The organism is Paraburkholderia sp. JPY465, from assembly GCF_050436725.1.
Classification (GTDB): domain Bacteria; phylum Pseudomonadota; class Gammaproteobacteria; order Burkholderiales; family Burkholderiaceae; genus Paraburkholderia; species Paraburkholderia youngii.
This window is the reverse complement of the sequence record NZ_JBNDMT010000003.1, coordinates 1499714-1615056: the sequence shown is the minus strand read 5'-3', so window position 1 is coordinate 1615056 and position 115343 is coordinate 1499714. Positions and strand designations below refer to the sequence as shown.

Here is a 115343-nt window from a genome sequence, read left to right as displayed (position 1 = left end):
GCTGGCGGCCCACACCACCTCGCCGAGCACGATATCGCCGAGGGTAAGCGGCGTATGCATGATCGCTTCCCACGTCCGCTGCACGTGCATGCGCGAAAAGCCCGAATACATCGACTCGAAGCTCGCTGACATCATCACGCTCGACGCCACCGTGCCCGCCGCGAGGAACGAGATATAAGACACGCCGTCGACGTGCCCGACCATCAGCCCGAGCCCCAAGCCGAGACCGAACAGATAGATCATCGGATCGGCGAGGTTGCCGAACATTGACGCGATCGCGAGCTTCTTCCACACCAGATAGTTGCGGCGCCACACCGCGATCCAGTTCGTGGCGTTGGCGGGGAAGGCGCCGAACGGCTCTTGTGCCGATGGCGTGGCGTCGTGGGTTTCGTAGGTGCGTGCGTCCATCAAGTGCCTCGCTGCGGGTTCAGTCCTGCATTTCGCGGCCGGTGAGCCGCAGAAACACATCTTCGAGATTCGCCGGCCGATGCAGATAGCGCAAATCCGCGCGCTGCTTCAGGCGCATATGCACGGGCTGTGCGTCGTTCACGTAACAGAACAGGGTCTCGCCGCTGATCTCGGTGCGCTCGGCGAGCGGTGCGAGTTCGTCGCGCAATGCAAACGGATCGGGACCGTAGATCTCGATCACGTCGCAGCCGATCTCCGACTCGATCAGCTCGCGCGGCGCGCCTTCGGCGATCTTGCGTCCTTCCTCGATCACGCACAGTCGATGACAAAGCCGTTCGGCTTCTTCCATGAAGTGCGTGGTCAGCAGGATGGTCTTGCCGCGCGCTAGCAGCGATCTCAATCGCTCCCAGATCAGATGGCGCGCTTGCGGGTCGAGACCGGTGGTCGGCTCGTCCATGATCAGCACGTCGGGATCGTTGATCAGCGCGCGTGCGAGCGTGAGGCGCCGCTTCATGCCCCCGGACAGCTCGCTCACGCGCGCGTCCGCCTTGTTCTCGAGGCGGGCGAATTCGAGCAGACCCGGCACCGCCGCGCGACACTGCGCGGCGCTCATCCCGAAATAGCGGCCGAACACGAGCAGATTTTCACGCACGGTGAAATCGGGATCGAGGTTGTCGAACTGCGGCACCACGCCCACGCGCGAGCGCGCGAGGCGCGCACGGCCCGGGATCGGTTCGCCGCACAGGCGGATCGCGCCGGCGTCGGGCGCCGCGATGCCGAGCAGCATGCGCAGCGTCGTGGTCTTGCCGGCGCCGTTGGGGCCGAGCAGCCCGAAGCATTCGCCGGTATTAACATGAAACGACAAGCCGTCGACGACCGTTTTTTCGCCGTAGCTTTTCCTGACCTGATGGAACTCGATGGGGGCGGCGGGCATGACTCGAGTGAGGCTCCGGGAACAAGACATAACGTACGCACAAGAACAAACAACATACCTGCGACGCACGCATTGCGCACAGGCCGCTTATTCTAGGGTATCGGCCACTGATGCGAGCGGGTGTCCGGGAACGCGTAATGCGTGGGATGCGATGCGTTCGCATACCAAGTTTTGCGGTGCCGCAAACGTGCGCGAACACTGCCTCAGCTGGCCCAACGCTTGTGCAGACGGCGTCAGCACGCACCGACTATGCACTTAGCGTTTTCCATCCCTTGCAAGCCGAATTGCGGCGCACCATGATTGATTCAGACCGCGCTTTCCGCGCGAATGGGAGAAGACAGATGGCGAGCTACCAGAAAATCCTGTTGTGCTACGACGGCTCGCGCGAAGGCCGCAAAGCCCTGCGTTGCGGCGCCGATCTGGCGTTGGACCTGAAGGCGGAAACGCATCTGCTGTCGGTCGTCGACATGCGTTCGAGCATCGCGCAAAGCGCGGGCTTATTGACCGATGTGGCCTGCGGAAGCTTCGAAAAAACGGCCCGCGAAATTCTGCAGGAGGGCGTGAACTGGCTGACCGAGCGAGGCGTGAACGCGCAGGGGCATTTCGCATTTGGTCATCCGATCGACGAGATCGCCAATCTTGCCAACGAGTTGCACGTTGACCTCGTGGTGGTGGGTCATCGCTGCCGGACCGGTTTGTCGCGGTGGTGGATGGGGGCGGGCAACACGCCGCTGCTCGACCGCGTGTCGTGCAGCATTCTGGTGGCGTGCTCTTCCGCGCAGGAGCAGCAGCAGGCGGCCGCGGCGTAATTCGAACAAACCTGACACGCGGCTGGCCGCAATGACCAGCCCGCGCATCCCTTCAGTTCACGGCTTGAACCTCACTCGTTCAGATTGATCGCCGCGAGCTTCCACGTGACCAGACCTTCGCGACGGAAGATGGCCGAATAGTTCGCGTTGCCTTCGCCGCGCCGGTACGTGACCACAAACTCGTTGAGACTCCGGTAGCCGGCCGTGCTTTGACGCCCGGGCGGCGGCGCGCTTGCCTGCGTGGGGGTGTCGCCCGCGGATGGTGCGGCCGGCGCTTCACCGCCCGCGGCTGGTGGGGCGGACGGTTGCTCGCCCGGTGTGCCGCGCGGCGGCATGCCGTTCAGCAGTGCCGCGACGCCGTCGGGTGTCGCATAGGCATCGACGAGCGGGCCGATCAGTGTCACGCCGATCACCGCGCCGATCGTGGCCATCTTGTTGCCGGCATCCGCTTCGAGCCGGCGCGTCAGCATCGCGCCCACCTGCTGCTTCAGGCTATCGCGTAGCGCGGGGAAGTCGACGTACTGATTGACGGTTTGCACGTCACGCGCGTCTGCCGCGCGTTTCAGATTGTTCACCGCGAGATACGGCGACGCGTAAATAAACCCCAGCGCGGCAATCACGATCACCACGATCAGCGTGATCAGCAGCGGCCGGGTGGCGCTGCCCTGTGCGTTTCGGAATGGTCATCGAATGGGACTCCACGTCAGTGATGATCTAACGTCGACCACGGCGAGGTCGAAACGATCCCATCCCACGCGAATCTCTGAACATCCGAAGTGCTTATTGCATGCGTGTTCAGAATTCGCTCAGGCTTCGAACACCGCGCCGTGCACGTTGGCTTCGTCGGCTATGCAACGATCGATCATACGGCATACGGCGTCGACCGTGCCGACCATGATCAGTCGCGACGGTCCATGATAGACCCGCACCGGTGCGCGGCGCGCGGGCTCCGCGATATTCAGCGCCGAATTCAGCGATACGCGCGCAAACGCCGGCAACGACGACGGCAGACCGCAAGCTTCGGCAGTCACGTCGAACAGCGACGGCGTGCGCGCCGCGGGCGCCTCGATCGGCGCGCAAGGCGTGAGCTTGCGCAGATGGCGCAGACGGCCGAACTGGCGAAAAGGCAGCAGACGGGCAAGGCGTTCCATGAGTCTCTCCAGACGATGCAGCTTAAATGCGCGGCGTAATGCGGGCGTTAATGCGGCTTGGGTCGGACAAACCGGCGCGAGCGTTCCGGCAACAGCGAAGGATCAGAACTCGCTGGGGCGAATCAGCCCGACCGCGATCCCTTCGAGCGCGAAATCCGCGCTGCCGGTTTCCACGAAGATGTTGTCGTAGTCGGGGTTTTCGGCGATCAGCTCGATGCCGTTCGGCCGGCGCTTCAGACGCTTGACCGTCACGTCGTCGCCAAGGCGCGCAATGATGATCTGGCCGTCTTTCGCTTCGCTGCGCTTTTGCACCGCGAGCAGGTCGCCGTCGAGAATGCCCGCGTCGCGCATCGACAGGCCGCGCACCTTCAGCAGGTAGTCGGGCTTGCTCGAGAACAGCGCCGGGTCGCACGCGTAGTGCTGCGAGATATGTTCCTGCGCGAGGATCGGGCTACCCGCCGCGACCCGGCCGATCAGCGGCAGTGACAACTGCATCAGGCCCGCATGTGGCAGCGTGAACTGGTGCGGCGCATCCTCCTGCCCGGACAGCAGGCGGATGCCGCGCGACGCGCCGGCCGCCAGTTCGATCACGCCCTTGCGCGCCAGCGCGCGCAGATGCTCTTCCGCGGAATTGGCCGAACTGAAACCGAGTTCGGCGGCAATTTCCGCGCGAGTGGGCGGAAAGCCGGTGCGTTCGATCGCGCGGCGGATCAGATCGAAAACCTGCTGCTGTCGTGCGGTGAGTTTTGTCATGGCCACTGTATGTATGAACAGGTGACTGTATTTTTATACAGTATTCGGCGCATTTCAAGCTTTACTTTAAGTTCGGCGCAAGGGGCGCGCTGGGGCGTCGTTTATCGGCGACATGGCGGCGTTTTCGGCGTCGGAACAGCCGGCGCGTCTGCCGTTACCACTTTTGGGCATTAAAAAATGAGGAAACATTATTTTTAATGATGAAAGCCCTTCGATAGACTGGCTTCCGGGTTGGCGCTCATGTGCACGTGACCGCGACGCAAAACGACACCAGACGCTTATCAGCGGACCATCACGCGGAGAAAAACTGAAATGAACCATCGGCATACGGGGCTTGCGGCTCGAACCAGAAAACTGATCACGGCGCTTGCCGTCGGCGCGGCGGGTACGCTCGGCATGTTGGGCGCAAGCGGTGTCGCGCACGCCGACACCACGCTGCTGAACGTGTCCTACGATCCGACCCGCGAGCTGTATCAGGACATCAATCAGGCATTCAGCAAGGAATGGAAGGCCAAGACCGGCGAAGCCGTCACCTTCAAGCAGTCGCACGGCGGCTCGGGCGCGCAGGCCCGCTCGGTGGTCGACGGTCTGCAGGCCGACGTCGTGACGCTTGCGCTCGCTTACGACATCGACGCGATCGCGAACAAGGGGCTCGTCGACAAGAACTGGCAGAAGCGTCTGCCGGACAACGCATCGCCGTACACGTCGACGATCGTGTTTCTGGTGCGCAAGGGCAACCCGAAGCACATCAAGGATTGGGACGATCTGGTGAAGCCGGGCGTGTCGATCGTGACGCCGAATCCGAAGACCTCGGGCGGCGCGCGCTGGAACTACCTGGCCGCTTGGGCGTACGCCGAGCATCAGCCGGGCGGCAACGCCCAGAAGGCCAAGGAGTTCGTCGGCAAGCTGTACAAGAACGCCGGCGTGCTCGATTCGGGCGCGCGCGGCGCGACCACCAGCTTCGTGCAGCGCGATATCGGCGACGTGCTGATCGCGTGGGAAAACGAGGCGTTCCTGTCGGTGAAGGAGTTCGGCCCGGACAAGTTCGAAATCGTGGTGCCGTCGGCGAGCATTCTGGCCGAGCCGCCGGTCGCGGTGGTCGACAAGGTCGTCGACAAACACGGCACGCGCAAGCTGGCGGACGCGTATCTGAACTTCCTGTATAGCGAGGAAGGCCAGGAGATCGCCGCACGCAATTTCTATCGTCCGCGATCGAACAAGGTGCCGGCCGATCTGACCGCGAAGTTTCCGAAGCTGAAGGTGTACACGATCGACGATTCGTTCGGCGGCTGGACCAACGCGCAAAAGACCCATTTCGCGGACGGCGGCGTGTTCGATTCGATTTATCAGCCGCAGTAACAACCACGGCCTGAAGCACAGGCACAGGCAAAAGAGCGCGCCCAGTGGGCGCGCTTTCGGCTAACCGGGGTCCGGTGGCCAGCAGGGCGGCAACACCGCAGTACGGCAACACAGCAAAACGAACAACCGCGAGCATCAACCATGAACGAGTATCCAGCATGACCACGTTGACTTTCCGCAAGCCGAGCGCATTGCCCGGCTTTGGCCTGACACTCGGCATCACGGTGGCTTATTTGAGCCTCGTGGTGCTGATTCCATTGGCGGCGACCTTTCTGAAAACCGCGACGCTCGACTGGGACCAGTTCGTGCGCGCGGTCACGTCGCCGCGCGTGCTCGCGTCGTATCGGCTGACGTTCTTCTCGGCGCTCGGCGGCGCGCTGATCAACGCGGTGTTCGGCTTTCTCGTCGCGTGGGTGCTGGTGCGCTATAGGTTTCCGTTCAAGCGCATCGTCGATGCGGTCGTCGATCTGCCGTTCGCTCTGCCCACCTCGGTCGCGGGCATTTCGCTCGCGGCCGTGTATGCGGGTAACGGCTGGATCGGCCAGTTCCTCGCGCCGCTCGGCATCAAGATCGCGTTCACGCCGGTCGGCGTGCTGGTCGCGCTGACGTTCATCGGCCTGCCGTTTGTCGTGCGCACGGTGCAGCCGGTGCTCGAGGAGTTCGAGCGCGAGCAGGAGGAGGCGGCCGCGTGCCTCGGCGCGTCGCGCTGGCTCACGTTTCGCCGCGTCGTGCTGCCGGCCGTGTTCCCGGCGCTGCTGACCGGCTTCGCGCTCGCCTTCGCGCGCGCGCTCGGCGAATACGGCTCGGTGATCTTCATCGCCGGTAATGTGCCGATGAAGTCGGAGATCACGTCGCTCCTGATCATCACGAAGCTCGAGCAATACGACTATGCGGGTGCGACGGCGCTCGCGGTCGTGATGCTGGTCGTGTCGTTTCTGATGCTGCTGCTGATCAACACGCTGCAGTGGTGGCTGCAGCGCCGCACGAGCCGCGGCAATGCGGGGCCCGCGCCAGCTGCCACGAGCGTCGCCGCAATCGGTGGAGGTGCGCAATGAGCCGCCGTCCGACCAACCCGGCAAGCGGTGCGCGCCGCCCCGATCCGGTCAGCGAACCGCCCGTTGTGCGCTGGCTGCTGATCGGCGTCGCACTGTTGTTTCTCGCGCTGTTCCTGGTCGTGCCGCTCGCCGCGGTGTTCTACCAGGCGCTGAACAAGGGGCTGCGTTTTTACTTCGAAGCGCTCGCCGACCCGGATGCGCTGTCGGCGATCAAGCTGACGCTGCTCACCGCGTCGATCGCGGTGCCGCTGAACCTCGTGTTCGGCCTCGCGGCGTCGTGGTGTATCGCGAAGTTCGAATTCCGCGGCAAGGCGCTGCTGACCACGCTGATCGACCTGCCGTTTTCGGTGTCGCCGGTGATCTCCGGTCTGATCTACGTGCTGATGTTCGGCGCGCAGGGCTGGTTCGGCCCGTGGCTCGCAGATCACAACGTGCAGATCATCTTCGCGGTGCCGGGCATCGTGCTCGCGACGATCTTCGTCACGTTCCCGTTCGTCGCGCGCGAGCTGATCCCGCTGATGCAGGCGCAGGGCAACGACGAGGAAGAGGCCGCGCACGTGCTCGGCGCATCGGGCTGGCAGACGTTCCGTCGTGTGACGCTGCCGAACGTGAAGTGGGGCCTGCTGTACGGCGTGATTCTGTGCAATGCGCGCGCGATGGGCGAGTTCGGCGCGGTGTCGGTGGTGTCCGGCCATATTCGCGGGCAGACCGACACGATGCCGCTGCACGTCGAAATCCTCTACAACGAGTACAACTTCTCGGCCGCGTTCGCCGTGGCCTCGCTGCTCGCGCTGCTGGCGCTGGTCACGCTGGGGCTCAAGCTGCTGGCCGAGCGTCATATGTCGGCGGAACTGTCGGCGGCGCGTGAGGTGCCCGCGTATGCGGGACCGGCGCCGGGCGGTGCATCACAGGCCAATAGCGCGCAGTCCGCTTCTCATTCGTTTTTCGTCGACGCCACGCCTGCGTCGCAGCGACATCCGCTCAAGCAAGGAGAGCTGTAAATGGGTATCACCGTTCGTAACCTGCAAAAGCGCTTCGGCGATTTCGTCGCGCTCGACAACGTGTCGCTCGACTTCCCGCCAGGCGAACTCGTCGCGCTGCTCGGGCCGTCGGGTTGCGGCAAGACGACCTTGCTGCGTGTGATCGCGGGCCTCGAATACGCGGACGGCGGCCAGGTCGAGCTGCAAGGCCAGGACGTCGCGGCGGTCGGCGCGCGCGAGCGTGAGGTCGGCTTCGTGTTTCAGCATTACGCGCTGTTCCGTCATATGACGGTGTTCGAGAACGTCGCGTTCGGCCTGCGCGTAAAGCCGCGCAAGGAACGTCCGTCGGAGAAGGTGATTCGCGAGAAGGTGCATGAACTGCTGAAGCTCGTGCAACTCGATTGGCTTGCGCAACGGTATCCGTCCGAGCTGTCCGGTGGTCAGCGGCAACGCATTGCGCTTGCGCGCGCGTTGGCCGTGGAGCCGAAGGTACTGCTGCTCGACGAGCCGTTCGGCGCGCTCGACGCGAAGGTGCGCAAGGAACTGCGCAGCTGGCTGCGCCGTTTGCATGACGATCTGCATATCTCGACGATCTTCGTCACGCACGATCAGGAAGAAGCGCTCGAAGTGGCCGATCGCATCGTCGTGCTCAATCGAGGGCATGTCGAGCAGGTGGGAAGCCCGCAGGACGTGTACGACCATCCGCAGACGCCGTTCGTCTATGAGTTTCTCGGCGCGGCAAACCGTCTGCACGGCAACGTCGATGCGCAAGGCTTCGTCGTCGATGGCGCCGCGCTGCCGGTCGCGATCACGGCGGGTTTCAGCGGTCCCGCGTTCGCCTATGTGCGGCCGCATGATCTGCAGCTGTATCCGCAGGCAGCCGGGCATCGAAACGGCATCGTCGTCGACGTGCGGCGCGTGGTGACGCTCGGCGGCTCGGTGCGCGTCGAACTCGCCGGTCGCGAGGGCAATCTGCTCGAAGCCGAACTCGATCGCGAAACGTGGCGTGATCTGCAACTCGCGGTCGGCGACGGTGTGACCGCAGTGCCGCGCGCGCTGCGGGTGTTTCCGGCGCAGTGAGACGGCAGCGCCGCCGTGCGGCGCACGAAGCAGGCGTGAAACGTATCGGCCGTACCGAGTGGTTCCCTTTGGCATTTGACAGCTCTAATAACTCAACTCTGGCAGAACCGGAGACACAACGATGAATTTCCAGCAATTGCGCTTCGTGCGCGAGGCCGTGCGGCAGAACATGAACCTGACGGAAGTGGCGAACGTGCTGTACACGTCGCAGTCGGGCGTGTCGAAACAGATCAAGGACCTCGAGGACGAGCTCGGCGTCGACATTTTCATTCGCCGCGGCAAGCGGCTCACGGGCCTCACTGAACCGGGCAAGGCCGTGCATCAGTTGATCGAGCGGATGCTGCTCGATGCGGAGAATCTGCGCCGCGTCGCGCGTCAGTACGCGGATCAGGACAGCGGCCATCTCGTCGTCGCGACCACCCACACGCAGGCGCGCTATGCGCTGCCGAAGGTGGTCCGGCAGTTCACGTCGGTGTTCCCGAAGGTGCATCTGGCGCTGCGCCAGGGCAGCCCGCAACAGATCGCGCAGATGATCATCAACGGCGAGGCCGATATCGGCATCTCGACCGAGGCGCTCGACCGCTTCCCCGACATCGTCACGTTCCCGTGCTATTCGTGGCATCACGTGGTGGTGGTGCCGAAGGATCATCCGCTGGTCGGCCGCGAAAACCTGACGCTCGACGAGATCGCCGAATTCCCGATCGTCACGTACGACCAGGACTTCACGGGCCGCTCGCATATCGACCAGGCGTTCGCGAAAGCAGGCGCGTTGCCCGACGTCGTGCTGACCGCGATCGACGCCGACGTGATCAAGACCTACGTCGAGCTCGGCATGGGCATTGGCGTGGTCGCGGCGATGGCCTACGATCCGAAGCGCGACACCGAACTCGTCGCGCTCGATACGCAGCATCTGTTCGAGGCGAGCACGACGCGCGTCGGTTTGCGCAAGGGCGCGTTCCTGCGCGCGTACGCGTATCGGCTGATCGAAATGTTCGCGCCGCAGCTGAGCGAGACCGATATCGCGGCGCAGTTGCGCGAGGCCGCTTAAGCCTCGCGATTTCACGCATGGCGGCGCGCGGCGCATCGCTTACAATCGCCGCCATGACTACCTCGACATCCTCTCTCCCGACTCCTCCGAGCACGCCGGGCTCCGCTTCCTTGTTGCCGCGCATCGCCGTGCTCGCGACCGGCGGCACGATCGCCGGCGCGGCACCGGATGCCGCCAACACGTCCGGCTATCAGGCGGGCGTCGTCGGCGTCGATCAGTTGCTCGCGGCGGTGCCGGCGCTGTCGACGGTCGCGCGCGTCGCGCCGGAGCAGATCGCCAGCGTCGATAGCAAGGACATGGCGCTGCCGCTGTGGACCACGCTCGCGCAACGTATCAACGCGCTGCTCGCGAGCGACGACGTCGACGGCGTGGTCGTCACGCACGGCACCGACACGCTCGAAGAAACCGCCTACCTGTTGCACCTGACCGTCAAGTCGGACAAGCCCGTCGTGCTGACCGCGGCGATGCGGCCGGCGTCGGCGCTATCGGCCGATGGTCCGTTGAATCTGCTGAACGCGGTGACAGTCGCGGCGCATGCGGCTTCGTGCGGGCAGGGCGTGCTGGTCGCGTTCAACAATCGCATCCATTGCGCGCGCGACGTCGTGAAGACGAGCACCTATGCGCTCGACGCATTCCAGTCGCCGGAAATCGGTGCGCTTGGCTGGGTGCAGGATGGGCGCGTCGAGTTTCAACGCAGTGTGGTGCGCGCGCATACGCTTGCGAGCGAGTTCGCGATCGATACGGCGTGGCCGCACGTAGAGATCGTCGCGAGCTATGCGGGCGTGTCGCGCATTGCCGTCGATGCGCTCATCGCCGCGGGCGTGCGCGGCCTCGTCATCGCGGGCACGGGCAATGGCTCGATCCATCAGGCGTTGCAGCAGGCGCTCGCCGACGCGGTGTCGCGCGGTATCGCGGTGGTGCGCTCGTCGCGTGTGGGCTCGGGACATGTGATGCGCAATGGCGCGGCAGCCGACGAAGCGCTCGGCTTCGTCAGCGCGGGTACGCTGAATCCGTACAAGGCGCGCGTGCTGTTGATGCTGGCGCTCGCAGCGGGCCATACGGCGCCGGCTGCGTTGCAAAAGGTGTTCGATACATACTGATTGACGAATCCGACAGCCGGACACCCGACGACGACGTCTGACCGACCAAGGCTTCCTCGGCGTCGCCGGGTGCCGCTGCGGACCCCACTTGCCGCTCTCAGCCCAGAGCGGCGCGATTTGCCCGTTTCGCTGCGCCTGCGGCCGAAGCCGCCGGGCGACGAACGGGCGCCCCACCTGTGCTCATCATCACCGCGCGGATGCCGAAGCGGCTATCAGCGCAATCAACGACGAGCTCAACCACACAGGGACCACGAAGGGAGACCTCAGGCCGCCTTCGCTTCCTTGCTATCCGGCGTTTGCGCGACCTCATGATTCGCCATGATTTCGAGCGCGCGCACCATCGCCGAGTGATCCCACGCCTTGCCGCCGTTTGCCGCGCACACGCTGAACAACTGCTGCGCGCTCGCGGTATGCGGCAGCGCGATGCCAAGCTTGCGCGCGCCATCGAGCGCGAGATTCAGGTCCTTCTGATGCAGCTCGATGCGAAAGCCCGGATTGAACGTGCGCTTTGTCATGCGCTCGCCATGCACTTCGAGAATTCGCGACGACGCGAAGCCGCCCATCAACGCGCGGCGCACGCGCTCCGGGTCGGCGCCCGAGCGCGACGCGAACAGCAGCGCTTCCGCGACCGCTTCGATGTTCAGCGCGACGATGATCTGGTTGGCGACCTTGCAGGTCTGACCCGCGCCGTTCTCGCCGATCAGCGAGATGTTCTTGCCCATCAGTTCGAACAGCGGCTTGGCTAAAGCAAAGGCTTTCTCGGGACCGCCGACCATGATCGTCAGCGTCGCGTCGCGCGCGCCAATTTCGCCGCCGGACACCGGCGCATCGAGATAGTCGACGCCGAGCGCGTTGATCTTCTTCGCGAACGCCTGGGTGTCGAGCGGCGAGATCGAGCTCATGTCGATCACGAGTTTGCCTTTGGTGAGGCCAGCGGCGACGCCGTCATCAGCGAACAACACGTTGGCGACGTCCGGTGTGTCCGGAACCATGATGATGACGATGTCGGCGGCCTGTGCGACGGCGGTCGAACTGGCGACCACACTCGCGCTTTTCGCGATGTCGTCCGGGACCGGATAGGCGCCGTTCACGAACAGCGTGTGACCGCCTTTGATGAGGTTGCGCGCCATGTGCGCGCCCATGATGCCGAGCCCGATGAAGCCGATCTTTGCCATGTGTGTGAATCTCCAGGGTTATAGGGGGCGTGCGTTGAGCCTGACGCGTCTCAAGCCGCCGCATGTGCCGCGCCGCGTGCCTGACCAGCGACGCTTTGCACCCAGCCGAGGCCGGCTTCGGTCGTCGTGCGCGGCTTGTATTCGCAACCGACGTAGCCGTCGTAGCCGAGCGAGTCGAGCAGCGCGAACAGATACGGATAGTTGATCTCGCCGGTGCCCGGTTCATGCCGTCCGGGGTTGTCCGCAAGCTGGATATGCGCGATCTGCGCGAGGTTCTTTTCGATCGTCGCCGCGAGTTCGCCTTCCATCCGTTGCATGTGATAGATGTCGTATTGCAGGAACAGATTGTCCGAGCCGACTTCGCGAATCACGTCGAGTCCGTCGCGCGAGCGGTTCAGCGCGAAGCCCGGAATGTCGTACGAGTTGCACGGCTCGACGAGCAGCCGGATGCCGGCCTTCTTCAACTCGCGCGCGGCAAAGCGCAGGTTCTCGACGATCGTCGCGCGGGTGGTGTCGGCAGACACGTTCACACCCGGAATGCCGACGAGGCAGTTCAGTTGCGGCACCTTCAACGCGCTTGCGTATTCGATCGCGCGGCCGACGCCTTCCTGGAACTCCGCGACCCGATCCGGCAGACACGCGAGGCCGCGTTCACCGGCTTCCCAGTTGCCCGCCGGCAGGTTGTGCAGCACCAGCTTCAGGCGGTTCTGCTGCAGACGTTCGCTCAATTCGGCGATCGAATACGGATACGGGAACAGGAATTCGACGGCATGGAAGCCGGCATTGGCTGCTGCCGCGAAACGGTCGAGGAACGGCACTTCGTTGAACAGCATCGTCAGGTTCGCTGCGAATTTCGGCATGGTGCTTTTGTCTCTCAGGTCGGTCAGGGAATGGCGCGCTGGGCATGATGAGGCGAGGGCGCGGAGCATGAGCTCGGCCCTCGCGCATCGTGCGCGCTGAATGCTGCGGGTACTGCGAACCCGCGACGCTCAGTCGAGCAGGCTGATCGCCGTCGGCGCGTCCTCGCGCTTCTCGGCGAGTTCCTCGAACTCGTTGATCGCGTCGATCTCGGTGCCCATCGAGATGTTGGTCACACGTTCGAGAATCACTTCGACGATCACCGGCACGTTGAACTCGGCGAGCATCGACTGCGCTTTTTGCAGCGCCGGCTTCAGCTCTTCGGGCTTGAACACGCGAATCGCCTTGCAACCGAGACCTTCGGCGACCGCGACGTGATCGACGCCATAGCCGTTGGTCTCCGGCGAGTTGATGTTCTCGAAGCCGAGCTGCACGCAGTAGTCCATTTCGAACGCGCGCTGCGCCTGGCGGATCAGCCCGAGGTACGAGTTGTTCACGACGACATGCACGTACGGCAGCTTGAATTGCGCGCCGGCCGCGAGCTCCTCGATCATGAACTGGAAGTCGTAGTCGCCCGACAACGCGACGATCGGCCGTTGCGGGTCGGCCGCGCGCACGCCGAGCGCCGCTGGAATCGTCCAGCCGAGCGGGCCGGCCTGGCCGCAGTTGATCCAGTTGCGCGCCTTGTACACGTGCAGGAATTGCGCGGCGGCGATCTGCGACAAGCCGATCGTGCTCACGTAGCAGGTGTCGCGGCCGAACACCTGGTTCATCTCTTCATACACGCGCTGCGGCTTCATCGGCACGTTGTCGAAGTGCGTCTTGCGCAGCATCGTGCGCTTGCGTTGCTGGCAATCGGCGACCCATGCGCTGCGATCCTTCAACTTGCCCGCGGCCTTCCATTCGCCGGCGACTTCGACGAACAGTTCGAGCGCGGCCTTCGCGTCCGACACGATGCCGAGATCCGGACCGAACACGCGGCCGATCTGCGTCGGTTCGATATCGACGTGCACGAACTTGCGGCCCTTCGTGTACACATCGACGCTGCCGGTGTGACGGTTGGCCCAGCGGTTGCCGATGCCGAGCACGAAGTCGGATGCGAGCATCGTCGCGTTGCCGTAGCGGTGCGAGGTCTGCAGACCGACCATGCCGGCCATCAGCGGATGGTCGTCGGGAATCGCGCCCCACGACATCAGTGTCGGGATCACCGGCACGCCGACCGTTTCGGCGAACTTCACGAGCAGGTTTTCGGCGACCGCGTTCAATACGCCGCCGCCCGAGACGATCAGCGGCTTGTCGGCATCGTTGAGCAGCGTGAGCGCCGCTTCGATCTGCTTGCGGGTTGCCTTCGGCTTGTAGACCGGCAGCGGTTCGTACGTGTCGATATCGAATTCGATTTCGGCCAGCTGCACGTCGATCGGCAAGTCGACCAGCACCGGACCCGGACGGCCCGAGCGCATCAGATGGAACGCCTGCTGGAACACGCGCGGCACCAGCGCCGGCTCGCGCACGGTCACGGCCCACTTGGTGACGGGCTTCGCGATCGCTTCGATATCGACGGCCTGGAAGTCTTCCTTGTACAAACGCGCGCGCGGCGCTTGACCCGTGATAGCCAGAATAGGGATCGAGTCAGCCTGGGCGGAGTACAAACCGGTGATCATGTCGGTACCGGCAGGGCCCGACGTGCCAATGCATACGCCGATGTTGCCCGGCTGCGCACGCGTATAGCCCTCGGCCATGTGCGATGCGCCCTCGACGTGACGCGCGAGCACGTGGCTGATGCCGCCGGCTTTGCGCATCGCCGAGTAGAACGGGTTGATCGCGGCGCCCGGCACGCCGAACGCGGTATCGATGCCTTCTTTTTCGAGCACCAGAACGGCGGCGTCGACGGCTCTCATCTTGGCCATGGATGTCTCCTCAATGTCGGTAATTACGTCGGTTGAGGGACACTGTAGGCCTGCGCCAAAGGTTTGATAAGATCAGTCCGGGTCGCTTATTCCGAAACAAAAAGTATGGAATGGCGTGGCGCCCGGCGCACGGCCGGCATCATCAGCCCGGCAAGAGACAGGTGGGAGACGAGCATGGACCGCTTCAAACAGATCGAAACCTTCGTGCGGGTTGCCGATGCGGGCAGTCTCGCGGCGGCGGCGCTGGAGGAGGGCGTTTCGCCGGTGATTCTCGGGCGGCGCATCGACGCGCTGGAGAAGCGCCTCGGCGTGAAGCTGATGTATCGCACGACGCGGCGGCTGGTGGTCAGCGAGGACGGCGCGGCCTTTCTCGAACGCTGCCGCGGGCTCCTCAGCGAGTGGGATCAGGCGGAAAACGAACTGAGCGCGGGGCGCCGCGCGGTGAATGGCCATCTGATCGTGTCGGCGCCGGCCGCGTTCGGCCGCAAGCACGTCGCGCCGCTCGCGCCCGCATTTCTGCGCGACAAGCCCGGGTTGCAGATGTCGTTCAATCTGACCGACCGGGTCGTCGATCTGGTGCGCGAGGGCTACGACCTGTCGATTCGCATCGGCGGCACGGTCGATCCGAACTTCGTCGCGGTGAAGCTCGCGTCGAACCGGCGCGTGGTGTGCGGTACGCCCGAGTATTTCCGCCTTCACGGCAAGCCGAGGACGCTCGAGGATCTGCCGGCCCACAACTGCCTCGCATTCAATCTGCAAGGCGGGCAGAACCGCGGCTGGTACTTCCGCCGCAACGGCAAGCTCGCGACGGTGCGGGTGGGCGGCTCGCTCGACTGCAACGATGGCGAACTGCTGCATCGCTGGGTTTCGGAAGGGCTCGGACTCGGCTGGCGCTCGACATGGGAAATCCAGCAGCAGCTCGCGCGCGGCGAGCTCGAAACCGTGCTCGACGAGTATGCGCTGCCCGATTACGACATCCTCGCGGTCTATCCGCAGCAGCGCTACGTGCCGGCGCGGGTGCGCTATTTCATCGACTATCTGAAAGACGTGTACGCCAGCGACGACTACTGGAACCGGCCGTCGTACTAGCGGGCGTATTGGTTGGCGAGAGAGTTGGCGAGAGGCGCGCGGGCGAGCCCGAACTTTTTGGGATTGCTGGCGGAACTCGGGAATAAACTGGGTCTATGGCCAGTTCTGCTGTGAAAGACAGCAACGACACCACGCGGGGCGCTCGACAGCAGCGACCCGCACGACGCAGCCGCCATGCCCTTGGAGGGACCCACGTGGTCCAGACCGACTCAGACGCCGCCCACGCGCGCGGCGAGCCAGATGCCGGCACCGGCGCCGACGCCGATGCCGACGCCGATGCAGCGAAAAGCCGCCGCTTCCAGCAGCTGGCGTTGCCGCATCTCGACGCCGCGTACAACCTTGCGCGCTGGCTGTGCGGCAATCCGAACGATGCCGAGGACGTCGTGCAGGAAGCGTTCATGCGCGCGTTCCGCTTCTTCGATACGTTTCGCGGCGACTCCGCGCGGCCGTGGCTGCTCGCGATCGTGCGCCGCACCTGGTACACGGAATGGCGGCGGCGCGCGCCGTCGCACGACATGCTCGAATTCGACGAAACGATGGACGACGCGACCCTCGACGGCTGGAGCGCAGGCGGTGACGATCCGCAGACGCTGCTGATCCGCGACGAGGATGTGCGACTGGTGCACGATGCGCTGGCGCTTTTGCCGGTCGAGTATCGTGAGGTGCTGATCTTGCGTGAGCTCGAAGAGATGGGATATCGGGAGATCGCGGTGGTGGCCGGCGTGCCGATCGGTACGGTGATGTCGCGGCTCGCGCGTGGGCGGCGCAAGCTGGCGGAGGTGTTGATGGCGCAGCAGCGAGGCGGAGGGGAGCCAGTCGGCAAGGCGCGTAAAGGCGGGCAGGGCAGCCGGCAGGAGGGGCCGCCGGATCGGGACGCGCAGTCCGGGCGACTCGCACGGTCTGCGGCCACCGCGGCCCCTGCACCTTGCGCCCAGCCGGCCAGAAGTTCAGGCGACGGTCGCCCGGGCTCGTCGGCGGGTATGCCCGCCACCGCAACAGTGACACAGCTCCGGGCGTTTGCCGACGGCCGGCCCCTCAACATTCCCGGCGCTGCCGCCGACCCCGCTCAGGAGACGCCGGATGGACTGTAACGAAGCTCGGCCGCTCCTCGATGCGAATGCCGATCACGAATTGCCGGCGCCCGATGCGCGCCGCGTCCAGCAGCATATCGAGAGCTGCGACGATTGCCGGCGCGCGAGCGACAACGTGCGTGCGTTGAGTGGCGCGCTGCGCGCGGCGCCGTATCATCGGGCGCCGCAGTCGTTGCGGGCGCGGATCGTGGCGGGTTTGCCCGGCGTCGTCGACGAAGGGGGCGTGGTTTTGGCCGCGACGGGTGCGCCTGACGATGTGCCGAAGCAGTCCGCCGCCGGGATGACGCAGCCGGCGACGCAGCAACCTCGGCGTCAGCGTCGCGCGGCGAGGTGGTCCGTGTGGCTCGACGGCTGGCTCGGGGGCTTCGGCGGCCCGCTCGGCGCGGGCGGGGCAAACCGCGCGGCCGCGCGCGGCGGTCTTGTGGCACTGGTGATCGCGTTGTGCGCAGCCGCCGCGGTCCTGACGCTGACACTGCACCGTCCGGCCGAATTCTCGCCGTTCACCGACGAACTCGTCGAAAGCCACGTGCGCGCGCAGGTCTCCGGCCGCGACATCGACGTGATTTCGACAGACCGTCACACGGTGAAGCCATGGTTCAACGGCCGACTCGACTATTCGCCGCCGGTCGAGGACCTCGCGGCGGCCGGCTTCGCGCTTCAGGGTGGCCGGCTCGACTACCTCGCGCATCAGCGGGTCGCGGTGCTCGTGTACCGCTACGGCAAGCACGTGATCGACGTGTACGTGTTTCCGCAGTCCACGGCGGGGGGCGCGGCGCCGGCGTCGCTTGGTCACGACGGCTATTCGATCGCACACTGGGACGCGGCGGGCATGACCTGGTGGGCGATCACGGACGCCGCGCCCGATGCGCTCACGGGCTTCGAAGCGGCGCTCAGAGCGCGGTTGCAGAGCGGCAGCCAACGCACGGAAGCGGGTTGAGCCGCTGCCGCGACCCGATTCCCCGGTTCTGTAACCCCTAAGCTCTTGAAAACACATTCGATTCCATGACCGAATCGGCGGAATGCCTTGCAACCCCTCACCATTCGGGTTACACTTTTGGGCTTCTCACTTGCCGCACCGGTTCCGACGCCCGGGCGGCTTCTATCCAAAAGTCAGCACAAGGAGTGTGTAATGCGTCATTACGAAATCGTCTTTATCGTGCATCCCGATCAAAGCGAGCAAGTGCCCGCCATGATCGAGCGTTACAAGAGCACGATCACGTCGCACGGTGGTCAGATTCACCGCGTCGAAGACTGGGGCCGTCGCCAACTGGCCTACATGATCGAGAAACTCGCGAAGGCTCACTACGTCTGCATGAACATCGAATGCGACCAGACCACGCTCGACGAGCTGGAACACGCGTTCAAGTTCAACGACGCCGTTCTGCGTCACCTGATCGTCAAGATGAAAAAGGCCGAAACCGGCCCGTCGCCGATGATGAAGGAAGTGCAGCGCGAAGAAGCCAAGAAGTCGGCAGCCGCTCAGCCGACCGAAGCGCAGGCTTAAGACACACTATTTAAGCTACCAGACACGCAGCGTCGCTCCGCTCACGTACACGAAGGCATCTCAAGTACATGAACCGGCTGCAACTTACGGCGAGCGTCGTCGAACGCGAAGCGGTGCGGTACACCCCCGCCGGCGTTCCGATTGCGAGCTGCACGTTGCACCACCGCACGGAAGTCGTCGAGGCGGGCATTGCCCGTCAGGTCGAACTAACCATGCAGGCGGTCGCCGCGGGCGAAGCGAGCGGTAAGCTCGAAAACTGTCAGATGGGCGTCGAAACGCTCTTCACAGGTTTTCTGGCTAAAAAGCACCGTAACGCGCGAACTCTGGTATTTCACATCACAGCATTGCAGGACATTGGAAAGGACTAATCATGCCCCGCCCGACTGGTAAGAAATTTGACAAGCGTCGTCAGCAACAGAACCCGCTCTTCAAGCGCAAGAAGTTCTGCCGTTTCACGGCCGCTGGCGTCGAGTACATCGACTACAAAGACATCGAAACGCTGAAGGACTTCATTGGCGAGAACGGCAAGATCACGCCGGCACGTCTCACGGGTACCAAGGCGCACTATCAACGCCAGCTGGACACGGCTATCAAGCGCGCGCGTTTCCTCGCGCTGATGCCGTACACCGACCAGCACAAGGCCTAACCCGACGACGCGATAAGGAGCATCCGAATGCAAATCATTCTTCTGGAAAAAGTCGTCAATCTGGGTAACCTGGGCGACATCGTGAAGGTCAAGGACGGTTACGCACGTAATTTCCTGATCCCGAACAAGCAAGCTCGCCGTGCAACGAAGGAAGCCCTGGCTGAATTCGAAGTGCGCCGCGCAGAACTCGAAAAGGTCGCCGCTGAAAAGCTGGCAGCCGCTCAGGCTCAAGGCGAAAAGCTGGCAGGCCAAACCGTTCAGATCAATCAAAAGGCTGGCGTCGACGGCCGTCTGTTCGGTTCGGTGACGAACGCCGACATCGCCGAAGCACTGGGCAAGCAAGGCTTCGCAGTTGAAAAGGCGCAAGTGCGTCTGCCGGAAGGCCCGCTGAAGATGGTTGGCGAGCACCCGGTTCAGGTTTCGCTGCACACCGACGTTCTCGTCGATGTGACGGTGGCTGTGATCGGCGAGCACGTCTAAGTCGAGCGCTGAGCATCACGCAGGATCAGCCAGCACTTCGCTGATGAAGGGCAGGGGCCGGGTAACCGGCCCCTGCTTTTTTTGTGCCCGACTATCGTCGTGTATCCCCCGAGTTGGCGTTTTTTCCGCTCGCAGCCGTCGTCGGATTGCCCGATAATTCCTCCCCATGAACGCACCGTCCAAAGATCCCCAACTCGAGTCGCTGAAAGTCCCCCCGCATTCGATCGAAGCCGAGCAATCGGTGCTGGGCGGCCTGCTGCTCGACAACGCGGCGTGGGACCGCATCGCGGACTTCCTCGCGCAGAGCGACTTCTACCGTTACGACCACCGCATCATCTTCGAGCACATCGGCAAGCTGATCGCGGCCACGCGTCCGGCCGACGTGGTCACCGTCTACGAAGCGCTCGGCACCTCGGGCAAGGCGGAAGAGGTCGGCGGCCTCGCTTACCTGAACGCGCTCGCGCAGAACACGCCGAGCGCCGCCAATATCCGCCGCTACGCGGAAATCGTGCGCGACCGCGCGGTGCTGCGCCGGCTCGTGTCGGTCGCCGATGAAATCTCCGCCGACGCGTTCAACCCGCAAGGCAAGGAAGTCCGGCAATTGCTGGACGAAGCGGAATCGAAGGTGTTCTCGATCGCCGAAGACGGCGCGCGCGGCACCCAGGGCTTCCTCGAGATCGGGCCGCTGCTGACCGAAGTGGTCGAACGGATCGACACGCTCTATCACACCGCCAATCCGAGCGACGTGACCGGTACGCCAACCGGCTTCGTCGATCTGGACCGCATGACCTCAGGCATGCACGGCGGCGAGTTGATCATCGTCGCGGGCCGTCCGTCGATGGGTAAGACGGCGTTTTCGATGAACATCGGCGAGTACGTCGCGGTCGAGTACGGACTGCCGGTCGCGGTGTTCTCGATGGAAATGCCGGGCACGCAGCTCACGATGCGTATGCTCGGCTCGGTCGGCAGGCTCGATCAGCATCGCATGCGTACCGGACGTCTGACCGACGAGGATTGGCCGAAGCTCACGCACGCGGTGCAGAAAATGAGCGAGGCGCAAATTTTCATCGACGAAACCGGCGGTCTGAACCCAATGGAACTGCGCTCGCGCGCGCGCCGGCTGTCGCGCCAGTGCGGCAAGCTCGGGCTGATCATCATCGACTATCTGCAGCTGATGAGCGGCTCGTCGGCGGGCGAAAACCGCGCGACCGAAATCTCGGAAATCTCGCGTTCGCTGAAGAGCCTCGCGAAGGAGCTCGACGTGCCGGTGATCGCATTGTCGCAGCTGAACCGCGGCCTCGAGCAGCGGCCAAACAAGCGGCCGATCATGTCGGACCTGCGCGAATCGGGCGCTATCGAACAGGACGCCGACGTGATCCTGTTCATCTACCGCGACGAAGTGTACAACCCGGACAGCCCCGACAAGGGCACGGCGGAGATCATCATCGGCAAGCAGCGGAATGGTCCGATCGGCCCCGTTCGGCTCACGTTCCATGGTCAATACACGAAGTTCGACAATTTTGCAGGTGCGCAGAACTTCTACGGCGGCGAGTGACGCGAAGCGCCGTGGGCTGTTGTAACGGCGCTGTTGCGAGTGCGGCAATGATGGCGGAACGGTACAATATGGCGGTTTTATGTCAGCCATTACGTGACCCATTTCCAGGATCCCAATGTTCGGTCGATTCATGCCCACCGAGGGCAAGTTCTTTGAAATCTTCAATTCGCACGCAACGTGCATCATCTCGGCGAGCCGCGAACTCGAGCTCCTGATCGACAATCTGCAGGACGCCGAAATCCACAAGCAAAACGTGCAAAAGGCCGAGAAAGCGGCCGACAAGCTCACGCACGAAGCCATCGACCTGCTGCACAAGACTTTCATCACGCCGCTCGACCGTGACGAGATCCACAAGCTGATCACGACGATGGACGACATCCTCGACCTGATGGAGGACGTCGCCACCGCGATCTCGCTGTACGACGTGCAAGCGGTCACGTCGGAGGCGAGCCAGCTCGCGCATATCTGCACGGCGACCTGCGAGCGCGTGCAGTTCGCGGTCAGCCTGCTGTCGGACATGAAGCAGGCGCGCCAGATCCTGAAGGCCTGCGAGGAAATCGACCGGCTCGAATCGGAAGCCGACCGCGTGCTGCGCGCGGCGATGTCGAAGCTGTTCCGCGAGGAAGACGACGTCAAGGTCCTGATCAAGCTGAAGGCGATCTACGAGCTGCTCGAAACGATCACGGACAAGTGTGAGGATGTGGCGAACATCATCGAAGGCATCGTGCTGGAAAACGCATAATGCAATCGATACAACTCGCTATCTGGGTCGTAACCGGCCTGGTTGCCATTGCGCTGGTGTTCGACTTCATGAACGGCTTTCACGACGCGGCGAATTCGATCGCCACGGTCGTATCGACCGGCGTGCTGAAGCCGCAGCAGGCGGTGGCGTTCGCGGCGGCGTTCAACGTCATCGCGTATTTCGTGTTTCACCTGAAGGTGGCCGCAACCGTCGGCAGGGGCACGATCGATCCGGACATCGTCGATCATTACGTGATCTTCGGCGCGCTGGTCGGCGCGATCGCGTGGAACGTGATTACCTGGGTCTACGGCATTCCGTCCAGCTCATCGCACGCGCTGATCGGCGGCCTCGTCGGCGCGGCGCTCGCCAAGTCGGGCTGGGGATCGCTGAACTGGGACGGCCTGATGAAGACCGTCGCGTTCATCTTCATTTCGCCGCTGCTCGGCTTCGTGCTCGGTTCGTTTTTCATGCTGCTGGTGTCGTGGCTGTACTTCCGCACGCCGCCGAGCAAGGTCGACAGGCGCTTCCGCCGCCTGCAACTGCTCTCCGCCGGCTTGTACAGCCTCGGTCATGGCGGCAACGACGCGCAGAAGACAATCGGCGTCATCTGGATGCTGCTGATCGCAACCGGGTTTGCGTCGATGAAGGCGGATGCGCCGCCGCTGTGGGTGATCGGCGGCTGCTATCTGTCGATGGGTCTCGGCACGCTGTTCGGCGGCTGGCGCATCGTCCGCACGATGGGACAGAAAATCACGAAGCTGAAGCCGGTCGGCGGCTTCTGTGCGGAGGCGGGCGGAGCGCTTACCCTGTTCACCGCGTCGGCGCTCGGCATTCCCGTCTCCACCACCCATACGATCACCGGCGCGATCGTCGGGGTCGGCGCGACGCAAAAGTTGAGCGCGGTGCGCTGGGGCGTGGCCGGTAACATCGTGTGGGCGTGGATTCTGACGATTCCGGCATCCGCGCTGCTGTCCGGCGGAGCCTGGTGGCTGGGCCACCACTTCCTGTAATCACCGTGCGATGCAGGCCTGCGCTGCTCGATCGGCCGACTCTGGCTGAACCGCACGCGCGGGCTTCGGCTTCATGCCGCCCGTTGCATCGCACCGGTTTCCCTGCATAGTTCGATTGAACGCGCGACTGCGCCGTCCTGAAGGCCGTCGCGTCGCTCTTTCCGTTCAGATCAGCGGTGCGTTTGCGCCGTCCATCGGGATGATCGCGCCCGTCACATAGCTTGCACGGCGACTCGCGAGGAACAGCGCCACGTCGGCGATTTCCTCCGGCTTTGCGTAGCGGCCGAGCGGCGTCCTGGCCTGGCCGCGCGCGAGCGCTTCGTCGTTGCCGATGCCTTGTTGCGCCGCCTCCAGCCGAACCGCTTCCTCGACGCGCTCGGTCAGCGTCGCACCCGGATTGATCGCGTTGATGCGGATGCCATAGCGCGCGTAGTAGTGCGCGAGGCCGACGGTCGCGAGCATCAGCGCCGCGTTGGCCGCGCCGCCTGCGATATGGATGTCGCTCGCGATCTTGCCGCCCATGCCGATGATATTGACGATCGTGCCCGGCTCGGCACCGCCGTTGGCCTTCGCGCGCTCGGCCATACGGCGCAGCACCTCCTGCTGCGGATAGATATACGGGAAATACTTCGCCTCCATCGTCGCCCGAAATGCGTCGGCATCGAGCGTCTCGGGGTCGTACCGGCGCGCGGCGCCGGCGCTATTGATCAGCACGTCGATCGGGCCTACCGCGGCGCTGACTTCCTCGACGATATCGGCGGCACTGTGCGGCTCGTGCAGGTCGGCACGCGTGCGATGCACGTGGAATCCTTCCTGTTTCAGCTGTTCGTAAGCGCGCGCGAGGTTGGCGGGGTCGCGCGACACGATCGCGACCTTCGCGCCTTCCTGTGCGAAGGCCCGCGCGCAGGCGAAACCGATGCCTTTGCTGCCGCCGGTGATGAGCACCACCTTATTTTTGAGCCCGAGTTCCATGGTCGTTACCCGCCGTCGAAAGAATATCGATGACGATAGCAGATCACGACGTCAGAAGTTGCCGTTCGCGAAACGGGCGATCGGGTCGTCACTGCTTTGCGTGGGGGCGGGCACGCCGTGGGAAACCGTCGACGCGCGCATCAGCTGCACGGCGCCAGCGCCGTCGGTCTGCTGTGCCTGGCGGGCCTGGCGTTCCGCGATGGATGCGGGCGGCGGCGGCTCGAATGCATCGGCGGCGGCGTCGATTGCGTCGGGTGCGGTTGGCGGGAGGACGCGGGCAGTCGTGGCTGGCTGGATCGGTTGAGCGGATGAAGGAGCGCCGCTTTCATACGTGCGTGTCTGAGCCACCGGGACCAGCGGCGGTGCCACCGCGCCCGCCGAGCGCGCCTGCAGTTGCGCGGCGCTGAGGCCCGACGGCGGCGGCTCGAATTGATCGGATTGCGCGACGGGCGTGCCGCTGCCTGCACCGGTCGGCGGGATCGTGCCGGCATAGGTCGACGCTGGTCGAACCGCCACCGTCGCCGCCGCGCCCGCGGCAGCGCGCTCCGTTTGCGGCGCGGCCGCCTGATAGCTCGGCGTATCGAACGGCGCGGGCGTCGCCGCCGGTCCCGCCATCCGGCGGATGCCGTCGAAACGCTTCGCCCAATAGGGATTGGTCAGATAGTCGAGCCGCACTGTGCCGCCGGTCGATGGCGCGTTGACGAAGCGCAGCTTGCCCACGTAGATGCCGACGTGCGAATGCGCGCGCCCGGTAGTATTGAAAAAGATCAGATCGCCGGGCGCGATTTCGTCCGGCTCGACGGATTCGCCGCGCCCGCTCATCTCTGCCGTCGTGCGCGGCAGGTTCACCGACGCCGCGCGCAGCACCACATAGCGCACCAGACCACTGCAGTCGAAGCCGCTGTCGGGCGTGTTGCCGCCCCAGCGGTAGGGCACGCCGACGAGGCTCATCGCCTGAATCGAGATTTCCTCCCGGCCGATGCTGTGATCGACGAAATGGGGGAAGCCGGGCGGCGGCTCGTGGTAGGCGCCGTTCGCGACGACGGTGCCGCCGGACCCGCGCGACGTCTTTTGCGGCGCGCCGGCGCAAGCGGCGAGCAGCAGGACGGGCAGTAGCGATAGGGCGAGTCGGCGCATGAAGACAGCACGGGCGGTAAGCGCCCATTTACTCACTGACGATGTCGGGATGGTAGCCGCCCAACAAGGCTGCCGCAAGAATTGTTGATAAATTACTTGAAGTTTGTGCGCTAAGTGTTGCCTGCGGAGAACGTCGGCGCAATAAAAAAGCCGCGTCCGGATCGAACCGGACGCGGCTTGCGATGAAAGCCGGAAAAAACTGCGAACGCCTAGAGAATCTCCGACGCGTAGTCAGCGAGGCGCGAGCGCTCGCCGCGCGCGAGCGTCACGTGTCCGCTGTGCGCCCAGCCCTTGAAGCGGTCGACCACATAGGTCAGGCCCGAACTGCCCTCGGTCAGGTAAGGCGTGTCGATCTGCGCGATGTTGCCGAGGCAGATGATCTTCGTGCCCGGACCCGCGCGCGTGACGAGCGTCTTCATCTGCTTCGGCGTCAGGTTCTGCGCCTCGTCGATGATCAGATACTTGTCGACGAACGTGCGGCCGCGCATGAAGTTCATGCTCTTGATCTTCAGGCGCGAGCGGATCAGCTCCTGGGTCGCGGCGCGGCCCCATTCGCCGGCGGCATCGTCGGTTTTCTGCAGCACTTCCAGGTTGTCGTCGAACGCACCCATCCACGGCTGCATCTTTTCCTCTTCGGTGCCCGGCAGGAAGCCGATGTCTTCGCCGACCGGCACGGTCGCGCGGGTCACGATGATCTCGTTGTAGCGCTTGTCGTCGAGCACCTGCGCGAGGCCCGCCGCGAGCGCGACCAGCGTCTTGCCGGTGCCGGCCTGGCCGAGCAGCGTGACGAAGTCGATTTCCGGATTCATCAGCAGGTTCAGCGCGAAGTTCTGCTCACGATTGCGCGCCGTGATTCCCCACACGTTGTTCTTGTGGTGGCCATAGTCACGCAGCGTTTGCAGCAGCGCGGTCTTGCCGTTCAGCTCGCGCACCAGTGCATGAAACGCGGGCTCGCCGTTCTGCGGCTCCAGATAAACGAACTCGTTGACCAGCATCGATGCGCACAGCGGACCCGTCACACGGTAGTACGTGGTGCCGGTTTTGGTGTCCTGCCAGCTTTCCATGCCCTTCGCGTGCCTGGTCCAGAAGTCTTGCGGCAGCGCGCGGATGCCCGTGTACAGCAGGTCGCTGTCCTCGAGCACCTGGTCGTTGAAGTAGTCTTCGGCGGGCAGGCCGAGCGCATGCGCCTTGATGCGCATGTTGATGTCTTTCGACACCAACACGACCTGGCGATCCGCGCGATCGCGCTGCAGCGCGCGCACGACGCCGAGGATCTGGTTGTCGGCCTTGCCTTCGGGCAGCCCTTCGACGGGCTCGATCGCGGTCAGCCGGGTCTGGAAGAACAGCCGTCCGGATGCCTCGCGGCTGCCCAGCCGCGCGAGCGAAATGCCGTCGGTGATGTCGCCCGCGTTTGCGACCAGCGCGTCGAGCGTGCGGCTCACCTGACGCGCGTTACGCGCGACTTCCGACATCCCCTTCTTGTGGTTGTCGAGCTCTTCCAACGTCATCATCGGCAGATAGACGTCGTGTTCCTCGAAGCGGAACAGGCAGCTCGGATCGTGCATCAGCACGTTGGTGTCGAGCACGAAAAGCTTCTGCACCTCGACTGGCGCGGCGCCGGTGCCGCGTTTCTTGCGCGTGGCGGCCGGGGTCGCCGCGGCGGGTGCGGCGGCTGTTTCGGCCGTGGGGTGCTTCGCGCGTGCCACGACCGGTTGAGCTTCGGCCGCGTCGGCGTCGAGCTGCGCATGCGCGGACGGAACCGGCTGCAACAGCGCGGCGGTCTGCCTGGTCTTGCGGCCGCGCGCCGGCGCGGGTTGCGCGGCGGGCGGCGATTCGACGGCGGGCACGGGCCACAACGTGGTGGCGGCGTTGGCGGCGTGCGCCATCGGGGTGGCAACATTGGCGCGGCCGTAATCGGCCGACTCTGCGGATTCCCCTTCACGCGCCTGTTTTTTCGCAGTGGAGCGCGCGGGCGTGACGGCTTTGGCCTTGTATTCGTCAGGCGACAAAAGATTGCCGAGCTTGCTGGGGGGAGTAGGCAAAGGCATGGTTTCCCTCGAAATGATCGGGTCACATATCGTGCGCCGCCCGTCGCATTCTGACGATGTCCTCATGGGACACCCAGTCTGCGCGAGGAGGCGCGCATTCGGTCTAGAGATGCCGGTTCGCCTGGTCTTCGATAGGCTCCTTGACGGAAGCGCGCGAACCAGTGAACGAGCGGCTGCGCGCAATTAAAAAAGCCGCCGCCCCGGCATTCGGGGCTAGCGGCTCGACGATGATGCTCGCATTGCGCCTCACGCTCCGAACGGCACCGGTGGATCCGGTCAAGCGGCCGTCAGAGCTGGCGCAGCGGAGAAAAATATGGGGTGGACAGGCACTCATTGCGGCCCAATATAACGCGCATCAAAGCGCTTGTACAGCCTCCAGAATTTCGTCGACGTGGCCCGGCACCTTGACGCCGCGCCACTCCTGGCGCAGCACGCCAGCGGCGTCGATGAGGAACGTGGAGCGCTCGATTCCCCGTACCTCTTTGCCATACATTTTCTTCATTTTGATGACGGAAAACAGCGCGCACAGCGTTTCTTCCGGATCGGAAATCAGCGGGAAGGGTAGTTCGAGCTTGGCCTTGAAGTTGTCATGCGAACGCAAGCTGTCGCGCGACACGCCGATCACTTCCGCGCCGGCCTTCTTGAACTTCGGATACAGATCGCGGAACTGCAGACCTTCGGTCGTGCAGCCCGGCGTGTTGTCCTTCGGATAGAAATACAGCACCACCTTCTTGCCCCGCAGCTTCGACAGCGTGATTTCGCCGCCCGTCGCGGCGGCGGTGAAGTCGGGGATGGGTTGGTCGACTGCGATGGACACGAGGTTCTCCGGTGGTTAGGGCCGGCGTCGCTAGGTGCCGCGGCGTCGGCCGGTCTGTCGTCGAGGTTGTTGTTGTTCGGGGATTCGGTCAGCGTGCGGCTTGCGGTTGCCTTGAGGTTGCCTTGCGGCTGCCAGATCGGCAGGCCACGCGGCGAACGGGCAGGCAGCAAGCGGCGTGCTTACCGACGACTTTCGCGCCGCGCCGCAGCCCTTCAGGGCTGGACGATCAGTTCGCCGGAGCGCCCCGGAATCTCGCCCCACGTAACAGGGTACGATGGCAGCGTGGCGCGGTCTAGCGTGGCGTAGTAATCGCCCATCGTGGCGAACGTGTGGCCCTGCGCGCGCCAGCCTTCGAGCAACTGTTCGAATACCGGCGCGAGCTTCTGTCCTTCGAGCTCCGCGTGCAGCGTGAACACCTGGTCGTGCGGATTTTTTTCGGTTTGTTTCAGCATCCACGCGGCGACGTTGTGCGTGTCGACACCATCGACACCGAGCACTTCGTCGAGCGTCGGCAGCGTGGTCGGCATCTGCACGTGCTTGAGCGTCCTGCCATCGACCACCGGCAGATACGGCGAGTGGCCGCGACCATCAGACGCGTAGTGCATGCCCCACGCGTCGATCTGCTCGAACGCGTGGCCGTTCATCTGCCAGCCCGCCGCACCGTGCGTGACAGGCGGCGCGCCGAATACCTCGATAAAGCGCGCGTGGCTCTGCTGCATCTGCGCGACGGTCCACGCGCGATCTTTGGCGCGCACGTTGTCCTGCCAGTAAACGTGGTCCCACGTATGGATGCCGCACTCGAAGCCGGCTTCGTGGATCGCGCGCATTTCGGCCGCGGCTTTCGCGCCGATGTCCGGACCGGGCAGCAGCACGCCGTACATCAGCTGTTTGACGCCGTAATGCTCGACCACCGACGTGCGCGACACCTTCTTCAGAAAACCCGGCCGCAGCACACGGCGCATCGCCCAACCAGTGTGGTCGGGTCCGAGGCTGAACAGGAAGGTGGCGCGCGCCTTGAAACGGTCGAAGATGCGCGCGAGATTCGGCACGCCTTCGCGGGTGCCGCGCAGCGTGTCGACGTCGATCTTCAGGACGATGCGAGCCAAGGACGCGCCCTTTTATTGCTGTTCGACGAGTGCGCGGGCGTCCGCGACATGGCCGCGATACGCTTCGAAAATCTTGCGCAGCGCTTCGTCGAAAGTCGACGTGGGTGCCCAGCCGAGTTCCTGCTTCGTGTTGTCGATCTTCGGCACGCGGTTCTGCACGTCCTGATAGCCGTTGCCGTAGTACGCGCCCGACGACGTTTCGACCAGTTGTACCTTCTTGGCCGAGTCCGCGTATTCGGGGAATTCGGCCGCGAGTGCCAGCATCTTGTGCGCGAGCTCGCGCACGGAGAAGTTGTTGGTCGGATTGCCGATGTTGTAGATCTTGCCGGTGGCGACGCCGTTCTTGTTCTCGATGATCTTCATCAGCGCGCTGATGCCGTCGTCGATATCCGTGAATGCGCGCTTTTGCGCACCGCCGTCGACGAGGCTGATGTTCTCGCCGCGCACGATGTGGCCGAGGAACTGCGTGACCACGCGCGAGCTACCTTCCTTCGGCGTGTAGATCGAGTCGAGGCCCGGGCCGATCCAGTTGAACGGACGGAACAGCGTGAAGTTCAGGCCTTCCATGCCGTAACCCCAGATCACGCGGTCCATCAGCTGCTTCGAGCACGCGTAGATCCAGCGCGGCTTGTTGATCGGGCCGTACGACAGCTGCGATTCTTCCGGATCGAACTGCTCGTCCGTGCACATGCCGTAGACCTCGGAGGTCGACGGAAACACGAGGTGCTTGCCGTACTTGACGGCCGAACGCACGATCGGCAGGTTCGCTTCGAAGTCGAGTTCGAACACGCGCAGCGGCTGCTTCACATAGGTTGCGGGCGTGGCGATCGCGACGAGCGGCAGGATCACATCGCACTTCTTGATGTGATATTCGACCCACTCCTTGTTGATCGTGATGTCGCCTTCGAAGAAGTGCATCCGCTCATGATTGAGGAGGTCGCCGAGACGTTCGGTCTGCATGTCCATCCCGAACACTTCCCAGTCGGTCGTTTCGAGAATGCGTTTGGACAGGTGATGGCCGATAAAGCCATTCACACCCAGAATCAGGACTTTTTTCATGAATGAGATTGGATGAGCTGGGCGAATTTCGCCGGACTGACGGCAGTCTCGCCGCCATCGTGCTGGTGCCGCAATTCGTGGATGTTGATCGCGCGGCCGTCGCCGCAAATTGCGAAAACGGCATTATCGCTTACGTGCAGGCCCGGGGGCAAATCCGAGCGGAGCGCGCCGGGGGCACGGCCAGACGCGCGCGTGCGACGATGAACCGATGGCCGTTCAGATCGGTGAAAGCGCCCGGATACGGCGGCGCGACCGCGCGGATCAGGTTGTAGACCTGCTGCGCGGACTGGCTCCAGTCGATGCGGCCGTCTTCCGGTTTGCGCCCGCCGTAGTAGCTGCCGTGTGCGAGATCGTTCGGCAGATGCGGCGCCTCGCCCGCGAGCAGCGCAGGCAACACCCGCCATAGCGTTTGCTCCGCCGCGACCGTGACCTTGTCGAAGACCTGCGCGGCGGTGTCGTCGGGCAGGATCGGCACCGGGGTTTGCGCAATGATCGCGCCGGCGTCGGGTTTCGCGGCCATTTCGTGCAGCGTCGCGCCGGTTTCGCTCTCGCCGTTGAGCACCGCCCAGTTGGTCGGCACGCGGCCGCGATACTTCGGCAGCAGCGAGCCGTGCATGTTGTAAGCGCCCCGTGCGGCGATCGCGAGCAGATCGAGCGGCAGCATGTGGCGGTAGTAGAACGAGAAGATGAAGTCCGGCCGCGCGGCGCTCACCGCGGCGCGCAGTTCCGGACTCTTCGGATCGGCCGGCGTGACGACGGCGATGCCGTGCTCGGCCGCGACCGATGCCACGCTGCCGAACCAGATGTTCTCGCTCGGGTTGTCTTCATGCGTGACGACGAGCGCGACGTCGACGCCGCGCGCGAGCAGCACCTGCAGGCAGCGCACGCCGACATTGTGATACGCGAATACGACGGCGCGCGGCTTCATGGCTGACGTCCCTGATCGGCGACCGGCACCGGCTGCACGCCTTGCGCGACGGTCTGGCGCGGCGCTTCGGCGACGGCGCCGCCGTCGCGTTCTTCGAGAATGGTCTGCACCAGATAACGCGGCCGCGCACGCACCTGCTGATAGATCCGGCCGATGTACTCACCGAGCAGGCCGAGCGCGAAGATGATCACGCCGAGCAGGAAGAAGGTGATAGCGAACAGCGTAAACACACCTTGCACTTCCGCGCCGATGATGAAGCGCCGAATCAGCAGCAGGACGAACAGCGCCGCGGAGCCTAGCGACAGGATCACGCCGATGAACGACAGCCATTGCAACGGCACCACCGAGAAACCGGTGACGAGGTCGAAATTCAGGCGGATCAGCGAGTACAGCGAGTACTTCGACTCACCGGCGAAGCGTTCTTCGTGCGCGACCTCGATTTCCACCGGATTCTGCGCGAACGTGTACGCGAGCGCGGGGATGAACGTGTTGATCTCGCCGCAGCGGTTGATCGTATCGATGATGTGACGGCTGTACGCGCGAAGCATGCAGCCCTGGTCGGTCATCTTGATGCGCGTGATGCGCTCGCGCAGATGATTCATCGCGCGCGACGCCTTGCGGCGCCACAGGCTGTCCTGGCGCTGCCGACGGATCGTGCCGACGTAGTCGAAGCCCTCGCGCATTTTCGCGACGAGCTTGCCGATTTCCTCGGGCGGATTCTGCAGGTCGGCGTCGAGCGTGATCACGATGTCACCCCGCGACTGCTCGAAGCCCGCGAGAATCGCCATGTGCTGGCCGTAGTTGCCGTTCAGCAGGATCACGCGCGTCGTGTCGGGCCGCGCGCGGAACTGCCCGGCAAGCAGCGCCGCGGATTTGTCGCGGCTGCCGTCGTTGATGAAGATCACTTCATAACCGGTGCCGAGCGCGTCGAGCGCCGGATAGAGGCGCGCGAACAGCGCGGCCAGTCCGGCTTCCTCGTTGTACACCGGAATGATGATCGACACTTCCGGTGCGACGGCGCGATGTTCCGAATAAGTCATGTCCGCTTACTTTCCGTAGTGTTCGCAAATTTCGTTGACCGCGCGGCACACGCGCTCGACGTCGCCTTCGTTCATCAGCGTGAAGAGCGGCAGCGTGACGGTGGTGGCGCCGAAGCGTTCGGCATGCGGGAACATGCCTTCCTTGAAGCCGCGCGCACGGTACAGGGAAAACAGGTGCAGCGCCGGGTAGTGCACGCCCGAGCCGATGCCGCGCTCCTTCAGCTCGCCCATGAAGCCGGCGCGGTCGATCGACAGCTTTTCGAGCGGCAGCGTGATCTGGAACATGTGCCAGTTGCTGTTTTCGAAGTCTGCGACGGGCAGGCCGACGCCGAGCTTCACGGCCGCGCCGCCTTCGAGCTGCGCGAAGTACGCGCGCGCGAGCTTCTTGCGCTGCGCGATGAAGCGCTCCAGATGCGGCAGCTGGCCGAGGCCGACGCGCGCGGCGACGTCGGTCAGGTTGTACTTGCCGCCGAGCACGTCGCAGTCCATGCCGTCGAAGCCGGTGCGCGTGATGCCCTGCAGCCGGTACTTCTGCGCGAGCACCGCTTCTTCCTCGTTGTTCAGCACGAGCGCGCCGCCTTCGACCGAGGTCAGGTTCTTGTTCGCGTGGAAGCTGAACGACACGATGTCGCCGAGCTTGCCGATGCGCTCGCCGCGCCAGGTCGAGCCGAATGCCTGCGCGGCGTCTTCGATCACGCGCAGCTTGTGCTCGCGGGCGATTGCATACAGACGGTCCATGTCGACCGGCAAGCCGGACAGGAACACCGGCAGCAGCGCCTTGGTGCGCGGCGTGATGGCTTTTTCGAGCAGATCGAGATCGACGTTGCGCGTGACCGGGTCGATGTCGGCGAACACCGGCGTCGCGCCGGTTTCGAGGATCACGTTGCAGGTCGACACCCAGGTGGCCGGCGTCGTGATGACTTCGTCGCCGGGACCGACGCCGGCGATGCGCAGGCCGATTTCGAGCGTCGCCGTGCCGGAATTGAACGTGCGCACCGGGCGGCCGCCGCAGAATTCGGACAGCGCGGCCTCGAACTTCTGGTTCTGCGGGCCGGTGGTGATCCAGCCGGAACGCAGCACGTCGGCGACGCCCTGGATCGTTTCCTCGTCGATCTCGGGTTTGACAAACGGCAAAAACGGGACTTGTGACTGGCTCATGAATGCATCGCTCGATTGAAAGGGGCGCGGCCCGACGGGCGCGAAGTAAACCACAAACTACGCGCAAACCCAAGGCCGCGGCGGAAAAAACGCAACCGTGCAGCTTACCGCGCCCTACCTTACGTCAGGCTTAGGCGGCTCGTGCGCCGCGCGGGTTCCTGCGCGAGGCGCGGCGCCTAGCTGCGCGCGAGCACGACCACGCCGACCAGAATGATGCCGATGCCGACCAGCTTCTGCACCGACATCACTTCGCCGAACAGGTACCACGCGGCGATCGCGTTGACGACGTAGCCAAGCGACAGCATCGGATAGGCGATCGACACGTCCACCCGCGAGAGCCCGATGATCCACACCGCCACGCTGATCACGTAGCAGGCGAGCCCGCCGATGATCGGCGGCTGGGTTGCCAGCTTGAAGCCGATGGGCAGGATGTTCGCACGGGTGAATTCGAAGTGTCCAACGGCATTCGTGCCGGCCTTGAGCAGCAGCTGCGCGCCGGCGTTCAGCGTGACGCCGGCGAGGATGCAGAAGAGGGAAATCGGGTTCATCGAACGGTCTGGTTCTCTATAGGGTTAGGGCTTTGCCGCGGGCGTGGAGGCGGGGGCAGCGGCGGCGGGAGTCCCGTCGGCGAGCGGCTTCATCACCACCACGCGACGCGAATCGCGCGCGATCACCTGCATCGGCACGCCTTGCTTGACGAGGCGCTCGTAGGTCGGCGGCGGGATCAGCGCGAGCGCGTAGCGATCGGCCTTCCAGCGCTCGATCCACTCGTCGATCGTCGGCACCCATTTTTGCGGCTCGACGGACACGCCGAAGGCGAGCTCGTCCGGGTGCGCGACCATGATCATCGTGTGGCCGATGTAGAACGGCAGCGTATGGTCGAGCACGCCGACCGAGTAGAACGGCGTGTCGGGCGGCAGCTGCGCGAGTTTTGCCTTGATCGCGGGCGCGAGCGGCGCGCCGGAGCTCAGGCGTCCGAACACGTCGTGGCCGGTGCCCGCGATCGTGGCGAGCAGCAGCCAGCCCGCGCCGAACGCGGCGAGGCTGCCGAGGCCGGCCCGTGCGTTGGCGCCTGCGCCATTCTCACCGCGACGGTTCAGCCACAACGCGACCAGCGTGAGCACGAAGGCCACGGCCAGCCCGGCGAGCACCCACACGCGGAACTCGGCGTACAGCGCGGCCGGATTGCGCTCAGAGCCGAGGCGCGACAGGAACAGCGCCGCAAACGCGGCGACTACGAAAAACAGCGCGTAGCCCGCCAGATGCCGGCGCTGCTGCTCGCGCGTGACGAGCGGCAGGTACATGCCGATCAGCATTGCGATCGGCGGCGCGATCGGCAGCGTGTAGGACAGCAGCTTCGAGTGCGACGCGCTGAAGAACAGGAAGATGAAGACGATCCACGTGAGCATCAGCGTGACCGGCGCGAAGCCGTTCGGCTGACGCGGCTGACGCCACGCATGGCGCACGCTTTGCACGGTTACCGACAGCCACGGCAGGAAGCCCACCAGCAGCACCGGCACGAAGTAGTAGAACGCGCCCGGGCGATTCTGCTCGGGCGTCAGATAGCGCTTGAACTGCTGGACGATGAAAAAGAAGTTCAGGAATTCAGGATTGCGCTGCTGCACGAGGACGAACCACGGCGTGACGATCGCGAAGAAGACGATCAGGCCGCTCACCAGGTGCAGTCGCTTCCACAGCGCCCAGTCGCGGGCAATCAGCGTGTAGAGCACCAGCACCGCGCCCGGCAGGATCAGCCCGACGAGACCCTTGGAGAGCACCGCCAGCGCCATCGACGCCCAGCACACCCACATCCAGCCGCGCACGCACGGGGGGCGCAGGTTCGGCCGCTGCGCGAGCAGCAGCGCGCAAAGCGTGAGCGTCATCCAGAACGACAGGCCCATGTCGAGCGTGTTGAAGTGGCCCATCAGGTTCCAGTACGGCGCGCAGGCGAGCACGAGCGCCGCGAACACGCCAGTCGCCGCGTTGAACACGCGCGCACCGGTGAAGCCGATCAGCAGCACGCCGGCGAAGCCCGTCAGCGCGGTATAGAGGCGCGCCTGCCATTCGCCGATGCCGAACCACGCGAACGTCAGCGCGTTCGCCCAGGTTTGCAGCGGCGGCTTCTCGAAGTACTTGTAGGCGTTGTAGCGCGGCGTGATCCAGTCGCCGGTCAGGAACATTTCGCGCGCCATTTCGGCGTAGCGGCCTTCGTCGCTCGGCAGCAGATGGCGCCAGCCGAGCGGCACGAACCAGATCACGGCGAGAACCAGCACCAGCAACAGGATGGCGGTGCGGTTGAGCGGTAGCCTCGACGGCGTATCGTTCATGAAATATCAACCCTTCTTGTTATCGACGACGCGCGCGCAGGCGCGGCGCGGGGGCCAGAACGGGGCCGGCCGGGCGCCGGCTCGCGCGGGATGCGCCGGCGCCGGGCCCGCTCAGGCTTCGATCAGCAACGCGGCCGCGACCTTGCGGCCCTCGGCCATCAGAATGTTGTAGGTGCGGCAGGCGGCCTTGAAGTCCATCGTTTCGACGCCGATGCGTTTCGCGGTGAGTGCGGCGGTCAGCCTCGGGTGCGGAAAGCGCAGCCGCTCGCCGCTGCCGAACACGACCACTTCGGGCGCGGCGTCGACCAGCATCGCGAAATGCTCGGCGCTCAGCTGCTCGAACGACGAGACGGGCCAGGGAATGACCGGCGCGTCCGGCAGCACGAGCAGACTGCCCGCGTGACGCACCAGATTGATTTCGACGTAGTCGGCGCCGTAGCCGGTAACGGTATTCAGCGCGCCGCTGGAATCCTGATGTAATTTCAAATTGGTTTTCCGAAGTCGTCGTGAGACGTCATGCGTATGGCCGGCCTGAATGCACGTCGCACAGGCCGCGCGGTTCGACGCGTGTGACACACGAGAAGGCCGAAAAGGCTTGCCGTTGCGGGTGGTGCATTGCGGAAGTCGGCCAAAATCCGCTAAATTATAACTTTTTGTGCGACGCGAGTCGCATCGACTGGACGGCGCAAGCCGTCCCATTGGTGGCACCTTGTGGCCACCCCTTGTGTAGCAAGCGAAACCGGGTGCTTGGCTGGCTTGGAATCGTAGCCTTAGACGCGTTGGAGTCTTCGGACTCTTGTGCGTAATTGCATTGACCTGATTACCGTCAGGTTCCGCCCAGTTAGCGGCTTCAACTCCGCTAACAAAGCGGATTGGAGTATGTGATTTCAGGGTGGGTCGAGCGCAAGCTCGGTTTGTCATTGTTCAACCGCACAGGGTAACCCCTGTGTGGTAGGGAACCTGCTGTGCGACCAGCAGTAGCCTAGGAGGACATGCGTCACTGGTAACGGTGGGGTGTGAAGCTTCTCTGACAATGTAGCCCCCGGTGGTTTCGGGCGGATGAATGCCGTGAGGTGGTCATCCGGAGACTCCTAGCAGCAATGGGGTCGAGGAGCTAGGCTGGCTGACAAGGTTAATGTAAGTGAACTGCTGATAAACCTCGTTAATAATGCAGTGCCAAAGCTGCTGACAGGCACTAACCAAAAGGTGAGCGGTCGGTCAATCCGCTAGAAGGTCGGATTGCGTCGTCGTTGGACCGTCGGGGAATAGGCAGAACCTAAATCAGTCGTGTGACATGCCGGGAACGCGGTAAGCCCGTATCGTTGCCAGCGCGGTTTGGCTGGCAGGTGGACCGCAAGGAACGCTGTTGACGGTGCGGGTATGGGAGGACGGAAAAAGCGAACGCCGGGCTGTAATCGTCCGGATAGGGGTTGAGACATTACCTCGCGCGAAAGCGGGCAGACTTCCGTCTGGTCTACCGTCGCAAGATGGCTGACAGACCTTGGTACTTTGGTAGACACGGGCGCTCGCGTCCGTGCGTAGTATGTGGATGACGTGTGGGCGCATGCGCCCATACCTGTTCAACTGTTGTTCCCCCAGCGGGTGTATCTACCCCGCTGGGGGAAGATGCGCCTTCTGCTGCGGGAATGATCAACCCAAGGTAGGAGAGCAGCATGAAAGTATCCGTCCGGAAGGATGGATCTGCGCTTTCCCACGCGCCTGACAACTGGTACGCCGTAGATTGGCGTCGAGTCGAACGGAACGTGAGAGGGATGCAGATTCGAATTGCGAAGGCGACGCGGGAAGGCGACTGGCGCAGGGTTAAAGCCCTGCAACGGATGTTGACCCGTACGTTGTCCGCAAAGCTGTATGCGGTACGACGTGTTACGCAGAACCAGGGTGCGCGAACGGCTGGAGTCGATCGTGAACTATGGGATTCGCCTGAGAGCCGATGGGAAGCCGTCGGCAGGTTGAAGCGGCGTGGATACAAGCCTCTGCCCCTACGGAGAGTCTTTATCCCCAAGGCCAATGGAAAGGAGCGCCCTCTGGGCATTCCGACCATGCGGGACAGGGCGATGCAAGCCCTGTATCTGCTGGCCCTGGAGCCGGTGTCGGAATCGACGAGCGACCCGAACTCGTATGGGTTCAGGCTCAATCGTTCGACGGCCGATGCCATGTCGCAGATATTCGTCGCCACGTCCCAGAAGGGCTCTGCCCAATGGGTGCTGGAGGCGGATATCAAAGGCTGCTTTGACTGGATTAACCACGACTGGCTGGTCGCCAATGTCCCAATGGACAAAGGCATTCTGCTGAAGTGGTTGAAGGCTGGCCTGATTTACAAGGGCCAGTTGCAGGCGACTGAGGCTGGTACGCCACAGGGGGGCATCATTTCCCCGACGCTGGCCAATGTGACGCTGAATGGGCTGGAACGTGAACTGGTTGCGCGCCTCGGTGCGAAATTCGGGATCGCGAAGGCCAAGAAGCTGAAAGTGAATGTGGTGCGATATGCGGATGACTTCGTCATCACTGGCGACTCGCGAGAGGTGCTGGCGACCGAAGTCAGACCTTGGGTGGAAGCATTCCTCGCAGTCCGGGGGCTGCAACTGTCGGAAGAGAAAACGCGGATCACCCACATTGACAAAGGTTTCGATTTCCTTGGGTGGAATTTCCGGAAGTATTCGGGGAAGCTGCTCATCAAGCCGAGCAAGAAAAACGTGCAAACGTTCTATCGCAAGGTGTCGGAAACGATCAGCGGCAACAAGGCGGTGAGGCAGGAGGATCTGATCCGATTGCTGAACCCGATGCTACGGGGTTGGGCGCAGTACCACAGCCCCGTCGTGGCCAAGCAGGCGTACAACCGCATGGAGTATCTGGTTTTCCGGAGACTCTGGTGGTGGTCGAAGAGGCGGCACCCGCAGAAGAACGCCAGATGGGTGGGACAGAAGTACTTCCACTCCGTTGGTGAACGACAGTGGGTCTTTGCCGCTCCCGTGGTTTGGAAAGACGGTAGCAAGGGACTGTTTGAGCTGTACCAGATCAACGGTACGGTTATCAAACGGCACAAGAAGGTGAAAGGGGACTACCATCCCTTTGATCCGACGTGGGAGCAGTATGGCGAGCAGTTGCGTCAGGAACGCATGTGGGAATCGGTGCGTTACCGGAAGCAATGGGCGACGCTCTATATGTCACAGAGCGGGTTATGTGCGCACTGTGGCTGTGCATTGACGGATGACACCGGCTGGCACGATCATCATCTGGAATATCGGATGCATGGCGGGTCGGACGCGTTGTCCAATCGTGTATTGCTTCACCCGCACTGCCACCAGCAGGTGCACGCTGGTAAACTTGTAGTAACGAAGCCGGCTCCGTCGTAGACGGGGCATTGTTTGTAGGCTCGAGCTGTATGCGGTGAAAGCCGCACGTACAGTTCCAAGGGGGCCCCTTTTCCGAGAGGAAAGGGGGCTACCCTACAGCCGCCTTGCGGCGCCCCTCGCTCAAGTGCCGCCACAAGCCGCGCTGGGCACATCGGCGTGGCCCACCGGCTACCTGTGCTGGCATCGCCCGCTTTCGCTGCGTTTTTTCCCCGCGCCGGAACCCGGAAAGCCGCGGCCGCTCGACAGTTCGACCCCATTTCGCAGTTGGCCGCCTTCGCTGGCGCCGCCGCGTCCGAATTCCCGTATCGGTGAATCCGAGCGGCCCGGCGCCGTCAGCCGGGCCCCGTTTGCCCAAGGTTTGCCCCCAGCCATCAACCAGGATGAAGTGCCCGCCGTGAAACCGATTCTCAAGTCCAATAAATTGTTGAATGTCTGCTACGACATTCGCGGGCCCGTCCTCGAACACGCGAAGCGGCTCGAAGAAGAGGGCCACCGCATCATCAAGCTGAACATCGGCAATCTGGCGCCGTTCGGATTCGAGGCACCCGATGAAATCATTCAGGACATGATCCTGAATCTGCCCAGCTCGTCGGGCTACTCCGATTCGAAGGGCGTGTTCGCCGCGCGCAAGGCGATCATGCACTACACGCAGCAAAAGGGCGTGCACGGCGTCGAGCTCGACGACATCTACATCGGCAACGGCGCGTCCGAGCTGATCGTGATGGCGCTGCAGGGCCTCGTCAACGACGGCGACGAAGTGCTGCTGCCCGCGCCCGACTACCCGCTGTGGACCGCCGGCGTGAGCCTCGCGGGCGGCACGCCGGTGCACTACATCTGCGACGAGTCGAATAGCTGGATGCCGGACCTCGACGACATCCGCGCGAAAATCACGCCGAACACGCGCGCGCTCGTCGTGATCAACCCGAACAACCCGACCGGCGCGCTGTATTCGGACGAACTGCTGCTCGGCCTGATCGAGATCGCGCGCCAGCACGGCCTCGTGATCTTCGCCGACGAGGTGTACGACAAGATCATCTACGACGGCAAGAAGCACACGTCGATGGCGTCGCTGTCCGAAGACGTGCTGACTGTCACGTTCAACAGCCTCTCGAAGAGCTACCGCTCGTGCGGCTACCGTGCCGGCTGGATGGCCATTTCGGGCCTGACCGGCGAGAACCGCCGGCTCGCGAAAGACTATCTGGAAGGCCTCGGCATCCTCGCGTCGATGCGGCTGTGTCCGAACGTGCCCGGCCAGTATGCGATCCAGACCGCGCTCGGCGGCTATCAGAGCATCAACGACCTGATCGTGCCGAGCGGGCGCCTGTACAAGCAGCGCGAACTCGCCTATGACATGCTGACCGCGATCCCCGGTGTAAGCTGCGTGAAACCGGAAGCGGCGCTGTACATGTTCCCGCGCCTCGACCCGAAGGTGTATCCGATCCAGAACGACCAGCAGTTCATCCTCGACCTGCTGCTCGAAGAGCGCGTGCTGCTCGTGCAGGGCACCGGCTTCAACTGGAAGACGCCGGATCACTTCCGCGTCGTGTTCCTGCCGAACGTCGACGACCTCGCGGATTCGATCAACCGGATTGCGCGCTTCCTCGATGGCTACCGCAAGCGTCACACAGCCTGAGCCGCCCTCGCGTACGATGTGGCGCGTGACGTGGCGCATCAGGCGCGCCGCTCGTGCCACCCTTGACACCCTTTTCAAACCTCTATTAGAAACACACGCTGCATGGAACCGATCAAAGTTGGACTGCTGGGCTTCGGCACGGTAGGCAGCGGCACCTTCACGGTACTGCGCCGCAATCAGGAAGAAATCAAACGTCGCGCGGGTCGCGGCATCGAGATTGCGCGCATCGCCGTGCGCAACCCGGCCAAGGCGACCGCGGCGCTCGGCGGCGAAGCCGGCAGCGTGGCGCTGACCGATGACTTCAACGCGGTCGTCGACGATCCGTCGATCGCGATCGTGGCGGAAATGATCGGCGGCACCGGCATTGCGCGCGACCTCGTACTGCGCGCGATCAACAACGGCAAGCACGTGGTCACCGCCAACAAGGCGCTGCTCGCCGTACATGGCACGGAGATCTTCCAGGCGGCGCGCGCGAACGGCGTGATGGTCGCGTTCGAAGCGGCGGTGGCGGGCGGCATTCCGATCATCAAGGCGTTGCGTGAAGGGCTGACGGCGAACCGTATCCAGTACATCGCCGGCATCATCAACGGTACGACGAACTACATCCTGTCGGAGATGCGCGACCGCGGGCTCGATTTCGCCACCGCGCTGAAGGCCGCACAGGAGCTCGGCTACGCGGAAGCGGACCCGACCTTCGACATCGAAGGCGTCGACGCCGCGCACAAGGCGACGATCATGAGCGCGATCGCGTTCGGCGTGCCGGTGCAGTTCGACCGCGCGTACGTCGAAGGCATCAGCAAGCTCGCCGCGATCGACATCAAATACGCCGAGGAACTCGGCTATCGCATCAAGCTGCTTGGCATCACGCGGCGCACCGATAAAGGCATCGAACTGCGCGTGCATCCCACGCTGATTCCGGAAAAGCGCCTGCTCGCGAATGTGGAAGGCGCGATGAACGCGGTCGTCGTGCACGGCGACGCGGTCGGCACGACGCTGTACTACGGCAAGGGCGCGGGCGCGGAGCCGACGGCTTCCGCGGTGGTCGCCGATCTGGTCGACGTGACTCGTCTGCACACGGCCGACCCTGAGCATCGCGTGCCGCATCTGGCGTTCCAGCCGGACAGCCTGTCGAACACGCCGATCCTGCCGATCGAAGAAGTCACGAGCGGCTACTACCTGCGCCTGCGCGTCGCCGACGTGACCGGCGTGCTCGCCGACATCACGCGCATTCTGGCGGACACCGGCATTTCGATCGACGCGCTGCTGCAAAAGGAATCGGAACTCGTCGACGCGAACGGCAAGGGCGAAACCGACATCCTGCTGATCACGCACGAGACGGTCGAAAAGCAGGTCAACGCCGCGATCAGGTCGATCGAAGGGCTCAAGACCGTCGTCTCGCAAGTCACGAAGCTGCGCATGGAAGCGCTGAACTAGGCCGAACTATGAACTACCTCTCCACGCGCGGCGCCGGAGCCGGCGAGCGCCATACCTTCTCCGACATCCTGCTCGGCGGTCTCGCGAAAGACGGCGGACTGTATCTGCCGGCCGAATATCCGCGCATCACCGCGGACGAACTCACGCGCTGGCGCACGCTGCCGTACGCGGATCTCGCGTTCGAAATCCTGTCGAAGTTCTGCGACGACATCCCCGCCGACGATCTGCGCGCGCTGACCCGCAAGACCTACACGGCCGCGACCTACTGCAACGTGCGCGACGACGAAAGCGCCGCGCAGATCACGCCGCTGAAGACGCTCGGCGTCGAAGACGGCGCGCCGCTGTCGCTGCTCGAACTGTCGAACGGGCCGACGCTCGCGTTCAAGGACATGGCGATGCAGCTGATCGGCAACCTGTTCGAGTACGCGCTCGCGAAGCACGGCGAAACGCTGAACATTCTCGGCGCGACCTCGGGCGATACCGGCAGCGCCGCTGAATACGCGATGCGCGGCAAGAAGGGCATCCGCGTGTTCATGCTGTCGCCGCACAAAAAGATGAGCGCGTTCCAGACCGCGCAGATGTACAGCCTGCAAGACCCGAACATCTTCAATCTCGCGGTGGAAGGCGTGTTCGACGACGCGCAGGACATCGTGAAGGCGGTGTCGAACGACCACGCGTTCAAGGCGAAGTACAAGATCGGCACGGTGAATTCGATCAACTGGGCGCGCGTCGTCGCGCAGGTCGTCTACTACTTCAAGGGCTACTTTGCCGCGACGAAGTCGAACGACGAGCGTGTGTCGTTCACGGTGCCGTCGGGCAACTTCGGTAACGTGTGCGCGGGTCATATCGCGCGCATGATGGGTCTGCCGATCGAGAAGCTCGTCGTCGCGACCAACGAGAACGACGTGCTCGACGAGTTCTTCCGCACCGGCATCTACCGGGTGCGCAAGGCAGCGGAGACGTATCACACGAGCAGCCCGAGCATGGACATCTCGAAGGCGTCGAACTTCGAGCGTTTCGTGTACGACCTGCTCGGCCGCGATCCGGCGCGCGTGCTGCAACTGTTCCGCGACGTCGAGGAGAAGGGCGGTTTCGACCTCGCGGCGAGCGGCGACTTCGCGCGCGTGAGGGAGTTCGGTTTCGTGTCCGGCAGCAGCAGCCACGACACCCGCGTCGAAACGATCCGCGACGTGTTCCAGCGCTACGACACGATGATCGACACGCACACGGCCGACGGCGTGAAGGTCGCGCGCGAGCATTTGCAACCGGGCATTCCGATGATCGTGCTCGAGACCGCGCAGCCGATCAAGTTCGGCGAGACGATCCGCGAAGCGCTGCTGCGCGAACCGGAGCGGCCGGCGGCGTTCTCGGGACTCGAAGCGCTGCCGCAGCGCTTCGAGGTCGTGCCCGCGGATGCGCAGAAGGTGAAGGACTTCATCGTCGCGAATACCGGCGCATAAGGGCGACCGGCGACGTCAAACGGGCCGCGCGGGCCGTTTTCGGCTCACGCGGCATCCCGCGGCCGTGTCGATTCGCGTTAATCGACTCCCACGCCCGCACTACGAAAAAACGCTGGCCGCACCCTCGGCGGCCACGCAGCGAAAATCACAAAAAGCTCTCCATGACGCCCGGCCGCCCAGGCTAACGGCATCGGCCGCTACAATGTTCTTTTAACCTGCGGCTTCGACACATCCCGATGTCCACACCCACGCCCCGCGCCCCGATGCTCGCCACTGCCGATGCGTTGGCCATCCTGCTCGACGCCGCCCGCGCGATCGACGGTATCGAAACGCTGCCGACGCTCGACGCGCTGAATCACGTGCTCGCCACCGACGTCACGTCGCCGCTCGACGTGCCGCCGATGCACACGAGCGCGATGGACGGCTACGCGGTTCGTATCGCCGATCTCGCGCACGGCAGCCGCCTGCCGGTCTCGCAACGGATTCCGGCCGGCCATGCACCGGCGCCGCTCGCGCCCAATAGCGCGGCACGCATCTTCACCGGTGCGACGGTGCCCGCTGGCGCGGACGCGGTCGTGATGCAGGAACAGACCGAGGCGGCCGGCGACGAAGTGACGATCGTGCATCGTCCGCAGGCGGGCGAGTGGATCACCGCGCAGGGCGCCGATATTCGCGCAGGCTCGGTGATCCTGCCGGCCGGCACGCGGCTCACGCCGCAGGCGTTGGGGCTTGCCGCGTCGGTCGGATGTGCGCGGCTCGAGGTGCGCCGGCGCGTGAAGGTCGCCGTGTTTTTCACCGGCGACGAACTGACGATGCCCGGCGAGCCGCTGAAGCCCGGCGCGATCTACAACTCGAATCGCTTTACGCTGCGTGGCCTGCTCGAGAAGCTCGGCTGCGACGTGACCGACTACGGCATCGTCGCCGATCAGCTCGACGCGACCCGCGCGACGCTGCGCGAGGCCGCTGAGGCGCACGATCTGATTCTCACCTGCGGCGGCGTGTCGGTCGGCGAGGAGGATCATGTGAAGCCGGCGGTAGAGGCCGAAGGGCGTCTGTCGATGTGGCAGATCGCCATGAAGCCGGGCAAGCCGCTCGCGTTCGGCGCGGTGCGCCGTGGCGCGGGGGGCACGGCGGAAACGTTTTTCATCGGCCTGCCCGGCAATCCGGTGTCGAGCTTCGTCACGTTCCTGCTGTTCGTGCGTCCGTTCGTTCTGCGGCTGGCCGGGGTGCAGACGGTCGCGCCGCGCGCGTTGTCGCTGCGCGCCGACTTCACGCAGGGCAAGGCCGATCGCCGCAACGAATTCCTGCGCGCGCGCGTCAACGCAGCGGGCGGGCTGGATCTGTTTGCCAATCAGAGCTCGGCCGTGTTGACGTCGACCGTGTGGGGCGACGGCCTGATCGACAATCCGCCGAACCACGCGATCAGCGCCGGCGAAACCGTGCGCTTCATTCCGTTTTCCGAACTGCTGAACTGAGGCCGGCTATCCGCGGCATGCACCGCATGCGCGGCACAAACCGGCGGTATCCCGATGAAGATTGAACTTCGATACTTTGCGAGCGTACGTGAAGCGCTCAATACCTCCGACGAAACCGTCGAGGTGCCCGACGGCATCGCGACCGTCGGCGACGTGCGCGCGTGGCTGCGCGTGCGTGGCGGCATCTGGGCCGAGACGCTCGCCGAAGGCCGCGCGCTGCGCATGGCCTGCAACCACGTGATGACCGACGCGAGCACGCGTATCACCGAGGGCTGCGAGGTCGCGTTCTTTCCGCCCGTCACCGGCGGCTGAGCCGGGCTCAAGCCCATCATCACGTCCACGCCAGCGTCACAAGCCTCAGGAGTCGTCCATGCCCGTTCGCGTCCAGACCGAAGACTTCGACCTCAGCGCCGAGGTGGCCGCGCTGCGCGCGCGCAATCCGAGGATCGGCGCGATCGCGTGCTTCGTCGGCACCGTGCGCGACCTGAACGAGGGCAGCGCGGTCGAGACGATGGAGCTCGAACACTATCCGGGCATGACGGAGAAGTCGCTCGAGGCTATCGTCGAGCGTGCGCGCGAACGCTGGCCGGGCATCGAGGTGCTGATCGTGCATCGTGTCGGCAAGCTTTATCCGCTCGATCAGATCGTGCTTGTTGCGACGACGGCCGCGCATCGCGGCGATGCGTTTGCGTCGTGCGAATTCGTGATGGACTATCTGAAGACCGAAGCGCCGTTCTGGAAGAAAGAGAAAACCGACGCGGGCGAGCGCTGGGTCGACGCGCGCGTGACCGACGATGCCGCGCTCGCGCGCTGGGGCGTCGAATCGGGGAACCAGACTGCGGAGTAGCCGAACCGCGGGCCGCGGCGCTGCGGTGGCGCACGCGGCGTGTCTGTGTCAGGCGCGTCGGCGCCGACCGACGTTCACTGATCCCTTGAGCGTCCGATGATCGGCACCGGAAACGGCTCCCCAGCCGGCCGCGACGGATGCTCGCCATCGTCGTCAGCATCGCGGGGCCGACGCTTCGGCGCCACCCGCTCGAGCAGCGCCTGCTGCTCCGCCGGAATCTTGTAATCCCAGCCGTAGCGGCTCAGCTGCAGACTCTGCGCAATCCGTAGTGCCGGCTCCATGAAACGGATCGCCGCGGCCGGTTGATAGCGCGATTCGACCGTATCCAGGAACAGATACAGCCAGCGGCTGAAGTGCTGCGGCTCGATGCCTTCGAGCGGCTGATGCACCTGCTGCACGTTGCCGCGATATTGCTTCGCACCCAGCACGAGGCTGTTCCAGAACGTGCACATCTTCGGCAGATGGTCGTCCCAGCGGCCCTCGAGCTTCGCGTCGAAAACCGGACCCAGCAGCGGATCGGCGCGCACCCGATCGTAAAAGCCGTAGACGAGCTCGCGGATATTGGCCTCGGTGGGTTCGGCCGCGCGCTCGACCGGTGGCGCGGCGGGGAAAGACGGATTCATGCGGATTCCAGAAAAATACGTTTGCCGGTGGCGGTTGACTGAACTTCGAACCCCCCGTTTTTCTAACAAACGGTTGATGCGGAAAAAGCTACTATTGCTATCCGATACAGTTTTGCAACGCGATTCGAGGAACGACGCCGCCAGCCAGTGATGTTAGGGCGCGGCGCAGGTTCACCGCAACCCTTGCGTCGACGCGGTTATCGGGCACGTTCAACGCACTTGCTCGCAGCTTTTCAAGCTATACCAGGACCTATGAGACTTACCGACTATACGGATTACGCGCTGCGCGTGCTGCTGTACCTCGCGGTGCGGGGCGACGGATTATCGACGATCCACGACATTTCGGAAGCTTACGGGATCTCGAAGAACCATCTGATGAAGGTCGTGCAGCAACTGGGCGAACTCGGCTGGGTCGAGACCGTGCGCGGCCGCAACGGCGGGTTGCGGCTCGCCGCACAGACGCTGTCGCTGACCGTCGGCGACGTGGTGCGGGTCACGGAAAGCGACTTCGCGCTGGTCGGCTGTCTGCCGGACCGGCAGGGCCAACAGCGGCCTTGCGTCATCACGACGCACTGCCGGCTGCGCGGCGCGTTGCAGGCGGCGAACCTCGCTTTTCTCGCCGAACTCGATCGCTTTACCATCGGCGAAGTCGCACAACCGAAAAGTCCGCTCGCGGCATTGCTCGGGTTGGGACCCAATATTCAGAGGGTGCCGCTGCCGATTCCGGTGGCATCGGATGGCACGCGTGGCGGCAGTTCGGCGACGTTGGGCCACAAGAGCTAGAACCTCGGGCCGGCTCCAGGGTGCGCAAACCCGTCCGGTCGCCCCCGGGGGAAGGATCGCGCCAGTTCTTGCGCTCAAATGTTAAATAGTTGCGACCGAGGCCAAAAAAGCGCTTGAAACCCTAATAAATCGCCTCATTTTGGTGGTAATCGAAATTGGAGGTCTCTTGATGAGAATCGACAAACTCACCACTAAATTCCAGGAAGCGCTCGCGGACGCCCAGAGTCTGGCGGTTGGCCACGACAATCAGTACATCGAACCCGTCCACGTGCTCGCGGCACTCGTCGCGCAGCAGGACGGCTCCGCCCGCTCGCTGCTATCGCGCGCCGGCGTGCATGTACAACCTCTACAGACCGCACTGAACGACGCGATCACGCGACTGCCCCAAGTGCACGGCACCGACGGCAACGTGCAGATCGGCCGTGAACTGACCGGTCTGTTGAATCAGGCCGACAAGGAAGCGCAGAAGCTCAACGACACGTTCATCGCGAGCGAAATGTTCCTGCTCGCGGTCGCCGACGATAAGGGCGACGTGGGCCGTCTCGCGCGCGAGCACGGCTTGTCGCGCAAGGCGCTCGAAACCGCGATCGCCGCGGTGCGCGGCGGCTCGCAGGTGCATAGCCAGGACGCCGAAAGCCAGCGCGAAGCGCTGAAGAAATACACGATCGACCTGACCGAGCGCGCCCGCGCCGGCAAGCTCGACCCGGTGATCGGCCGCGACGACGAAATCCGCCGTTCCATCCAGATCCTGCAACGCCGCACCAAGAACAACCCGGTGCTGATCGGCGAGCCGGGTGTGGGCAAGACCGCGATCGTCGAAGGGCTCGCGCAACGCATCGTCAATGGTGAAGTGCCGGAAACGCTGAAGAATAAGCGCGTGCTGTCGCTCGATATGGCCGCGCTGCTCGCGGGCGCCAAATATCGCGGCGAGTTCGAAGAGCGCCTGAAGGCCGTGCTCAACGACATCGCGAAGGACGAAGGGCAAACCATCGTCTTCATCGACGAGATTCATACGATGGTCGGCGCCGGCAAGGCCGAAGGCGCGATGGACGCGGGCAACATGCTGAAGCCGGCGCTCTCGCGCGGCGAGCTGCATTGCGTCGGCGCGACCACGCTCGACGAATACCGCAAGTACATCGAGAAGGATGCCGCGCTCGAGCGCCGCTTCCAGAAGGTGCTGGTGGACGAACCGTCGGTCGAGGCGACCATCGCGATCCTGCGCGGTCTGCAGGAGCGCTATGAGCTGCACCACGGCGTCGACATCACCGACCCGGCGATCGTCGCGGCGGCGGAGCTGTCGCATCGCTACATCACGGACCGCTTCCTGCCGGACAAGGCGATCGATCTGATCGACGAAGCCGCCTCGAAGATCAAGATGGAAATCGACTCAAAGCCGGAGGAGATGGACCGGCTCGACCGTCGTCTGATCCAGCTGAAGATCGAACGCGAAGCGGTGAAGAAGGAGAAGGACGAAGCGTCGCAGAAGCGTCTGCAGCTGATCGAAGAGGAGATTGAGCGCCTGAATCGCGAATATTCGGACCTCGAAGAAATCTGGACCGCCGAAAAAGCAGCGGTGCAGGGCAGCGCGCAGTTGAAGGAAGAGATCGAGAAGACACGCGCGGAAATCGTGCGTCTGCAGCGCGAGGGCAAGCTCGAGAAGGTCGCCGAACTGCAGTACGGCAAGCTGCCGGGGCTCGAAGCGCAGTTGAAGGAAGTCACGCGCGCCGAAGCCGAGGAGCAGAACAGTCCGAAGCGTCCGCGTCTGTTGCGCACGCAGGTCGGCGCGGAAGAGATCGCCGAAGTCGTGTCGCGGGCCACCGGTATTCCGGTGTCGCGCATGATGCAAGGCGAGCGCGAAAAGCTGCTGCAGATCGAGTCGAAGCTGCATGAGCGCGTGGTCGGCCAGGACGAGGCGATCAGCGCGGTTGCCGATGCGATCCGCCGCTCACGCGCGGGTCTGTCGGACCCGAACCGTCCGTACGGATCGTTCCTGTTCCTGGGGCCGACCGGCGTCGGCAAGACCGAGCTGTGCAAGGCGTTGGCGTCGTTCCTGTTCGACTCGGAAGAGCACCTGATCCGTATCGACATGAGCGAGTTCATGGAGAAGCACAGCGTCGCGCGACTGATCGGCGCGCCGCCGGGATACGTCGGCTACGAGGAGGGCGGTTATCTAACCGAGGCCGTGCGCCGCAAGCCGTATAGCGTGATCCTGCTCGACGAAATCGAGAAGGCCCATCCGGACGTGTTCAACGTGCTGCTGCAGGTGCTCGACGACGGCCGCATGACAGATGGCCAGGGCCGCACCGTCGACTTCAAGAACACGGTGATCGTGATGACCTCGAACCTCGGTTCGCAGGTGATCCAGGCGATGGTCGGCGAGTCGCAGGAAGCGATCAAGGACGCGGTGTGGGAAGAGGTGAAGCTGCACTTCCGGCCCGAGTTCCTGAACCGGATCGACGACGTCGTCGTGTTCCATGCGCTCGACCGCTCGAACATCCAGTCGATCGCGCGGATCCAGTTGCAGCGTCTGCACGAGCGGCTCGCGAAGCTCGACATGCAGCTGGTGGTATCGGACGCGGCGCTCGAGCACATCGGCAAGGTCGGCTACGACCCGCTGTTCGGTGCGCGGCCGCTGAAGCGCGCGATCCAGCAGGAGATCGAGAACCCGATCGCGAAGCTGATTCTGGCCGGCAAGTTCGGTCCGAAGGATGTGATTCCGGTCGAAGTGGACGACGGCCAGCTGCGGTTCGAACGCGTCGTGCACTGAGCGCGATGGCCTGATGACGTGACGGGGCGGCGGCGGTCGAGCCGTTCCCGCCAATGTTAAGAAACCGGCAACGAAGGCGACTTCGTTGCCGGTTTTCTTTTGCCCGCCGTTCTCAAACCGGGCGTCGACCCGGACCGGCAGCCTGAGCCGCCGTCAGCGCATCGCGCACAGCGTGTTCAAGCGTTGCCCTTGTTGCCGAGCAGCGCCGATAGGCCGCCGAGCGCGCCAAGCACCGTGGTCGCGTTCAGCTTGCCATCGGCCGGCACCTCGCCTTCCGGCGTCGCCGCGTTGACGACGTGCGGCAGGATCTGCGACAGCAGCCCCGTCACCTGATCCGGCTGCACGCCGGCCTTGGCGGCGAGGCCGCTGACGGCCTCGGAGCCGAGCACGTTATGCAGCGCGTCGGGCGCGATCGGCTGGTTTTCGCCGTTGCCGACCCACGACGACACGACGTCGCCGAGGCCCTTTTCCTGGAAGCGCTGGATCAGGCCGTTCAGGCCACCAGGCTGGTTATTGACGAATTCGAGCGCGGCTGCGATCAGCGCTTGCTGGCCGCCGCCTTCTGGCGATTTGCCAAGCAGGGAACCGATGGTGTCGAGTAGGCTCATGACGGTCTCTCTTGAATGCCGGCGCGTGCATGACGGCCGGGCGGGTGACGACGACGCGCGGTTGCGCGTCGCGGTGAAACGCAAGGGCGGCAGCCCGCCGGCCTCAAGCGCCGGACGCGGCCGCGGCGGATGCCGCGTTGCTCTTCTTCGTTTTCTTCTTCGAAGCCTTGGTGCCGGATGCTTCGGCCGGTGCGCTAGCTGCCGCGGCGGCCGGCGCCGCAGCAGTCGCCGCTTCTGATGCAGCGGCCTTCTTCTTCGATTTCGACGGCTTCGCGGCCGACGCGGGAGCGGCCGCGGCCGGCGCTGCTGTCGTGGCGGCGGGCGCGGCCCCGGTGGTTGCCGCGGGAGCCGCTGGCGTCGTTTTCGTGGTCGACCTGGTCGACGTCTTCGCGCCGGTCGGCGGCGCCGACGAGCCGTTGATCGTCAGTCCGGCCGCTTCGAGGTTCTCGACCGACTTCTGGCCGATGCCCTTCACGCGCGCGGCGAGATCGTCGGCGTTCTTGAACGGGCCGTTTTTGGCGCGTTCGTCGAGGATCGCTTTCGCATGCACGGGGCCGATGCCCTTGACCGATTCGAGCGCGGCCTGATCGGCGGTATTCACTTCCACTGCCGCGGCAAATCCGGCCGACAGCGACAAAGCCACAGCGACGCAAAGCATGAAAAGCTTCTTCAGCATGGCAAGCACTCCATTGAGGGCAAAAAGTTAGCCGGGAACGGTCGACCTATCCTGTCAGCGGGCGCTGCGTTTAAGCATAGGACAAATCGCGGGCCCGATTTGAGATAGCGGTCGATTTATACCGATCGATCGATGACAAGTAAATCCGGCCACACAATCTTTAAAACTTTTAGCGGCAGGTTATTTCCGATGATTTATCGGTCGGTACCGGTCGCGATAATGCGTTTGCGATAAAGAATCGGTAACGCTGACGGATCACACCGTCCGACGCTTGACTTGGAGTGCACTCGAAGTCCTAAGCTGAGTCCGTCATGTCGAAACACTCGACCGCGCTCACCATCGGTCAGGTTGCCGAAACGTGTTCGCGGCGCGGGAAGAAAGAGGAGGCCGCGGCCGCAGCGTGAGAGGGCCCGGCTGCGCGGGGAGGGGAAAAGGGGATGCGGAGCGGGTTTGTCTCACCCAGGATGGGACGCAACTAACCGTCCGATTGATTCCGTTCGGGGCCTTCTGAGACCCCATCGCCTCATACAGCCGAATCGACCCGCACTGCAGCGGTCTCGCGCAAATAGCGCTGGCTCACGATCCGCCAATACACCAGCAAGCCGACCCCGGCAATCGCGAGACTCGCGGTATTCGCGACCCAGAATCCGCGCGCGCCGGTCAGCCAGGGCGGTGTGAGGCCGGTCGTATCGAAGCCGAGCGCATAGCCGCCGCCGAGCCCCACACCCCACAGCGCGACCGCATAGATGACGGTCGGCACGACCGCGACCTTGTAGGCACGCAGCACGAACGCGGTCGTGATCTGCAAAGCATCGAACAGGTGGTAGCAGGCGACGATCAGCACCAGTGGCAACGCCTTCGCCGCGACCTGCGCGTTCGTCGTATAACCATCGACGATATACGGCCGCAGCACCAGCACGAGCGCGCCATAGCAGCACGCGATCGCAACCGCCATCGCGATGCCGTGACGCGACAGCGTGCGCGCCGCTTGCGGCCGATGCGCGCCTAGCGCCTGCGCGACCAGCGTCGACGACGCGATGCCGATCGACAGCGGCGTCATATAAAGCACCGCGCCGATATTGCCGGCGATCTGATGCCCGGCGAGCGTCGTCGTGCCGAAGCGCGCGATGAAGAGCGCCATGAACGTGTACGACGTGACCTCGATCAGATACGACAACCCCATCGGAATACCGAGCCGCAGTTGCGCGGCCTGGCGCTTCCAGACCGGCCAGCAGAACTGCGTGAAGATACCGAGCGCCTTGAAATCGTCGATGCGCGCGAGCAGCAGCATGCCGAGCGCCGCGAGCGCCCAATTGAGAAGCGTGCTCGCGAGCGCGCAGCCCGGACCGCCCAGCGCCGGCACGCCGAGGCCGCCGAAAATGAACCAGGTATTGAGCGGAATTTTCAGCAGCAGCGCGGCGATCTGCAGGAACATCACGAGCCGCGGTTTGCCGAGCGCATTGGCAACGGAACTGTAGACCCGGAACGCGAGGCCGGCGGGCAGCCCGAACGCGAGAATCCGCAGATACGCGAGCGTGCGCTCGTGCAGCGCGTCGGGCACGTGCGACAACGACAACAGCGGCCCGGGGAAGAACAGGATCAGAAAGCCGATCACCGTCAGCGCGGCGGCGAGCCACCATGACTGGCGCACCTCTTCGCCGATCTCGCCGTAGCGGCGCGCGCCGTACAGTTGCGCGGTAATCGGCTGCAGCGCGGTCAGGATGCCGGTCAGGCCGATATAGACCGAGACGTAGATCGACGAGCCGAGCCCGAGAGCGGCCAGATCGACGGCCGAATAGCGTCCGACCATCGCCGTGTCGATCACGCCGAACGCGATGATGGCCAGTTGGCCGATCAATACGGGCCACGCGAGCGCGGCGATTTTCCGTACGTCGGCGAACATGGTCAGTTGGGCTTCTTGTGCCAGTTGCGGTGCTTGCCGGGCGGCGGCTTCGGACGGTCGATGCGCACGTACAGGCGGAAGCGCTCGTCGCGGTCGGCCGCGCGGCGGCCTTCCCACACGAGCTTCCAGATGTAGTCGGGCAGCGCGCTGGGGTCGCCGTAGTCCTGCGAGTCCTGGCGCAGGATCACATCGCAGTCCTGGTCGAACGAGAAGTGCATGTCGCCGAAATACGCGAACGTCGCGATCTGCGCATTGCCGAGGCGCACCGGCGAGATGCAGGTGTAGTCATCGGGCAAGTGGTTGGCGATCTGCTGCGCGACGTCGCGATAGGTACGGCTGTAGTTGACCACCGGCAGCCATAGCGTCATCAGCAGCACCCACATCAGCGTCGTGCCGGCGCTCGACAGCACCACGCTACGCCACAACACCTTCGGATGACGCGCGAGGCGCCAGCGCACCAGCAGGAACCAGCAGACGGTTACCGCGATCGCGCAGATGAACGACAGAATCTTGAATTGCGGCACGAAGCCGGGCGCGAGCCGCGCGAGATTGCGCGCGAGCGGGTGCGGAAAACCGGTCAGACTCGCCGCATACACGGCCCACACGAAGCTGCCGAGGATCGTGAAGCTCAGCAGCGCGAACCAGTCGATCGCGTTGATCGCGCCGCGCTTGAGCGTCGGCAGCGCGAACGTGGCGAGCACCGCCAGCGGCGGCAGCAGCAGCATGTAGAGTCGATTCGATTGATGGCTTTGCAGCACCACGAGTACGAACAGCGGTCCGATCACCGACAGCGGAATCGCCACGTGCGGCGCGCGCCGCAGACCCTGCCAGCTGAACCACGACCACAGCGCGAGCGGCCAGGCGGGCCACGTGAAGAGCGGCAGGTTTTTCAGTGCATACGCGGCGACGGAGCCGGGTGGGCCCGCGAACGAGCTCAGGCTCACGTGCAGCCATTGGTTCAGGTACCAGACGGCGTCGTCGGGGAAAGCGGCAAGCGCGATGATCGGCCACGATACCGCGAGCACCAGCGCGACGGGTAGACCCGCGAGCAGCAGCGAGCGCGAACGCGTTTCGCGCACGATCAGCGTCATCGCGAGCGTGCCGAGCAGCAGCGCGCCGACCAGCACCGGGCTGCTCGCGAGTGTGACGAGGCCGATCGCGAGGCCCCAGATCAGCGCGCCCTGGATCGGCTTGTCGATCATGCGCACGAGGCCGTACACGAGCATCGCGATGCAGACGAACTGTACGAGCTGCGGCGTGGTTTCGTGGCCGCGCTCGGCGAGGCCGAAGCACGCGAGCAGGATCAGCAGTGCGCCATCGGCGAGCGTGCGGCCATAGTCGCGTGGTTCGGGCTCGCCGCCAAACGCGTATTTGAACGGCTGCACTTCGGCACGCCGGCCGAGCAGATACGCCGCGTACCAGACGAACGCACAGCCCGCGCAGAACAGCAGGCCCGTGAACACGCGCGACGCGTTGCTCGCGTCGACCCATGGCGCAAGGACCCGGATCGCGCTCGCGCCGAGCCAGTAGCCGAGCGGGCCGTCCTCGGTCAGATATTTGCCGACGAGATTCGGCAGGAGCCAGTCGTGCGCGCCGCCATTCGCCATCGTCCACATGACACCGAAGCCGGCCGCGTCCTCGTTCTTCCACGGATCGCGGCCGAACAGGCCGAACGAGGCGTAGACGATACAGATGGCCAGCAGCAGCCAGCGCGGCAACGCACTGGTCGCAGAGGCGGTGAGGCGGACGACAGGTCTCATGCGGTGTGTGGAGTCTGGATAAACGATGCGGCCGGAGCGACTTGGCAAGTCAGGGCGGGAGGGCCCGTTTCGAGCATCCGGCATTGTAGTCGTGCGGTGCGATGCACGTCACGGCCGGTAACGCCCGGCAACGTCGATGGACAACCTGTAACAGGTGTCGTGAAAGCGCGGTCTGCTGGTTCCGGGTTATGCCATCGCAGGTGTGCGACGCAGCGGCCGCCCGCGCGTGGGCGACAAAAAAGGGCAGCTCGCGCTGCCCTTTCTGTTTGCTCCGTTGCCGGCCGGAAGCCGGCACCGTTGCCGTATTACTTTGCTGCCTTGCCCGAAGCGCGGGAGCCGAACTTCTTGTTGAACTTCTCGACACGGCCGGCCGTGTCCATGATCTTTTGCTGGCCGGTGTAGAACGGGTGCGATTCCGACGACACTTCGATCTTCGCGAGCGGGTAGGTCTTGCCGTTGAATTCCGCGGTTTCGCGCGTTTGGATGGTCGAGCGCGTCACGAACTTGAAGTCGTTCGACATATCGATGAACAGGACTTCGCGGTAATCCGGGTGAATGCCTTCTTTCATGGTCTTTCCTTTAATCTGGCGGTAGCCAACCCGCGTGCAGCCTTAAATTAGACTGCCTTCAGGCGCGAGCCACTTGCCTACGGTCGAAAAACCGCGATTATGCCAGAAAATCAGTCCCTTGGCGATTTTTCTGCCACCAGATTCTATTGTGGCGCAAGCGGCGCCGGTTCGCAGCGTCTCAAACCGGCGTGAACGTCAATCCGACGCGCGCTGGGTCTTGCCGGTAGTAGCGCGCGAGCAGCCGGTAGAGTTCCGGATACTCCGCCTCGAACGCTTGCGGCTTCACGAACAACGCCTCGCTGCATACGGCGAAGAATTCCGACGGATGGTCCGCCGCATACGGATCGATCAGCGACTCGCGTTCGAAACGCGTCCAACGTCGCTCGGGCACAGCGTCGACTTTCGCGCAGAAATGATCGTATGCGTGGTCAAACACGTCGGCCCATGCCTGCGTATCGAGCGGCGCGTGCCAGCGGCGCATCAGCGGTGGGTGGCCATCCGCTTCGCCGTTCAACATGTCGATCTTGTGCGCGAACTCGTGGATCACGACGTTGTATGCGTCGCTGCCGTCGGTCATCTGCGCGTCTTCCCACGACAGCACCACCGGGCCGCCTTCCCACGCCTCGCCACTGGCGTCGTGTTCGATCTCGTGCACGACGCCGTCTTCGTCCTCGACGGTCTTGCGGATCACGAACTCGCCCGGATAGACGATTACGCCAACCCAGCCGCGATACAGATCGAGGCTGAGGTTCAGCACCGGCAGGCACGCCTGCGCGGCGATGGCGACCGTCATCGCGTCGGTCAGTTCGAGTTCGTGTGCGGTCGAGAATTCCTTCTGCGCGAGGAAGAGACTCGTCAGTTCGCGTAGCCGCGCGAGATCGGGGGCTTCCAGATGCGTGAGAAAGGGCAGACCAGCGAGTGTTGCCTGCCACAAGGAATCGTCGATCGCGTAATCGCGCAGCGCGCGCTCGCGACGCCGTGTGCCCAGCCAGTTCGTGAGTTTCGACAGCATGCTTGAGCCCACCTTCAGTCGATCTGTTTTTGCCACGCGGCGAACAGGCCGCCGCATATCGCGACGCCGATCAGGAAATCGAAGCCGTCGAGCGACGCGAGGAAATTGGCCTGCTGTGCGACCAACCGGCTGATCGACGCGATTCGCGAGCGTGTTCTGGTAGACCGGATTGTACGGATTCACGGACGCCGCGAGGCGACTTTGATGCAGCGCGAGCCGGTGCTGGTCGATGATGATCACCAAGGCAGTCGCGAAGGAGATGGTCAACTGCCGCACGATGTTCTTCAACCGGTAGCCGTGCATGGACTCTTCGATCGCGAAGATAGCTGGCGAAAAACGAGAACGTCGCGTTGTGCGAAATTGTCGAGACTGGTGACGCCGCATTGTCCAGGTGGGCGGGCGGCGAAAAAAAACCGCTCGCAATCTGCGAGCGGTTTTTCATGCGATGCAGTTGCCGGCGACTACGGCCAGCACGAACGTCGCGCGTTAGCTGCCGCCACCACGACGCATCATGTCGAAGAACTCGGAGTTGCTCTTCGTCTGGCGGATCTTGTCGAGCAGGAATTCCATCGACTCGACTTCGTCCATGTCGTGAATGAACTTGCGCAGCACCCAGATCTTTTGCAGCACTTCGGGCTTGATCAGCAACTCTTCGCGGCGCGTGCCCGACTTGTTCAGGTTGATCGACGGGTAGACGCGCTTCTCGGCGAGACGGCGCTCGAGGTGCACTTCCATGTTGCCGGTGCCCTTGAACTCTTCGTAGATCACGTCGTCCATGCGGCTGCCGGTTTCGATCAGCGCCGTGCCGATGATGGTCAGCGATCCGCCTTCCTCGATGTTGCGCGCCGCGCCGAAGAAGCGCTTCGGACGCTGCAGCGCGTTCGCGTCGACACCACCCGTGAGCACCTTGCCGGAGGCCGGCACCACCGTGTTGTATGCGCGCGCGAGACGTGTGATCGAGTCGAGCAGAATCACGACGTCGTTCTTCATTTCGACGAGGCGCTTGGCCTTCTCGATCACCATTTCGGCGACCTGCACGTGACGCGCAGCGGGTTCGTCGAACGTGGAGGCGATCACTTCGCCTGCCACCGAACGCTGCATTTCTGTCACTTCTTCCGGGCGCTCGTCGATCAGCAGCACGAACAGCACGACGTCGGGATGGTTCTGCTTGATTGCGTGCGCAATGTGCTGAAGCATCACGGTCTTGCCCGACTTCGGCGAGGCGACGAGCAGGCCGCGCTGACCCTTGCCGATCGGCGCGATCATGTCGATGATGCGGCCCGTGACATTCTCTTCGCCACGCATTTCACGTTCGAGCAGCAGCACCTTGTTCGGGTGCAGCGGCGTCAGGTTTTCGAACATGATCTTGTGCTTCGAGGCCTCCGGCGGCTGGCCGTTGACCTTGTCCACCTTCACCAGCGCGAAATAGCGCTCGCCGTCTTTCGGCGTGCGCACTTCGCCTTCGATCGTGTCGCCCGTATGCAGATTGAAGCGGCGGATTTGCGACGGGCTGATGTAGATATCATCCGTGCTGGCGAGGTAGGACGTTTCAGGCGAACGCAAGAAGCCGAAACCGTCCGGCAGCACTTCGAGGGTGCCGTCGCCGAAGATCGTGTCGCCCGCTTTGGCTCGTTTTTTTAGAATGGCGAACATCAATTCCTGCTTGCGCAGGCGGTTCGCGCTTTCGATCTCGAGGCCATTGGCCATCTCGATCAATTGGGACACGTGCAGAGTCTTAAGCTCGGATAAATGCATACGGAGAACCCGCAGGAGAAGGTGCGACGAAATGAAATCTGGGAGGAGGGTGAGCGGAACCGCTCAAAGACTTACACGTCTTTTCGACGTTTTGTGGATTCTAGCATAGCACACGCCAATTTCCGCCAGTGCGGCGGAGTGGCATCTTTGTCGTAAAGCGTGTTGCCGGCTGACAACACGCTCGACCGGCGGGCGCGGTGATATGCATCCACCGATGCGCCCGATTCCTGACGGCTCGCGGCGGGCGATGAACCCGCGAGCGCCGCGAGGTACTTCTGTATGTATTACAGGTTGCCGTCGAGGAACGCTGTGAGTTGCGACTTCGACAGAGCGCCGACCTTCTGAGCGGCGACGGCGCCATTCTTGAACAGGATCAGCGTGGGGATGCCGCGCACGCCGAACTTGACCGGCGTGGACTGATGCTCGTCGACATTGATCTTCGCGACTTGCAGGCGATCGGCGTAGTCCTTCGCGACTTCGTCGAGGATCGGCGCGATCATCTTGCAGGGACCGCACCATTCGGCCCAGAAATCGAGCAGCACGGGTTTATCGGATTTCACGACGTCCTGTTCGAACGATGCGTCGCTAATATGCTTAATTTGTTCGCTCATTTATGAATACCTCTGTCGGTTCGAGGCCCGCCTGAATTGCTCGCCACGATACGTCAAAAACCGGGAAAATTTCCGTTCGCTATGCCGCATCCGGAGACTTGCCGCGCATGGCTGTGAAAATCAGAAAAACCGTCTGAAAAAACGCCGGATTTTCACGGAATGCGCGGAAAGAGTCGCGTATGCGGGTCTTTCAACTGGCAGTGTAGCTTAATTCGCTATGCGTTGCCGATGGCGATAGTACTCATCAGGTCAGTGTGGCCAATAGGTCGCCGCCGCGGCGTCGGCCGGTGTCTGCGGCTCACGGATGCCGCGTTGCAATCTAAATGGTGGCGGGCCCGACGAACTCAAGTGCCTCGCGTGGCGGGCGGCGTCGCGGCGCTGCGAGCTCGTCGGGCGGCGCGCAGGACGCGGGTGTAAACAGTACGAAGCCGTTCGAGGCGGAGCGTCGTTCGCGTTTTGCGCGTATCAACAGTCGCACAATGCGCGCGGCAATGATAGAATCTTTCGTGACGGGCCTCCTCGCATGGAGGGATGGTCAACCTGGTCAGGTCGGGAACGAAGCAGCCACAGCCGTTTTCCACCAGTGCCGAGGGTCGGGCTCGTCACCTTCCGTTTGCTTTTTTCTCCACGGCCGTTTTCTCGGCTTCTCTGCAGTTTCCCCGCAGTCATTCTCAGCTTCCGTATTGATCGTTCGCCGTATTCGGATGGCGCATCGTCGTGGCCGTGTCGCGCGTTCGCGCGTCTTGCCGAATCGGTTTTGCGCGCCATTGTTACTGATACAATTTCCGCATGACCTATCAAGTTCTCGCACGCAAATGGCGGCCGAAGGATTTTGCTTCGCTCGTCGGACAGGAGCACGTGGTGCGCGCGCTCACCCATGCGCTCGACGGCGGCCGTCTGCACCATGCCTATTTGTTTACAGGTACGCGCGGCGTCGGCAAGACCACGCTGTCGCGTATCTTCGCGAAGGCACTCAATTGCGAGACCGGCGTGACGTCGACGCCGTGCGGCGTGTGCCGTGCGTGTCGCGAGATCGACGAAGGGCGCTTCGTCGATTACGTCGAGATGGACGCGGCGAGCAATCGCGGCGTCGATGAAATGGCCGCGCTGCTCGAGCGCGCGGTGTATGCGCCCGTCGATGCGCGCTTCAAGGTCTACATGATCGACGAAGTGCACATGCTGACGAACCACGCGTTCAACGCGATGCTGAAGACGCTCGAAGAGCCGCCGCCGCACGTCAAGTTCATCCTCGCGACCACCGACCCGCAGAAGATTCCGGTCACCGTGCTGTCGCGCTGTCTGCAGTTCAATCTGAAGCAGATGCCGGCCGGCCATATCGTGTCGCATCTCGAACGCATTCTCGGTGAAGAGAACGTGCCACACGAGGCGCAGGCGTTGCGGCTGCTCGCGCGCGCGGCCGACGGTTCGATGCGCGACGCGCTGTCGCTGACCGATCAGGCGATCGCCTATTCGGCGAACCAGGTCAGCGAAGACGCGGTGCGCGGCATGCTCGGCGCGCTCGACCAAAGCTATCTGATCCGTCTGCTCGACGCGCTCGCGCAAGGCGACGGCGCGGCAGTGCTCGCGGTCGCCGATGAAATGGCCTTGCGCAGCCTGTCGTTTTCGACGGCGCTGCAGGATCTGGCGAGCCTGCTGCATCGGATCGCGTGGGCGCAGTTCGCGCCTTCGTCGGTGCTCGACGAATGGCCGGAGGCGGCGGACTTGCGCCGCTTCGCCGACACATTGAGCGCCGAGCAGGTGCAACTGTTCTATCAGATCGCGACGATCGGCCGAAGCGAGCTGGGCCTCGCGCCCGACGAATACGCGGGCTTCACGATGACGCTGCTGCGTATGCTCGCGTTCGAACCGGCGCCGACGGGTGGCGGTGGCGGGGCGGCGGGAGCCGCTGGCACGCAGACCGGTGCGGCCGGCGCCGGTGCGAAGCGTTCTGGTGCACCGACGGTTGCCGCGCTGCGCGCGCTGTCGCCTTCGTCGGCGACGGCCATGGCAGCCGCTGCGCCGACTCGTGCAGTTCCGGTGGGCGTTGCCGGCGAGGAGCAGGACGATGCGATGAAATTGGCTGTGCCGGTTGCAAAGCCGATCGCTAAGCCCACGGCCGACACCGCGCAAGCTGAAGCAGCGCGCGTGACAGACGCACCGGCTATGCCCGCACGTCCGCTGGCACCGTGGGAAGATGCGCCCGCGAATGACGGTGCCGCGATCGCCAGTTCGACTGCGCCGGTCTCGAACGAATCTTCTGAAATTGCGCCTGGGTCCGAGCCGAGCGCGCTGACCCGCGCGGAAGAGACCGCGCCACCGGAACCGGAAGCGCGCCAGGAATTGACTGCCCCTGCTTCAACGGCGGCACCGGCGGCCTCGGCGGCCTCGGCCGAATCCGCGCCGCGTCGCGCGGGCGGCGCGAGCGCCGCGCTCGACGTGCTGCGCAACGCCGGCATGAAAGTATCGTCCGACCGCGGCCGCGCCAATACGCCCGCGGCCGCGAAGCCGGCCGCGCCGGTCGCCCCAAAACCCGCCGCGCCGCGCGTGGTCGTGCCGGTGCCGACGCCCGGTGCGCCCCGCCGCGCGTCGCAAGACAGCGCCGCTCAGGCTGCGCCCACTCGCGACGCCCGCAGCGACGCCAGCAACAACGCGCAACAGAACAGCCCGTCGAGTGCACCTTGGGACGACATGCCGCCCGACGACTATATGCCACTGTCGGCCGCAGACGACGCGTACTTCATTCCGCCAGACGACAACTTCGTGCCAGTGTTCGACCGCGGCCCCGACGACGTCCGCATGGACGGCCCGGCCGCGCAGGCCGCCGCACCGGCGCCGGTCGTCGATACGCGCCCGCTGCCGCCCGCCGTGCCGCTCGATCCGCTCGGTTTCACCGGCGACTGGCCCGCGCTCGCGGTCGATCTGCCGCTGAAGGGCATCTCGTATCAGCTTGCGTTCAACAGCGAACTGATGGCGCTCGAAGGCAATACGCTGAAGCTCAACGTGCCGGTGCCGCAATACGCGGAAACGTCGCAGGTCGCTAAACTGAAAGCAGCGCTCGTCGAGCGGCTCGGCCAGAACGTCGACGTGCAGGTCGAAGTCGGCCCGGCGCGCCGTACCGCTGCCGCGCACGACGCGAAGTTGCGCGCGCAGCGCCAGCAGGAGGCCGAGCGCGAAATCAGCGCCGATCCGTTTGTTCAGTCGCTGATTCGCGAGTTCGGCGCGAGCATCGTGCCGGGCTCGATCCGCCCGATTACCCCGGATGCCGCCCCGAACGGCGCGGCGCCGGCCCACTGATCCATCGTTCGCGGCGTCGTCGCAGAGCGGCGCCGGAATGCCAGATTTCACGCTATCTAGAAGGAGCACGTCCATGATGAAAGGCCAACTCGCCGGGCTGATGAAGCAAGCCCAGCAGATGCAGGAAAACATGAAGAAGATGCAGGAGCAACTCGCGCAGATCGAAGTCGAGGGGCAGTCGGGTGCCGGTCTCGTCAAGGTGACGATGACCTGCAAGAACGACGTGCGCCGCGTGTCGATCGACCCGAGCCTGCTCGCGGACGACAAGGACATGCTGGAAGATCTCGTCGCCGCCGCGTTCAACGACGCCGTACGCAAGGCCGAGGCGACCGCGCAGGAAAAGATGGGCGGCATGACCGCCGGCCTGCCGCTGCCGCCGGGCTTCAAGCTGCCGTTCTGAATCTGCTCTGATTGAGACCCGGCTGAGCGGTTGAGCGCCGCGGCGGTTCATTGCCGCGGTGCGAAAGCGCGCCCCGGTCCGACCACCACCTCGCTTCCCGATTCGCCCACCCGAGCACCATCCACGTCGACGCCGATCCGCATGAAACAACCTTCCGCCCTGTCGGCGCTCGTCGAAGCGCTGCGTGCGCTGCCCGGTGTCGGGCCGAAGTCCGCGCAACGCATGGCGTATCACCTGATGCAGCACGATCGCGAAGGCGCCGAAAAGCTCGGCCGCTCGCTGCTGTTCGCGACCGAGCATCTGCGCCACTGCGAAAAGTGCAACACCTTTACCGAAGCGCAGATCTGCGAGGTCTGCCTCGATGAGGAGCGCGATCCGTCGCTGCTGTGCGTCGTCGAAACGCCGGCCGACCAGATCATGCTCGAACAGACGATGACCTATCGCGGCCTCTATTTCGTGCTGATGGGGCGGTTGAGTCCGCTCGACGGCATCGGTCCGAAGGAGATCCATTTCGACCGGCTCGTGAAGCGTGCGTCGGATGGCGTCGTCAAGGAAGTCGTGCTGGCCACCAATTTCACCAACGAAGGCGAGGCTACCGCGCATTACCTCGGACAGACGCTGAAGGCGCGCGGCCTTGCCGTCACGCGTCTCGCGCGGGGCGTGCCGGTGGGCGGCGAGCTCGAATATGTCGACGCGGGCACGATCGCGCGCGCGATGCTCGACCGTCGTTCGATGTAGCCACGCGGCTTGTTGGCCGCCGCGGCACCCGTGAAGCCACGCGTCATCGCCAGCCGTGATGCAGACCGCGCGCACGGCGATACAAAACAATGCAACCCACTTGCAGGGGACCAGAGTAAGCGCTGTGCACCAACTCTGGCCGACAAAGGAGACTCATGAGCGCCAACCCCGATTCAGGCGCGAGCACCGCACCGCATGACGCACGCGGTCCGCTCGCCGGCGTCAAGGTGCTGGAACTCGGTACGCTGATCGCCGGGCCGTTCGCCGCGCGTTTTCTCGGCGAATTCGGCGCCGACGTCATCAAGATCGAAGACCCCAAAGGCGGCGACCCGCTGCGCAAATGGCGCAAGCTGTATCCGGAAGTGGGCGGTACGTCGCTGTGGTGGGCCGTGCAGGCGCGCAACAAGAAGTCCGTCACGGTCAACCTGAAAGCCGAAGAGGGCAGGCAGATCGTGCGGCGGCTCGCGAAAGAGGCCGATATCGTCGTCGAGAATTTCCGGCCCGGGCTGCTCGAAAAGCTCGGGCTCGGCTACGACGTGCTGTCCGCCGAGAACCCCGGCCTCGTGATGGTGCGTCTGTCGGGCTACGGCCAGACCGGGCCGTATCGCGATCGGCCCGGCTTCGGTGCGATCGCCGAATCGATGGGCGGTCTGCGCCATATCACCGGCTATCCGGACCTGCCGCCGCCGCGCATCGGCATTTCGATCGGCGATTCGATCGCTGCGCTGCACGGCGTGATCGGCGCGCTGATGGCGCTGCATCACAAGCAGGTGAACGGCGGCAAGGGGCAGGTCGTCGACGTCGCGCTGTACGAGGCCGTCTTCAACATGATGGAAAGCGTGGTGCCCGAATACGGCGTCTACGGGATGGTGCGCGAGCGTACCGGCGCGTCGCTGCCGGGCATCGTGCCGTCCAATACGTATCCGTGCCGCGACGGCAGCATCGTGATCGGCGGCAATAGCGATCCGATCTTCAAGCGGCTGATGATCGCGATCGAACGCGACGATCTCGCGAACGATCCGGCGCTCGCGCATAACGATGGCCGCGTGCCGCGCACGCAGGAAATCGACGCCGCGATCGCCGCGTGGCTGTCCACGCGCACGATCGACGAAGCGCTCGCGGTGCTGAACGCGGCCGATGTGCCGGTAGGCCGCATCTACAGCGTCGCCGATATGTTCACCGATCCGCAGTTCATCGCACGACAGATGATCCAGCGGTTCAAGTGGCAGGACGGCAAGGAAATCACGCTGCCCACGGTCACGCCGAAGCTGTCGGCGACGCCCGGCGAGACGCGCTGGCTAGGGCCGGAACTGGGTGAACATACCGATGAAGTCCTTCAATCACTAGGTTATGATGCTGACGGCATCGCGCGGTTGCGGGCGCAACAGATCGTCTGATGCGCACAGTGCAACGCATTGAGAAGAGCGCTTAAAGCGCCGCGCTGACGGACGATCCGCGCCGCGCGACCGGCAAGCCACACACCAAGCTCAAGCGCGTGCGCAATGCGCACACGGGCGGTGAAAGGCCGGACTAAAAAAATCTGGAGACAACGGACCATGCAACGCAGAACCTTCCTCGCCGGCGGTGCGGCGCTCGCGGGCGCCTCGCTCGCGGCCACACCGTTCGCTTTCGCGCAGGCCAAACCCGAGACCACCAAGGTCGCCATCGCGGTCGGCGGCAAGAACCTGTTCTACTACCTGCCGCTGACGATCGCCGAGCGCCGCAACTACTTCAAGGACGAAGGGCTCGAAGTCGAGATTTCCGACTTCGCGGGCGGCTCGCAGGCGCTGAAGGCAGCGGTCGGCGGTAGCGCCGACGTGGTCTCCGGCGCGTTCGAACACACGCTGCTGTTGCAGGCGCAAAAGCAGATGTTTCGCGAATTCGTGCTGCAAGGCCGCGCGCCGCAGATCGTGCTCGCGGTATCGAAGAAGACGATGCCGAACTTCAAATCGATCGCCGATCTGAAGGGCAAGAAGATCGGCGTGACGGCGCCGGGTTCGTCGACGTCGATCATGGCGAGCTTCGTGCTCGCGAAAGCCGGGCTCAGTCCGAAAGACGTCGCGTTCATCGGCGTGGGCGCGGGTGCCGGTGCGATCGCCGCGCTGCAGTCCGGGCAGATCGACGCGATCGCCAATCTCGATCCGGTCGTCACGCGCCTCGAGCGCGCCGGCGAAGTGCGCGTCGTGTCGGATACGCGCACGCTCGCCGATACGCACACCGTGTTCGGCGGCGATATGCCGGCGGGCTGCCTGTACGCGTCGCAGTCGTTCATCACGAAGAACCCGAACACCACGCAGGCGCTGACCAATGCGATGGTGCGCGCGCTCAAGTGGCTGCAGAACGCGAGCGGCAGCGAACTGATCAACACCGTGCCGGAAAGCTATCTGCTCGGCGACCGCGCACTCTATCTCGACGCGTGGCAGCACGTGCGCGAAGCGATGTCGCCCGACGGCCTGATGCCCGCCGACGGTCCCGCGACGTCGCTGAAGACGCTGAAAGCGTTCGATCCGATGATCCAGAACGCGCAGATCGATCTGTCGAAGACTTGGACCAACGACTTCGTGAAGAAGGCGCTGACGACCGTCAAGGCGTAAACGATGCGGCGCGCGCGTAGGTGTATCGAAGAGGACGTGGGCCGGGCGATTCGCCTTGTCCACGCCCACCGCCTTCAGCGTCGGCGCCACAACTCCCCGCAAACCCGATCCCTGAAGCGAGCCGTACGATGACCGTTGCTGCCCTGGCGCTCGAAAACATCACCTGCACGTTCGCTGCGCGCGACAACCGCGCGCAGCGCTACACAGCGGTCAAAGACACGACGCTGCGTATCGAGCCGGGCGAGTTCGTGTCGGTGGTCGGGCCGACTGGCTGCGGCAAGTCCACGCTGCTGAACATCGGCGCGGGGCTGCTGCAGCCGTCGGTGGGCGCGGTCAGCGTGTTCGGCGAGAAGCTCGATGGCCTGAATCGCCGCGCGGGGTACATGTTCCAGGCCGATGCGCTGATGCCGTGGCGCTCGGCGCTCGACAACGTGATGGCCGGCCTGTCGTTTCGCGGTATGTCGGCCGCAGACGCGCGCGCGAAGGCCGAAGAGTGGTTGAAGCGCGTTGGACTCGGCGGCTTCGGCGACCGCTATCCGCATCAGCTGTCGGGCGGCATGCGCAAGCGCGTCGCGATGGCGCAAACACTGATCCTCGATCCCGACATCATCCTGATGGACGAGCCGTTTTCCGCGCTGGATATTCAAACGCGGCAGCTGATGGAAAACGAACTGCTGGATCTCTGGGCCGCGAAGCGCAAGGCGGTGCTGTTCATCACGCACGATCTCGACGAAGCGATCTCGATGTCCGATCGCGTGGTCGTGCTGTCGGCCGGGCCCGCCACGCATCCGATCGGCGAGTTCCGGATCGATCTGCCGCGGCCGCGCGATGTCGCCGAAATCCGCTCGCATCCGCGCTTCGTCGAATTGCACGCGCAGATCTGGGGTGTGCTGCGCGATGAAGTGCTCAAGGGGTATCAACAGCAGCTCACCGCTGTTTGAGTGTGCCGCGCGTCCCTGCATGCGAATTTAAAGAGAAGACGCGTTCAACAATCGTCCAAGGCAATCCAAGTCATGTGGAAGACGTTGCGCCCAAACCGGGCGAATCTGGTGATCTGGCAGTGGCTGCTGCTCGTGCTGTGCTTCGTGCTGTGGTACGTGTTGACGAGTCCGACGCTGATGCCGCCGTTCTATTTCGACGATCCAAACAAGGCGGCCTTCTTCTTCGGCGAGCCGCAGAAAGTGCTGCAGCGGATCTGGGAGTGGTTCACCGGCGGCGAGATCTATCTGCACCTGTGGATCACGCTCGTCGAGACCGTGCTCGCGTTCGTGTTCGGCACCGCGATCGGGCTCGGCGTCGGCCTGTGGCTTGCGCTCGCGCCGATCGCGAGCGCGCTGTTCGATCCGTACGTGAAGGCCGCGAACTCGATGCCGCGCGTGATTCTCGCGCCGATCTTCGGCGTATGGTTCGGCCTCGGCATCTGGTCGAAGGTCGCGCTCGGCGTCACGCTGGTGTTCTTCATCGTGTTCTTCAACGTCTACCAGGGCGTGAAGGAAGTGAGCCCGGTCGTGCTCGCGAACGCGCGCATGCTCGGCGCGAACCGCAAGCAGCTGCTGCGCTTCGTGTATCTGCCGAGCGCGATGAGCTGGGTGTTTTCGAGCCTGCATACGTCGGTGGGGCTGGCGTTCGTCGGCTCGGTGGTGGGCGAGTATCTGGGCTCGGCGCGCGGCGTCGGCTATCTGATCCTGCAGGCCGAAGGCACCTTCGATATCAACACCGTGTTCGCGGGCATTCTGGTGCTCACCGCGTTTGCGCTGATTCTCGACGCGATCGTCGGGATCGCGGAGCGGCGTTTGATGAAGTGGCAGCCGCGCACCGGCGATACCGAGAAGCTGTGAGCGTGGATCGCAAGCGGCGCGGCGCCCGAAATCGCCTTCGGGCGCCGCGCCGTTTTTCATGCTGCCTGATTGGTTGCACTACGGCGTGATCACCACCTTGCCGATCACGCGACGCTCGGCCATATCGCGCAACGCGCGGCCGGTGTCCTCGAGCGAATAGCGGGCCGATACGTAAGGCTTGAGCTTGCCTTCGCGAATCCAGCCGGTCATCTGCTCGAATGCCGCGCGGTTGCGCTGCGGCTCGCGCCTGGCGAAATCGCCCCAGAACACGCCGACCACGCTCGCGCCCTTGAGCAACATCAGGTTCAGCGGCAGCTTCGGGATCTCGCCGTTGGCAAAGCCGACCACCAGATAACGCCCCCGCCAGCCGATGCTGCGAAACGCCGGTTCCGCATACACGCCGCCGACCGGGTCGTAGATCACATCAGGGCCTTTGCCGTCGGTGAGCGTCTTGATGCGCTCGCGCAGATCCTCGCTGCTGTAGTTGATCGTAGCGTCCGCGCCGTGCTTGACGCAGGTCGCGAGCTTCTCGTCGTTCGATGCCGCGGCAATCACGCGCGCGCCGAGCGCCTTACCGATTTCGACCGCAGCCAGCCCGACGCCGCCAGCCGCGCCGAGCACGAGCATCGTCTCGCCAGCCTGCAGCGCGCCGCGATCGACCACCGCGTGATGCGAGGTGCCATACGCGAGCGTGAACGCGGCCGCGAGTTCGAACGACACATCGTCGTCGAGCGGCACGCAGGCCGCGGCGGGTGCGAGCGCCTGCTCGGCGAAACCGCCGGAGCCGGTGAACGCCGCCACGCGAGAACCCGGCTTGAACTGCGTGACGCCTTCGCCCACCGCGCGCACGATGCCCGCGGCTTCCGAGCCCGGCGTGAACGGCAGCGGCGGCTTGAACTGGTATTTGTTCTCGATGATCAGCACGTCGGGAAAATTGACGGCTGCGGACTTCACGTCGATCACGACGTGGCCTGGCGGCGGTTCGAGATCCGGCAGGTTATCGACGACCAGGCTCTCGGGCGGCCCGTACTGCTTGCAGCGAATCGCACGCATCGTGTCTCCATATCGTTCAGGGTTCGCAACGGTTTCGAGTGTAAAGCAAAGCGCACGACCGTACGATATTGCGCTGCGGGTTGCGACGCAAGGCAGCATCGTTGCGCTCGACGCAAGCATCCGCGCACCTGAAAAACACCAGCTCGCACGACGCTCGTGCACGCCACGCCGACACCCCGAGCATGCCGTTCGCGTGCCATCTTTCCTCGGTTACAATCGGCGCATGCGAATCCTACTCAGCAACGACGACGGTTATCTGGCGCCGGGCCTCGCCGCGCTTTACGAAGCGCTGAAGCCGATCGCCGACGTCACCGTGATGGCTCCCGAACAGAACTGCAGCGCCGCGTCGAATTCCTTGACGCTGTGGCGGCCGCTCTCGGTCCTGCGTTCGGCGAATGGCTTCTACTACGTGAACGGCACGCCGACCGACTCGGTGCACATCGCACTGACCGGCATGCTCGACCATACACCGGACCTCGTCGTGTCGGGTATCAACAACGGCCAGAACATGGGCGACGACACGTTGTATTCCGGCACCGTTGCGGCCGCCACCGAAGGCATCATGTTCGGCGTGCCCGCCATAGCGTTTTCACTGGTCGACAAAGACTGGGTGCATCTCGAAGACGCGGCGCGCGTTGCCGCCGAAATCGTCGCGCATTATCTCGAACGGCCGTTGCCGGGGCATCCGCTGCTGAACGTCAATATTCCTAACCTGCCGTATGACCAACTGCGCGGCTGGGAGATCACCCGACTCGGCAAACGTCATCCGTCGCAGCCGGTGATCCGCCAAACCAATCCGCGCGGCGAACCGATCTACTGGATCGGCGCCTCGGGCCAGGCGCGCGACGCGAGCGAAGGCACGGACTTCCACGCGGTCGCGAACGGCGCCGTGTCGATCACGCCGCTGCAGCTCGATCTGACTTACACGCAAATGCTGCCCGCGGCGCGCGACTGGCTACGCGCCGGGAGCGGCAGTTCATGACCGGCGAGCGCGCGAAGCGCTTTCCGCTAGGTCTCGAGGACCTGGTGCGCGAACCGCGCCGGCCCGAGGGACGTCCGGGGGAGATGCGCGCGGCGGCGCTCGCGGCGAGCGCGGCGTTGAATGCGCGGCAGCAGTCGGCGAAACCGACGCAGGGCGGCGCGGCCGCACGAGCGCAAGCGAGGACTTCCGCTGCTGCCCAATCCACGCCGACGACACGACCCCAGGTGATTCCCCAGGCGAAGACGCAAAGCACTACGTTGGGCACGCCAACGGGAACCACCGGTGCGATGCCGCCGAAGCCGCAGGCCGCGCCAGTCGCAAAGACAACGGCGAATTCGTTGTCCGGTGGATTGGCGGGGCAGCCTGTCAAGCAAGCACCGAAGTCGTCGGTCAAGCCAGGCAAAACCTCGACGCATGCGTCTGCACACAGCGCACGTCCGACACCATCACCACTTCAGCCGCAACTGCAGCAAAGCGCGAAACCCGCGTCGAACGCCGCGCTAGCCGGTGCAATGAGCGGCGCATTCGGCGGCGCGAGCAGCGGCGCGATGAACAACGCCCTCGCGCTGACCTCGGAACGGGTTCGCGAACGCATGGTCGAACGCCTGCGAGCCAATGGCGTCAGCGACCAGCGTGTGCTGAACGCGATGGCGGCGGTGCCGCGCCACATGTTCGTCGATCCGGGGCTTGCGGCCCAGGCGTACGAAGATGCCGCGCTGCCGATCGGTCATCACCAGACCATCTCGAAGCCGTCGGTGGTCGCGCGGATGATCGAACTCGCGGCGGCCGGGCGCGCGCTGAACACGGTGCTCGAAATCGGCACCGGTTGCGGCTATCAGGCAGCGGTGCTGAGCCAGGTCGCGCGCGAGGTTTATTCGATTGAACGCATCAAGCCGCTGTCCGAGCGCGCGAAGACCAATCTGCGTCCGCTGCGCATTCCGAATATCCGGCTGCACTACGGCGACGGTCGGCTCGGCTTGCCGTCGGCGGCGCCGTTCGACGCGATCGTGATCGCGGCTGCCGGGCTCGACGTGCCGCAGGCATTGCTCGAGCAGCTTGCGATCGGCGGACGTCTGGTTGCGCCGGTCGGCTCGCAGGAAGGACAGAGCCAGGTGCTGACGCTGGTCGAGCGCCTCGGGCCCGCGCAATGGCGCGAGTCGCGGCTTGATCGCGTTTTCTTTGTACCCTTAAAATCCGGAGTGATTTGACACCGATGAGTATGTTGCGCGCGATGCAGAGAACCACCCCGAATACCCCCCTGACCGTAACCCAGCGCAGCGTGTGCGTGCTCGCCTTGTCCCTGTTGATGACGGCCTGTGCATCCCGGCTCGACCAGGCGCCCGTCGTCGACCGCTCCGGCGGCGGCGTGCTCTCCACCGCGCAGGGCGCGGCGCAACCGGCGGTGCCGCTCGGCCCGCCGCCGCCCGGTTACTATCGCGTGAAGCCGGGCGATACGCTGTACCGCATTGCGCTCGAGAACGGCCAGAATTACCGCGACATCTCGACGTGGAACAACCTGACCAATCCGAATCAGATCGAAGTCGACCAGTTGCTGCGCGTCGTGCCGCCGGGTGCGAATACCGCGGCCATGACGCCGGGCGTGTCGACCGCGCCGATCGGCAGCTCGGGCGCGGTGCAAAGCGCGCCACTGAATAACAACGCACCGGCCGCGGTCGGCGCCGCGATGCCGCCGCTCTACGGCGGCGCGACGAACGGAACGCCCGCGAATGGTGCGGCAGCTGCGCCTGCGGCCAATTCCTCTGCGGCGAACGCCGAGCTCGGCAGCGCGGCGGCGGGCAACGTAGCATTTGCATGGCCGGTGCGCGGTCCGCTGCTCAACACCTTCAACGACTCGACCAATAAAGGCGTCAATATCGGCGGCTCCGCGGGCGAGCCGGTTAAAGCGTCGGCCGATGGTCGCGTCGTTTATGCCGGAAATGGGCTGCGTGGTTACGGCAATCTCATTATCATCAAGCATGATGCAACTTATCTCACCGCGTATGCACACAACCGCGCTTTGATGGTAAAAGAGGGGGACGCGGTAACGAAAGGGCAGAAGATCGCTGAGATGGGCAATAGCGATTCCGACCGCGTGATGTTGCATTTCGAAGTTCGCCGACAGGGTAAACCAGTCGACCCACTGAAGTATTTGCCGCCGCAATAAGCGATACGACCATGCCGAAATCGAAGCGCCGCCCGCCGCAAGCCGAGTCTGAGACGATCAGCGAAGTCACGTCCGCCGCAGTGGACGAAAGCGGCGCTTCGGAAGTGGAAGAGGAGATCGTCGAGGAGCGCGATCTCGACGAACGCCAGAGCGGCCTCGACGACAGCGAGGGCGCCGACGCGCGCGAAAGCACCAGCGACGCGCTGCCCGACGCCGACGACTTCCGCGCACTGCTGCAGGCCGAACTCACGGCCGACACGATCCAGCATTATCTAAACCGCATCAGCGTGAAGCCGCTGCTCACCGTCGAGGAAGAGCAGAAATATTCGCGCCTTGCCAAGGCCGGCGAGTTCGAAGCGCGGCAGGTGATGATCGAGCGCAATCTGCGGCTGGTCGTCAGCATTGCCAAGGGTTATCTGAATCGCGGCGTGCCGCTGCTCGATCTGATCGAGGAGGGCAATCTCGGCCTGATGCACGCAATCGAGAAATTCGATCCGACGCGCGGCTTCCGTTTTTCGACTTACGCGACGTGGTGGATTCGCCAGAGCATCGAGCGCGCGATCATGAACCAGGCGCGCACCGTGCGCTTGCCGGTGCATGTGATTCGTGAGCTCAACCAGGTGTTGCGGGCGAAGCGCCATCTGGAAAAGAACTCGATGAATTCGGGGGAAGCCGCCGAGCGCCGCGACGCGAGCATCGACGACATCGCCTATCTGACCGGCAAGACCACCGACGAAGTCACCGACATCCTCGCGCTGAACGAGCACACCGCGTCGCTCGACGCGCCGCTCGACCTCGATCCGGCGAGCAGCCTGCTCGATCTGCTGTCGGACGACCAGAGCCAGTCGCCAGACGCCGAGGTGCAGCATCGCGAGCTCGAAACGCTGACACGCGCATGGCTCGCCCGTTTGTCGGACAAGCACCGCCATGTGATCGAGCGGCGCTTCGGTCTGAATCATATCGAGCCCGCCACGCTCGAAGAGCTGGCCGACGAAATGGGCCTCACGCGCGAGCGTGTGCGCCAGATCCAACAGGAAGCGCTGGTGCGACTGAAGCGCTTCTTCGCCTCAAACGGTGTCCGCAAAGACGCCGTTCTCTGACCTGATGACACCGATTCTTGTTTTCGACATCGAGACGATTCCCGATGTCGCCGGCATCCGCCGTCTTGAAGATTTGCCCGCGTCGATGAGCGACGCCGAGGTCGCCGAGCACGCGTTCGCCGCGCGCCGCGAAAAAACCGGCAGCGATTTTCTGCCGCATCACCTGCAACGGGTCGCGGCGATTTCCTGCGTGTTTCGCGACAACAACGGTTTTCGCGTGCGCTCCCTCGGCACGCCCGAGGACGGCGAGGCGACGCTCGTGCAGTCTTTCTATCGCGTGATCGAAAAGTACACGCCGCAACTCGTGTCGTGGAACGGCGGCGGTTTCGATCTGCCGGTGCTCAACTATCGCGCGCTCGTCAACGGCATCCCCGCCTATCGGTTCTGGGATGTCGGCGAGGACGACCGCGACTTCAAGTGGAACAACTACATCAGCCGCTACCACGCGCGCCATACCGACCTGATGGACGTGCTCGCGATGTACCAGGCGCGCGCCAACGCGCCGCTCGACGCGCTCGCGAAGATGTGCGGCTTTCCGGGCAAGATGGGGATGGACGGCAGTCAGGTGTGGCAGGCGTTCCAGCAAGGCCGCATCGAGGAAATCCGCAATTATTGCGAGACCGACGTCGTCAATACGTACCTGCTGTATTGCCGCTTCCAGCTGATGCGCGGCGGCTTTTCGCCGTCGGAGTATGCTGATGAGATCAACCTCGTGAAGAACGCGCTCGCGCTGGAAACCGCGCCACAGTGGGCGGAGTATCTGGCGGCGTTCGAGCCTTGAGGGCGGCGCGCGAGTAGGGCGTCCGCCGGGGCGCCGCGCTGCAATCCGGGCCGCGATATGGACACGCTCCGGGCGCGGTCCACGCCACGCCACTGGCAAGCCCGGCGCTTCGTCTACAATCTCGCCTTTCCCCATAGTTTGCCAGGAAGTCCGCAGGTGTCCCGAACTGCCCCCCAACGTCGCTCGCCGCGGCGCTCATCGAAGCATGCCAGGGCGCACGCCCCGGCGCCGGCGCCCGCCATTACCGGCAACGAACCGGTCATCGAAATCGTTTCGCTCGATATGGAAGCGCGCGGCGTGGGCCGCACCGCGGGCGAAGACGGCACGCCAGGCAAGGTCGTGTTCGTCGAAGGCGCACTGCCGGGTGAACTCGTCAGTTATTCGACGCATCGCAGCAAGCCGAAATTCGAGCAGGCCGAAGTCGTTCAGGTGTTCCGCGAGAGTGTGACCCGCACGACGCCGAAATGCACGTACTTCAACATCTGCGGCGGCTGCTCGATGCAGCATCTCGACATGCGCGCGCAGGTCGCGGTCAAGCAGCGTGTGCTCGAGGACAACCTGCAGCATCTGGCGAAGCTGCGCCCCGAAACGGTGTTCCGGCCGATTCACGGACCGTCCTGGGGTTACCGCTATCGCGCGCGGCTCGCGGTGCGCTATCTGCCGGAGCGCGGCGGCATGCGCATCGGCTTTCACGAGAAGAAGAGCAGCTATATCGCCGACATGAAGACTTGCGAGGTGCTGCCGCCGCATGTGTCGGCGATGCTGATGCCGCTGCGCTTCATGGTCCGCAAGCTGTCGATCTACGACCGTATGCCGCAGCTCGAGCTCGCGGTCGGCTCGTCGGTCACGGCGCTCGTCGTGCGCAACCTGGAACCGCTGACGGCCGCGGACGAGCAGGTGCTGCGCGAGTTCGCGGACGAACACAAGGTGCAGTTCTGGGTCCAGCCGGGCGGTCCCGACACGGTCACGCCGCTTTATCCGCTCGACGTGCAGCTCGACTACACGCTGCCGGAATACGGCATCCGCATGCCGTTCAAGCCGACTGATTTCACCCAGGTCAATCACGCGATCAACCGTGTGCTGGTGAGCCGCGCGTTGCGCCTGCTCGCGCCGGCGCGCACGGACCGCGTGCTCGACCTGTTCTGTGGGATCGGCAACTTCACGCTGCCGCTCGCGCGAATCTCGCGGGAAGTGGTCGGTATCGAGGGCAGCGAAGTTCTGACCCAGCGCGCGCTCGCGAACGCGGAGCTGAACGGCGTCGCCGGCCATACGTCGTTCGCGTGCCGCAACCTGTTCGAAGTCACCGCCGACGACCTGCGCGCGCTCGGCCATTTCGACAAATTCCTGGTCGATCCGCCGCGCGAAGGCGCGCTCGCGATCGCGAAGGCGCTCGCGGAGATCGCCCAGAGCGGCAACGGGCCGCTGCCGAAGCGCATCGTCTACGTGTCGTGCGCGCCGGGCACGCTCGCGCGCGATGCCGGGCTGCTCGTGCATGAGGCCGGCTATCGGCTGGTAGGCGCGGGCGTCGTCAACATGTTCCCGCATACGTCGCACGTGGAATCGATTGCGCTGTTCGAGCGCGATTGAGTCTCGCCGCGCGCACAAACGAAAACGCCACGACCGAGGTCGTGGCGTTTTCGTTTTCAGACGACGGTCTATGCCGTCGGCGCGTGAGGCGTCAGAACTGCCACCACGACTTCGCGGTGCCGGGCCGTGCGTGGCCGGTCACGTACGGGCTGTCGGGGAAAGTGCCGGCCAGCACGCGGCGCGTGTCGTCAGCGAGTTGCTGGTTGTTCAGCTTCTCGTACGACAGAATCATGATATGCAGCGCGTCTTCGATGGCCGGCGCGTTCTTGTACTCGCGCAAGGCGAGCTGTGCGCGGTTGATGGCGGCGACATAGGCGCCGCGGCGATAGTAATAGTCCGCCGCGTGGACTTCGTGCGATGCCAGCGCATTCACGATGTAGCGCATGCGCTGCGCGGCGTCCGGCGCGTACTTGCTGTTCGGGAAGCGGTCCACCACGACCTTGAACGCGTCGTACGACTCGCGCAGCGATTTCGGATCGCGTTCGCTCATGTCCTGGCCCGAGAAGCGGCCGAACAGACCGAGGTCGTCGTTGAAGTGGATCATGCCCTTCAGGTAATACGCGTAGGCGATGTCCGGGTGATCCGGGTGCAGCTGGATGAAGCGGTCGATGGCCTGGTCGGCGGCGGCGTTTTCGTTGTCTTTCCAGTTGCAGTACGCGACGTTGATCTGCGCCTGCTGCGCGAAGTGGCCGAACGGGTCGCGGCCTTCGAGCAGCTCGAAATACTTCGCGCATTTGCCCCAGTCACCACCGGTCAAGGCGTCGTTCGCCTCCGTATATAATTTGTTGTTATTCCACGTTGCCGTTTCGTCGGTCTTCTCCGGCAGGCCGTGGCAAGCCGCAACAGCGACGACGGCCGCGGCGCACGCAATGTATCCGGCCACTTTCCGGGCCGCCTTCTTGATGGCCGCCAAATTGATCGCCGCTTCAGTGATGGTGTTCAAGGCTCGCATTTTCCAGTCTAGCTTTACGTCCAGGTGACCCAGATTCAATGACCCGCTCAAATACTCCAGGCACCGCAGGCGCCGGGAATAGCAACAAAGATTATAGCGTAAGCGCCGACCCGGCCGACGCGTTGGGCGTCGATTCCCTCGATGACGATTTCGCCGGCGACGCGCTCGCCGAAAGCGGTCCGCAATGCTCCGAGGCCACGGCTGCGCCCGTGCCCGTGCGCGCGGCCGACGAAGCGCCGCGCAGCGTCGTGGTGCCCGACGAACTGGCCGGCGAGCGCCTCGACAAGGTGCTCGCCAAAGTGTTCCCGGAGTTCTCGCGCAGCCGTCTGCAAAGCTGGATCGAGGCGCAGCGGGTGCGAGTCGACGGCAAGCCGGCGAAGATCCGCCAGCCGGTGCCGCTCGGCGCCACGATCGAGCTCGTGCCCGATCTGCTGCCCGAGCAGCTCGCGTTCACGCCCGAGCCGGTGCCGCTCGAGATCGTCTACGAGGACGACACGCTGGTCGTCATCAACAAGCCGGCCGGCATGGTCGTGCATCCGGCGGCCGGCAACTGGAGCGGCACCGTGCTGAACGGACTGCTGCACCGCTATGGCGAGGCCGCGGCGGGTCTGCCGCGCGCGGGCATCGTGCACCGGCTCGACAAGGAGACCTCGGGGCTGATGGTGGTCGCGCGCACACTCGAGGCGCAGACCGACCTCGTGCGTCAGTTGCAGGCGCGCACGGTCAAGCGCCGCTACCTCGCGCTCGTGTGGGGCAACATGCCCGACGAAGGCACGATCGACGCGCCGATCGGCCGCGACCCGCGCGAGCGCACGCGCATGGCCGTGGTGACGGGCGCGGCAGGCAAGCCGGCGCGCACGCATTTCCGGCGCGTGGCCGCGGCGATCTGGCAGCGTCAGCCGGTCACGGCGATCCACTGCGATCTGGAGACCGGCCGCACGCATCAGATTCGCGTGCATTGCGCGCATATCGGTCATCCGCTGCTCGGAGACCCGGTGTACGGACGCGCGCGCGGCAAGCGCTCGGTCACGCCGCTGCCGGACGGCTTCGCGCGCCAGGCGCTGCACGCGTGGCGGCTCGGCCTGATCCATCCGAAGACCGGCCGCTCGATGCAATGGCGCGCCGACGTGCCGGCCGACATCGAGGCGTTGTCGGCAGCGCTCGGCCTGGGTCGCGACGACGCGGGCGAGTTCGACGACGCGTATGCCGAGGACGAGGACTACGGTGCATCGTTCGACGACGGCGCGTACGATGAAGACAGCGACCACGACGAGGACGACCACGCATGAGCGCCAATCTGCCGGAGCTGGGTTTTGCCGATGTCGTGCAACCCGCATGGAACGTCTCGCCGCGCGTGCGCGCGCTCGTGACCACGCGCGACGGCGGCGTCAGCGACTCGCCGTTCGGCCGCTGGCGCGACGGCGCCGACCAGCCCGGCGGGCTGAACCTGGGCCTGAAGACCGGCGATGATCCGGCCGCGGTCGCGAGCAATCGCGCACGGCTCGTCGCGCTGACCGGTGTTCGCGAAACCGCGTGGCTCGAACAGATTCACGGCGCCGGCATCGTGCGCGCCGAGGACGCGGTCGCGCACGCGCGCGAGCACGGCGCGGCGCCGCCGCGCGCCGACGCGAGCGTCACCGATCGCGCGGGCGTCGCGTGCGTCGTCATGGTGGCCGATTGCATGCCGGTGCTGTTGTGCGACGAAGCGGGGCGCGCGGTCGGCGCCGCGCATGCCGGCTGGCGCGGACTCGCGGCAGGCATCGTCGAGCAGACTGCCGCGCGGGTCGCGGCACTGGCGGGCGTGCCGGCCGCCGAGTTGCATGCGTACCTCGGACCGTCGATCGGGCCCGACGCATTCGAAGTCGGTCCAGACGTGCGTGACGCCTTCATGACTGATGTCGACGGCGCACAACGCGATGCGATCGCGAAGGCGTTCGTCGCGCATCCCGCGAATGCCGGCAAATATCTCGCCGATCTGCCGGCGCTGGCGCGCCTGCGCCTGCAGCGGCTCGGCCTTACGCGTATCGGCGGCGGCGATCTGTGCACGGTCACGCTGCGCGAGCGCTTTTATTCGTATCGCCGTGACCGCGAAACCGGCCGTATGGCCGCGTTGATCTGGATCGACGAACAGGCGCAATCGATTGCCGATTAATTCGGGGTGGCGCGCGCGCATCTCGTCATATTTTTAAAATCGAACGGTTGCTTATTTTGCGTGAATGCGCACCGGTTCGAGCTTCACGAATGGCACTGCAGACCCGTCACTGAAGGCCTTGCCCGGCCTTCAGACACATTTTTTGTTGCACTGCCGGAAGGATTGCCGATAGCGCGAATTCCCCGCCTGCTCTGTGGGCGACCGAACGAATAAATATGCTTAAGTACCATGCGCCGCAGGACTTTTTTCGATTGGCGTGCGGCATGGAACATTTATTCGCAAAAGCGCGATTTGCCATACAGGGAAAACGATAATTAAAAAAATATCGCACTGCGGCAAAATCGGGAGCAAGCATTGACATGCCTTGTGATGGGGAGCAAGAATGTTCCTTCTAAGCTCCTCCTCGTTCATGGGACAGGGTGTGACGAAGTCGCGAGCAATCGCTCCGTGCGCACGAACCTGCCTCTCAACCCGTCCGCAAGGACTTACCGGTCAAAAGCAGGCATGGCAGCATCTCATTCCTCAGCTTCCCCCAGCACGGACTCCTCGAAGGAGCAGACGCAGCAGGCCGGTACGAGCGGTGCATCGTCAGCCGCAGGCATGCAGCAATTTCTCGACGCCTGGATGAACGCCTGGCGTTCGTTCGGCGCTCAGCCCAATGGCGCGGCATTCCAGATGCCTTCAATGCCGCAGATGCCGGACCTCGCGCAGATCACGGCGGGCTTTCCGCAAATCCCGGCATTTCCCGGCATGCCCGACTTCAGCAAGTTGGCCGCCGGCGCGCTGCCGGGGTTGAGCATTCCCACCGCCGCGATTCCGCCCGAGCGTTTGCAGAAGCTGCAAACCGACTATTCGCGCGAGGCGATGGAACTGATCCAGCAGGCCACCACCTCGGCGATCAAGGCGCCCGAGCTCAAGGACCGGCGCTTTAGCGCGGACGCCTGGAGCCAGGCGCCGGCTTACGCGTTCACCGCCGCGTGGTATCTGCTGAACGCGCGCTATTTGCAGCAGATGGTCGACGCGCTCGATACCCAGCCGAAAACCCGCGAGCGCATTCGCTTCGCGGTCCAGCAGTGGACCGCGGCGGCCTCGCCGAGCAACTTCTTCGCGCTGAATCCCGAAGCGCAGAAAACGCTGCTCGACAGCAAGGGCGAGAGCCTGCGCCAGGGCGTGATGAACCTGCTCGGCGACATGCAGCGCGGCAAGATTTCCCAAACCGACGAATCGCGTTTCACGGTCGGCGAGAACCTCGCGAACACCGAAGGCTCGGTCGTGTTCGAGAACGATCTGCTGCAGCTGATCCAGTACAAGCCACGCACGGCGGCCGTGCGCGAGCGGCCGCTCCTCATCGTGCCGCCGTGCATCAACAAGTACTACATCCTCGACCTGCAGCCTGAAAACTCGCTGGTCGCGCACGCGCTCGATTCGGGCCACCAGGTGTTCCTGATTTCGTGGCGCAACGCGGATCAGTCGATCGCGCACAAGACGTGGGACGACTACATCGGCGAGGGCGTGCTCACTTCGATCGACACAGTGCGCCAGATCAGCGGCCGCGAGCAGATCAATACCCTTGGCTTCTGCATCGGCGGCACATTGCTCGCCACCGCGCTCGCGGTGGCCGCGGCGCGCGGCGAACATCCGGCCGCGTCGATGACGCTGCTCACCGCGATGCTCGACTTCTCCGACACGGGCGTGCTCGACGTCTTCGTCGACGAGGCGCACGTGCAGATGCGCGAGCAGACCATCGGCGGCAAGAACGGTGCGCCGCCCGGGCTGATGCGCGGCATCGAATTCGCGAACACGTTCTCGTTCCTGCGCCCGAACGACCTCGTGTGGAACTACGTCGTCGATAACTATCTGAAGGGCCGCACGCCGGTGCCGTTCGACCTGCTGTACTGGAACAGCGACTCGACCAATGTGCCGGGGCCGATGTACGTCTGGTATCTGCGCAACACGTATCTCGAGAACAAGCTGCGCGAGCCGGGTGCGCTGACCACCTGCGGCGAGCCGATCGATCTGTCGAAAATCGACGTGCCGACCTTTATTTACGGTTCGCGCGAAGACCATATCGTGCCGTGGCAAACCGCGTATGCGTCCGCGCCGCTGCTCTCCGGGCCGCTGAAGTTCGTGCTCGGCGCGTCGGGTCATATCGCCGGCGTGATCAATCCGCCCGCGAAGAAAAAGCGCAGTTTCTGGAAGCTCGAGAGCGACGCGAAGACGCTGCCCGCAAGCGCGGACGAATGGTTCGACGCGGCGACAGAAGTGCCCGGCAGCTGGTGGCCCGAATGGACCGAGTGGCTCGATCAGTACGGCGGCAAGAAGGTGAAGCCGCGCGCCACGCTGGGCTCCGACGAATTCCCGGTCATCGAGCCGGCGCCGGGCCGCTATGTGCGGCAACGGGAGTAGGTTTCACGCACGGGCTCGACGCGCGCGTCCGAAGTTGCTGCGCAGTCGGCCGGTGCATAGGTGTTTGGCAGGTGAATGAGCGTCTGGTTGATGAAGGCGTGAGAGCAACGCAAGTTGCAACGCAATTTTTAACGTAACGGGCTGCGGCGCAGTTTGCCGGGATGCCCTGAGGATATGGAAATGACTGATGTTGTGATCGTATCGGCCGCTCGTACTGCAGTGGGCAAGTTTGGTGGGTCGCTGGCGAAGGTTGCCGCACCTGAACTCGGAGCGATCGCGGTGCGCGCCGTACTCGAACGGGCAGGCGTGAAGCCGGAACAGGTGAGCGAGGTTATCCTGGGCCAGGTGCTGACGGCGGGCTCCGGTCAGAACCCCGCGCGTCAGGCGCTGATCAAGGCGGGTTTGCCGTCGGCCGTGCCGGGCATGACGATCAACAAGGTTTGCGGCTCCGGTCTGAAGGCCGTGATGCTCGCGGCCAACGCGATCATCGCCGGTGATGCGGACATCGTCGTCGCAGGCGGCCAGGAAAACATGAGCGCCGCGCCGCACGTGTTGCCGGGTTCGCGCGATGGTTTCCGCATGGGCGACGCGAAGCTGATCGACTCGATGATCGTCGACGGCCTGTGGGATGTGTACAACCAGTACCACATGGGCGTGACGGCTGAGAACGTCGCGAAGGAACACGGCATCACGCGCGAACAGCAGGACGCGTTCGCGGCGCTGTCGCAGAACAAGGCGGAAGCCGCGCAGAAGTCGGGGCGCTTCAACGACGAAATCGTGCCGGTCGAGATTCCGCAGCGCAAGGGCGAACCGCTGCGCTTTGCCACCGACGAATTCGTGCGTCACGGCGTGACGGCGGAATCGCTCGCGGGCCTGAAGCCGGCGTTCTCGAAGGAAGGCACGGTCACGGCGGCGAATGCGTCGGGCCTGAACGACGGCGCGGCCGCGGTGCTCGTGATGTCGCTGAAAAAAGCGGAAGCGCTCGGCCTCACGCCGCTCGCGCGCATCAAGGCGTACGCGAATGCGGGTGTCGATCCGAAGGTGATGGGCATGGGCCCGGTGCCGGCTTCGCGCCGCTGCCTCGAGCGCGCGGGCTGGACGCCGGCCGACCTCGATCTGATGGAAATCAACGAAGCGTTTGCCGCACAGGCGCTCGCCGTGCACAAGCAGATGGGCTGGGACACGTCGAAGATCAACGTGAACGGCGGCGCGATTGCGATCGGCCACCCGATCGGCGCGTCCGGCTGCCGGATTCTCGTTACGCTGCTGCACGAAATGCAGAAGCGCGATGCGAAGAAGGGGCTGGCGTCGTTGTGTATCGGCGGCGGCATGGGTGTCGCGCTCGCGGTCGAGCGAGTTTAAAGTACGCTGGGTACGCCGCGCGCGATCGCGACCGTTCGCGCGCGGCCTTCGCCGGCACAGGCATCTGGCCGCGCCGCACGCCAACTGGCGGTGCGGCGCGCTGCAACAGATGACTCGTGTCGGCAGCGCGCGTTGCCAGACGGTCGCCCGGCGGCAACGTGAACCGGCATCAGGCCAGGCACGAGGCCGCCGGCAGGCGCCTCGACAACGATAACGGAGTGTGGTTTATGACACAGCGAATTGCGTACGTAACGGGCGGCATGGGCGGCATCGGCACCAGCATCTGCCAGCGTCTGCACAAGGAAGGCTTCAAGGTGATCGCGGGCTGCGGCCCGAATTCGCCGCGCCGTGCGAAGTGGCTCGACGAGCAGAAGGCGCTTGGCTTCGACTTTGTCGCCTCCGAGGGTAACGTGGGCGACTGGGAGTCGACCAAGGCCGCGTTCGACAAGGTCAAGGCCGAAGTCGGCGAGATCGACGTGCTGGTCAATAATGCCGGCATCACGCGCGACGTTGTGTTCCGCAAGATGACGCACGAAGATTGGACCGCGGTGATCGACACCAACCTGACGAGCCTGTTCAACGTCACCAAGCAGGTGATCGACGGCATGGTCGAGCGTGGCTTTGGCCGCGTGATCAACATTTCGTCGGTGAACGGCCAGAAGGGCCAGTTCGGCCAAACCAATTATTCGACGGCGAAGGCAGGCATCCACGGCTTTACGATGTCGCTCGCGCAGGAAGTCGCGACCAAGGGCGTGACCGTCAACACCGTGTCGCCGGGCTACATCGGCACCGACATGGTCAAGGCCATCCGCCCGGACGTGCTGGAAAAAATCGTCGCGACGATTCCGGTGCGCCGCCTCGGTCAGCCGGACGAAATCGGCTCGATCGTCGCATGGCTCGCGTCGGACGAATCGGGCTTCGCCACCGGCGCGGATTTTTCGCTGAATGGCGGCTTGCATATGGGCTGAGCTATCGGCGCGCCGGACCGGAAGGCGGCGCGCTTCGGCTCAGATGGTTTCGCCGGCGTCCCGGCTGCGCAATCGATTCGATCGCACAGCCCGGACGCCGTTTCCGCGTTTGCTTAACTCGAGCTTAAAGGCGTTACATGACTACTACTACAAAGAAAACGGCCGAACGACTGATCAAGAAATATCCGAATCGTCGGCTCTACGACACGGAGACGAGCACCTACATCACGCTGACTGATGTGAAGCAGCTCGTGCTCGATCAGGAAGATTTCAAGGTGATCGATGCCAAGAGCAACGAGGACCTCACGCGTTCGATCCTGCTGCAGATCATTCTCGAAGAGGAGAGCGGCGGCCTGCCGATGTTCTCTTCTTCGATGCTGTCGCAGATCATCCGGTTCTACGGTCATGCGATGCAGGGCATGATGGGCACGTATCTGGAAAAGAACATCCAGGCCTTCATCGACATTCAGGCGAAGCTCGCCGACCAGTCGAAGAATCTGTATGAAGGCAAGGCGATGAACCCTGAAGTCTGGTCGCAGTTCATGAACATGCAGGCGCCGATGATGCAGGGCATGATGACCAGCTATATCGAGCAATCGAAGAACATGTTCGTGCAAATGCAGGAGCAGATGCAGAACCAGGCGAAGACCATGTTCGCCACGTTCCCGTTCACGCCGGGCGGCGCGGTCAATGCGAACAACGCGAGCAATGCGCCCGCTACGCCACAGGGCAATCCGGAGCCGGAAAAGAAGTGAGCGAGTGAATGGCGGCGAGATCCGCTCGGTTCGACCGGGGCTTCCGGGTAGCCCGCGGACGCGCAGCCGGCCTTCATAGCTGCAGCGGCATCGCGCGACCTGGCTGAGCGAGCTACTGGCCGTCGGCGTACCGTTGGCATCCGGCTGCTGCGTTGCCAATCTCCCAGATGGCTCGCAGGAGTGCGCAGCCACCGGCGCGCTACAATATCGGCCCGCGCGTGGGGACGCTTTTCCGTCGGAACCGGATTCAGGCCGCGGTCTAAGGTCCGTCGCGCCCCTCTGCCGGCACATCGCTGCTAGCGCCGTTATCGTTTTCCTTCCGCTGACCCGCCTTATGTTTCAGACCGTCTCCCCGATCGCGTCCGAGTCTTCCGTTGCGAAGGCCGCACGGATCGTTCTTCGCTGATCCGCCGTTCACCCATATTCTCATGAGCCGGCTGTTTCTCGCCCCAATGGAAGGGCTTGCGGACTACGTACTGCGCGACGTGCTGACCAGCGCGGGCGCTTTCGACGGCTGCGTGTCCGAGTTCATCCGCATCACGGGCTCGATGCTGCCCACGCGCGTCTATGAGCGCGAGGCGCCCGAGATCCTGCACGCGAGCGTGACCGCCAGCGGCACGCCGATGGTGATCCAGCTGCTCGGCAGCGATCCCGAGTGGATGGCACGCAATGCCGCGTACGCCGCCACGCTGTCGCCGTACGGTATCGACCTGAACTTCGGCTGTCCCGCCAAAGTCGTCAATCAGCATGGCGGCGGCGCGATGCTGCTCGCGACCCCGAAGCTGCTGAACCAGATCGTCTCTGCCGTGCGCGCCGCGGTGCCGGCCGATATCGCGGTGACGGCAAAAATGCGCCTCGGCGTGTCCGACACGTCGCGGGCGATCGAATGCGCGCAGGCGCTGGTGGACGGCGGCGCGGCCTCGCTCGTCGTGCATGCGCGCACGCGCGACGACCGCTACCGGCCGCCCGCCCACTGGGAGTGGGTCGCGCGCATCGACGACGCCGTCGATGTGCCCGTCATCGCGAACGGCGAGGTCTGGACGGTCGCCGACTGGCAGCGTTGCCGCTCTGTCAGCGGCTGCGCGGACGTGATGATCGGCCGCGGCGCGGTGTCGGACCCGTTCCTCGCGCAGCGAATTCGCGGGCGCATGGACCCGTGCCCGTCGGCCGGCGAATGGCCGCAGGTGCTGGGTTCGATCGCCGGCTATCTGAACAAGCTGCGGGCGCACGGTTCACTGACCCATGAGCACGGCCGCGTCAAGCAGTGGCTCAGCTACCTGCAGCGGACCTGGCCGCAAGCGGCCGAGCTGCATGCGGCGATCCGGCGAGTGCAGGACTCTGACGAAATTCTTACGGTGATCGGCCAGGCGCTGGCGGCCGCAGGCGCGTCGGCGCCGACGCGTGAGCACGTTTTGAGCGCCGAAAACAGCGAGCTGAATCAACCCGATCCTGCCGAACTGATCCCCGTTTGAAGACTAGAATTCAAAGACTTACGAGCGGTGGCGGTGGCGAACCGCTACAATTCACGGTTTAACGTCTTCAAGCGGTTCCCCATGTCTTCCACCCCCTCGAACGCTCCGGCCGCGCCGGGCGCCACGCCGAAAGTCGGCTTCGTTTCCCTCGGCTGCCCCAAGGCCCTCGTCGATTCCGAGCAGATCATCACGCAGCTGCGCGCCGAAGGCTACGAAATCTCCGGTACCTATGACGGCGCGGACCTCGTGGTCGTCAACACCTGCGGTTTCATCGACGAAGCTGTGCAGGAAAGCCTCGACGCGATCGGCGAAGCGCTCAACGAAAACGGCAAGGTGATCGTCACCGGCTGCCTCGGCGCGAAGAAAAGCGCGAGCGGTTCCGGGCTGATCGAGGAAGTGCATCCGAAGGTGCTCGCGGTGACCGGCCCGCACGCGGTCGGCGAGGTGATGCAGGCGGTGCACAGCCATCTGCCGAAGCCGCACGATCCGTTCGTCGATCTTGTGCCTGCCGCCGGCGTCAAGCTCACGCCGCGCCACTACGCGTATCTGAAGATTTCCGAAGGCTGCAATCATCGCTGCACGTTCTGCATCATCCCGTCGATGCGCGGCGATCTGGTGTCGCGTCCGGTCGCCGAAGTGATGCTCGAAGCGGAGAACCTGTTCAAGTCCGGTGTGAAAGAACTGCTCGTGATTTCGCAGGACACGAGCGCATACGGCGTCGACGTCAAATACCGCACCGGGTTCTGGAACGGCAAGCCGATCAAGACGCGCATGACGGATCTGGTCGCCGCGCTCGGCGAACTCGCCGCGCAATACGGCGCGTGGGTGCGTCTGCATTACGTGTATCCGTACCCGAGCGTCGACGAAGTGATTCCGATGATGGCCGCGGGTCCGTACAAGGGTCACGTGCTGCCGTATCTCGACGTGCCGTTCCAGCACGCGCATCCGGAAGTGCTCAAGCGCATGAAGCGCCCGGCCAACGCGGAGAAGGTGATGGAGCGCGTGAAGGCGTGGCGCGAGATCTGCCCGGATCTGACGATCCGCAGCACGTTCATCGCCGGCTTTCCGGGCGAGACCGAAGAGCAGTTCGAGACGCTGCTCGATTTCATCCGCGAGGCGGAGCTCGATCGCGTCGGCTGCTTCGCGTATTCGCCGGTCGAAGGCGCGAGCGCGAACGAACTCGACGGCGCATTGCCCGACGAAGTGCGTGAGGAACGTCGCGCCCGTTTCATGGAAGTGGCCGAGCAGGTGTCGGCGAAGCGCATCGCGAGGAAGGTCGGCAAGACGCTGAAGGTGCTGGTCGACGAGATCAACGCGGACGGCGGCATCGGCCGCACCGCGGCGGATGCGCCGGAGATCGACGGCGTCGTCTATATCGCGCCGTCCACCAAGGCGTCGAAGCGCTACAAGGTCGGCGATTTCGTGTCGGTGAAGATCACTGGCGCGGACGGCCACGATTTGTGGGGCGAGGTCTAAGCGATGACGCCCGGCGCGGCCGCACGGCCTGAAGCTCAAACACCGGACATCCTCGCGCTCGGCGAGGCGATGATCGAATTCAACCAGTCGGCGAAGGATCAGCCGAACTACTTGCAAGGCTTCGGCGGCGACACGTCGAACTTCTGCATCGCGGCCGCGCGCCAGGGTGCGAGGACCGGCTTTGTATCGGCGGTCGGCGCCGATCATTTCGGACGCCTGCTGGTCGACCTGTGGGAGCGCGAGCAGGTCGACACGTCGTTCGTGCGTATCGATGCGCAAGCGTCGACAGGCGTCTATTTCGTATCCCACGGTCCCAACGGCCACGCGTTCGACTATCTGCGCGCGGGCTCGGCGGCGAGCCGCTATGCGCCCGCCGATCTGCCGCGCGACGCGCTCGCGGCGGCGAAGGTCATCCATCTGTCCGGCATCAGTCTCGCGATCAGCGTCAGCGCTTGCGACGCCGCGCTCGAGGCGATCGCGCATGCGCGCGCGAATGGCGTGCGCGTGAGCTTCGACACCAATCTGCGTCTGAAGCTGTGGCCGCTCGCGCGGGCGCGCGCGGTGATGCTCGAGGCGATCCGCCAGACCGACATCTGCCTGCCGAGCTGGGACGACGTCACCGAACTGACCGGGCTGACCGGCTGCGACGAAATCGTCGATTTTCTGCTGTCGCACGGGCCGAGCGTGGTTGCGCTGAAGCTCGGCAAGGACGGCTCGTATATTGCGACATCTAACGAACGACGCGTCGTGCCGGGTTACGTCGTCGATGCGGTCGATGCGACCGGCGCCGGCGACTGCTTCGGCGGCGCATTCATCGCGCGCATCGTTGCGGGCGACGATCCATTTGCGGCCGCGCGCTACGCGAACGTCGCCGCCGCGCTGTCGACGCAAGGTTATGGCGCGGTCGCGCCGATCCCGTCGCGCGAGACCGTCGAGCGGCTGCTGGCAGGCTAGATATTACGTAAGCCGCGCGCGGCGCAGCATGGCCCGCGTTGGCGCAATCATCCAGGCGAACTGGAGACAACAGGAGGGGCAAGCGATGCAACGGGACGTAGTGGTGGTAAGCGGTGTGCGCACGGCAATCGGCACGTTCGGCGGCAGCCTGAAGGATTTTGCCCCGACCGATCTCGGCGCGCGCGTCGTGCGCGCAGTGCTGGAGCGCGCGAGCGTGTCGGGCGATGAAGTCGGGCACGTCGTGTTCGGCAACGTCGTGCACACCGAGCCGAAAGACATGTATCTCGCGCGCGTCGCGGCGATCAACGGCGGGGTCGCGCAGCATACGCCCGCGCTGACAGTGAACCGGCTGTGCGGCTCGGGCTTGCAGGCCATCGTGTCGGCCGCGCAAAGCGTGCTGCTCGGCGATGCCGATATCGCGATCGGCGGCGGCGCCGAAAACATGAGCCGCGCGCCGTACTCGATGCCGGCCGCGCGCTTCGGTCAGCGCATGGGCGATGCGCGTCTGGTCGACATGATGGTCGGCGCGCTCAACGATCCGTTCCAGTCGATCCATATGGGCGTGACCGCCGAGAACGTCGCGCGCAAGTACGACATCTCGCGCGACGCGCAGGACGCGCTCGCGCTCGAATCGCACCGTCGCGCGGCCCACGCGATCACGAGCGGCTACTTCAAGGAACAGATTCTGCCGATCACGCTTGCATCGAAGAAGGGCGACATCGTATTCGACACTGACGAGCACGCGCGGCTGAACGCAACCGCGGACGACTTCGCGAAGCTCAAGCCGGTGTTCGTGAAGGAGAACGGCACGGTGACGGCGGGCAACGCGTCGGGCATCAACGACGCGGCCGCGGCCGTCGTGCTGATGGAGCGCAGTGTCGCCGAGCGGCGCGGCGTGAAGCCGTTGGCGCGGCTCGTGTCGTACGCGCATGCGGGCGTCGATCCGGCGTATATGGGCATCGGGCCGGTGCCGGCGAGCCGCAAGGCGCTCGAGCGGGCAGGTCTGACGGTCGCCGATCTCGACGTGATCGAGGCCAACGAGGCATTCGCCGCGCAGGCCTGCGCGGTCAGCAAGGAGCTCGGTCTCGATCCGGCCAAGGTCAATCCGAATGGCTCGGGCATTTCGCTCGGCCATCCGATTGGCGCGACCGGCGCGCTGATCACCGTGAAGGCGCTGTACGAGCTGCAGCGCATCGGCGGGCGCTATGCGCTCGTCACGATGTGCATCGGCGGCGGCCAGGGCATCGCGGCGGTTTTCGAGCGTCTGTGACCGCGCACGGCAGGCCGGCCCGGCATAGGTAGCAAGCAGGAACCAGCAAAGGATCGACAGGATGCGGGAAGCGAAAGTGACGAAGGGTTCGGTAACGCGCGCGTTGCGTCAGCGCGCCGGCGTGGCGGCAAGCGCCGTCGCGCTGCTGTGTGCCGGCACGGTGCTGTGGATGCCGTCGCAGGCGTGGGCGGAAAGCGATGCGGTCAAGGAGCTGGCCGCGCCGCCGCCGATCCAGCTGCCGCTGAAACCGAGCCCCGAGTTCGCGAAGTTTCCGCACTACGTGGGCACGCTCGGCGCGCGGCCGATCGTGCTGCGGCTCGGGCCCAAGACCGACGATCCTTCCGGTGTGCACGGCGAGTATCAGTACACCGATAACGGCGAGGTGATCCTGATCGCGGGCGACCGCGTCGGCGATACGCTCGAAGTCGAGGAATCGAACGACGGCACGCATATCACCGGCAACTGGGTCGGCAAGTTCGCGGCGGACGGCTCGCTCGAAGGCGACCGCATGAACGTCGACGATTCGAACCCGCAGGAATTCAATCTGAAGCCCCTGGCGGCGGGGCAGGCGGTACCGGCGGCCGGTTCGGCCGGCGCGGCGGCCAAGGCGGCCATCCCAACTCCGCAGCCGGCTGCTGCGAACGGCGCAGTGGCGGCTCCGGAGCCGGCATCCGCTGCCGGCGGGCACCCGGTGGGCGGCGTCAGCAACCTGCAAACCGGCGACTGATGCGTACGCACGCCGGGCATCTTGAGTCGCGCGGCGCGGCCGTTGCTTCAGGCCCGCTTCTCCGTGTTTTTCATCGAGCTCTACATGACTGAATCCAAACCCAAACACCGCCTGCAGACCCGCATCGTGCGTGCCGAGGACGACATCACGCCGGGCTTCGAATCGTTTTCGACGCCGGTCACGCGGGCGTCGACGGTGGTGTTCCCCGATCTCGCGGCGATGCGCGCGCTCGACTGGAAAAACGACGCGCAATGGCGCTACGGCCTGCATGCGACACCGACGCAGATCGCGCTCGCGCAACGCCTTGCCGCGATCGAGGGCGGCAAACATGCGCTGCTGCAGCCGTCGGGGCTGTCGTCTATATCCAACGTCTACTTCGGCCTCGTGAAGGCCGGCGACGACGTGCTGATCCCCGATAACGTCTATTCGCCGAACCGCGACCACGGCGACTGGCTCGCGCGCGATTTCGGCATCACGGCGCGTTACTACGATCCGCTGATCGGTGCGGACATTGCCAGGCTGATCCAGCCGAACACGCGCCTGATCTGGATCGAAGCGCCCGGCTCGGTGACGATGGAAGTGCCCGACGTGCCGGCCATCACGGCGGCGGCGCGCGCGCGCAACGTCTTCACCGCGATCGACAACACATGGTCTGCCGGCCTCGCGTTCCGGCCGTTCGACCACGGCGTCGATATCTCGGTGCAGGCGCTGACCAAGTACCAGTCGGGCGGCGGCGACGTGCTGATGGGCGCGACGATCACGGTCGACCGCGACGTGCATGTGAAGCTGAAGGCGGCGCGTATGCGCATGGGCATCGGGGTGTCCTCGGACGACTGCTCGCTGATCCTGCGCAGCCTGCCGAGCATGCAACTGCGTTTTGCTCAGCACGATCGCGCGGCGCTGTCGCTCGCGGCGTGGTTGAAGAACCGGCCGGAAATCGTCGCGGTGCTGCATCCGGCGCTCGCCGACTGTCCGGGGCACGAAGTGTACAAGCGTGATTTCACCGGCGCGGGCGGCCTGTTCTCGGTCGTGTTCGACGAGCGATACGGCGCGGCGCAGATCGACATGTTCTGCGAATCGCTCGAACTGTTTTCGCTCGGCTGGAGCTGGGGCGGCGCGCATAGCCTCGCGATGCCGTACGACATCGCGTCGATGCGCACGGCGGCTGAGTGGCCGCACCGCGGCACGCTGGTGCGTTTCTATATCGGTCTGGAAGACGAGGCTGATCTGCGGGCGGATATCGAGCAGAGCCTCGCTAAGCTCGCTTAATACGCGTCAGCCTGTTCGACACGTTGTCCGAGAAGCCCGTCGGGATGCGTTCCCGGCGGGCTTTTTTGTTGCCCGGAGTATCGAGCGGATCTGACCGTTTGGCCGAATGTTCGATGCGGGTGCGCGACGCTACGATCGTGTGCTTGCCGAATAACGTTGCCGCGCTCGGGGAGGGGCTTCGATGAATCTTTTCTTCTGGGTGTTGCTGAATCTCGCGGTGCCGATTGTTGGGCCGATTTTTACGCTTGCGCTCGTTGCGCCCGCGTATGGCTGGCGCATTGCCCCACGGCCGTGATGGCATGCTTGCTCAAGGTGCGGCAGGATGGCTTCGTCACCGCTCTCGATGACAGGCAGACCGAGTCCATGGTTGGCGCGCTTTCACGTGGGGCGATAAGCGCGTCGATTTTCACGATCTGCCTGGCGGCGTTTCTGTTCGCGGCCCTACACATTTACCTCTTATGAAACAATTTATCCTGTCGTTGGAAATAGGCAAAAATCACGACCGCATCATGAAGGGCGTGTTGATCTTCAACGTCCTGATTTCCATCGGCATGTTCGCCCTGTTTCTGCCGGCCATTTTCAACCGATAACAACACGGTTCGCGCATTTCGCCAACGCGTCGGCCGTGGTGCCGACGCGATAACGAGCCCCTCGAGCACCAGCCTCAAAACAACCGCAGCAACCCGTCCAGTCCAACGAAATTGAACGACACGCTGGCTGCTTCGCGCACCACCGGCTTCGCGCGGAATGCAACGGAAAGTCCCGCTTCGGCCATCATTTTCAGGTCGTTCGAGCCGTCACCCATCGCAATGGCGCGCGAAGGCTCGATCCCGAGCGTCGCGCAGGTTTCGCGCAGCGTGCGCGCTTTCACGTCGGCATTGACGATCTCGCCAATCACGTTGCCGGTCAGCTTGCCGTCCACAATTTCAAGCGTATTCGCACGCGTGAAATCGAGGCCGAGGCGCGCCTTCAGCTTCGCGGTGAAGAACGTGAAGCCGCCCGACACGAGCAGCGTTTTCAGGCCCGCCTGTTTCGCGCCGGCGAGCATGCGTTCGGCGCCCGGCGACAACTGCAGCCGCTCTTCGTACACGCGTTCGAGCGCGCTGGCGTCGAGCCCCTTGAGCAGCGCGACGCGGCGCGTCAGGCTTTCGTTGAAGTCCTTGATCTCGCCGCGCATCGCAGCCTCCGTGATCGCCGCGACTTCGGCTTTGAGCCCGCAGAAATCGGCGATTTCATCGATGCACTCGATCGTGATCAGCGTCGAATCCATGTCCATCGCGACGAGTCCGAAGTCGCGCAACTGGCGGCCGGCTTCGACAAACGCGTAGTCGAGTTGATGCGTGTAGCAATACGCTTCGACGTCGGCGCGTTGCGCGAGGGTCGCGCCGGCGATGCGAATCGCGTTCTCGTCGATGACGGCGGGTTGCGAGCCGCGCGCGAGCGCGACGAGTGTTTTGTGGTGGTCGGCGGAAAGGGGGGCGACGCTTTGAATGACGAGGTTCATGGACGACCAGTGACGCGGGAAGAAAGAGGCGCGTGGCGCGCGGAAAATCCCGCTATTGTATCGGTTCCGTTCGCCGCGCCGTCGCGGGCGGCCGTAGCGGGCGGGTTGGCCGTGCGCTCCGGCAGTGCACAGTTCATACTGACGCATCGAATCGTGTGGCGCAGTCGTCGTCAGGTTGATTGAAGTCGGCGGTCTGCGTATCGCCGTAACGGAACAGACCGAACAAATACGGTCACACGAACCCGCCACATCACAGGCGCAACAAGACGCCCCACGGAGACAACGCATGACCCCGGCAACCGCCAGCGACGCTTCCTCCCTTGCCCGCGACTTCGATCTGCGTCATCTAAGTTCCGCGTTCTACGCCGATCCCTATCCGGTCTATCGCGCACTGCGCACCTATGAGCCGATCCGCCGCATGCCCGACGGCTCGCTGTTCCTGACGCGCTTTCGCGACGTCCAGGCGGTCTACCGCGACCCGAAGACCTTCAGTTCCGACAAGACCGTCGAGTTCCGCCCGAAATACGGCGACTCGCCGCTTTACGCGCATCACACCACGAGCCTCGTGTTCAACGATCCACCGCGCCATACTCGCGTGCGCAAGCTGATCGCCGGCGCACTGACCGCGCGCGCGCGATCGCGGCGATGGAGCCCGCGTTGATCCGGCTCGTCGACGACCTGCTCGATGCGGCCGCGCAGCGCAGGCGGTTCGATCTGATCGGCGAGTTCGCGTCGGCGATTCCGGTCGAGGTCATCGGCAATCTGCTCGACGTGCCGCACGACGAACGCGCGCCGCTGCGAGACTGGTCGCTCGCGATACTCGGCGCGCTCGAGCCGTCGCTGAGCGGCGACGCGCAGTTCGAGCGCGGCAATCGCGCGGTCAGCGAATTCGTCGACTATCTGCGCGGCCTCGTCGCACGCCGCCGCCGCGAGCCCGGCGATCCGCAGCACGACGTGCTGACGCGGCTGATTCAGGGCGAGGGCCCGCACGATCAGCTATCGGAGGCCGAGCTGCTGCAGAACTGCATTTTCATCCTGAACGCGGGGCACGAAACGACCACCAACCTGATCGGCAACGGGCTCGTGACGCTGAGCCAATGGCCTGACGAGCGTGCCGCGCTGCTGCGCGAGCCCCCGAGTTGATCGGCACCGCGGTCGAGGAGTGTTTGCGCTTCGAAAGTTCGAACCAGCTCGGCAACCGCATGACCACGGTCGATACCGAGATCGGCGGCGTCGCGGTCGCGCGCGGCACGCCGGTCACGCTGTGCATCGGCGCGGCCAATCGCGATCCCGAGCAGTTTGCCGAGCCGGACCGCTTCGACATTCGCCGCGATCCGAACCGGCATCTCGCTTTCGGCTTCGGGATTCATCAGTGCGCGGGCATGTCGCTGGCGCGGCTGGAGGCGCGGATTGCGATCGGGCGCTTCGTGCGGCGCTTCCCCGCGTATCGCGTCGATGGCGAGCCGACGCGGGGCGGGCGCGTGCGGTTTCGCGGGTTTGCGTCCGTGCCGGTCCTGCTCGAGCCTTGATACGACCTCCGGGTAGCGCGCGCGAACAAGGACAGCCGTAGCTTTTGCCGCTTCGTCGCAAGACTTACAGCCTCATGACAGCACGCCGCCGAGCGGACCGGCGCATGCTTTAAGCGTGGCAGCAGCGCAAAACCCGCCAAAATGCGGGCACGCTTGCTGCTTCGCCTGATATCTCAGGGCCATGGGACAGGGGAGCGCGCGATGGCACATATGATCTGGAAGGGCGCAATCAGTTTCGGGCTGGTTCACGTACCGGTGCAGCTTTATCCGGCGACGCAGTCGGAGAAGGTCGGCTTCAATCTGCTCGACAAGCGCACGATCGACCCGATCGGCTACAAGCAGATCAATAAGCGCACCGGCAAGGACGTGACCCGTGAGAACATCGTGCGCGGCTTCGAATACGAGAAGGATCGCTACGTCGTACTGTCGGACGACGAAATCCGCTCGGCGAATCCCGAGTCGACGCAGACGGTCGACATCCTCGCGTTCGTCGACGCAGCCGATATCTCGTTTCTCTATCTCGACACACCGTATTTCCTGACGCCCGACCGCAAGGGCGAAAAAGTCTATGCGTTGTTGCGCGAGGCGATGACGGCCTCGGGCAAGATCGGCGTCGCGAGCGTCGTGCTGCACAACAAGCAGCATCTGGCCGCGCTGATTCCGCTCGGTCCGATGCTCGCGCTGAACACGCTGCGCTGGGCCGACGAGGTGCGCAGCCTCGACGAATTCAAGGTGCCGCCCGAAGGCATGAAGGCCGCCGGCGTGTCGGCCAAAGAACTCGACATGGCGAAAAAGCTGATCGACGACATGAGCGAGACGTGGGACCCGACGCAGTATCACGACACGTTTCGCGACGACATCATGGCGCTCGTCGAGCGCAAGATCCAGGCAGGCAAGACCGAGGAGGTCACCGAGGTCGAAACGCCGCACGAGTCGCGCAAGTCCGCCGACATTCTCGACCTGTCCGATCTGCTCAAACGCAGCCTCGGCCGCGGCAAGGGCAAGCAGGCGGCCACTGGCCGCAAGCGCGCCGCCGGCGAGGACGAGGATCAGGCCGATAGCGAAGCCGAGTCCGATGAAGAGGCGGCCGCGCCCGCGCGCAAAAAGGCTCGCGCGACGAGCACCGCGCGCAGTCGCAGCGGTAGCGGCAGCAGCGCCCGCACCACTTCGAAAACCACCGCAACGTCGCGCAAACGGCGCGCGGCGGCCTGAACGCGCGGCCGACCCGCCTATCGCACTCACGCACCGGAGTCATCGCCATGAACGACCGACTCGAGCTCTATCACCGCAAGCGCCGCTTCGAAGACACGCCGGAGCCATCCGGCGCGACGACCCGCAAGCGCGCGGCTAGCAAGACGGGCAAGAGCGCGACGCGTGCCGCGCCCGACACACTGTCCTACGTGATCCAGGAGCACGACGCGCGGCGTCTGCACTACGACTTCCGGCTCGAACTGAACGGCGCGCTGCTGTCGTGGGCGGTTCCGAAGGGGCCAAGCCTCGACCCGTCGGTCAAGCGGCTCGCGGTGCACGTCGAAGATCATCCGGTCGAATACGGTACCTTCGAGGGCGAGATTCCGCCGGGCAACTACGGTGCGGGGACCGTGATCGTGTGGGATCGCGGCACGTGGGAGCCGGCGGGCGGCGCGGCCGAAGCCGCGCGGTCGTACGCGGCCGGCAAGCTCAAGTTTCATTTGCACGGCGAGAAGCTGCACGGCGGCTGGACGCTGGTACGCAGCCATATGCGCGGCAGCGGCGACAAGGAGCAATGGCTGCTGATCAAGGAGCGCGACGAGGAAGCGCGCGACGAAAGCGACTACGACGTGCTGAAAGAGCTGCCCGGCAGCGTGCTGGCCGACGGCGCTTCGAAAGGCAGGAAAACGAAGCAAGCGAAAGCGCAGACGAAAACCTCGGGCGACGCCAAGGTCACGAGCGCGGGCCGGCCGTCGCAATCCGCATCCTCGCGCCGCGCAGCCGATCACAAACGCCCCGACATCGTCGCGACGCGTACCGCGCAGTCGTTACGCGAACTCGCCGCATCGCCATCGATCGAAGGCGCGGTCAAAGCCGCGTTGCCCGCGAGCCTGACGCCGGAGCTGGCGACGCTCGTCGACACTGCGCCGCCTGGCGACGACTGGCTGTACGAAATCAAGTTCGACGGCTACCGCGTGCTCGCGCGCATCGACCACGCGTCGAAAAAGAAGGCTGGTGCCGTCAGCGTTTTCACGCGCAACGGCAACGACTGGACCACCAGGTTCAGCAAGCAGATCGAGGCCATCGCCGGGCTCGACATGCAAAGCGCGTGGCTCGACGGCGAAGCGGTCGTGCTCGATGAACGCGACGTGCCGAGCTTCCAGTTGCTGCAAAACGCGTTCGATGCGCATCGCCCGCAGGACATCGTGATCTATCTGTTCGATCTGCCGTTCCTGAACGGCTACGACCTGCGCGGCGTGCCGCTCGAACAGCGCCGCGCGATTCTGCGCGCGCTGCTCGAAGGCGTCGACGATCGCGTGCTGCGCTTTTCGAACGACTTCGCGTTCAGCGCCGGCGAGCTGCTCAAGAGCGCGTGCGACATGGGGCTCGAAGGCATCATCGGCAAGCGGCGCGACAGCCGCTATGTGTCGGGCCGCGCGCCGTCGTGGATCAAGCTGAAGTGCCGGCGGCGCCAGGAGTTCGTGATCGGCGGCTATTCGGAGCCGGCCGGCAGCCGCGAGGCGTTCGGCGCGCTGCTGCTCGGTGTCTACGACGCCGACGGCCAACTGAAGTACGCGGGGCGCGTCGGTACCGGCTTCGACGCCGGGTTGCTGCGCTCGGTCAAACAGGCGCTCGACGCGCACGCGAGCAAGCGCATGCCGTTCGCGAGCGCGCCGCGTGAGCGCAGCCGCACGCCCGTGCATTGGGTCGAGCCGGTGCTCGTCGCCGAATGCAACTTCGCCGAATGGACGAGCGATGGCATCGTGCGCCAGGCGTCTTTCGTCAGTTTGCGCGACGACAAACCGGCGCGCCAGATCGTCAGGGAAACCGCCCGACAAGGAGCCGACGTGCAACAGCAAACCGAAACCGCCGCCGACGATACGCGGCAACCAGGCGCGCCGAAAAAGCGCGCAGCCACGAAAACCAGCAAGACCGCCAAGACCGCCACGCCTGCCGTGACGGAACGCGCGTCCGCCCGAACCACGGCAACACGCTCGCGCACGCAAAGCGAAATCGCCGGCGTGCGCATCTCGCATCCCGATCGCGTGATCGACAAGAGCAGCGGCGCAAGCAAGCTCGAACTGGTGCAGTACTACGAATCAATCGCCGAATGGATGCTGCCGCATCTGCGCGAGCGGCCTGTCGCGCTGGTGCGCGCGCCCGAGGATATCGGCGGCGAGCTGTTCTTCCAGAAGCACAGCCAGAAGCTGTCGATTCCAAACGTCACGCAGCACGAAGGACTCGACCCGGGCCATCCGGCGCTGATCACGGTCGACACGCTCGCCGCACTGGTCGGCGCCGCGCAGATGGGCACCGTCGAATTTCACACGTGGAATGCGCTCGCGTCGAATATTGAAAAGCCCGATCGGATGGTGTTCGATCTCGACCCGGACCCGTCGCTCGGCTGGGAACGGATGGTCGAGGCCGCGCAACTGACCCGCTCGCTGCTCGACGAACTGGGCCTGAAGTCGTTCGTCAAGACGAGCGGCGGCAAGGGCTTGCACGTGGTCGTGCCGCTCGCGAAGCAGGCCGGCTGGGATGAAGTGAAGGATTTCTCGCAGGCGGTCGCGCAGCATATGGCGACGACGCTGCCGCAGTATTTCAGCGCGAAGATGGGCGCGCAGAATCGCAAGAAGAAAATCTTCATCGACTATCTGCGCAACAACCGCGGCTCCAGCACGGTGGCCGCGTTCTCGGCGCGGGCGCGGCCGGGACTCGGCGTGTCGGTGCCGCTCGCGTGGGACGAACTCGACAGCACGACGAGCGGCGATCAATGGGGCATCCGCAACGTCCACGAGCGCGTGGACGGCCTCTCGAACGACCCGTGGGCCGACTATGCGAAGACCCGTCAGCGCATCACCGCGGCGATGAAAAAACGTCTGGGCGTCGCGTGATGCGCGCTCGTCCAGGTGGCTGAATCAACCCGCGAATTCGCCGTGCGCACTCAGTGCGCGAACGCGCTTCGCGAAGGAGCAATGCAATGAAGACCCAGCCGCAATCGACAGATGGCGACTCGCAAGCCGACCCGCACGCGAACAAGGACCCGGAGTCGTTGCAGGAAGCCGCGGCGCCGCTGCCGCATGAAACCGACCAGCATCCGGAGTCACAGCACGAAGACAATCCGCGCCATGTCGGCAAGCAGGCGCATGAGGATATCGAGCATGGCTTGCAGGATACCGACCGCCGCGGCGGCGGCGAGTATCAGCAGCGCACGCAGAACGACTCGCATACCGATGTGAACTCGGATCGCAAGCAGGGCGGCGCGAAGGGCGGCAGGCGCTGACGCCGCTTAACGGGCGTGACGCTTACGCGCCCGCCGCTCCAACCGGCTCACGATCCCAATACGGCGGATCGCCGAAATGCGCGGCGACGAAGTCGATGAATGCGAGCGTCTTCGGCGGCATGAACGCGCGGCTCGGGTACACGGCCCAGATCGCGACGTCGTCCGCGAGCGGATAGCTGTCGAGCACGCTGACGAGTTCGCCGCTGCGCAGATAAGGCGCCACGTCCCATGTCGATTTCAGCGCGATGCCGAAGCCCGCGAGCAGCGCGTCGCGAATCACCTCGCCGTTGTCGGTGACGAGGCGCCCGCTCACGCGCACGTCGAGCGGGCCAGTGGGCGTCACGAAACGCCAGTCGCGCTGCTCCGACAAAATGATGCACTCGTGCCGCGCCAGATCCGACGGATGATGCGGCGTGCCGTGCGCGGCCAGATAGGCGGGGGCCGCGCACAGCACGCGGCGATTCACCGCGAGCCGCCGCGCGACCAGCGACGAATCCTTCAGCACGCCGACGCGGATCGCGACATCGATGCCCGCGTCGACCAGATCGACCACCTGATCCGTCAGGCGCAGATCGACGCTGACACCCGGATAGTGGCGCAAAAACTCGCTGATCACCGGCGACACATGCTGGCGCCCGAACGACGACGGCATCGTCACGCGCAGCCGTCCCTGCGGCTCCGCCTGCGCGCGGCCGACCGATGCGCGCGCGGCGCCGGCCGCGTCGAGCAGCGCCTCGGCGCGCGTCATGAACACTTCACCGTCCTGGGTGAGGCTGATGCGGCGCGTGGTCCGATGCAGCAAGCGCGCGCCGAGCAGCTTTTCGAGTTGCGCGATCCGCGCGCTCGCGACCGCCGCCGACAAACCGAACTCGCGCCCGGCCGCCGACACGTTGGCAAGCAGCGCGGCGCGCACGAACAGCGCGACATCGAGCAGGTCGAGCCGTTCGCGCTCGCTGGGCAGGGACCGGCCAGCCGGACTTGAATCGTTCATTATTCTGGAAAACAAAAAAATGTTTCAGTGATTATGACTGTTTTAACAGAATAAGAACCGTCTTACGATTCTGGTCATGCTTGCACATCAACCGAACCCACAAGGAGCAGCCATGAAAGCCGTCGGACTCTACCGTTATCTGCCAATCGATCACGCCGAAGCGCTCGTCGACGTCGAGATCCCGAAACCCGAAGCGAGCGGCCGCGATCTGCTGGTCAAGGTCGAAGCGATTTCCGTGAACCCGGTCGACACCAAGGTGCGCGCGCCGAAAGACAGCGTCGAGAAGACGCCGCGCGTGCTCGGCTGGGATGCGGCCGGCACCGTCGTCGCGGCCGGGCCCGAGGTCACGCTGTTCAAGGTTGGCGACCCGGTGTTTTATGCGGGCAGCATTACCCGGCCTGGCGCCAACAGCGAGTTTCATCTGGTGGACGAACGGATCGTCGGACACAAGCCGGCGTCGCTCGATTTCACGCACGCGGCCGCGTTGCCGCTGACCGCGATCACCGCATGGGAAGCCTTGTTCGACCGCCTCGGCGTATCGCCGCAGGGCGCCGACGCAGGCCGCACGGTGCTGATTTTCGGCGGCGCGGGCGGGGTCGGCTCGATCGGCATTCAGCTCGCGAAACAGCTCGGCAAGCTGAAGGTGATCGCAACCGCGTCGCGGCCCGAATCGGCGAAATGGGCACGTGAGCTCGGCGCGGATCACGTCGTCGATCACTTCGGCGATCTGCCTGCGCAGATGAAAGAGCTTGGCATCGAAGAGGTCGACTACGTGCTGATCTTCAACGACACCGACCGCAATTTCCCCGCTGCCGCCCAACTGATCAAACCGCAAGGCGGTATCTGCACGATCGTCGAGAACAGCGCCGCGGTGCCGGTCGAATTGCTGAAGGCGAAGAGCGCCGCGTTTCACTGGGAATTCATGTTCACGCGCTCGATGTTCGGCACGCCCGACATGATCGAGCAGCACAAGCTGCTGACCGAGGTCGCGCGCCTCGTCGACGCGGGCACGTTGCGCACGACGCTCGGCCAGGACCTGGGCCGCATCAACGCGGAGAATCTGCGCCGCGCGCATCAGTTGCTCGAAGCAGGACGCGCGATCGGCAAGCTGGTGCTGACCGGCTTCTGAGATGAAATCGACGCGCAGAAAGCGCGTCGCCGCAAGCGGGTTAACACCCGAGCCGACACGACACGCGCGCCAGCGCGCTTGGCGTTAGACTGACGACGCAGCATGCCAAAACGGTTGCGTGTCTTGCGGCGAGGCCAGCCAGTGTGAACCGGCCGGGCCTCGGCAGTGCACGGGCAGTCGCGTCGACGCGAGCGCGCAGCGGCACAACAACGAGGTGACAGTATGAGCTTCAGCTTCAAACTCTCCGCCGTTTCGGTTGTCGCTTCTCTCGCTTGCGCGCTCGTGCCGGCTGCTCACGCAGCCACGCCGATCACGGTGACCAACAAGGCCGCGCTCGACGGTCCGATCCGCTACACCGTTCGCGTCACGTCGAAACAGTTCGGCAATTCCCAGGAGACCCGCACGATCCGCTCGGGAGAAACGGACGACTTCACGTGGAAGACCGTGCCGCCCGGCGGTCCGGTGCCCGCTACCGATGCATGCCCGGACTATGCGTCGCTGCCGGTCGACGAGAATGGCGCGATGATTCGCCAGACGCAGATCCGACTCGCACCGGTGGTGGCGAGCGACGGCACCGCGACCGTACAGCTGAGCTTCCAGGCGCAGACGCCGCACGGTGTCAAAACCGTGACGAGCGGCGGCAAGACGCTCAAGTGTCCGAACGATGTGCGTATGAGCCAGATCGTGCGTTTCACGATGCCGGTCAACGGCACGACGAAAACGCTGACGCTGAGCGATGGCACTGAGGTGGCCATCACCGCTAAGCGTTGAACGGTCGAGCGCACGCGGCGTGATGGCCGCGTGCGCGAGCCGTAGCACGCTTGAGCGCGTCATCCCGGTGAGTCATCCTTTGCGTGCGTCACGCTCGACGAGCCGCGCCGGCAAGAACTGATGCTCAGCCGAAAACAGTCGCCTGTACGTGAGCAGCACCGCGCCCACCGTCCCCAGCGCCGACGCCGCCGCGATCAGAAACATGATGACGATCTGATAGCGCACCGCCTGCAATGGAGATTGCCCGGCCAGCACCTGGCCGGTCATCATGCCCGGCAAACTGACCACGCCGACCACCGCCATCTGATTCAACGTCGGCATCATGCCCGCGCGCACCGCCTGACGCGCCGGCGCCTGCGCGGCCTCCCAGCGCGTCGCGCCGAGCGCGAGCGCCATGTCGACGCGGTCGCGCCGCGCGGTCAGCTCCTCGGTCATCCGCTCGATGCCGAGCGATACACCGGTCAGCGTGTTGCCGAGGATCATGCCGAGAATCGGAATCGCATATTGCGGCTCGTACCACGGATGGATGCGGATCACGACGAACAACCCCACCGCGGCCACGAGCCACGAGCTGACCCAGATCGACAGCAAGCTGTCCGCGCGTTGTCCGGCATAGGTGTGACTGCCGCGCTGCGCGCCGGCGAAACCCGCGATCAGCGTCATCACGATCATCAGCGGCAGCACCACGTACCAGCGAGCGAAACTGAACACCCAGCCGAGCACATAGCCGATCGCGAGCAACTGGAGCACGGTGCGCACCGCCGCCCATGCGAGCTTGCGTTCGAGATCGAGCTTCAGCGCGACCGACACCGCGCCGTTCACGACGATCAGCAGCGTCGCAATCGCGACGTCCCACAAGCTCAGATTCTGCAGGCTCATGAGCGGGACTCCCGGCGCAGCTCCGCGGCATCGCGTTGGTCCGCGTCGCGCCGCACCGTAGTGTGTTCGGCCAGCACGCCGGCGCGCATCGTCAGATGCCGTTCGCTCATGCGTGCCGCCTGCTCGGGATCGTGCGATACCCATATCGATGCGTGGGCGCCCGGCGCGGCATCGAACCATGCCTGCACGAGCGCTTCGATTGCGCGCGATGAAGCCGGGTCGAGCGACGCGGTCGGCTCGTCGAGCAACAACACTTCGGGCGCGAGTTGCAGCACCCGGATCAGCGCGGCGATCTGCGCTTCGCCGCCCGATAATTCGCTTGCGCGCTTGCCGAGAAAGTCCTCGCCGCGGCCGGCCTGCATCGCAAGCCTGGCCGCTCGCACGCGATCGAAGCGCGCGTCGCGATACGCGCGCAGCTCGAATGGATAGCGCAGATTGTCTTCGACGCTGCCGTCGATCAGCGCGGGCCGCTGCCGGATATACGCGACGCCGCGCCGATAGCGCGGAATCGCCGCTCGCACGAGCGGCGCACCATGCCACAAGATGCGCCCCGCATCGATCGGATCGAGCAGCGCAAGCGCGCGCAGGAATACGCTCTTGCCGGAGCCGGACGGTCCGGTGATCGCGACGCGCTCGCCGGCGCGCAGCGCGAAGGTGGTCTGCTGCAACAGCGTCTGGCCGCGCTGCGCATCACGCCGCACGATGCCGTCGGCGAGGAGGAGGGGAACATCGGTCATGGTTGGAACGTCGTGGGGAGGGTGTCGCTTCGTGCCGGCGCGACGGCGTCAATGCGCCGGTCGGTCTGTCGGCAAAGCGTGCGCCATGATAAAACGACGAGGCGCAATAGCGCACACAACCCACAACCGGCTCGACGATTCATTGCCACGCGCCAGGCACGATAACTGCTGCACGGTGCACAACGTAGAACAACACGCGGAGCCTTTCAATGGCAGTGTCGAGCAGCATCGGACGACGGGTCGGAAAAATCCTTGCATGGCTGCTGGCCGTGCTCGTCATCCTGATCGTCGCGCTCGTCATCTTCATCCTGACCTTCGACTGGAACCGCGCGCGGCCTTACATCGACGACAAGGTGAGCCAGGCGATCGGCCGGCCGTTCGCGATCAACGGCGATCTGAAGGTGGGCTGGCGTCATGCGGTCGGCGAAACCGGCTGGCGCGGCTGGGTGCCCTGGCCGCGCTTTTCGGCGGCCAATATCACGATCGGCAATCCCGACTGGGCCAAACAGCCGCACTTCGCGACACTCGACGAAATCGACTTCGAGGTCGAGGTGTTGCCGCTGCTCACGCACGACATCGTGATTCCGGCGATCAACCTCGTGAATCCATTCGTCGATCTCGAACGTCTTGTCGACGGGCGCAATAACTGGACCTTCAAACTGCCGTCGTCGACCGGGCCATCCGAGTGGAAGCTCGATCTGCACGATATCGCGTTCGCGAAGGGCAATATCGCGCTGTCGGATCAGCAGAAGAAGGTCGAGGTGCAGATGGTCGTCGATACGCTCGGGCAGCCGATCCCGATCGGCGACGCGTTGAAGCAGCAGGAGGCGGCCTCGCGCAGCGCGTCGGCGCAGGCGGTCGGCCGCGCGGGTGCGAGCAAGCTTGCCGCACAGGCCGAAGCGCAGGCGGCTTCGGAAGCGAAGGCGGCTTCCGCAGCGGCGGCGTCCGAAGTTCAGACCCCGGCGCAGGCGTCGGCAGCCTCGGGCCCGGGCGCAACATCAGGCGCGCTTGCGACGAGCGGCGCGGCCAGCGAGAGCGCCAGCACGTCTGCGGCCGTCTCGGCCGCGAGCGGCACCGCACCCGGCGCGCCACGCGCGACACCGCTCTATGCGATCGCCTGGACCGTCAAGGGCACCTACAACCGCACGCCGGTGTCCGGCAGCGGCAAGCTCGGCGGCGTGCTCGCGCTGCAGGACGCGAACCGGCCGTTCCCGGTGCAGGCCGACGTGAAAGCCGGCGACCTGCATATCGCCTTCGTCGGCACGGTCACCGATCCGGCGCATCTCGCGGCGCTCGATCTGCGTCTCTGGCTGCAAGGCAACAGCATGGCGCGGCTGTATTCGCTGACCGGTGTGACCTTGCCCGAGACCCCGCCGTACGCGACCGAGGGCCATCTGATCGGCCGGTTCAAATCGAGCGGCAACGTGTTCACGTATGAAAACTTTACAGGCCGGGTCGGTGGCAGCGATCTGAACGGTTCGCTGACCTATACCGGCCGCCAGCCGCGTCCGCTGCTGAAGGGCGAACTCGAGTCGCATCTGCTGCAGTTTTCGGATCTTGCGCCGGTGATCGGCGCCGATTCGAAGGCGAGCAAGGCGAAGCGCGGCGGCGCGGCCGCGCAGCCGGGCAACCGCGCGCTGCCGGTCGAGGAGTTTCGCACCGACCGCTGGAAGGCGATCGACGCCGACGTCAAGTTCACCGGCCGGCGCATCATCAAGAACTCGAATTTGCCGATCACGGATCTGTACACGCACGTCGTGATGACCGACGGCGTGCTGTCGTTGGTGCCGCTGAAATTCGGCGTCGCGGGCGGCTCGCTCGCGTCGGACATTTATCTCGATGGCAGCGGGGCGCCGTTGAAGGGGCGCTTCGCGATGTCGGCGCGGCATCTGAAGCTCAAGCAACTGTTCCCGAACTTCAAGACGATGCAGAGCGCGCTCGGCGAGATCAACGGCGACGCGTCGCTGTCCGCGACCGGCAACTCTCCGGCGGCGCTCGCCGCGACTTCGAACGGCGAGCTGAAGGCGCTCGTGACCGAGGGCACCGTGAGCCGTCTGCTGATGGAGGCGGCCGGCCTGAACGTCGCGAACGTGGTCTATGAAAAGCTGTTCGGCAATCGCGACGTGAAGATCAACTGCGCGGCCGCCGATTTCGTCGCGACCGATGGCGTGCTCGAAGCGCGCGTGTTCGCGCTCGATACCGGCGATGCGGTGATCAACATCGACGGTCACATCAATCTGCGCGACGAAACGATGGACCTCGGCGTGCATCCGCATACGAAGGGCTTCCGGGTCTTTTCGCTGCGCTCGCCGCTGTACGTGAAAGGCACCTTCAAGGACCCGCACGTCGGCGTCAATGCGGCCGCGCTCGCACTGCGTGGCGGCGCGGCGGTCGGGCTCGGGCTGATCAATCCGTTCGCGGCGCTGATCCCGCTGCTCGCGCCGAGCAACAACAAGCCGCTGCCGTGCACGCAACTGCTCGCGCAGGTGCGGCAGATGCCGAAGGCGCCGCCGCCGGGCGTGAAGCAACAGCCGAAGGCGCCGATGTCGCTGGAGGGCGCGCCGGTCAACAAGTCCTCGGGCGGCGCGTCGTCGCCGGCCGCGACGGATAGCAATCGCAAGCCCGCGACACAGTCGCCGGCGAGCGCGGCCGAATACAAGGGCAGCTGATGTTGTCGGTTTTGCCGGTGGACTCGTTGAACTGGGGCCTCGGCGGCGGCCTGTGCGTGATCTTTCTGTGGCTGATCAGCGTGCCGCCCGCGCGCGAGCGCGTCGATGATGCGATGGCCGAATGAATGGCACGATGCCGCGCGCAACTGCGCGCGGCGGCCGTGAAAGTCCGTGTTTCAATGCAATGAAGCGGACAGGAAAGCAGCGCAGCGCCACCGAAGACGCCAGCGATGCGTGACGACATCGGCTGTCGAAACCGCCGATGGATGACGACGAAACGACCTGTCAGTAACCCTGAACTTCAGGGTATCTGATCGGCGCTATCTGAGCGAGCGCGGTGTTGCATCGCCCGACGCATCCTGGCGACGCACGCCGCGGCGAGTACCGATCCGCGTCGCGCCGAACTCCGTCAGAATCTTGCCGCGCGCACGACTCGCGAACACGAGGAAGCCGAAGCCGTCGGCCTCGTACCAGTAGCCGCCGTTCTCGAGACCATCGAGCGGTTGCTCCAGTGCGTTGGTTATGGATTCGATGCAGCGCCGCCGCAATTCGGCTGGTGCGGGGTAGGGCGGCTGCGCGCCGCGCACACTGCATAGAAGTACGTCGAGTCCGGGCAGTACGTGTGCATAGAGCACCGGTTCGTCCTGCGCGCGAGCCCGCGCAATCTTGGTGTCGAGTTGACCGAACGGCTTGAAATGCCGCAGAACCGCGAGGAACGACTCGTCGCCGTCCACCTTCGCGCGTCTACGCTTTTTCGGGAAGGACATAAAAATTCGCCTGAAAAAGAATTGCAAGAAACGCTGCGTCCTCATGCGACCACTCCCGGCTTTCGCGCGCCGCACGTCGATCTTTTATAGCATACGACAAGGCCGGATTCACGATGATTCGACGCTGCTGCATCGCTCCACCGCTCCCGCACGAATCATGCCGAACCGCCTCGCCGCGCGCATTCGCATCCCAGCACACCTTGTCTCCATCATAGACGCAGGCGGCGCCGAAAAAACATCCCATCCCAATAAAAAAGTCATTTTTGTGTGGTCGAGCGCTTGCAGGCGCGCCGTTGAAATATCTCTGGTTCACGTCGATAATGGCCCGTCCGGCCGCGCGGCGCCCGCCTTACAGGGCGCCACGGGTGTGCGCGAGCCCCGCCGTTCGAGTGACAGCCTGAACCACAGCCTGAACGCCCTGACGGAACCATGAAACTAATCACCAAAGGCCTGCTGCTGATCGCGATACCGAGCGTGGTCGAACTCGCGCTGCTCGGGGTCGTCTTCGATACCCAGGAGCGCACCGCGCAGGCCGCGCGTTGGGTCGACAACAGCAAGCAGATCCTCTACGAGTCCTCGGCCATCGTCGACCCGCTGCTGCGCCAGGCCGCGCGCGTGCGCACCGCGATGGTGACGGGCGAGGCGTCGCTGATCGACCGCCACGCGGTGTGGGTCGACCTGAACGACCGGCTCGCGAAGCTCGATGCGCTCGTAGCCGAAACGCCGGCCCAGGCCGAGCGCGTACGCAGCATGCGGCGCGCGATCGACGCGTATTGCGCACACAGTGTGGCGATCTCGCAGGCCTTGCACGAAGGGCGCAGTCTACGTCCCTATATCGCGCTCGAAACCGGCGAGTTGCCGGAGCAGATCGCCGTGTTCCGCGAGGAGCTGGCCCAGTTCGACGCGGCGGCGTCGGTGCTCGATGTCGAGCGCTCGAGCGCGCTCGGCGAGCGTCGCGGGCTTCAGCAGCGCGCGCTGATCGCCGCGGCGTTCGGCTCGATGCTGATCTGGGCGGTCACCGCCTTCGTGTTCGCGCGCGGCATCGGCCAGCGCCTCGAAGTGCTGACCGATAATGCCGAGCGGCTCGGCAGCGGCCGGCCGCTCGCGGCGCCGTTGTCAGGCAGCGACGAAATCGCCGCGCTCGACACGGTGCTGCATCAGACCGATGCGCGTCTGCGCGAGGCGGAAACCGGGCAGCAGGCCCTGAAGACGGAGCTCGAAGCACGCGCGCGCGACCTGGCGGGCGTCAATGAGGAATTGCGCCAGGAAACGCAGGACAACGAGATGTTCATCTACAGCGTGTCGCATGATCTGCGCTCGCCGCTCGTCAATCTGCAAGGGTTTTCGAAGGAACTGCACGTGTCGTGCGACGAACTCGACGGCCTCGTCGGGCAGGCTCGCTTGCCTGAGAACGAAGCGCGGCGCATGACGCAGATTCTCGATGGCGACGTGCGCGAGTCGTTGCACTATTTGCGCACCGCGGTTGCGCGCGCGGCGGCGATCATCGACGCGTTGTTGCGCATCTCGCGCGCGGGACGGCTCGAATACCAATGGCAGCGGGTCAGCGTCGGGCGCGCGGTGGCGCGGGTCGTCGATGGGCTGCAAGGCACGATCGAGCAGCGCGCCGCGAGCGTCACGGTGCGCGAGCTGCCGCCCGCATGGGGCGATCCGGCGGCGGTCGAGCAGATCTTCAGCAACCTGATCGGCAATGCGCTGACTTTTCTCGATCCGGCGCGCACCGGGCGCATCGAGGTCGGCGCGCTGGCGCCCGAACCCGTCGATGAAACCGAGCCGCGCGCGGTCCGTATGCGCACCTATTACGTCCGCGATAATGGGCTCGGCATTCCGGCCGCGTATCTATCGAAGGTGTTTCGCGCGTTCCAGCGTCTGCATGCAGACGTCGCGAGCGGCGACGGGATCGGCCTCGCGGTGGTGCGGCGCACGGTCGAACGGCACGGCGGGCGCGTCTGGGTCGAATCGGCCGAAGGCGCCGGCTCGACTTTTTTCGTGGTGCTGCCCGAGCAGCCGGTGCGCTTCTGAGCGGCGCGCATGCCGGCGCGGGTATGGATGACGAATCGTTGGCACGGAGAGCCTATGAATCACGCGCAAGCGGTCAGCATCGTTCTGATCGAAGACGACGACGGCCACGCGACGCTCGTCGAGCGGAATCTGCGCCGTGCCGGCATTTCGAACGGCTTCGTGCGCTTTCGCGACGGCCAGCAGGCGCTCGATTACTTCTTCGGCCCCGCGTCCGCTGAGACATTGACCGACACCGACGGCCAGCCGTATCCGCCGCGCCAGAATCTGGCGAATTTCGTCGTGCTGCTCGATCTGAAGATGCCGTGCGTCGACGGCTTCGAGGTGTTGCGGCGTCTGAAGAAAGACCCTGAGACCGCCGCCGTGCCCGTGATCGTGCTGACCACCACCGACGATCCGCGCGAAATCGCGCGCTGCTACGAACTCGGCTGCAACGTCTACGTCTGCAAGCCGGTCGAATACGATACGTTCGTCGAAGCCGTGCGCCGGCTGGGCTTTTTTCTGCAAGTGGTCAAGCTGCCGCCGGGGCATCGGCTCGCGCCGGCCTGAAGGCGTCCGAAAGCCGTTCATGACAACATAAGCACTGACCTTAGCCACAGAGCATTCTGCATGACCGAAGAAGTGTCCACGCCGCATGCCGCTTACGTGCTCGTCGTCGATGACGACGAGGGCATCCTGCGGCTCGCGCGCAAGTCGCTCGAACGCGCCGGTTGCCGGGTGGCGATCTGCGCCGGTGTCGAGGCGGCCCGCGAGCGGCTCGCGGGTGGCGGCCTCGATCTGCTGGTGCTCGACTATCAGTTGAACGGGCCGGAGACCGGGCTCGATTTCTTCCGGCGTCTGCGCGCGGAGGGCGTGCGCATTCCGGCGATCCTCGTGACCGGCTTCACCGACGAGTCGCGCGTGATCGAAGCGCTGCGCGCGGGCGTGTCCGACGTGGTGCCGAAGTCGGGCGACTATCTCGACTATCTGCCGGAGGCCGTGGAGCGCGTGCTGTCGCAGGTGCGGCTGCAACGCGCGTCCGACGAAGCACTGCTGCTGCGCGATCGCGAGCTGCATTACCGCACGCTGTCGGAGACCTTGCCGCACCTGGTGCTGACCTGCGATGCGGCCGGCGATTGCGACTTCCTGTCGAAGCAATGGTACGACTACACCGGCTTGCCCGAACACAGCTCGCATGGTCTTGCGTGGCTCGACGCCGTGCATCCCGACGATCGCGAGCAGATCCGGCAAAGCTGGCTCAAAGCCGTGGCGAGCCGCGACGGCGACTATCGGCACGAGATGCGGATTCGCCGCCACGACGGCGAGTACCGCTGGTTCGATATGCGCGTGGTCGCGTTGCGCGATGCCGATGGCAACGTCAGCAAATGGTTCGGCAGTTGTACCGACATTCACTCGCAGCGCGAGGCGATCGAGGAGCGCGAGCGGCTGCTCGAGTCCGAGCAGGCCGCGCGCCAGGCCGCCGAAGAAGCGAACCGCGCGAAGGACCGCTTTCTCGCGATGCTGTCGCACGAATTGCGCACGCCGCTCACGCCGGTGCTGGCGGGCGCGAGCGTGCTCGAGATGATTTCCGATCTGCCCGAGCAGGCGCGCGCGAGCGTGCGGATGATCCGCCGCAACGTCGAGCTGGAGGCGCGGCTGATCGACGATCTGCTCGATCTGACGCGCGTCGCGAACGGCAAGCTGCGGCTGTCGCTGGAAACCGTCGACGTGCACGACGTGATCGACAGCGTGCTCGAACTCTTTCGCAGCGAAATCCAGGTCAAGCAGCAGGACGTGCATGTCGACAAGCGCGCGACGCATCACTACGTGCTCGCCGATCGCGCGCGTCTGCAACAGATGCTGTGGAACCTGATTCGCAATGCCGCGAAGTTCACGCCGGACGGCGGCCACATCTATGTCCGCACGCGCGACGAACGCATGCAGGTGCAAATCTCGGTCGAAGACACCGGCATCGGCATCGAGCCGGAGCAGATCGGCAAGCTGTTCAACGCGTTCGAGCAGGGCGACCAGAGCATGACGCGACAGTTCGGCGGGCTGGGTCTCGGTCTCGCGATCACGAAGGCGCTGACCGACGTGCACGGCGGAACCGTGACCGCGCAGAGTCCAGGACCGCATTGCGGCGCGACCTTCACGATCACGCTGCCGACCGCGGCCGCGCCGGCCGCCGCGCCGCCGGTCATCGTGCCGAGCACCGTGCAGCCGGCGAGTTCGCTGACCGTGCTGCTGATCGAGGATCATGCTGATACCGCCGACGTGATGGCCCAATTGATGCGCGGCTTGGGTCATCAGGTGACGGTGGTCGGGCGCATCGACGATGCGCTTGCGGCGACGCAGTTGCAGAGCTTCGATCTGGTCGTCAGCGATGTCGGGTTGCCCGATGGCACCGGCCTCGATTTCATCGAGGCGTTTCGCGAACGTTCCGACGTGCCAGCCGTCGCATTGACCGGCTTCGGCACCGACGAGGACGTGCGCCGTTGTTTGAGTGCGGGCTTTACTTCGCATCTGACGAAGCCTGTCAATTTCGGCCAGCTCGAAGCGATGATCGAAAGCGCCGCGCAATTGAAGGCGCAAAAGAATGCGTGAAGCGCGATAAAGGGCAGTGCGCTGAAAGCAAAGTGAAAAAGACAAAGGCCTGTGGCGAAGTGAGTCGCAACAGGCCTTTTTTATTTCACCGACTCGGGTGTTTGAAACCGAGCTTTATTTAACAATTAACGCTGCTGGTTTTTTAGCGAATCGCGGATCTCGCGCAGCAGCAGCACATCTTCCGGCGTCGGCGGCGGTTCCGCCGGAGCAGCTTGCGGCTCCTTGCGCAGTTTGTTGATGAACTTGACCATCAGAAAGATGATGAACGCGAGAATGATGAAATTGATCGTCGCGGTAATGAACGAGCCGTAACCGAACACCGCCACGCCGGCCGTCTGCAGGTCTTTATACGATTCGGGGTTGCCTTTGTAAGTCGGCGGAATATGACCGAGGCGAACGAACAGATTGGAGAAATCGAAGCCGCCGGTAGCGAGCCCGACGACCGGCATGATCAGGTCTTTAACCACGGAATTAACAATGGTGGAAAATGCGCCGCCAATAATCACACCGACCGCCAGATCCATCACATTGCCTTTGAGGGCAAATTCTTTAAATTCCTGGATCATGCTCATACACACACCTCCCTGATATGAATAGCCGAATCATACCAACCTGAAGCGGATAGGCTAGTGCTTTGGTCCTGACGCAACAAGTGCATTCGCCGCGCGTCGTTAATGAGAAAACTGTGACTCGCCATGACGCGCACGCTCCAGATGCGCGGCAAAACTGACCGGGTCGATGTTCGCGCCGCACAGCAGCACGCCCACGCGTTTGCCCTGCAACTGTTCGCGCAACGGTCCGAGCAAGGCGGCGGTGGCGGCCGCGCAAGCCGGCTCGACCGCGAGCTTGAGCTGATTGAACAGGATCAGCATCGCTTCGCGCAACTGATCGTCGGACACCGTGACGAGCCGATCGATATGGCGGCGGCACAACTCGTAGCTGTATTGCTCGGTATGCGGCGACATCAGCGAATCAGCGATGCTGTACATATGGCCCATTCGGACCGTATGGTTGGCGGCAAAACTCTTGCTCATCACATCCGAGCCTTCGGGTTCGACGCCGTACACGTGTATGTTCGGATTCGCGAGCCGCAGCGCGGTGGAGACGCCGGCCGCGAGTCCGCCGCCGCCGATCGGCACGATCACCGCTTCGAGGTCGGGGGTTTGCGTCGCCCATTCGTAGCCGAGCGTCGCCGAGCCGAGCACCGTGCGATAACCGTTGAACGGATGCACGAAATAACGGCCTTCCTCGGCCTCGATGCGTCGCACCAGTTCGAACGCTTCGGCGAGATCTTCGGCATAGACGATGTCGGCGCCGTATGCACGGCACAACGCGACGCGCGCCGGGTTCGCCGCGCTGAACAGCACGACCTTCGCGCTGACGCCGAGCCGCATCGCCGCATAAGCGACCGCCACCGCGTGATTGCCGCCCGACACGCAGGTCACGCCAGCGCTCTTCTGCGCGTCGTCGAGCGCGAGCAGGTTGGTGAAGGCGCCGCGCGCCTTGAAGCTGCCGCCCGCCTGCAAGAGTTCGAACTTGAAATTGACGACGGTGCCGCGCAGCGACGAGAAGTCGAGCCGGTCGAACACCGGCGTGCGCGCGACCCACGGCGTCAATGCGAAATGCTGCGCGGCGATGTCGTCGAGCGTAGGGATCGGCTCGCCGTCGATCGTGTGATCCGTGTGCTGCTGCATGGCGCTGGACATGGCGGTCGCTCCGGAGTCGTCGATGTCGATCAGACCCGTGGCGCGGCGCGCAGGTTCACCGCGGCTGCGCGCCGCTGCAACGAGACGGGCTAAGCGGCGTCGACCGACATGCTGTGAATGAACTTGCGCAGGAAGCGCTCGCATGCGACGAGCTGCTCGAGCTCGACGAATTCGTTCGCCTTGTGCGCCTGCTGGATGTCGCCGGGACCGCAGACGATGCTCGGAATCCCCGCGTTCGAAAACAGGCCTGCCTCGGTGCCGTACGCAACCTTGCGCTTGTCCTGGTCGGCCGTCAGCGCGCGCACGAGTTGCGTGATCGCGGCCTGCTCAGACGAATCGAGTCCGGGTGCCGCGGCGATCTTCGTGATCTCGATCGCGGCGGATGGATGCTCGCGCAGCATTTTCGGCAGCAGCGTGTCGCGCGCGTAGCTGTCGATGCGCGCGAAGATCTGCTCGGGATCGAGCGTCGGCAGATTGCGGAATTCGAACTGGAACTGGCATTCGGCCGGCACCGTGTTGATCGCGTTGCCGCCCGTGATCGTGCTGGTCTGCGCGGTGCTGAATGGCACGTCGTACAGTTCGTCGAACGGGCCTTGCGCGCGGAACTGGTCGGCCATGTCGCGGATGTAGCAGATCAGGCGCGCCGCGTACTCGATCGCGTTCAAGCCCTTCGGTGTCAGCGACGAATGCGCGGCCTGGCCGCGCACGCAGCACTGATACGCGTTGATGCCCTTGTGCGCGATGATCGGGCGCATGCTGGTCGGCTCGCCGACGATACAGCCGTCCGGCTTCACGCCGCGCTTCATCAGATCGGCGATCATCAGCGGCGCGCCGACGCAGCCGACTTCCTCGTCGAACGACAGCGCGAAGTGGATCGGTTTCGCGAGCCTGGTACGCTGCATGTCCGGCACCAGCGCGAGCGCCGCGCCGATGAAACCCTTCATGTCGCAGGTGCCGCGGCCGTAGAGCTTGTCGCCGCGAATCTCAGGCTTGAACGGATCGCTGTCCCATTGCTGGCCGTCCACTGGCACGACGTCCGTATGGCCCGACAGCACGACACCGCCGTTCGTTTCGCCATCGTGCGCGGGAATCGTCGCGAACAGGTTCGCCCATTTGCCGCCCTTGCCGTGGGTCAGCGTCGCGTCGATACCGACCGCGCGCAGTTCGTCGCGCACGGTTTCGATCAGGCCGAGATTCGGATTGCGGCTCACCGTGTCCATCGACACGAGACGGGTGACCCAGGGCAGAGATACCGGAGAAGCGGGAGCAGCGGAGGAGGCGGACGACTGCGACGATTGCGCTGTTTCAGCGACGTGAGACATGACATGACTCCATCATTTTGTATCTATCGATCATATCCCATATTGCATTTTGGTAAGGTAGCCAAAAAGTCCGCCGTGCGTTGGCGCAGCGCAGCATCGATGCAAAAAACGGGGGACGTCCCCCCGTTTTATTGCTGCTTCAGGGCCCTCAGCGCGCGGGCGCCGCCGCCGTGCCGCGGCTCGGCGAACCGAGCGCGCGCAAGGTCTCCTTGACCGTCGCGACGCGCACCGCGAGATCCGGGCTGCGCGTTTCGATACGCAGCTTGTCCTGACCTGCGAGCTTGATGTGCTTGTGCTTCTGCACCATCTCGATGATCCGCATCGCGTCGACGGGCGGATTAGGGATGAACTGCAGGCCAATCACCGCTTCGCCGGCATCGATCTTCGAAATGCCGAGCGGTTTCGCGGCGAGCCGCAGACGATGCGTCTCCACCAGCGCATGCGCCTGCGGCGGCAGCTTGCCGAAGCGGTCGATCAGCTCCTCCTGGATGCCGTCGATCGAATCGCTGTGTTCGCAGTTCGCGAGGCGCTTGTACAGCGACAGACGTTCCTGCACGTCGCCGCAATAGTCCGACGGCAGGATCGCTGGCGAATGCAGGTTGATCTCGGTGGTCGCCGCGAGCGGCGCGGTGAGGTCCGGTTCCTTGCCGTTCTTGAGCGCCTTCACCGCGTCATTGAGCATGTCGGTATAAAGCTGGAAGCCGATCTCGTGAATCTCGCCCGACTGCTTGTCGCCGAGCACCTCGCCGGTGCCTCGAATCTCGAGGTCGTGCATCGCGAGATAGAAGCCCGAGCCGAGTTCCTCCATCTGCTGGATTGCTTCGAGCCGTCGTTGCGCCTGCTTGGTGAGCCCCTGCGGATCATGCACGAGCAGATATGAATACGCCTGGTGATGCGAGCGGCCGACGCGGCCCCGCAGCTGATGCAATTGCGCGAGACCGAATTTGTCGGCGCGATGGATCAGGATCGTGTTCGCGCTCGGCACGTCGATGCCGGTTTCGATGATCGTCGTGCACAGCAGCACGTTCGCACGTTGCGCGACGAAGTCGCGCATCACCCGTTCCAGTTCGCGCTCGTGCATCTGGCCGTGCGCGACCGCGATGCGCGCTTCGGGCACGAGTGCTTCGAGCATCTGCCGGCGGTTCTCGATCGTCTCGACTTCGTTGTGCAGGAAGTAGACCTGGCCGCCGCGCTTCAGCTCGCGCAGCATCGCTTCGCGAATCACGCTGTCTTCCTCGCGCCGCACGAAGGTCTTGATCGCAAGGCGTTTTTGCGGCGCCGTTGCGATCACCGAGAAGTCGCGCAGGCCTTCGAGCGCCATGCCGAGCGTGCGCG

The 115343-nt window shown here is 64.6% G+C and carries 102 protein-coding genes, 1 other RNA gene and 3 pseudogenes (2 of these 106 running past the window's edge); 64 read left to right on the top strand and 42 right to left on the bottom strand.

From position 1 onward, the window contains the following. Both QFZ94_RS22015 and nodI read right to left on the bottom strand, forming a co-directional pair. Positions 1-408: the 5' end (the start) of an ABC transporter permease gene (locus tag QFZ94_RS22015; RefSeq protein ID WP_368582841.1), read on the bottom strand. The gene continues 420 nt to the left of window position 1, outside the view; the window shows 408 of its 828 coding nt (coding positions 1-408); its start codon is at positions 406-408; the stop codon falls past the left edge of the window. A gap of 19 nt (positions 409-427) precedes the next feature. Beyond that, positions 428-1342, bottom strand: coding sequence for a nodulation factor ABC transporter ATP-binding protein NodI (gene nodI / locus QFZ94_RS22010; protein ID WP_429459465.1), 915 nt, complete (start codon positions 1340-1342; stop codon positions 428-430). 341 nt (positions 1343-1683) lie between these two features. Here nodI and QFZ94_RS22005 point away from each other — a divergent pair, with 341 nt between their 5' ends. After that, positions 1684-2151, top strand: coding sequence for a universal stress protein (locus QFZ94_RS22005; protein WP_013089294.1), 468 nt, complete (start codon positions 1684-1686; stop codon positions 2149-2151). Between the two features lie 71 nt (positions 2152-2222). Here the strand turns inward: QFZ94_RS22005 and QFZ94_RS22000 are convergent, their stop codons facing one another. The 3 genes from QFZ94_RS22000 to lexA all read right to left on the bottom strand — a co-directional run bounded on the left by QFZ94_RS22000 (position 2223) and on the right by lexA (position 4055). After that, positions 2223-2780 (bottom strand): DUF2939 domain-containing protein, encoded by a 558-nt coding sequence (locus tag QFZ94_RS22000; RefSeq protein ID WP_429459463.1) that lies wholly within the window; start codon positions 2778-2780, stop codon positions 2223-2225. 177 nt (positions 2781-2957) lie between these two features. Next, complete coding sequence (locus tag QFZ94_RS21995; RefSeq protein WP_410849193.1) at positions 2958-3302, bottom strand: hypothetical protein; 345 nt, start codon at positions 3300-3302, stop codon at positions 2958-2960. Between the two features lie 102 nt (positions 3303-3404). Continuing rightward, positions 3405-4055, bottom strand: coding sequence for a transcriptional repressor LexA (lexA, locus tag QFZ94_RS21990; RefSeq protein WP_008922406.1), 651 nt, complete (start codon positions 4053-4055; stop codon positions 3405-3407). Positions 4056-4367: 312 nt separating this feature from the next. On the opposite strand from lexA, the gene QFZ94_RS21985 reads away from it, so the two are divergent. From QFZ94_RS21985 to QFZ94_RS21960, 6 genes are all read left to right on the top strand, one after another. Then, on the top strand, positions 4368-5414 hold the full coding sequence (locus tag QFZ94_RS21985; protein ID WP_429459459.1) for a sulfate ABC transporter substrate-binding protein: 1047 nt from the start codon (positions 4368-4370) through the stop codon (positions 5412-5414). Between the two features lie 158 nt (positions 5415-5572). Beyond that, the gene (gene cysT, locus QFZ94_RS21980) at positions 5573-6469 is read left to right on the top strand and encodes a sulfate ABC transporter permease subunit CysT (RefSeq protein WP_410849192.1); all 897 of its coding nucleotides are present in this window, start codon (positions 5573-5575) and stop codon (positions 6467-6469) included. Continuing rightward, entirely contained in the window at positions 6466-7470 is a 1005-nt protein-coding gene (gene cysW / locus QFZ94_RS21975; RefSeq protein ID WP_368582848.1) for a sulfate ABC transporter permease subunit CysW, read from the top strand. Before cysT ends, cysW begins: the two co-directional genes overlap by 4 nt. Beyond that, on the top strand, positions 7471-8529 hold the full coding sequence (locus QFZ94_RS21970) for a sulfate/molybdate ABC transporter ATP-binding protein (RefSeq protein WP_429459456.1): 1059 nt from the start codon (positions 7471-7473) through the stop codon (positions 8527-8529). A 121-nt stretch (positions 8530-8650) separates the two neighbouring features. After that, the gene (locus QFZ94_RS21965) at positions 8651-9577 is read left to right on the top strand and encodes a CysB family HTH-type transcriptional regulator (protein WP_013089301.1); all 927 of its coding nucleotides are present in this window, start codon (positions 8651-8653) and stop codon (positions 9575-9577) included. Between the two features lie 53 nt (positions 9578-9630). Beyond that, positions 9631-10677, top strand: a complete 1047-nt coding sequence (locus QFZ94_RS21960; protein WP_429459454.1) for an asparaginase — start codon at positions 9631-9633, stop codon at positions 10675-10677. A gap of 263 nt (positions 10678-10940) precedes the next feature. Here the strand turns inward: QFZ94_RS21960 and QFZ94_RS21955 are convergent, their stop codons facing one another. The 3 genes from QFZ94_RS21955 to gcl all read right to left on the bottom strand — a co-directional run bounded on the left by QFZ94_RS21955 (position 10941) and on the right by gcl (position 14617). Further along, complete coding sequence (locus tag QFZ94_RS21955; protein ID WP_429459452.1) at positions 10941-11852, bottom strand: 2-hydroxy-3-oxopropionate reductase; 912 nt, start codon at positions 11850-11852, stop codon at positions 10941-10943. A 50-nt stretch (positions 11853-11902) separates the two neighbouring features. Beyond that, positions 11903-12712, bottom strand: a complete 810-nt coding sequence (gene otnI, locus QFZ94_RS21950; protein WP_429459450.1) for a 2-oxo-tetronate isomerase — start codon at positions 12710-12712, stop codon at positions 11903-11905. A gap of 129 nt (positions 12713-12841) precedes the next feature. Beyond that, positions 12842-14617, bottom strand: a complete 1776-nt coding sequence (gcl, locus tag QFZ94_RS21945; protein ID WP_429459448.1) for a glyoxylate carboligase — start codon at positions 14615-14617, stop codon at positions 12842-12844. Positions 14618-14791: 174 nt separating this feature from the next. Here gcl and QFZ94_RS21940 point away from each other — a divergent pair, with 174 nt between their 5' ends. The 10 genes from QFZ94_RS21940 (at position 14792) to QFZ94_RS21895 (ending at position 22734) form a co-directional block, all read left to right on the top strand. Then, on the top strand, positions 14792-15706 hold the full coding sequence (locus tag QFZ94_RS21940) for a substrate binding domain-containing protein (RefSeq protein WP_368582854.1): 915 nt from the start codon (positions 14792-14794) through the stop codon (positions 15704-15706). 194 nt (positions 15707-15900) lie between these two features. Then, positions 15901-16797: an RNA polymerase sigma factor gene (locus QFZ94_RS21935; RefSeq protein WP_429459446.1), complete on the top strand. Its 897-nt coding sequence runs from the start codon at positions 15901-15903 to the stop codon at positions 16795-16797. Then, positions 16787-17734 carry an anti-sigma factor family protein gene (locus QFZ94_RS21930; protein ID WP_429459444.1) on the top strand — a complete coding sequence of 316 codons (948 nt, stop codon included), beginning with the start codon at positions 16787-16789 and terminating at the stop codon, positions 17732-17734. The genes QFZ94_RS21935 and QFZ94_RS21930 overlap by 11 nt, the downstream gene beginning before the upstream one ends. Before the next feature lie 192 nt (positions 17735-17926). Then, positions 17927-18301, top strand: a complete 375-nt coding sequence (gene rpsF / locus QFZ94_RS21925) for a 30S ribosomal protein S6 (protein ID WP_013089311.1) — start codon at positions 17927-17929, stop codon at positions 18299-18301. A 68-nt stretch (positions 18302-18369) separates the two neighbouring features. Continuing rightward, complete coding sequence (priB, locus tag QFZ94_RS21920; RefSeq protein WP_176108684.1) at positions 18370-18669, top strand: primosomal replication protein N; 300 nt, start codon at positions 18370-18372, stop codon at positions 18667-18669. Between the two features lie 2 nt (positions 18670-18671). After that, positions 18672-18947, top strand: coding sequence for a 30S ribosomal protein S18 (gene rpsR / locus QFZ94_RS21915; RefSeq protein WP_008922421.1), 276 nt, complete (start codon positions 18672-18674; stop codon positions 18945-18947). A gap of 27 nt (positions 18948-18974) precedes the next feature. Further along, a complete protein-coding gene (gene rplI / locus QFZ94_RS21910) occupies positions 18975-19427 on the top strand; it encodes a 50S ribosomal protein L9 (RefSeq protein ID WP_013089313.1) in 453 nt (150 codons plus the stop codon). Positions 19428-19593: 166 nt separating this feature from the next. Beyond that, positions 19594-20982, top strand: a complete 1389-nt coding sequence (locus tag QFZ94_RS21905; RefSeq protein ID WP_368582857.1) for a replicative DNA helicase — start codon at positions 19594-19596, stop codon at positions 20980-20982. A gap of 115 nt (positions 20983-21097) precedes the next feature. Then, positions 21098-21724, top strand: a complete 627-nt coding sequence (locus QFZ94_RS21900; RefSeq protein ID WP_013089315.1) for a DUF47 domain-containing protein — start codon at positions 21098-21100, stop codon at positions 21722-21724. Further along, positions 21724-22734, top strand: a complete 1011-nt coding sequence (locus tag QFZ94_RS21895) for an inorganic phosphate transporter (protein WP_368582859.1) — start codon at positions 21724-21726, stop codon at positions 22732-22734. The genes QFZ94_RS21900 and QFZ94_RS21895 overlap by 1 nt, the downstream gene beginning before the upstream one ends. Positions 22735-22899: 165 nt before the next feature. Here the strand turns inward: QFZ94_RS21895 and QFZ94_RS21890 are convergent, their stop codons facing one another. The 12 genes and pseudogenes from QFZ94_RS21890 to QFZ94_RS21835 all read right to left on the bottom strand — a co-directional run bounded on the left by QFZ94_RS21890 (position 22900) and on the right by QFZ94_RS21835 (position 35812). Further along, positions 22900-23706, bottom strand: coding sequence for an SDR family NAD(P)-dependent oxidoreductase (locus tag QFZ94_RS21890; RefSeq protein WP_368582860.1), 807 nt, complete (start codon positions 23704-23706; stop codon positions 22900-22902). Between the two features lie 51 nt (positions 23707-23757). Further along, positions 23758-24843 carry an NlpC/P60 family protein gene (locus tag QFZ94_RS21885; protein WP_429459440.1) on the bottom strand — a complete coding sequence of 362 codons (1086 nt, stop codon included), beginning with the start codon at positions 24841-24843 and terminating at the stop codon, positions 23758-23760. 209 nt (positions 24844-25052) lie between these two features. Next, positions 25053-26891, bottom strand: a complete 1839-nt coding sequence (locus QFZ94_RS21880) for a PhoH family protein (RefSeq protein ID WP_429459438.1) — start codon at positions 26889-26891, stop codon at positions 25053-25055. A 355-nt stretch (positions 26892-27246) separates the two neighbouring features. Further along, entirely contained in the window at positions 27247-27708 is a 462-nt protein-coding gene (locus QFZ94_RS21875; RefSeq protein ID WP_368582865.1) for a peroxiredoxin, read from the bottom strand. A 212-nt stretch (positions 27709-27920) separates the two neighbouring features. Next, entirely contained in the window at positions 27921-28814 is an 894-nt protein-coding gene (locus QFZ94_RS21870; RefSeq protein ID WP_368582867.1) for a polysaccharide deacetylase family protein, read from the bottom strand. Positions 28815-28826: 12 nt separating this feature from the next. After that, positions 28827-29873 (bottom strand): bifunctional UDP-4-keto-pentose/UDP-xylose synthase, encoded by a 1047-nt coding sequence (locus QFZ94_RS21865; RefSeq protein ID WP_429459435.1) that lies wholly within the window; start codon positions 29871-29873, stop codon positions 28827-28829. Continuing rightward, a pseudogene (locus QFZ94_RS21860) lies at positions 29870-30801 on the bottom strand (formyltransferase). Before QFZ94_RS21860 ends, QFZ94_RS21865 begins: the two are co-directional and overlap by 4 nt. Beyond that, a complete protein-coding gene (locus QFZ94_RS21855; RefSeq protein WP_368582870.1) occupies positions 30798-31841 on the bottom strand; it encodes a glycosyltransferase in 1044 nt (347 codons plus the stop codon). Before QFZ94_RS21855 ends, QFZ94_RS21860 begins: the two are co-directional and overlap by 4 nt. A gap of 6 nt (positions 31842-31847) precedes the next feature. After that, positions 31848-32999 carry a DegT/DnrJ/EryC1/StrS family aminotransferase gene (locus QFZ94_RS21850; protein ID WP_368582871.1) on the bottom strand — a complete coding sequence of 384 codons (1152 nt, stop codon included), beginning with the start codon at positions 32997-32999 and terminating at the stop codon, positions 31848-31850. 176 nt (positions 33000-33175) lie between these two features. Further along, positions 33176-33547 carry an SMR family transporter gene (locus QFZ94_RS21845; RefSeq protein ID WP_013089326.1) on the bottom strand — a complete coding sequence of 124 codons (372 nt, stop codon included), beginning with the start codon at positions 33545-33547 and terminating at the stop codon, positions 33176-33178. Positions 33548-33571: 24 nt separating this feature from the next. Beyond that, positions 33572-35326, bottom strand: coding sequence for a glycosyltransferase family 39 protein (locus QFZ94_RS21840; RefSeq protein WP_429459432.1), 1755 nt, complete (start codon positions 35324-35326; stop codon positions 33572-33574). 111 nt (positions 35327-35437) lie between these two features. Further along, complete coding sequence (locus QFZ94_RS21835; RefSeq protein WP_230560588.1) at positions 35438-35812, bottom strand: Mth938-like domain-containing protein; 375 nt, start codon at positions 35810-35812, stop codon at positions 35438-35440. A 1187-nt stretch (positions 35813-36999) separates the two neighbouring features. Between QFZ94_RS21835 and ltrA the strand changes: the two genes are divergently transcribed. The 7 genes from ltrA (at position 37000) to QFZ94_RS21800 (ending at position 45549) form a co-directional block, all read left to right on the top strand. Continuing rightward, the gene (ltrA, locus tag QFZ94_RS21830; protein WP_429459429.1) at positions 37000-38700 is read left to right on the top strand and encodes a group II intron reverse transcriptase/maturase; all 1701 of its coding nucleotides are present in this window, start codon (positions 37000-37002) and stop codon (positions 38698-38700) included. 385 nt (positions 38701-39085) lie between these two features. Further along, a complete protein-coding gene (locus QFZ94_RS21825) occupies positions 39086-40333 on the top strand; it encodes a pyridoxal phosphate-dependent aminotransferase (protein WP_368582873.1) in 1248 nt (415 codons plus the stop codon). A 102-nt stretch (positions 40334-40435) separates the two neighbouring features. Further along, complete coding sequence (locus QFZ94_RS21820; RefSeq protein ID WP_429459427.1) at positions 40436-41767, top strand: homoserine dehydrogenase; 1332 nt, start codon at positions 40436-40438, stop codon at positions 41765-41767. Between the two features lie 8 nt (positions 41768-41775). After that, on the top strand, positions 41776-43227 hold the full coding sequence (thrC, locus tag QFZ94_RS21815) for a threonine synthase (RefSeq protein WP_368582876.1): 1452 nt from the start codon (positions 41776-41778) through the stop codon (positions 43225-43227). Between the two features lie 263 nt (positions 43228-43490). Beyond that, positions 43491-44702 carry a molybdopterin molybdotransferase MoeA gene (locus QFZ94_RS21810; protein ID WP_429461879.1) on the top strand — a complete coding sequence of 404 codons (1212 nt, stop codon included), beginning with the start codon at positions 43491-43493 and terminating at the stop codon, positions 44700-44702. Between the two features lie 54 nt (positions 44703-44756). Further along, entirely contained in the window at positions 44757-45014 is a 258-nt protein-coding gene (moaD, locus tag QFZ94_RS21805) for a molybdopterin converting factor subunit 1 (RefSeq protein WP_176108666.1), read from the top strand. 58 nt (positions 45015-45072) lie between these two features. Continuing rightward, on the top strand, positions 45073-45549 hold the full coding sequence (locus tag QFZ94_RS21800) for a molybdenum cofactor biosynthesis protein MoaE (RefSeq protein ID WP_368582877.1): 477 nt from the start codon (positions 45073-45075) through the stop codon (positions 45547-45549). A gap of 74 nt (positions 45550-45623) precedes the next feature. On the opposite strand, the gene QFZ94_RS21795 is transcribed toward QFZ94_RS21800, so the two are convergent. Next, positions 45624-46172, bottom strand: a complete 549-nt coding sequence (locus tag QFZ94_RS21795) for a group III truncated hemoglobin (protein WP_368582878.1) — start codon at positions 46170-46172, stop codon at positions 45624-45626. 252 nt (positions 46173-46424) lie between these two features. Between QFZ94_RS21795 and QFZ94_RS21790 the strand changes: the two genes are divergently transcribed. Both QFZ94_RS21790 and clpB read left to right on the top strand, forming a co-directional pair. Then, complete coding sequence (locus tag QFZ94_RS21790; RefSeq protein WP_410849172.1) at positions 46425-46955, top strand: Rrf2 family transcriptional regulator; 531 nt, start codon at positions 46425-46427, stop codon at positions 46953-46955. A 169-nt stretch (positions 46956-47124) separates the two neighbouring features. Beyond that, positions 47125-49722 (top strand): ATP-dependent chaperone ClpB, encoded by a 2598-nt coding sequence (clpB, locus tag QFZ94_RS21785; protein ID WP_368582880.1) that lies wholly within the window; start codon positions 47125-47127, stop codon positions 49720-49722. Positions 49723-49898: 176 nt separating this feature from the next. Here the strand turns inward: clpB and QFZ94_RS21780 are convergent, their stop codons facing one another. The 9 genes and pseudogenes from QFZ94_RS21780 to trxA form a co-directional block, all read right to left on the bottom strand. Next, entirely contained in the window at positions 49899-50414 is a 516-nt protein-coding gene (locus tag QFZ94_RS21780; protein ID WP_373685672.1) for a YidB family protein, read from the bottom strand. Positions 50415-50433: 19 nt separating this feature from the next. After that, positions 50434-51006 (bottom strand): ComEA family DNA-binding protein, encoded by a 573-nt coding sequence (locus QFZ94_RS21775; protein ID WP_429459423.1) that lies wholly within the window; start codon positions 51004-51006, stop codon positions 50434-50436. Between the two features lie 523 nt (positions 51007-51529). Next, positions 51530-52909: an MATE family efflux transporter gene (locus QFZ94_RS21770; protein ID WP_429459421.1), complete on the bottom strand. Its 1380-nt coding sequence runs from the start codon at positions 52907-52909 to the stop codon at positions 51530-51532. A 2-nt stretch (positions 52910-52911) separates the two neighbouring features. Then, complete coding sequence (locus QFZ94_RS21765; RefSeq protein ID WP_429459419.1) at positions 52912-54669, bottom strand: ArnT family glycosyltransferase; 1758 nt, start codon at positions 54667-54669, stop codon at positions 52912-52914. Between the two features lie 305 nt (positions 54670-54974). After that, on the bottom strand, positions 54975-55238 hold the full coding sequence (locus QFZ94_RS21760; RefSeq protein WP_368582886.1) for a type B 50S ribosomal protein L31: 264 nt from the start codon (positions 55236-55238) through the stop codon (positions 54975-54977). 178 nt (positions 55239-55416) lie between these two features. Continuing rightward, on the bottom strand, positions 55417-56250 hold the full coding sequence (locus QFZ94_RS21755) for a zinc-dependent peptidase (RefSeq protein ID WP_429459417.1): 834 nt from the start codon (positions 56248-56250) through the stop codon (positions 55417-55419). A 14-nt stretch (positions 56251-56264) separates the two neighbouring features. Next, a pseudogene (locus QFZ94_RS21750) lies at positions 56265-56574 on the bottom strand (MFS transporter); the annotation flags it as partial. Positions 56575-56736: 162 nt separating this feature from the next. Beyond that, positions 56737-58005, bottom strand: coding sequence for a transcription termination factor Rho (gene rho / locus QFZ94_RS21745; RefSeq protein WP_008921615.1), 1269 nt, complete (start codon positions 58003-58005; stop codon positions 56737-56739). Between the two features lie 284 nt (positions 58006-58289). Continuing rightward, positions 58290-58616, bottom strand: coding sequence for a thioredoxin TrxA (gene trxA, locus QFZ94_RS21740; RefSeq protein ID WP_013089343.1), 327 nt, complete (start codon positions 58614-58616; stop codon positions 58290-58292). A 508-nt stretch (positions 58617-59124) separates the two neighbouring features. Between trxA and ffs the strand changes: the two genes are divergently transcribed. The 8 genes from ffs to QFZ94_RS21700 all read left to right on the top strand — a co-directional run bounded on the left by ffs (position 59125) and on the right by QFZ94_RS21700 (position 67480). Then, positions 59125-59223, top strand: an RNA gene (ffs, locus tag QFZ94_RS21735) — signal recognition particle sRNA small type. Between the two features lie 182 nt (positions 59224-59405). Next, on the top strand, positions 59406-61910 hold the full coding sequence (locus QFZ94_RS21730; RefSeq protein ID WP_429459415.1) for a DNA polymerase III subunit gamma/tau: 2505 nt from the start codon (positions 59406-59408) through the stop codon (positions 61908-61910). A 73-nt stretch (positions 61911-61983) separates the two neighbouring features. Beyond that, a complete protein-coding gene (locus QFZ94_RS21725) occupies positions 61984-62310 on the top strand; it encodes a YbaB/EbfC family nucleoid-associated protein (RefSeq protein WP_008923976.1) in 327 nt (108 codons plus the stop codon). 141 nt (positions 62311-62451) lie between these two features. Continuing rightward, entirely contained in the window at positions 62452-63048 is a 597-nt protein-coding gene (gene recR / locus QFZ94_RS21720) for a recombination mediator RecR (protein WP_018418135.1), read from the top strand. A gap of 155 nt (positions 63049-63203) precedes the next feature. Then, complete coding sequence (locus QFZ94_RS21715) at positions 63204-64445, top strand: CaiB/BaiF CoA transferase family protein (RefSeq protein ID WP_368582890.1); 1242 nt, start codon at positions 63204-63206, stop codon at positions 64443-64445. Between the two features lie 159 nt (positions 64446-64604). Then, positions 64605-65642: an ABC transporter substrate-binding protein gene (locus QFZ94_RS21710; RefSeq protein ID WP_013089347.1), complete on the top strand. Its 1038-nt coding sequence runs from the start codon at positions 64605-64607 to the stop codon at positions 65640-65642. 128 nt (positions 65643-65770) lie between these two features. Beyond that, entirely contained in the window at positions 65771-66583 is an 813-nt protein-coding gene (locus tag QFZ94_RS21705) for an ABC transporter ATP-binding protein (RefSeq protein WP_429459412.1), read from the top strand. Positions 66584-66655: 72 nt separating this feature from the next. After that, positions 66656-67480, top strand: coding sequence for an ABC transporter permease (locus tag QFZ94_RS21700; protein ID WP_429459410.1), 825 nt, complete (start codon positions 66656-66658; stop codon positions 67478-67480). 78 nt (positions 67481-67558) lie between these two features. Here the strand turns inward: QFZ94_RS21700 and QFZ94_RS21695 are convergent, their stop codons facing one another. Further along, the gene (locus QFZ94_RS21695) at positions 67559-68533 is read right to left on the bottom strand and encodes an NADPH:quinone oxidoreductase family protein (protein WP_429459408.1); all 975 of its coding nucleotides are present in this window, start codon (positions 68531-68533) and stop codon (positions 67559-67561) included. A 223-nt stretch (positions 68534-68756) separates the two neighbouring features. Here QFZ94_RS21695 and surE point away from each other — a divergent pair, with 223 nt between their 5' ends. From surE to rlmD, 6 genes are all read left to right on the top strand, one after another. Continuing rightward, the gene (gene surE, locus QFZ94_RS21690; protein ID WP_013089351.1) at positions 68757-69515 is read left to right on the top strand and encodes a 5'/3'-nucleotidase SurE; all 759 of its coding nucleotides are present in this window, start codon (positions 68757-68759) and stop codon (positions 69513-69515) included. Then, a complete protein-coding gene (locus QFZ94_RS21685; RefSeq protein WP_410849166.1) occupies positions 69512-70723 on the top strand; it encodes a protein-L-isoaspartate(D-aspartate) O-methyltransferase in 1212 nt (403 codons plus the stop codon). The genes surE and QFZ94_RS21685 overlap by 4 nt, the downstream gene beginning before the upstream one ends. A 5-nt stretch (positions 70724-70728) precedes the next feature. Continuing rightward, positions 70729-71679, top strand: a complete 951-nt coding sequence (locus QFZ94_RS21680) for a peptidoglycan DD-metalloendopeptidase family protein (protein WP_429459405.1) — start codon at positions 70729-70731, stop codon at positions 71677-71679. A gap of 11 nt (positions 71680-71690) precedes the next feature. Next, entirely contained in the window at positions 71691-72779 is a 1089-nt protein-coding gene (gene rpoS, locus QFZ94_RS21675; RefSeq protein WP_368582899.1) for an RNA polymerase sigma factor RpoS, read from the top strand. Between the two features lie 4 nt (positions 72780-72783). Then, complete coding sequence (locus QFZ94_RS21670; protein WP_368582901.1) at positions 72784-73560, top strand: 3'-5' exonuclease; 777 nt, start codon at positions 72784-72786, stop codon at positions 73558-73560. A 156-nt stretch (positions 73561-73716) separates the two neighbouring features. Then, the gene (gene rlmD / locus QFZ94_RS21665; RefSeq protein ID WP_368582902.1) at positions 73717-75147 is read left to right on the top strand and encodes a 23S rRNA (uracil(1939)-C(5))-methyltransferase RlmD; all 1431 of its coding nucleotides are present in this window, start codon (positions 73717-73719) and stop codon (positions 75145-75147) included. Between the two features lie 91 nt (positions 75148-75238). On the opposite strand, the gene QFZ94_RS21660 is transcribed toward rlmD, so the two are convergent. Then, positions 75239-76099: an outer membrane protein assembly factor BamD gene (locus QFZ94_RS21660; RefSeq protein WP_013089357.1), complete on the bottom strand. Its 861-nt coding sequence runs from the start codon at positions 76097-76099 to the stop codon at positions 75239-75241. A 38-nt stretch (positions 76100-76137) separates the two neighbouring features. Here QFZ94_RS21660 and QFZ94_RS21655 point away from each other — a divergent pair, with 38 nt between their 5' ends. The 13 genes from QFZ94_RS21655 (at position 76138) to QFZ94_RS21595 (ending at position 91500) form a co-directional block, all read left to right on the top strand. Then, a complete protein-coding gene (locus tag QFZ94_RS21655) occupies positions 76138-77388 on the top strand; it encodes an RluA family pseudouridine synthase (protein ID WP_429459401.1) in 1251 nt (416 codons plus the stop codon). Then, positions 77385-78251, top strand: a complete 867-nt coding sequence (gene pgeF, locus QFZ94_RS21650; protein ID WP_429459399.1) for a peptidoglycan editing factor PgeF — start codon at positions 77385-77387, stop codon at positions 78249-78251. Before QFZ94_RS21655 ends, pgeF begins: the two co-directional genes overlap by 4 nt. A 600-nt stretch (positions 78252-78851) precedes the next feature. Next, the gene (phaC, locus tag QFZ94_RS21645) at positions 78852-80657 is read left to right on the top strand and encodes a class I poly(R)-hydroxyalkanoic acid synthase (protein WP_429461877.1); all 1806 of its coding nucleotides are present in this window, start codon (positions 78852-78854) and stop codon (positions 80655-80657) included. 180 nt (positions 80658-80837) lie between these two features. Continuing rightward, positions 80838-82019, top strand: a complete 1182-nt coding sequence (locus QFZ94_RS21640; protein ID WP_018432060.1) for an acetyl-CoA C-acetyltransferase — start codon at positions 80838-80840, stop codon at positions 82017-82019. Between the two features lie 227 nt (positions 82020-82246). Then, positions 82247-82987 carry a 3-ketoacyl-ACP reductase gene (locus QFZ94_RS21635; RefSeq protein WP_176108639.1) on the top strand — a complete coding sequence of 247 codons (741 nt, stop codon included), beginning with the start codon at positions 82247-82249 and terminating at the stop codon, positions 82985-82987. Between the two features lie 137 nt (positions 82988-83124). Next, positions 83125-83742 (top strand): polyhydroxyalkanoate synthesis repressor PhaR, encoded by a 618-nt coding sequence (phaR, locus tag QFZ94_RS21630; protein ID WP_176108638.1) that lies wholly within the window; start codon positions 83125-83127, stop codon positions 83740-83742. Between the two features lie 428 nt (positions 83743-84170). Further along, complete coding sequence (locus QFZ94_RS21625) at positions 84171-85214, top strand: tRNA dihydrouridine synthase (RefSeq protein WP_429459397.1); 1044 nt, start codon at positions 84171-84173, stop codon at positions 85212-85214. 81 nt (positions 85215-85295) lie between these two features. Then, a complete protein-coding gene (gene rimO / locus QFZ94_RS21620) occupies positions 85296-86690 on the top strand; it encodes a 30S ribosomal protein S12 methylthiotransferase RimO (RefSeq protein WP_368585971.1) in 1395 nt (464 codons plus the stop codon). Between the two features lie 3 nt (positions 86691-86693). Continuing rightward, positions 86694-87644, top strand: coding sequence for a sugar kinase (locus QFZ94_RS21615; protein ID WP_429459395.1), 951 nt, complete (start codon positions 86694-86696; stop codon positions 87642-87644). 85 nt (positions 87645-87729) lie between these two features. Then, positions 87730-88914: a beta-ketothiolase BktB gene (gene bktB, locus QFZ94_RS21610; protein WP_410849162.1), complete on the top strand. Its 1185-nt coding sequence runs from the start codon at positions 87730-87732 to the stop codon at positions 88912-88914. Between the two features lie 61 nt (positions 88915-88975). Beyond that, positions 88976-89641 (top strand): hypothetical protein, encoded by a 666-nt coding sequence (locus QFZ94_RS21605; protein WP_429459393.1) that lies wholly within the window; start codon positions 88976-88978, stop codon positions 89639-89641. An 84-nt stretch (positions 89642-89725) separates the two neighbouring features. Further along, positions 89726-90910 (top strand): cystathionine beta-lyase, encoded by a 1185-nt coding sequence (locus QFZ94_RS21600; protein WP_429459391.1) that lies wholly within the window; start codon positions 89726-89728, stop codon positions 90908-90910. A 458-nt stretch (positions 90911-91368) separates the two neighbouring features. After that, positions 91369-91500, top strand: a complete 132-nt coding sequence (locus tag QFZ94_RS21595) for a hypothetical protein (RefSeq protein WP_429459389.1) — start codon at positions 91369-91371, stop codon at positions 91498-91500. Positions 91501-91574: 74 nt separating this feature from the next. Here the strand turns inward: QFZ94_RS21595 and serB are convergent, their stop codons facing one another. Further along, positions 91575-92414 carry a phosphoserine phosphatase SerB gene (serB, locus tag QFZ94_RS21590; RefSeq protein WP_429459387.1) on the bottom strand — a complete coding sequence of 280 codons (840 nt, stop codon included), beginning with the start codon at positions 92412-92414 and terminating at the stop codon, positions 91575-91577. Positions 92415-92700: 286 nt separating this feature from the next. On the opposite strand from serB, the pseudogene QFZ94_RS21585 reads away from it, so the two are divergent. From QFZ94_RS21585 to QFZ94_RS21570, 4 genes and pseudogenes are all read left to right on the top strand, one after another. Further along, positions 92701-93943, top strand: a pseudogene (locus tag QFZ94_RS21585) (cytochrome P450). 201 nt (positions 93944-94144) lie between these two features. Continuing rightward, positions 94145-95155, top strand: a complete 1011-nt coding sequence (locus QFZ94_RS21580; protein WP_429459385.1) for a Ku protein — start codon at positions 94145-94147, stop codon at positions 95153-95155. A 47-nt stretch (positions 95156-95202) separates the two neighbouring features. Next, positions 95203-98028: a DNA ligase D gene (ligD, locus tag QFZ94_RS21575; RefSeq protein ID WP_429459383.1), complete on the top strand. Its 2826-nt coding sequence runs from the start codon at positions 95203-95205 to the stop codon at positions 98026-98028. An 86-nt stretch (positions 98029-98114) separates the two neighbouring features. After that, positions 98115-98417 (top strand): hypothetical protein, encoded by a 303-nt coding sequence (locus tag QFZ94_RS21570; RefSeq protein WP_429459381.1) that lies wholly within the window; start codon positions 98115-98117, stop codon positions 98415-98417. 22 nt (positions 98418-98439) lie between these two features. Here the strand turns inward: QFZ94_RS21570 and QFZ94_RS21565 are convergent, their stop codons facing one another. Beyond that, positions 98440-99408, bottom strand: a complete 969-nt coding sequence (locus tag QFZ94_RS21565; protein WP_429459378.1) for a LysR family transcriptional regulator — start codon at positions 99406-99408, stop codon at positions 98440-98442. Positions 99409-99520: 112 nt separating this feature from the next. Between QFZ94_RS21565 and QFZ94_RS21560 the strand changes: the two genes are divergently transcribed. Together QFZ94_RS21560 and QFZ94_RS21555 are read left to right on the top strand one after the other, a co-directional pair. Continuing rightward, the gene (locus tag QFZ94_RS21560) at positions 99521-100537 is read left to right on the top strand and encodes a zinc-binding alcohol dehydrogenase family protein (RefSeq protein ID WP_368585960.1); all 1017 of its coding nucleotides are present in this window, start codon (positions 99521-99523) and stop codon (positions 100535-100537) included. Positions 100538-100759: 222 nt separating this feature from the next. Further along, a complete protein-coding gene (locus QFZ94_RS21555; protein WP_368585959.1) occupies positions 100760-101308 on the top strand; it encodes a DUF6013 family protein in 549 nt (182 codons plus the stop codon). Positions 101309-101380: 72 nt separating this feature from the next. Here QFZ94_RS21555 and QFZ94_RS21550 read toward each other — a convergent pair whose 3' ends face one another. Both QFZ94_RS21550 and QFZ94_RS21545 read right to left on the bottom strand, forming a co-directional pair. Continuing rightward, positions 101381-102187 (bottom strand): ABC transporter permease, encoded by an 807-nt coding sequence (locus tag QFZ94_RS21550; RefSeq protein ID WP_410849153.1) that lies wholly within the window; start codon positions 102185-102187, stop codon positions 101381-101383. Then, complete coding sequence (locus tag QFZ94_RS21545; protein WP_429459375.1) at positions 102184-102924, bottom strand: ABC transporter ATP-binding protein; 741 nt, start codon at positions 102922-102924, stop codon at positions 102184-102186. Before QFZ94_RS21545 ends, QFZ94_RS21550 begins: the two co-directional genes overlap by 4 nt. Positions 102925-103133: 209 nt before the next feature. Between QFZ94_RS21545 and QFZ94_RS21540 the strand changes: the two genes are divergently transcribed. Next, positions 103134-105593, top strand: coding sequence for an AsmA family protein (locus tag QFZ94_RS21540; protein WP_429459373.1), 2460 nt, complete (start codon positions 103134-103136; stop codon positions 105591-105593). Then, positions 105593-105718, top strand: a complete 126-nt coding sequence (locus tag QFZ94_RS21535) for a hypothetical protein (RefSeq protein ID WP_429459371.1) — start codon at positions 105593-105595, stop codon at positions 105716-105718. The genes QFZ94_RS21540 and QFZ94_RS21535 overlap by 1 nt, the downstream gene beginning before the upstream one ends. A 195-nt stretch (positions 105719-105913) precedes the next feature. Here the strand turns inward: QFZ94_RS21535 and QFZ94_RS21530 are convergent, their stop codons facing one another. Both QFZ94_RS21530 and QFZ94_RS21525 read right to left on the bottom strand, forming a co-directional pair. Next, positions 105914-106405: a hypothetical protein gene (locus tag QFZ94_RS21530; protein ID WP_013089382.1), complete on the bottom strand. Its 492-nt coding sequence runs from the start codon at positions 106403-106405 to the stop codon at positions 105914-105916. Further along, positions 106338-106673, bottom strand: a complete 336-nt coding sequence (locus QFZ94_RS21525) for a hypothetical protein (RefSeq protein WP_368585954.1) — start codon at positions 106671-106673, stop codon at positions 106338-106340. Before QFZ94_RS21525 ends, QFZ94_RS21530 begins: the two co-directional genes overlap by 68 nt. 116 nt (positions 106674-106789) lie before the next feature. Between QFZ94_RS21525 and QFZ94_RS21520 the strand changes: the two genes are divergently transcribed. Genes QFZ94_RS21520 through QFZ94_RS21510 form a run of 3 tightly spaced genes read left to right on the top strand, consistent with a single transcriptional unit; the run spans position 106790 to position 110980 of the window. Beyond that, positions 106790-108400, top strand: a complete 1611-nt coding sequence (locus tag QFZ94_RS21520; RefSeq protein WP_429459368.1) for a sensor histidine kinase — start codon at positions 106790-106792, stop codon at positions 108398-108400. A 54-nt stretch (positions 108401-108454) separates the two neighbouring features. Beyond that, positions 108455-108946: a response regulator gene (locus tag QFZ94_RS21515; protein WP_429459366.1), complete on the top strand. Its 492-nt coding sequence runs from the start codon at positions 108455-108457 to the stop codon at positions 108944-108946. A 60-nt stretch (positions 108947-109006) separates the two neighbouring features. Beyond that, on the top strand, positions 109007-110980 hold the full coding sequence (locus QFZ94_RS21510; protein ID WP_429459364.1) for a response regulator: 1974 nt from the start codon (positions 109007-109009) through the stop codon (positions 110978-110980). Between the two features lie 125 nt (positions 110981-111105). Here the strand turns inward: QFZ94_RS21510 and mscL are convergent, their stop codons facing one another. From mscL to mfd, 4 genes are all read right to left on the bottom strand, one after another. Further along, entirely contained in the window at positions 111106-111552 is a 447-nt protein-coding gene (gene mscL / locus QFZ94_RS21505; protein WP_368585950.1) for a large conductance mechanosensitive channel protein MscL, read from the bottom strand. A 99-nt stretch (positions 111553-111651) separates the two neighbouring features. Next, positions 111652-112686: a threonine/serine dehydratase gene (locus QFZ94_RS21500; RefSeq protein WP_429459362.1), complete on the bottom strand. Its 1035-nt coding sequence runs from the start codon at positions 112684-112686 to the stop codon at positions 111652-111654. Between the two features lie 89 nt (positions 112687-112775). Beyond that, entirely contained in the window at positions 112776-114008 is a 1233-nt protein-coding gene (gene argE / locus QFZ94_RS21495; RefSeq protein WP_410849147.1) for an acetylornithine deacetylase, read from the bottom strand. A gap of 148 nt (positions 114009-114156) precedes the next feature. Further along, positions 114157-115343, bottom strand: partial view of a transcription-repair coupling factor gene (mfd, locus tag QFZ94_RS21490; RefSeq protein ID WP_429459359.1) — the end only. 2293 nt of this gene lie beyond the right edge of the window; 1187 of the gene's 3480 nt are visible here — the last part of the coding sequence; its start codon lies beyond the right edge, outside the window; its stop codon occupies positions 114157-114159.

Excerpts from the sequence above, each read along its gene's own strand:
- nodI (WP_429459465.1), bottom strand. The coding sequence starts at position 1,342 with ATGCCCGCCGCCCCCATCGAGTTCCATCAGGTCAGGAAAAGCTACGGC.
- QFZ94_RS22005 (WP_013089294.1), top strand. The coding sequence starts at position 1,684 with ATGGCGAGCTACCAGAAAATCCTGTTGTGCTACGACGGCTCGCGCGAA.
- QFZ94_RS21995 (WP_410849193.1), bottom strand. The coding sequence starts at position 3,302 with ATGGAACGCCTTGCCCGTCTGCTGCCTTTTCGCCAGTTCGGCCGTCTG.
- lexA (WP_008922406.1), bottom strand. The coding sequence starts at position 4,055 with ATGACAAAACTCACCGCACGACAGCAGCAGGTTTTCGATCTGATCCGC.
- QFZ94_RS21985 (WP_429459459.1), top strand. The coding sequence starts at position 4,368 with ATGAACCATCGGCATACGGGGCTTGCGGCTCGAACCAGAAAACTGATC.
- cysT (WP_410849192.1), top strand. The coding sequence starts at position 5,573 with ATGACCACGTTGACTTTCCGCAAGCCGAGCGCATTGCCCGGCTTTGGC.
- cysW (WP_368582848.1), top strand. The coding sequence starts at position 6,466 with ATGAGCCGCCGTCCGACCAACCCGGCAAGCGGTGCGCGCCGCCCCGAT.
- QFZ94_RS21970 (WP_429459456.1), top strand. The coding sequence starts at position 7,471 with ATGGGTATCACCGTTCGTAACCTGCAAAAGCGCTTCGGCGATTTCGTC.
- QFZ94_RS21965 (WP_013089301.1), top strand. The coding sequence starts at position 8,651 with ATGAATTTCCAGCAATTGCGCTTCGTGCGCGAGGCCGTGCGGCAGAAC.
- QFZ94_RS21960 (WP_429459454.1), top strand. The coding sequence starts at position 9,631 with ATGACTACCTCGACATCCTCTCTCCCGACTCCTCCGAGCACGCCGGGC.
- QFZ94_RS21955 (WP_429459452.1), bottom strand. The coding sequence starts at position 11,852 with ATGGCAAAGATCGGCTTCATCGGGCTCGGCATCATGGGCGCGCACATG.
- otnI (WP_429459450.1), bottom strand. The coding sequence starts at position 12,712 with ATGCCGAAATTCGCAGCGAACCTGACGATGCTGTTCAACGAAGTGCCG.
- gcl (WP_429459448.1), bottom strand. The coding sequence starts at position 14,617 with ATGGCCAAGATGAGAGCCGTCGACGCCGCCGTTCTGGTGCTCGAAAAA.
- QFZ94_RS21940 (WP_368582854.1), top strand. The coding sequence starts at position 14,792 with ATGGACCGCTTCAAACAGATCGAAACCTTCGTGCGGGTTGCCGATGCG.
- QFZ94_RS21930 (WP_429459444.1), top strand. The coding sequence starts at position 16,787 with ATGGACTGTAACGAAGCTCGGCCGCTCCTCGATGCGAATGCCGATCAC.
- rpsF (WP_013089311.1), top strand. The coding sequence starts at position 17,927 with ATGCGTCATTACGAAATCGTCTTTATCGTGCATCCCGATCAAAGCGAG.
- priB (WP_176108684.1), top strand. The coding sequence starts at position 18,370 with ATGAACCGGCTGCAACTTACGGCGAGCGTCGTCGAACGCGAAGCGGTG.
- rpsR (WP_008922421.1), top strand. The coding sequence starts at position 18,672 with ATGCCCCGCCCGACTGGTAAGAAATTTGACAAGCGTCGTCAGCAACAG.
- rplI (WP_013089313.1), top strand. The coding sequence starts at position 18,975 with ATGCAAATCATTCTTCTGGAAAAAGTCGTCAATCTGGGTAACCTGGGC.
- QFZ94_RS21905 (WP_368582857.1), top strand. The coding sequence starts at position 19,594 with ATGAACGCACCGTCCAAAGATCCCCAACTCGAGTCGCTGAAAGTCCCC.
- QFZ94_RS21900 (WP_013089315.1), top strand. The coding sequence starts at position 21,098 with ATGTTCGGTCGATTCATGCCCACCGAGGGCAAGTTCTTTGAAATCTTC.
- QFZ94_RS21895 (WP_368582859.1), top strand. The coding sequence starts at position 21,724 with ATGCAATCGATACAACTCGCTATCTGGGTCGTAACCGGCCTGGTTGCC.
- QFZ94_RS21890 (WP_368582860.1), bottom strand. The coding sequence starts at position 23,706 with ATGGAACTCGGGCTCAAAAATAAGGTGGTGCTCATCACCGGCGGCAGC.
- QFZ94_RS21885 (WP_429459440.1), bottom strand. The coding sequence starts at position 24,843 with ATGCGCCGACTCGCCCTATCGCTACTGCCCGTCCTGCTGCTCGCCGCT.
- QFZ94_RS21880 (WP_429459438.1), bottom strand. The coding sequence starts at position 26,891 with ATGCCTTTGCCTACTCCCCCCAGCAAGCTCGGCAATCTTTTGTCGCCT.
- QFZ94_RS21865 (WP_429459435.1), bottom strand. The coding sequence starts at position 29,873 with ATGAAAAAAGTCCTGATTCTGGGTGTGAATGGCTTTATCGGCCATCAC.
- QFZ94_RS21855 (WP_368582870.1), bottom strand. The coding sequence starts at position 31,841 with ATGACTTATTCGGAACATCGCGCCGTCGCACCGGAAGTGTCGATCATC.
- QFZ94_RS21850 (WP_368582871.1), bottom strand. The coding sequence starts at position 32,999 with ATGAGCCAGTCACAAGTCCCGTTTTTGCCGTTTGTCAAACCCGAGATC.
- QFZ94_RS21845 (WP_013089326.1), bottom strand. The coding sequence starts at position 33,547 with ATGAACCCGATTTCCCTCTTCTGCATCCTCGCCGGCGTCACGCTGAAC.
- QFZ94_RS21840 (WP_429459432.1), bottom strand. The coding sequence starts at position 35,326 with ATGAACGATACGCCGTCGAGGCTACCGCTCAACCGCACCGCCATCCTG.
- ltrA (WP_429459429.1), top strand. The coding sequence starts at position 37,000 with ATGAAAGTATCCGTCCGGAAGGATGGATCTGCGCTTTCCCACGCGCCT.
- QFZ94_RS21820 (WP_429459427.1), top strand. The coding sequence starts at position 40,436 with ATGGAACCGATCAAAGTTGGACTGCTGGGCTTCGGCACGGTAGGCAGC.
- thrC (WP_368582876.1), top strand. The coding sequence starts at position 41,776 with ATGAACTACCTCTCCACGCGCGGCGCCGGAGCCGGCGAGCGCCATACC.
- QFZ94_RS21810 (WP_429461879.1), top strand. The coding sequence starts at position 43,491 with ATGCTCGCCACTGCCGATGCGTTGGCCATCCTGCTCGACGCCGCCCGC.
- moaD (WP_176108666.1), top strand. The coding sequence starts at position 44,757 with ATGAAGATTGAACTTCGATACTTTGCGAGCGTACGTGAAGCGCTCAAT.
- QFZ94_RS21800 (WP_368582877.1), top strand. The coding sequence starts at position 45,073 with ATGCCCGTTCGCGTCCAGACCGAAGACTTCGACCTCAGCGCCGAGGTG.
- QFZ94_RS21795 (WP_368582878.1), bottom strand. The coding sequence starts at position 46,172 with ATGAATCCGTCTTTCCCCGCCGCGCCACCGGTCGAGCGCGCGGCCGAA.
- QFZ94_RS21790 (WP_410849172.1), top strand. The coding sequence starts at position 46,425 with ATGAGACTTACCGACTATACGGATTACGCGCTGCGCGTGCTGCTGTAC.
- clpB (WP_368582880.1), top strand. The coding sequence starts at position 47,125 with ATGAGAATCGACAAACTCACCACTAAATTCCAGGAAGCGCTCGCGGAC.
- QFZ94_RS21775 (WP_429459423.1), bottom strand. The coding sequence starts at position 51,006 with ATGCTGAAGAAGCTTTTCATGCTTTGCGTCGCTGTGGCTTTGTCGCTG.
- QFZ94_RS21770 (WP_429459421.1), bottom strand. The coding sequence starts at position 52,909 with ATGTTCGCCGACGTACGGAAAATCGCCGCGCTCGCGTGGCCCGTATTG.
- QFZ94_RS21765 (WP_429459419.1), bottom strand. The coding sequence starts at position 54,669 with ATGAGACCTGTCGTCCGCCTCACCGCCTCTGCGACCAGTGCGTTGCCG.
- QFZ94_RS21760 (WP_368582886.1), bottom strand. The coding sequence starts at position 55,238 with ATGAAAGAAGGCATTCACCCGGATTACCGCGAAGTCCTGTTCATCGAT.
- QFZ94_RS21755 (WP_429459417.1), bottom strand. The coding sequence starts at position 56,250 with ATGCTGTCGAAACTCACGAACTGGCTGGGCACACGGCGTCGCGAGCGC.
- rho (WP_008921615.1), bottom strand. The coding sequence starts at position 58,005 with ATGCATTTATCCGAGCTTAAGACTCTGCACGTGTCCCAATTGATCGAG.
- trxA (WP_013089343.1), bottom strand. The coding sequence starts at position 58,616 with ATGAGCGAACAAATTAAGCATATTAGCGACGCATCGTTCGAACAGGAC.
- QFZ94_RS21730 (WP_429459415.1), top strand. The coding sequence starts at position 59,406 with ATGACCTATCAAGTTCTCGCACGCAAATGGCGGCCGAAGGATTTTGCT.
- QFZ94_RS21725 (WP_008923976.1), top strand. The coding sequence starts at position 61,984 with ATGATGAAAGGCCAACTCGCCGGGCTGATGAAGCAAGCCCAGCAGATG.
- recR (WP_018418135.1), top strand. The coding sequence starts at position 62,452 with ATGAAACAACCTTCCGCCCTGTCGGCGCTCGTCGAAGCGCTGCGTGCG.
- QFZ94_RS21715 (WP_368582890.1), top strand. The coding sequence starts at position 63,204 with ATGAGCGCCAACCCCGATTCAGGCGCGAGCACCGCACCGCATGACGCA.
- QFZ94_RS21710 (WP_013089347.1), top strand. The coding sequence starts at position 64,605 with ATGCAACGCAGAACCTTCCTCGCCGGCGGTGCGGCGCTCGCGGGCGCC.
- QFZ94_RS21705 (WP_429459412.1), top strand. The coding sequence starts at position 65,771 with ATGACCGTTGCTGCCCTGGCGCTCGAAAACATCACCTGCACGTTCGCT.
- QFZ94_RS21700 (WP_429459410.1), top strand. The coding sequence starts at position 66,656 with ATGTGGAAGACGTTGCGCCCAAACCGGGCGAATCTGGTGATCTGGCAG.
- QFZ94_RS21695 (WP_429459408.1), bottom strand. The coding sequence starts at position 68,533 with ATGCGTGCGATTCGCTGCAAGCAGTACGGGCCGCCCGAGAGCCTGGTC.
- surE (WP_013089351.1), top strand. The coding sequence starts at position 68,757 with ATGCGAATCCTACTCAGCAACGACGACGGTTATCTGGCGCCGGGCCTC.
- QFZ94_RS21685 (WP_410849166.1), top strand. The coding sequence starts at position 69,512 with ATGACCGGCGAGCGCGCGAAGCGCTTTCCGCTAGGTCTCGAGGACCTG.
- QFZ94_RS21680 (WP_429459405.1), top strand. The coding sequence starts at position 70,729 with ATGAGTATGTTGCGCGCGATGCAGAGAACCACCCCGAATACCCCCCTG.
- rpoS (WP_368582899.1), top strand. The coding sequence starts at position 71,691 with ATGCCGAAATCGAAGCGCCGCCCGCCGCAAGCCGAGTCTGAGACGATC.
- QFZ94_RS21670 (WP_368582901.1), top strand. The coding sequence starts at position 72,784 with ATGACACCGATTCTTGTTTTCGACATCGAGACGATTCCCGATGTCGCC.
- QFZ94_RS21660 (WP_013089357.1), bottom strand. The coding sequence starts at position 76,099 with ATGCGAGCCTTGAACACCATCACTGAAGCGGCGATCAATTTGGCGGCC.
- QFZ94_RS21655 (WP_429459401.1), top strand. The coding sequence starts at position 76,138 with ATGACCCGCTCAAATACTCCAGGCACCGCAGGCGCCGGGAATAGCAAC.
- pgeF (WP_429459399.1), top strand. The coding sequence starts at position 77,385 with ATGAGCGCCAATCTGCCGGAGCTGGGTTTTGCCGATGTCGTGCAACCC.
- phaC (WP_429461877.1), top strand. The coding sequence starts at position 78,852 with ATGCAGCAATTTCTCGACGCCTGGATGAACGCCTGGCGTTCGTTCGGC.
- QFZ94_RS21640 (WP_018432060.1), top strand. The coding sequence starts at position 80,838 with ATGACTGATGTTGTGATCGTATCGGCCGCTCGTACTGCAGTGGGCAAG.
- QFZ94_RS21635 (WP_176108639.1), top strand. The coding sequence starts at position 82,247 with ATGACACAGCGAATTGCGTACGTAACGGGCGGCATGGGCGGCATCGGC.
- phaR (WP_176108638.1), top strand. The coding sequence starts at position 83,125 with ATGACTACTACTACAAAGAAAACGGCCGAACGACTGATCAAGAAATAT.
- QFZ94_RS21625 (WP_429459397.1), top strand. The coding sequence starts at position 84,171 with ATGAGCCGGCTGTTTCTCGCCCCAATGGAAGGGCTTGCGGACTACGTA.
- rimO (WP_368585971.1), top strand. The coding sequence starts at position 85,296 with ATGTCTTCCACCCCCTCGAACGCTCCGGCCGCGCCGGGCGCCACGCCG.
- QFZ94_RS21615 (WP_429459395.1), top strand. The coding sequence starts at position 86,694 with ATGACGCCCGGCGCGGCCGCACGGCCTGAAGCTCAAACACCGGACATC.
- bktB (WP_410849162.1), top strand. The coding sequence starts at position 87,730 with ATGCAACGGGACGTAGTGGTGGTAAGCGGTGTGCGCACGGCAATCGGC.
- QFZ94_RS21605 (WP_429459393.1), top strand. The coding sequence starts at position 88,976 with ATGCGGGAAGCGAAAGTGACGAAGGGTTCGGTAACGCGCGCGTTGCGT.
- QFZ94_RS21600 (WP_429459391.1), top strand. The coding sequence starts at position 89,726 with ATGACTGAATCCAAACCCAAACACCGCCTGCAGACCCGCATCGTGCGT.
- QFZ94_RS21595 (WP_429459389.1), top strand. The coding sequence starts at position 91,369 with ATGAAACAATTTATCCTGTCGTTGGAAATAGGCAAAAATCACGACCGC.
- serB (WP_429459387.1), bottom strand. The coding sequence starts at position 92,414 with ATGAACCTCGTCATTCAAAGCGTCGCCCCCCTTTCCGCCGACCACCAC.
- QFZ94_RS21580 (WP_429459385.1), top strand. The coding sequence starts at position 94,145 with ATGGCACATATGATCTGGAAGGGCGCAATCAGTTTCGGGCTGGTTCAC.
- ligD (WP_429459383.1), top strand. The coding sequence starts at position 95,203 with ATGAACGACCGACTCGAGCTCTATCACCGCAAGCGCCGCTTCGAAGAC.
- QFZ94_RS21570 (WP_429459381.1), top strand. The coding sequence starts at position 98,115 with ATGAAGACCCAGCCGCAATCGACAGATGGCGACTCGCAAGCCGACCCG.
- QFZ94_RS21565 (WP_429459378.1), bottom strand. The coding sequence starts at position 99,408 with ATGAACGATTCAAGTCCGGCTGGCCGGTCCCTGCCCAGCGAGCGCGAA.
- QFZ94_RS21560 (WP_368585960.1), top strand. The coding sequence starts at position 99,521 with ATGAAAGCCGTCGGACTCTACCGTTATCTGCCAATCGATCACGCCGAA.
- QFZ94_RS21555 (WP_368585959.1), top strand. The coding sequence starts at position 100,760 with ATGAGCTTCAGCTTCAAACTCTCCGCCGTTTCGGTTGTCGCTTCTCTC.
- QFZ94_RS21550 (WP_410849153.1), bottom strand. The coding sequence starts at position 102,187 with ATGAGCCTGCAGAATCTGAGCTTGTGGGACGTCGCGATTGCGACGCTG.
- QFZ94_RS21545 (WP_429459375.1), bottom strand. The coding sequence starts at position 102,924 with ATGACCGATGTTCCCCTCCTCCTCGCCGACGGCATCGTGCGGCGTGAT.
- QFZ94_RS21540 (WP_429459373.1), top strand. The coding sequence starts at position 103,134 with ATGGCAGTGTCGAGCAGCATCGGACGACGGGTCGGAAAAATCCTTGCA.
- QFZ94_RS21535 (WP_429459371.1), top strand. The coding sequence starts at position 105,593 with ATGTTGTCGGTTTTGCCGGTGGACTCGTTGAACTGGGGCCTCGGCGGC.
- QFZ94_RS21530 (WP_013089382.1), bottom strand. The coding sequence starts at position 106,405 with ATGAGGACGCAGCGTTTCTTGCAATTCTTTTTCAGGCGAATTTTTATG.
- QFZ94_RS21520 (WP_429459368.1), top strand. The coding sequence starts at position 106,790 with ATGAAACTAATCACCAAAGGCCTGCTGCTGATCGCGATACCGAGCGTG.
- QFZ94_RS21515 (WP_429459366.1), top strand. The coding sequence starts at position 108,455 with ATGAATCACGCGCAAGCGGTCAGCATCGTTCTGATCGAAGACGACGAC.
- QFZ94_RS21510 (WP_429459364.1), top strand. The coding sequence starts at position 109,007 with ATGACCGAAGAAGTGTCCACGCCGCATGCCGCTTACGTGCTCGTCGTC.
- mscL (WP_368585950.1), bottom strand. The coding sequence starts at position 111,552 with ATGAGCATGATCCAGGAATTTAAAGAATTTGCCCTCAAAGGCAATGTG.
- QFZ94_RS21500 (WP_429459362.1), bottom strand. The coding sequence starts at position 112,686 with ATGTCCAGCGCCATGCAGCAGCACACGGATCACACGATCGACGGCGAG.
- argE (WP_410849147.1), bottom strand. The coding sequence starts at position 114,008 with ATGTCTCACGTCGCTGAAACAGCGCAATCGTCGCAGTCGTCCGCCTCC.